At 66.1% G+C, this 115,343-nt stretch carries 96 protein-coding genes, 1 tRNA gene, 1 other RNA gene, 5 pseudogenes and 1 other annotated feature (1 of these 104 running past the window's edge); of the genes and pseudogenes, 51 read left to right on the top strand and 52 right to left on the bottom strand.

The genetic code is table 11. The features are described from left to right. Positions 1 to 198 precede the first annotated feature (198 nt). Positions 199 to 756 (top strand): IS110 family transposase, encoded by a 558-nt coding sequence (locus ACPXYO_RS19015; RefSeq protein WP_423918585.1) that lies wholly within the window; start codon positions 199 to 201, stop codon positions 754 to 756. 8 nt (positions 757 to 764) lie between these two features. Here the strand turns inward: ACPXYO_RS19015 and ACPXYO_RS19010 are convergent, their stop codons facing one another. Further along, the gene (locus ACPXYO_RS19010) at positions 765 to 1,277 is read right to left on the bottom strand and encodes a WhiB family transcriptional regulator (protein WP_423918751.1); all 513 of its coding nucleotides are present in this window, start codon (positions 1,275 to 1,277) and stop codon (positions 765 to 767) included. A gap of 198 nt (positions 1,278 to 1,475) precedes the next feature. Here ACPXYO_RS19010 and ACPXYO_RS19005 point away from each other — a divergent pair, with 198 nt between their 5' ends. The 8 genes and pseudogenes from ACPXYO_RS19005 (at position 1,476) to ACPXYO_RS18970 (ending at position 9,782) form a co-directional block, all read left to right on the top strand. Next, a complete protein-coding gene (locus ACPXYO_RS19005; protein WP_423918582.1) occupies positions 1,476 to 1,679 on the top strand; it encodes a hypothetical protein in 204 nt (67 codons plus the stop codon). A gap of 623 nt (positions 1,680 to 2,302) precedes the next feature. After that, positions 2,303 to 4,186 (top strand): polysaccharide deacetylase family protein, encoded by a 1,884-nt coding sequence (locus ACPXYO_RS19000; protein WP_423918579.1) that lies wholly within the window; start codon positions 2,303 to 2,305, stop codon positions 4,184 to 4,186. A gap of 576 nt (positions 4,187 to 4,762) precedes the next feature. Further along, on the top strand, positions 4,763 to 5,416 hold the full coding sequence (locus ACPXYO_RS18995) for a hypothetical protein (protein WP_423923768.1): 654 nt from the start codon (positions 4,763 to 4,765) through the stop codon (positions 5,414 to 5,416). Positions 5,417 to 5,623: 207 nt separating this feature from the next. Then, complete coding sequence (locus ACPXYO_RS18990) at positions 5,624 to 6,319, top strand: hypothetical protein (RefSeq protein ID WP_423923766.1); 696 nt, start codon at positions 5,624 to 5,626, stop codon at positions 6,317 to 6,319. Positions 6,320 to 6,356: 37 nt separating this feature from the next. After that, complete coding sequence (locus ACPXYO_RS18985; RefSeq protein WP_423923764.1) at positions 6,357 to 7,439, top strand: nucleotidyl transferase AbiEii/AbiGii toxin family protein; 1,083 nt, start codon at positions 6,357 to 6,359, stop codon at positions 7,437 to 7,439. A gap of 314 nt (positions 7,440 to 7,753) precedes the next feature. Further along, a complete protein-coding gene (locus ACPXYO_RS18980) occupies positions 7,754 to 7,933 on the top strand; it encodes a hypothetical protein (RefSeq protein WP_423923762.1) in 180 nt (59 codons plus the stop codon). 130 nt (positions 7,934 to 8,063) lie between these two features. Continuing rightward, positions 8,064 to 8,168: pseudogene (locus tag ACPXYO_RS18975) on the top strand (topoisomerase DNA-binding C4 zinc finger domain-containing protein); the annotation flags it as partial. Positions 8,169 to 9,104: 936 nt separating this feature from the next. Next, positions 9,105 to 9,782: a hypothetical protein gene (locus ACPXYO_RS18970; protein WP_423923760.1), complete on the top strand. Its 678-nt coding sequence runs from the start codon at positions 9,105 to 9,107 to the stop codon at positions 9,780 to 9,782. Positions 9,783 to 10,290: 508 nt separating this feature from the next. Here the strand turns inward: ACPXYO_RS18970 and ACPXYO_RS18965 are convergent. From ACPXYO_RS18965 to ACPXYO_RS18945, 5 genes are all read right to left on the bottom strand, one after another. Continuing rightward, a complete protein-coding gene (locus ACPXYO_RS18965; RefSeq protein ID WP_423918852.1) occupies positions 10,291 to 10,662 on the bottom strand; it encodes an integrase core domain-containing protein in 372 nt (123 codons plus the stop codon). Then, the gene (locus ACPXYO_RS18960; protein WP_423918849.1) at positions 10,646 to 11,992 is read right to left on the bottom strand and encodes an IS30 family transposase; all 1,347 of its coding nucleotides are present in this window, start codon (positions 11,990 to 11,992) and stop codon (positions 10,646 to 10,648) included. Before ACPXYO_RS18960 ends, ACPXYO_RS18965 begins: the two co-directional genes overlap by 17 nt. Further along, complete coding sequence (locus ACPXYO_RS18955; protein WP_423918846.1) at positions 11,952 to 12,701, bottom strand: IS3 family transposase; 750 nt, start codon at positions 12,699 to 12,701, stop codon at positions 11,952 to 11,954. The genes ACPXYO_RS18960 and ACPXYO_RS18955 overlap by 41 nt, the downstream gene beginning before the upstream one ends. Then, positions 12,615 to 12,743: a sequence feature (AL1L pseudoknot), on the bottom strand. It overlaps the preceding gene by 87 nt. Beyond that, positions 12,701 to 13,021, bottom strand: a complete 321-nt coding sequence (locus ACPXYO_RS18950) for a transposase (RefSeq protein WP_423918569.1) — start codon at positions 13,019 to 13,021, stop codon at positions 12,701 to 12,703. (Overlaps the previous feature by 43 nt.) The genes ACPXYO_RS18955 and ACPXYO_RS18950 overlap by 1 nt, the downstream gene beginning before the upstream one ends. Before the next feature lie 118 nt (positions 13,022 to 13,139). Further along, a complete protein-coding gene (locus ACPXYO_RS18945; RefSeq protein WP_423918737.1) occupies positions 13,140 to 13,970 on the bottom strand; it encodes an IS5 family transposase in 831 nt (276 codons plus the stop codon). A 563-nt stretch (positions 13,971 to 14,533) separates the two neighbouring features. Between ACPXYO_RS18945 and ACPXYO_RS18940 the strand changes: the two genes are divergently transcribed. The 3 genes from ACPXYO_RS18940 (at position 14,534) to istB (ending at position 18,457) form a co-directional block, all read left to right on the top strand. After that, positions 14,534 to 15,865 (top strand): IS1380 family transposase, encoded by a 1,332-nt coding sequence (locus ACPXYO_RS18940; protein ID WP_423923758.1) that lies wholly within the window; start codon positions 14,534 to 14,536, stop codon positions 15,863 to 15,865. A gap of 346 nt (positions 15,866 to 16,211) precedes the next feature. Further along, positions 16,212 to 17,696 (top strand): IS21 family transposase, encoded by a 1,485-nt coding sequence (gene istA / locus ACPXYO_RS18935; protein ID WP_423923808.1) that lies wholly within the window; start codon positions 16,212 to 16,214, stop codon positions 17,694 to 17,696. Then, positions 17,693 to 18,457, top strand: a complete 765-nt coding sequence (gene istB, locus ACPXYO_RS18930; protein ID WP_423916039.1) for an IS21-like element helper ATPase IstB — start codon at positions 17,693 to 17,695, stop codon at positions 18,455 to 18,457. Before istA ends, istB begins: the two co-directional genes overlap by 4 nt. A 397-nt stretch (positions 18,458 to 18,854) precedes the next feature. On the opposite strand, the gene ACPXYO_RS18925 is transcribed toward istB, so the two are convergent. Continuing rightward, positions 18,855 to 19,700: a hypothetical protein gene (locus ACPXYO_RS18925; RefSeq protein ID WP_423923756.1), complete on the bottom strand. Its 846-nt coding sequence runs from the start codon at positions 19,698 to 19,700 to the stop codon at positions 18,855 to 18,857. A 605-nt stretch (positions 19,701 to 20,305) separates the two neighbouring features. On the opposite strand from ACPXYO_RS18925, the gene ACPXYO_RS18920 reads away from it, so the two are divergent. The 3 genes from ACPXYO_RS18920 to ACPXYO_RS18910 all read left to right on the top strand — a co-directional run bounded on the left by ACPXYO_RS18920 (position 20,306) and on the right by ACPXYO_RS18910 (position 21,948). Beyond that, positions 20,306 to 20,500 (top strand): hypothetical protein, encoded by a 195-nt coding sequence (locus ACPXYO_RS18920; protein ID WP_423923754.1) that lies wholly within the window; start codon positions 20,306 to 20,308, stop codon positions 20,498 to 20,500. Between the two features lie 328 nt (positions 20,501 to 20,828). Then, complete coding sequence (locus ACPXYO_RS18915; RefSeq protein ID WP_423923752.1) at positions 20,829 to 21,377, top strand: MarR family winged helix-turn-helix transcriptional regulator; 549 nt, start codon at positions 20,829 to 20,831, stop codon at positions 21,375 to 21,377. A gap of 229 nt (positions 21,378 to 21,606) precedes the next feature. Further along, positions 21,607 to 21,948 (top strand): WhiB family transcriptional regulator, encoded by a 342-nt coding sequence (locus tag ACPXYO_RS18910; protein ID WP_423923750.1) that lies wholly within the window; start codon positions 21,607 to 21,609, stop codon positions 21,946 to 21,948. A 178-nt stretch (positions 21,949 to 22,126) separates the two neighbouring features. Here ACPXYO_RS18910 and ACPXYO_RS18905 read toward each other — a convergent pair whose 3' ends face one another. The 3 genes from ACPXYO_RS18905 to ACPXYO_RS18895 all read right to left on the bottom strand — a co-directional run bounded on the left by ACPXYO_RS18905 (position 22,127) and on the right by ACPXYO_RS18895 (position 24,362). Continuing rightward, a complete protein-coding gene (locus tag ACPXYO_RS18905) occupies positions 22,127 to 23,077 on the bottom strand; it encodes a DNA-methyltransferase (RefSeq protein ID WP_423923748.1) in 951 nt (316 codons plus the stop codon). 640 nt (positions 23,078 to 23,717) lie between these two features. Further along, positions 23,718 to 23,993, bottom strand: a complete 276-nt coding sequence (locus ACPXYO_RS18900) for a hypothetical protein (RefSeq protein WP_423923746.1) — start codon at positions 23,991 to 23,993, stop codon at positions 23,718 to 23,720. A 150-nt stretch (positions 23,994 to 24,143) separates the two neighbouring features. Beyond that, positions 24,144 to 24,362 carry a hypothetical protein gene (locus ACPXYO_RS18895; RefSeq protein ID WP_423923744.1) on the bottom strand — a complete coding sequence of 73 codons (219 nt, stop codon included), beginning with the start codon at positions 24,360 to 24,362 and terminating at the stop codon, positions 24,144 to 24,146. A gap of 114 nt (positions 24,363 to 24,476) precedes the next feature. Between ACPXYO_RS18895 and ACPXYO_RS18890 the strand changes: the two genes are divergently transcribed. Beyond that, on the top strand, positions 24,477 to 25,562 hold the full coding sequence (locus tag ACPXYO_RS18890; RefSeq protein ID WP_423923742.1) for a DNA cytosine methyltransferase: 1,086 nt from the start codon (positions 24,477 to 24,479) through the stop codon (positions 25,560 to 25,562). A gap of 348 nt (positions 25,563 to 25,910) precedes the next feature. Here the strand turns inward: ACPXYO_RS18890 and ACPXYO_RS18885 are convergent, their stop codons facing one another. Further along, complete coding sequence (locus tag ACPXYO_RS18885; RefSeq protein WP_423920066.1) at positions 25,911 to 27,461, bottom strand: transposase; 1,551 nt, start codon at positions 27,459 to 27,461, stop codon at positions 25,911 to 25,913. Between the two features lie 245 nt (positions 27,462 to 27,706). Then, complete coding sequence (locus ACPXYO_RS18880; RefSeq protein WP_423923740.1) at positions 27,707 to 27,910, bottom strand: hypothetical protein; 204 nt, start codon at positions 27,908 to 27,910, stop codon at positions 27,707 to 27,709. A 1,383-nt stretch (positions 27,911 to 29,293) separates the two neighbouring features. Between ACPXYO_RS18880 and ACPXYO_RS18875 the strand changes: the two genes are divergently transcribed. Continuing rightward, entirely contained in the window at positions 29,294 to 30,727 is a 1,434-nt protein-coding gene (locus ACPXYO_RS18875; protein WP_423923738.1) for a hypothetical protein, read from the top strand. Continuing rightward, entirely contained in the window at positions 30,724 to 31,518 is a 795-nt protein-coding gene (locus ACPXYO_RS18870) for a hypothetical protein (RefSeq protein WP_423923736.1), read from the top strand. The genes ACPXYO_RS18875 and ACPXYO_RS18870 overlap by 4 nt, the downstream gene beginning before the upstream one ends. Here ACPXYO_RS18870 and ACPXYO_RS18865 read toward each other — a convergent pair. Then, positions 31,510 to 32,706 carry an ISL3 family transposase gene (locus tag ACPXYO_RS18865; protein ID WP_423918439.1) on the bottom strand — a complete coding sequence of 399 codons (1,197 nt, stop codon included), beginning with the start codon at positions 32,704 to 32,706 and terminating at the stop codon, positions 31,510 to 31,512. The genes ACPXYO_RS18870 and ACPXYO_RS18865 overlap by 9 nt on opposite strands. Before the next feature lie 127 nt (positions 32,707 to 32,833). Here ACPXYO_RS18865 and ACPXYO_RS18860 point away from each other — a divergent pair, with 127 nt between their 5' ends. Further along, entirely contained in the window at positions 32,834 to 34,138 is a 1,305-nt protein-coding gene (locus ACPXYO_RS18860) for a hypothetical protein (protein WP_423923734.1), read from the top strand. 212 nt (positions 34,139 to 34,350) lie between these two features. Here ACPXYO_RS18860 and ssrA read toward each other — a convergent pair. Continuing rightward, positions 34,351 to 34,714, bottom strand: a transfer-messenger RNA (tmRNA) gene (gene ssrA, locus ACPXYO_RS18855). Between the two features lie 116 nt (positions 34,715 to 34,830). Here ssrA and ACPXYO_RS18850 point away from each other — a divergent pair. The 3 genes from ACPXYO_RS18850 to ACPXYO_RS18840 are packed head-to-tail and all read left to right on the top strand — an operon-like array spanning position 34,831 to position 36,432. Further along, the gene (locus tag ACPXYO_RS18850) at positions 34,831 to 35,727 is read left to right on the top strand and encodes a 50S ribosomal protein L11 methyltransferase (RefSeq protein ID WP_423923732.1); all 897 of its coding nucleotides are present in this window, start codon (positions 34,831 to 34,833) and stop codon (positions 35,725 to 35,727) included. A 42-nt stretch (positions 35,728 to 35,769) separates the two neighbouring features. Further along, positions 35,770 to 36,009, top strand: a complete 240-nt coding sequence (locus ACPXYO_RS18845; protein WP_423923730.1) for a hypothetical protein — start codon at positions 35,770 to 35,772, stop codon at positions 36,007 to 36,009. 6 nt (positions 36,010 to 36,015) lie between these two features. Next, a complete protein-coding gene (locus ACPXYO_RS18840; protein WP_423923728.1) occupies positions 36,016 to 36,432 on the top strand; it encodes a type II toxin-antitoxin system VapC family toxin in 417 nt (138 codons plus the stop codon). 52 nt (positions 36,433 to 36,484) lie between these two features. Here ACPXYO_RS18840 and ACPXYO_RS18835 read toward each other — a convergent pair whose 3' ends face one another. Then, entirely contained in the window at positions 36,485 to 37,249 is a 765-nt protein-coding gene (locus ACPXYO_RS18835; RefSeq protein ID WP_423923726.1) for an SDR family NAD(P)-dependent oxidoreductase, read from the bottom strand. 143 nt (positions 37,250 to 37,392) lie between these two features. On the opposite strand from ACPXYO_RS18835, the gene ACPXYO_RS18830 reads away from it, so the two are divergent. Beyond that, on the top strand, positions 37,393 to 38,475 hold the full coding sequence (locus ACPXYO_RS18830) for an ABC transporter ATP-binding protein (RefSeq protein ID WP_423923725.1): 1,083 nt from the start codon (positions 37,393 to 37,395) through the stop codon (positions 38,473 to 38,475). Between the two features lie 39 nt (positions 38,476 to 38,514). Here ACPXYO_RS18830 and ACPXYO_RS18825 read toward each other — a convergent pair whose 3' ends face one another. From ACPXYO_RS18825 to ACPXYO_RS18810, 4 genes and pseudogenes are all read right to left on the bottom strand, one after another. Beyond that, on the bottom strand, positions 38,515 to 39,693 hold the full coding sequence (locus ACPXYO_RS18825; RefSeq protein WP_423923723.1) for a phytanoyl-CoA dioxygenase family protein: 1,179 nt from the start codon (positions 39,691 to 39,693) through the stop codon (positions 38,515 to 38,517). A gap of 205 nt (positions 39,694 to 39,898) precedes the next feature. After that, a pseudogene (locus ACPXYO_RS18820) lies at positions 39,899 to 40,936 on the bottom strand (IS110 family transposase); the annotation flags it as partial. 307 nt (positions 40,937 to 41,243) lie between these two features. Beyond that, on the bottom strand, positions 41,244 to 42,641 hold the full coding sequence (locus ACPXYO_RS18815) for a replication-associated recombination protein A (protein ID WP_423923721.1): 1,398 nt from the start codon (positions 42,639 to 42,641) through the stop codon (positions 41,244 to 41,246). An 82-nt stretch (positions 42,642 to 42,723) separates the two neighbouring features. Beyond that, the gene (locus tag ACPXYO_RS18810) at positions 42,724 to 43,113 is read right to left on the bottom strand and encodes a VOC family protein (RefSeq protein ID WP_423923719.1); all 390 of its coding nucleotides are present in this window, start codon (positions 43,111 to 43,113) and stop codon (positions 42,724 to 42,726) included. A 200-nt stretch (positions 43,114 to 43,313) separates the two neighbouring features. On the opposite strand from ACPXYO_RS18810, the gene ACPXYO_RS18805 reads away from it, so the two are divergent. Next, entirely contained in the window at positions 43,314 to 44,963 is a 1,650-nt protein-coding gene (locus ACPXYO_RS18805) for a fumarate hydratase (protein WP_423923717.1), read from the top strand. A 33-nt stretch (positions 44,964 to 44,996) separates the two neighbouring features. Here the strand turns inward: ACPXYO_RS18805 and ACPXYO_RS18800 are convergent, their stop codons facing one another. Then, complete coding sequence (locus ACPXYO_RS18800) at positions 44,997 to 45,617, bottom strand: PGPGW domain-containing protein (protein WP_423923715.1); 621 nt, start codon at positions 45,615 to 45,617, stop codon at positions 44,997 to 44,999. 21 nt (positions 45,618 to 45,638) lie between these two features. On the opposite strand from ACPXYO_RS18800, the gene ACPXYO_RS18795 reads away from it, so the two are divergent. After that, the gene (locus ACPXYO_RS18795; protein WP_423923713.1) at positions 45,639 to 46,514 is read left to right on the top strand and encodes an MBL fold metallo-hydrolase; all 876 of its coding nucleotides are present in this window, start codon (positions 45,639 to 45,641) and stop codon (positions 46,512 to 46,514) included. 15 nt (positions 46,515 to 46,529) lie between these two features. Here ACPXYO_RS18795 and ACPXYO_RS18790 read toward each other — a convergent pair whose 3' ends face one another. Together ACPXYO_RS18790 and ACPXYO_RS18785 are read right to left on the bottom strand one after the other, a co-directional pair. Beyond that, positions 46,530 to 46,670 carry a hypothetical protein gene (locus ACPXYO_RS18790; protein WP_423923711.1) on the bottom strand — a complete coding sequence of 47 codons (141 nt, stop codon included), beginning with the start codon at positions 46,668 to 46,670 and terminating at the stop codon, positions 46,530 to 46,532. 241 nt (positions 46,671 to 46,911) lie between these two features. Continuing rightward, on the bottom strand, positions 46,912 to 47,703 hold the full coding sequence (locus tag ACPXYO_RS18785) for a tyrosine-protein phosphatase (protein WP_423923709.1): 792 nt from the start codon (positions 47,701 to 47,703) through the stop codon (positions 46,912 to 46,914). A 41-nt stretch (positions 47,704 to 47,744) separates the two neighbouring features. Here ACPXYO_RS18785 and ACPXYO_RS18780 point away from each other — a divergent pair, with 41 nt between their 5' ends. Further along, positions 47,745 to 48,728, top strand: coding sequence for an NAD(P)H-quinone oxidoreductase (locus ACPXYO_RS18780; protein ID WP_423923707.1), 984 nt, complete (start codon positions 47,745 to 47,747; stop codon positions 48,726 to 48,728). 23 nt (positions 48,729 to 48,751) lie between these two features. Here the strand turns inward: ACPXYO_RS18780 and ACPXYO_RS18775 are convergent, their stop codons facing one another. The 4 genes from ACPXYO_RS18775 to ACPXYO_RS18760 all read right to left on the bottom strand — a co-directional run bounded on the left by ACPXYO_RS18775 (position 48,752) and on the right by ACPXYO_RS18760 (position 55,075). After that, positions 48,752 to 50,023, bottom strand: coding sequence for a citrate synthase (locus tag ACPXYO_RS18775; RefSeq protein WP_423923705.1), 1,272 nt, complete (start codon positions 50,021 to 50,023; stop codon positions 48,752 to 48,754). Positions 50,024 to 50,108: 85 nt separating this feature from the next. Then, the gene (locus ACPXYO_RS18770) at positions 50,109 to 51,446 is read right to left on the bottom strand and encodes an acyl-CoA carboxylase subunit beta (RefSeq protein WP_423923703.1); all 1,338 of its coding nucleotides are present in this window, start codon (positions 51,444 to 51,446) and stop codon (positions 50,109 to 50,111) included. A gap of 63 nt (positions 51,447 to 51,509) precedes the next feature. Beyond that, complete coding sequence (locus ACPXYO_RS18765; RefSeq protein ID WP_419552537.1) at positions 51,510 to 52,427, bottom strand: LysR family transcriptional regulator; 918 nt, start codon at positions 52,425 to 52,427, stop codon at positions 51,510 to 51,512. 368 nt (positions 52,428 to 52,795) lie between these two features. After that, positions 52,796 to 55,075 carry an aconitate hydratase gene (locus ACPXYO_RS18760; RefSeq protein WP_423923700.1) on the bottom strand — a complete coding sequence of 760 codons (2,280 nt, stop codon included), beginning with the start codon at positions 55,073 to 55,075 and terminating at the stop codon, positions 52,796 to 52,798. Between the two features lie 183 nt (positions 55,076 to 55,258). Between ACPXYO_RS18760 and ACPXYO_RS18755 the strand changes: the two genes are divergently transcribed. Continuing rightward, entirely contained in the window at positions 55,259 to 57,046 is a 1,788-nt protein-coding gene (locus ACPXYO_RS18755) for a solute carrier family 23 protein (RefSeq protein WP_423923698.1), read from the top strand. On the opposite strand, the gene ACPXYO_RS18750 is transcribed toward ACPXYO_RS18755, so the two are convergent. Next, entirely contained in the window at positions 57,028 to 58,116 is a 1,089-nt protein-coding gene (locus ACPXYO_RS18750) for a class I SAM-dependent methyltransferase (RefSeq protein ID WP_423923696.1), read from the bottom strand. The two genes, ACPXYO_RS18755 and ACPXYO_RS18750, sit on opposite strands and share 19 nt — an antisense overlap. Before the next feature lie 68 nt (positions 58,117 to 58,184). Here ACPXYO_RS18750 and ACPXYO_RS18745 point away from each other — a divergent pair, with 68 nt between their 5' ends. Together ACPXYO_RS18745 and ACPXYO_RS18740 are read left to right on the top strand one after the other, a co-directional pair. Further along, entirely contained in the window at positions 58,185 to 58,448 is a 264-nt protein-coding gene (locus ACPXYO_RS18745; RefSeq protein ID WP_423923694.1) for an AbrB/MazE/SpoVT family DNA-binding domain-containing protein, read from the top strand. Between the two features lie 30 nt (positions 58,449 to 58,478). Continuing rightward, a complete protein-coding gene (locus ACPXYO_RS18740) occupies positions 58,479 to 58,928 on the top strand; it encodes a hypothetical protein (RefSeq protein ID WP_423923692.1) in 450 nt (149 codons plus the stop codon). Between the two features lie 299 nt (positions 58,929 to 59,227). Here ACPXYO_RS18740 and ACPXYO_RS18735 read toward each other — a convergent pair whose 3' ends face one another. Next, complete coding sequence (locus ACPXYO_RS18735) at positions 59,228 to 59,587, bottom strand: hypothetical protein (protein ID WP_423923690.1); 360 nt, start codon at positions 59,585 to 59,587, stop codon at positions 59,228 to 59,230. Positions 59,588 to 59,732: 145 nt separating this feature from the next. Between ACPXYO_RS18735 and ACPXYO_RS18730 the strand changes: the two genes are divergently transcribed. Then, positions 59,733 to 60,929, top strand: a complete 1,197-nt coding sequence (locus ACPXYO_RS18730; RefSeq protein ID WP_423918973.1) for an ISL3 family transposase — start codon at positions 59,733 to 59,735, stop codon at positions 60,927 to 60,929. Between the two features lie 143 nt (positions 60,930 to 61,072). Here the strand turns inward: ACPXYO_RS18730 and ACPXYO_RS18725 are convergent, their stop codons facing one another. Beyond that, positions 61,073 to 61,960: a D-alanyl-D-alanine carboxypeptidase family protein gene (locus tag ACPXYO_RS18725; RefSeq protein ID WP_423923688.1), complete on the bottom strand. Its 888-nt coding sequence runs from the start codon at positions 61,958 to 61,960 to the stop codon at positions 61,073 to 61,075. Further along, positions 61,950 to 63,893: an ABC transporter ATP-binding protein gene (locus tag ACPXYO_RS18720; protein WP_423923686.1), complete on the bottom strand. Its 1,944-nt coding sequence runs from the start codon at positions 63,891 to 63,893 to the stop codon at positions 61,950 to 61,952. The genes ACPXYO_RS18725 and ACPXYO_RS18720 overlap by 11 nt, the downstream gene beginning before the upstream one ends. A 290-nt stretch (positions 63,894 to 64,183) precedes the next feature. Here ACPXYO_RS18720 and ACPXYO_RS18715 point away from each other — a divergent pair, with 290 nt between their 5' ends. Then, positions 64,184 to 65,566, top strand: a complete 1,383-nt coding sequence (locus ACPXYO_RS18715; RefSeq protein WP_423923684.1) for an ATP-binding protein — start codon at positions 64,184 to 64,186, stop codon at positions 65,564 to 65,566. Between the two features lie 120 nt (positions 65,567 to 65,686). On the opposite strand, the gene ACPXYO_RS18710 is transcribed toward ACPXYO_RS18715, so the two are convergent. From ACPXYO_RS18710 to ACPXYO_RS18665, 10 genes are all read right to left on the bottom strand, one after another. Further along, positions 65,687 to 66,673, bottom strand: coding sequence for a lysophospholipid acyltransferase family protein (locus tag ACPXYO_RS18710; RefSeq protein WP_423923682.1), 987 nt, complete (start codon positions 66,671 to 66,673; stop codon positions 65,687 to 65,689). A gap of 91 nt (positions 66,674 to 66,764) precedes the next feature. Continuing rightward, the gene (locus ACPXYO_RS18705; protein WP_423923680.1) at positions 66,765 to 68,354 is read right to left on the bottom strand and encodes a lactate racemase domain-containing protein; all 1,590 of its coding nucleotides are present in this window, start codon (positions 68,352 to 68,354) and stop codon (positions 66,765 to 66,767) included. Beyond that, positions 68,351 to 70,747: an HAD-IB family hydrolase gene (locus ACPXYO_RS18700; RefSeq protein WP_423923678.1), complete on the bottom strand. Its 2,397-nt coding sequence runs from the start codon at positions 70,745 to 70,747 to the stop codon at positions 68,351 to 68,353. Before ACPXYO_RS18700 ends, ACPXYO_RS18705 begins: the two co-directional genes overlap by 4 nt. Positions 70,748 to 70,811: 64 nt before the next feature. After that, complete coding sequence (locus ACPXYO_RS18695; RefSeq protein WP_423923676.1) at positions 70,812 to 71,807, bottom strand: hypothetical protein; 996 nt, start codon at positions 71,805 to 71,807, stop codon at positions 70,812 to 70,814. Positions 71,808 to 71,809: 2 nt separating this feature from the next. Next, positions 71,810 to 72,934, bottom strand: coding sequence for a D-alanine--D-alanine ligase family protein (locus ACPXYO_RS18690; protein WP_423923674.1), 1,125 nt, complete (start codon positions 72,932 to 72,934; stop codon positions 71,810 to 71,812). A 65-nt stretch (positions 72,935 to 72,999) separates the two neighbouring features. Then, positions 73,000 to 74,685 (bottom strand): Mur ligase family protein, encoded by a 1,686-nt coding sequence (locus ACPXYO_RS18685; protein ID WP_423923672.1) that lies wholly within the window; start codon positions 74,683 to 74,685, stop codon positions 73,000 to 73,002. Then, positions 74,682 to 75,362 (bottom strand): alpha/beta fold hydrolase, encoded by a 681-nt coding sequence (locus ACPXYO_RS18680; protein WP_423923670.1) that lies wholly within the window; start codon positions 75,360 to 75,362, stop codon positions 74,682 to 74,684. Before ACPXYO_RS18680 ends, ACPXYO_RS18685 begins: the two co-directional genes overlap by 4 nt. Positions 75,363 to 75,427: 65 nt before the next feature. Beyond that, positions 75,428 to 77,155, bottom strand: coding sequence for a 2-isopropylmalate synthase (gene leuA / locus ACPXYO_RS18675; RefSeq protein ID WP_423923668.1), 1,728 nt, complete (start codon positions 77,153 to 77,155; stop codon positions 75,428 to 75,430). 254 nt (positions 77,156 to 77,409) lie between these two features. Further along, positions 77,410 to 79,512: a polyphosphate kinase 1 gene (gene ppk1, locus ACPXYO_RS18670; protein ID WP_423923666.1), complete on the bottom strand. Its 2,103-nt coding sequence runs from the start codon at positions 79,510 to 79,512 to the stop codon at positions 77,410 to 77,412. Between the two features lie 171 nt (positions 79,513 to 79,683). Continuing rightward, a complete protein-coding gene (locus ACPXYO_RS18665) occupies positions 79,684 to 81,171 on the bottom strand; it encodes an acetyl-CoA acetyltransferase (protein WP_423923664.1) in 1,488 nt (495 codons plus the stop codon). A gap of 152 nt (positions 81,172 to 81,323) precedes the next feature. On the opposite strand from ACPXYO_RS18665, the gene ACPXYO_RS18660 reads away from it, so the two are divergent. Further along, on the top strand, positions 81,324 to 82,073 hold the full coding sequence (locus ACPXYO_RS18660) for a J domain-containing protein (RefSeq protein ID WP_423923662.1): 750 nt from the start codon (positions 81,324 to 81,326) through the stop codon (positions 82,071 to 82,073). Here the strand turns inward: ACPXYO_RS18660 and ACPXYO_RS18655 are convergent, their stop codons facing one another. From ACPXYO_RS18655 to ACPXYO_RS18630, 6 genes are all read right to left on the bottom strand, one after another. Beyond that, positions 82,074 to 82,919, bottom strand: coding sequence for a VOC family protein (locus ACPXYO_RS18655; RefSeq protein WP_423923660.1), 846 nt, complete (start codon positions 82,917 to 82,919; stop codon positions 82,074 to 82,076). Positions 82,920 to 82,943: 24 nt separating this feature from the next. Then, the gene (locus tag ACPXYO_RS18650; protein WP_423923658.1) at positions 82,944 to 83,993 is read right to left on the bottom strand and encodes a sulfatase family protein; all 1,050 of its coding nucleotides are present in this window, start codon (positions 83,991 to 83,993) and stop codon (positions 82,944 to 82,946) included. Next, positions 83,954 to 84,529 carry a sulfatase-like hydrolase/transferase gene (locus ACPXYO_RS18645; RefSeq protein WP_423923656.1) on the bottom strand — a complete coding sequence of 192 codons (576 nt, stop codon included), beginning with the start codon at positions 84,527 to 84,529 and terminating at the stop codon, positions 83,954 to 83,956. The genes ACPXYO_RS18650 and ACPXYO_RS18645 overlap by 40 nt, the downstream gene beginning before the upstream one ends. A 29-nt stretch (positions 84,530 to 84,558) precedes the next feature. Beyond that, the gene (locus tag ACPXYO_RS18640) at positions 84,559 to 85,317 is read right to left on the bottom strand and encodes an SDR family NAD(P)-dependent oxidoreductase (protein WP_423923654.1); all 759 of its coding nucleotides are present in this window, start codon (positions 85,315 to 85,317) and stop codon (positions 84,559 to 84,561) included. 36 nt (positions 85,318 to 85,353) lie between these two features. Then, positions 85,354 to 86,532, bottom strand: a complete 1,179-nt coding sequence (locus ACPXYO_RS18635; protein WP_423923652.1) for an ATP-binding protein — start codon at positions 86,530 to 86,532, stop codon at positions 85,354 to 85,356. Between the two features lie 102 nt (positions 86,533 to 86,634). Continuing rightward, positions 86,635 to 87,687: an LLM class F420-dependent oxidoreductase gene (locus ACPXYO_RS18630; protein WP_423923650.1), complete on the bottom strand. Its 1,053-nt coding sequence runs from the start codon at positions 87,685 to 87,687 to the stop codon at positions 86,635 to 86,637. A gap of 98 nt (positions 87,688 to 87,785) precedes the next feature. Between ACPXYO_RS18630 and ACPXYO_RS18625 the strand changes: the two genes are divergently transcribed. The 3 genes from ACPXYO_RS18625 (at position 87,786) to ACPXYO_RS18615 (ending at position 89,427) form a co-directional block, all read left to right on the top strand. Beyond that, on the top strand, positions 87,786 to 87,989 hold the full coding sequence (locus ACPXYO_RS18625; RefSeq protein ID WP_423923648.1) for a type II toxin-antitoxin system HicA family toxin: 204 nt from the start codon (positions 87,786 to 87,788) through the stop codon (positions 87,987 to 87,989). An 8-nt stretch (positions 87,990 to 87,997) separates the two neighbouring features. Further along, positions 87,998 to 88,228, top strand: a complete 231-nt coding sequence (locus ACPXYO_RS18620) for a type II toxin-antitoxin system HicB family antitoxin (protein WP_423923646.1) — start codon at positions 87,998 to 88,000, stop codon at positions 88,226 to 88,228. 62 nt (positions 88,229 to 88,290) lie between these two features. Then, positions 88,291 to 89,427, top strand: a complete 1,137-nt coding sequence (locus tag ACPXYO_RS18615; RefSeq protein ID WP_423923644.1) for a 4-oxalomesaconate tautomerase — start codon at positions 88,291 to 88,293, stop codon at positions 89,425 to 89,427. Between the two features lie 331 nt (positions 89,428 to 89,758). Here ACPXYO_RS18615 and ACPXYO_RS18610 read toward each other — a convergent pair whose 3' ends face one another. After that, positions 89,759 to 91,483: an HNH endonuclease signature motif containing protein gene (locus ACPXYO_RS18610; protein ID WP_423923642.1), complete on the bottom strand. Its 1,725-nt coding sequence runs from the start codon at positions 91,481 to 91,483 to the stop codon at positions 89,759 to 89,761. A gap of 149 nt (positions 91,484 to 91,632) precedes the next feature. Between ACPXYO_RS18610 and ACPXYO_RS18605 the strand changes: the two genes are divergently transcribed. Then, complete coding sequence (locus ACPXYO_RS18605) at positions 91,633 to 93,990, top strand: CotH kinase family protein (RefSeq protein ID WP_423923640.1); 2,358 nt, start codon at positions 91,633 to 91,635, stop codon at positions 93,988 to 93,990. Positions 93,991 to 94,091: 101 nt separating this feature from the next. Here the strand turns inward: ACPXYO_RS18605 and ACPXYO_RS18600 are convergent, their stop codons facing one another. Next, entirely contained in the window at positions 94,092 to 95,402 is a 1,311-nt protein-coding gene (locus tag ACPXYO_RS18600; protein WP_423923638.1) for a cytochrome P450, read from the bottom strand. A gap of 67 nt (positions 95,403 to 95,469) precedes the next feature. On the opposite strand from ACPXYO_RS18600, the gene ACPXYO_RS18595 reads away from it, so the two are divergent. Then, a tRNA-Val gene (locus tag ACPXYO_RS18595) sits at positions 95,470 to 95,543 on the top strand. A gap of 18 nt (positions 95,544 to 95,561) precedes the next feature. Here ACPXYO_RS18595 and ACPXYO_RS18590 read toward each other — a convergent pair. Beyond that, positions 95,562 to 96,425 carry an alpha/beta fold hydrolase gene (locus ACPXYO_RS18590; RefSeq protein WP_423923636.1) on the bottom strand — a complete coding sequence of 288 codons (864 nt, stop codon included), beginning with the start codon at positions 96,423 to 96,425 and terminating at the stop codon, positions 95,562 to 95,564. 315 nt (positions 96,426 to 96,740) lie between these two features. On the opposite strand from ACPXYO_RS18590, the gene ACPXYO_RS18585 reads away from it, so the two are divergent. The 10 genes and pseudogenes from ACPXYO_RS18585 to ACPXYO_RS18540 all read left to right on the top strand — a co-directional run bounded on the left by ACPXYO_RS18585 (position 96,741) and on the right by ACPXYO_RS18540 (position 103,925). Beyond that, on the top strand, positions 96,741 to 97,781 hold the full coding sequence (locus tag ACPXYO_RS18585; RefSeq protein ID WP_423923634.1) for an amidohydrolase family protein: 1,041 nt from the start codon (positions 96,741 to 96,743) through the stop codon (positions 97,779 to 97,781). Further along, on the top strand, positions 97,781 to 98,464 hold the full coding sequence (locus tag ACPXYO_RS18580; RefSeq protein ID WP_423923632.1) for a 4-carboxy-4-hydroxy-2-oxoadipate aldolase/oxaloacetate decarboxylase: 684 nt from the start codon (positions 97,781 to 97,783) through the stop codon (positions 98,462 to 98,464). The genes ACPXYO_RS18585 and ACPXYO_RS18580 overlap by 1 nt, the downstream gene beginning before the upstream one ends. 57 nt (positions 98,465 to 98,521) lie before the next feature. Next, positions 98,522 to 99,685 (top strand): 4-oxalomesaconate tautomerase, encoded by a 1,164-nt coding sequence (locus tag ACPXYO_RS18575; protein WP_423923630.1) that lies wholly within the window; start codon positions 98,522 to 98,524, stop codon positions 99,683 to 99,685. Then, positions 99,685 to 100,557, top strand: a complete 873-nt coding sequence (locus ACPXYO_RS18570) for an amidohydrolase family protein (protein WP_423923628.1) — start codon at positions 99,685 to 99,687, stop codon at positions 100,555 to 100,557. The genes ACPXYO_RS18575 and ACPXYO_RS18570 overlap by 1 nt, the downstream gene beginning before the upstream one ends. A 26-nt stretch (positions 100,558 to 100,583) precedes the next feature. Further along, positions 100,584 to 101,555 carry a Gfo/Idh/MocA family oxidoreductase gene (locus ACPXYO_RS18565; RefSeq protein ID WP_423923626.1) on the top strand — a complete coding sequence of 324 codons (972 nt, stop codon included), beginning with the start codon at positions 100,584 to 100,586 and terminating at the stop codon, positions 101,553 to 101,555. A 36-nt stretch (positions 101,556 to 101,591) separates the two neighbouring features. Continuing rightward, positions 101,592 to 101,852 (top strand): hypothetical protein, encoded by a 261-nt coding sequence (locus ACPXYO_RS18560; RefSeq protein WP_423923624.1) that lies wholly within the window; start codon positions 101,592 to 101,594, stop codon positions 101,850 to 101,852. Further along, complete coding sequence (locus ACPXYO_RS18555) at positions 101,836 to 101,991, top strand: circularly permuted type 2 ATP-grasp protein (RefSeq protein ID WP_423923622.1); 156 nt, start codon at positions 101,836 to 101,838, stop codon at positions 101,989 to 101,991. Before ACPXYO_RS18560 ends, ACPXYO_RS18555 begins: the two co-directional genes overlap by 17 nt. Next, a pseudogene (locus ACPXYO_RS18550) lies at positions 101,985 to 102,089 on the top strand (hypothetical protein); the annotation flags it as partial. The gene ACPXYO_RS18555 and the pseudogene ACPXYO_RS18550, both read left to right, overlap by 7 nt. Continuing rightward, a pseudogene (locus ACPXYO_RS18545) lies at positions 102,086 to 102,646 on the top strand (alpha-E domain-containing protein); the annotation flags it as partial. The pseudogenes ACPXYO_RS18550 and ACPXYO_RS18545, both read left to right, overlap by 4 nt. 139 nt (positions 102,647 to 102,785) lie before the next feature. Then, entirely contained in the window at positions 102,786 to 103,925 is a 1,140-nt protein-coding gene (locus tag ACPXYO_RS18540) for a transglutaminase family protein (protein ID WP_423923620.1), read from the top strand. Here the strand turns inward: ACPXYO_RS18540 and ACPXYO_RS18535 are convergent. Next, the gene (locus tag ACPXYO_RS18535; RefSeq protein ID WP_423923618.1) at positions 103,822 to 105,357 is read right to left on the bottom strand and encodes an acyl-CoA carboxylase subunit beta; all 1,536 of its coding nucleotides are present in this window, start codon (positions 105,355 to 105,357) and stop codon (positions 103,822 to 103,824) included. The genes ACPXYO_RS18540 and ACPXYO_RS18535 overlap by 104 nt on opposite strands. A gap of 59 nt (positions 105,358 to 105,416) precedes the next feature. Here ACPXYO_RS18535 and ACPXYO_RS18530 point away from each other — a divergent pair, with 59 nt between their 5' ends. The 3 genes and pseudogenes from ACPXYO_RS18530 to ACPXYO_RS18520 all read left to right on the top strand — a co-directional run bounded on the left by ACPXYO_RS18530 (position 105,417) and on the right by ACPXYO_RS18520 (position 109,503). Continuing rightward, a complete protein-coding gene (locus tag ACPXYO_RS18530; protein WP_423923616.1) occupies positions 105,417 to 106,847 on the top strand; it encodes an aminopeptidase P N-terminal domain-containing protein in 1,431 nt (476 codons plus the stop codon). 72 nt (positions 106,848 to 106,919) lie between these two features. Then, on the top strand, positions 106,920 to 108,236 hold the full coding sequence (locus ACPXYO_RS18525; RefSeq protein ID WP_423923614.1) for an NAD(P)/FAD-dependent oxidoreductase: 1,317 nt from the start codon (positions 106,920 to 106,922) through the stop codon (positions 108,234 to 108,236). 134 nt (positions 108,237 to 108,370) lie between these two features. Continuing rightward, positions 108,371 to 109,503 (top strand): annotated as a pseudogene (locus ACPXYO_RS18520) (IS630 family transposase). A 109-nt stretch (positions 109,504 to 109,612) separates the two neighbouring features. Here ACPXYO_RS18520 and ACPXYO_RS18515 read toward each other — a convergent pair. Both ACPXYO_RS18515 and ACPXYO_RS18510 read right to left on the bottom strand, forming a co-directional pair. Further along, positions 109,613 to 112,990, bottom strand: coding sequence for a cadherin domain-containing protein (locus ACPXYO_RS18515; protein ID WP_423923612.1), 3,378 nt, complete (start codon positions 112,988 to 112,990; stop codon positions 109,613 to 109,615). A gap of 367 nt (positions 112,991 to 113,357) precedes the next feature. Beyond that, positions 113,358 to 114,125, bottom strand: coding sequence for an NUDIX hydrolase (locus ACPXYO_RS18510; protein WP_423923610.1), 768 nt, complete (start codon positions 114,123 to 114,125; stop codon positions 113,358 to 113,360). A 67-nt stretch (positions 114,126 to 114,192) separates the two neighbouring features. Here ACPXYO_RS18510 and ACPXYO_RS18505 point away from each other — a divergent pair, with 67 nt between their 5' ends. After that, positions 114,193 to 115,343, top strand: partial view of an LLM class flavin-dependent oxidoreductase gene (locus ACPXYO_RS18505; RefSeq protein WP_423923608.1) — the 5' portion only. The gene runs 205 nt beyond the window's last position; the window shows 1,151 of its 1,356 coding nt (coding positions 1–1,151); its start codon is at positions 114,193 to 114,195; its stop codon lies beyond the right edge, outside the window.

Raw genomic sequence — 115,343 nt, 5'->3', positions numbered from 1 at the left:
GCAACAAACTTGACACGGGACAAAACTCATCAACCACCGCAACCGATGGCAACCCCCACCCCCACCTATCCACTGACCCTCTAAGCGCAGTCTTGACGCGAGCAAGCCAAGGACCGCGGGCCGAGGCCCCGACCAGGCCTCGTCGCGACCGACCTCGACCGCAACGGCATCACCGGCGTCGAGAATCATGCGCCCCGTGTGGGTCGCTTCGCCCGAATCGGGACGGGACCTGACTCGGAGCCTTCGGGCGCTGCTGCGGGCGGTTCCGGTGCGCACAGCGGCCGGTGTCGTCGGTCCGCTGCTGGGGTCCTGGCCGACGCAGGCAGCGAGGTCGTCGAGGTGCCCCCGCACATGACAGCGGCAGCTCGGCGTCGTCAGCGCACTGGCTCCAAGACCGATCCCGGCGACGCGCTGGCGATCGCCCGGGTCGGTCTTCGCGAGCACTGCCTGCCCCCGCCGCGGCCCGATGGAGCCATCGAGGAGCTGCGCCGTTTGGTGCGCTATCGGCGAGAACTCGTCGCTGACCGCACCCGGCAGATCAACCAGCTTCACGCCGATCTCGAACAGCTGCGGCCCGGCTACCACCATGGCCTGGGCCGCCTGGGCAGCCCCCAGCTCTGGACCGTGCTGCCAGATGGCTGCGCGACAACCAAGGCGCCCGAGCCCAGATCGCCCGCAGCCGCACCCGCTCCTGCACCGGGCTCGGGGACACCCGCCGCCTCTGTCAAATGCAAGGTGGTTCGCGTCGCCGCATGAGGCGCGCTTCAGTGCTGCTCACGGCTTTTTCGTCTCATGTACAGCCTGTTCTTCATGCGTCGGTTGTCGCGTGCACACGATTCGCAGCGCAGCGCGCGTGGATCTCGGTGCTCAATGCTGCGCGCGCAGTCGACGCAGCACCGCTGTTGGGGGCGGCCTCTGCGTCTGCGATCACTTGAGCGCATCCGGGCTCGACGATGTTCGGGCAGGCACGACGAGCAGTACCTCGCCTGAGGCACCCGGTCGTCGATACGTGCCCGGCAGTTGCGGCAATGCTCCGGATTGGGATCGGGATCGGGAGTTCGGCCGTGCACAGCGCCTCCCCAGATGCCGTGCAGCAGCGAACGGGGCTGCCGCGCTGCCCATGCCCGACAGTCGTCTCGTACCGCACAGGAGCTGCATATCTCCAAAGCGTGTCGGGTCTCGGCTCGGGTCGACTCGGGGAACCACCATTCGGGAGGTGCACCACGGCATGCCGCGAGTTGCACGACTGCGTCCGGCAACGGCTCGAAGACTGCCATGTGGACTGGCGGCGTCATCGTCGGCGCTCAAGCTCGCGATGAGAGCCGGTGCGACGGATCGGCGCGCGTATGGCCAGGAGCAGGGACACGTCAATCGCGACATCACCAATCCCTGTGCCCACCTTGCGCTTGCGCAATCTAGTGACAACACATCACACGTTCCTATTGGAATCGACGCAGATGTCATGCCGTTTACGCATGAGCGATCGGTCCGAAACGGGTGCGATGCCAGCGCTTCGCATTGCGGTTGTGCGCTGCGGCCGCGCAGGGCGACCGGTGCCTTCCTCTGGGCGCATCGTGTCGCCCAGCACCGACGGGCGCCGTCGTCGAGGCGCTGATGCCGGACCGCGGACTCAGCCAAGAGCCGATGAGATGGCCACTGAGATCGTCGAGGAGCGCTGATTGCCCGACGACTGGCTCGCCCGGATGGCGGCACACCAACGCCGTCGCCACGACTCGGACGCCTCGCCGCTGCCGGCGATCGCATCCGGCGCCGCGTCGTGAAGTTGGCGGTCCGTCCGGCTGACTGGGGTCGGGCATACACCATCGAACACCGCGAGAGCAGGGTTCGTCGCCACATCGGCTCGATGAGCATCCGGACAGCAGGACATGTCGTCACGCTGATGCGACGGATGCCGTCAGCTGGGAAGCGGCGGCCGTACTGAGGCGCCTCGCACCGATCGTACCGAAGGGCGGGGTCGAGGGAGCCTGTCCAGAGGTTGACGTGCAAGCAGCGAACGTGGAGCGAGGTGAGTTGTTTGAGGCCGGTGGTGTCGACGTTGACATAGCGCGGCCGCGGCGACTCGCCGAACTCGTTGACTGCCGCCAGGGTCACCGAGTCATGAGATGCCGAAGTCGCCTCGAGCCCCGACGTCGCCCGCCGAATCCAATCCACCACCGCTGTGTCATAGCCTGCCCCTGAAACACTTCCGAACAGGCACGCTGATCATGCAAATTGCTCGACAGACTGATGTGTTCCCGATTGGTACACCGTTGGGTTCGTGCGAGGTGCTTCAATCACCGGGATGAAGACCAGTGGGCGCACTGTGGGGTGGATGACCGGGCTGGGAGCAATCTTGTCGGTGGCCCTGTTGGCGGCGTTGGCGACGATGCCGGCAGCAGCCCAGTCAGCGGCACCGGAGCGTCCTTCGGGGCTGGTGGCGACTTCGGTCACCCATGACTCGGCCGCAATCAGCTGGAACGATCCCGGCGACAGCACGATCACCGGCTACCGGATCCTGCGCCGTGACCGCGACGTCGACGCGCCGGGGGTGTTCGCCACGCTTGTGGAGGACACCGGCACTTCGGCGGTGTCCCATGTCGACGATTCGGTGGAACCGGAGCGGCGCTACGTCTACCGGGTCGTCGCCCTGGGCGCGGGCGGCGAGTCGCCCCGGTCGAGCTACGTCAATGTCGACACTCCCTCAGAGCCCACGGAGCCCGAGCGCGAAGAGCCCGCTGGGCCTGAAGTGTCCGAGCCCGACGATTCCGAGTCCATCGTTTATGTTGCGTCTTTCGAGCTTGATGGGGTCGATGGAGGTCGCCTGGGCGACCGGCCCCAAGCCGTCGAGGTTCATCGTCCGATGCAGGTGCCTGCGGCGCCGACCTACCTGCGGGCCAAGGCGCTCAACGACGGCACGGTGTTTCTGACCTGGGATGCACCCGACGACGACAGCGTCACCGGCTACCTGGTCGGGTGGCGTCGGCACCAGCCGGGCGAGCGGTTCAGCGTGACGGTGGAGACCGTGGTCGAGACTCAAAGCACGGAAACCGCCTTCTCTCACACCGCAGGGGTGCACGACGTGCTGCACGCCTACTGGGTCAAGGCGGTCAACGCCGCTGGTGCAAGCGGGCGGTCGAACTACGACAACGCGACGCCTTTTGTCGGCCAGTTCTGGGAGGTCGGATTCCACCTGCCCATCGTCCATCTCACCTTCGACGACGGTCCGAGCCCGACGATTACCCCTCAGATCTTGGATCTGCTCGCCGAATACGGCGCTCGGGCGACGTTCTTCGTGAACGGAACACGCGCAGCACTCCATCCGGAGCTGATCGCGAGGATCACCTCGGAAGGACACAGCGTCGGCAATCACGCTTGGCAGCACGAACGGCTGACCGAACTCTCGCGCGAGGACTTCAACAGCACGCTCACCCGCGCCCAGGATCTGCTCGGCGAGCGCGGCGTGCCGTGTATGCGCCCTCCCTACGGCGACATAGACAGCCGCACGAGCGCATGGGCATCGTCGCTGGGGCTAAGGGTCGTCACATGGTCGTTGAACAGCGGAGATTCCGCAGGCGCCAAAGCTGACACCATGATCTCGAGGCTGACCGACAATGTGTCGTATTTCGACGTTGTGCTGATGCACGACACCGGACAAGAGACAGTCGAGGCTGTCAGAGAGCTGCTGAAGCGCTGGGCCCAACTGGGCTTCGAATTCAAACCAGTCTGCGAACCGCCGGCCACAGCAGCCGTTCCCCTCAACACAGTCACGACCGAATCGCCGACCGTGCCGGTTGCTGAGGACGACCTTGGTCCCGGTGTCCCAGAGGCCCCCCAGAACCTGACCCCCGAGGGCGTCGCACCCCTGGTGGCTGAATTCGAGGATCTTCCCGCAAGCCACACCGGATCAGATCCGTTCACTGTGCGTCTCGCGTTCAGCGAACCCATCGCCAACGGCTACATACAAGTTCGGGATCGCTCAGTGGAAGTCACCGGAGGCTTGGTGCTCACCGCATCCCGAGTCGAACGACGCAAGGACCTGTGGGAGATCACCATCTTGCCCCGCACCACCGACCACGTCACCATCGTCGTGGCAGCCGCCACGGATTGCGCCACATGGGCACACATCTGCACCGACGCCGGAAAAAAGCTCTCCTACCGGCTTCAGCTCACCGTCCCCGGACCCTAGATTCTCACCGGAGCCACCCACGGTGACGGCTCGTCGGACTCCGCGGCGCAATGCCGCCGCTCAACCCGTCGTGCATCGCGGCCACTACACACCGCGTCGTTCGCAACATCTGAACGAGCACTGCCCGTCGGACGTCGAATGGGGCTTCGAGGAACAGTGAAACGGCTGCTCACTGCGGCTGCCGCCACACTGATGGCCGCTGCCCTCGTCCTGCCGCCCAAGCCGAAACAGTCGCCAGCCGGGAGTTGCCCGCCGAAGCCGTTGAACGCACACAGCCCAGGCTCGTGATCCATGGGCACTCGCATCAATCGAATCGCGAACGCGCCAACGACCAGACCCAAGCCGTCGGTCTCGCCGCGGACGGGACTCCCAGGAGCATGGCGCAGCTCGCATTCGATACTCCGCCCGATGTGTCGTTCGTGTCGTGATGCGGCTTCGTGGCTTCAGGCCGCGGGCCTGCCGAGACACCCGTCGAATTTCTTGCCTCAGGCACCGACAAGACGCCCGGCTGCGTGACATGCCAGACAAGACGAACATGGCGGGCCTGGTGAGCAACGAGTCAGCGGGCCGACTGCAGTGACTGATCCAGAGGGTGACGCCGGACGCTCCCGGCAGGACCAGATCGACCCGGCTAGGGCCGCGGCGCTCACCGAGCTTGGCGAGCGCCGCGCGGCTCAGGGCATGCACGCGAGGGTTTATGTGCGCGACGGGATGACGGCCGCCATGGTCCACCGTGACGGTGACACAGGGGCAACGATCGACGAGGCATTGGTCGAAGGCGCCGATCTCATCGAGACGCTGGCCGCTGAGATCGCCGAGGAGATGGGGCTGCCCGATGACTGGCTCGCCCACACCGGCGGCAAACCGACGCCGCCGTCGGCACCACCCCCGCCCCCACGACGCGGCCGACTCGCAGCCGCCTGCGACCGCATCGTGCGCAGGGTCGTGAAGACGGCAGTCCGGCTGGCCGGCTGGGGTCGGGCATACGCCCTCGAACACCCCGACAGCAGGGTCCGTCGGCACCTCGGCCAGTTGGGCATCCGCACAGCCGGATGCATTGTCAAGGTGGCGCGGAGGCTGCCGTCACCCGGGAAGCGGCCCGATAGTCACTTCTTGGCCAGTGCACCCTGTTTGTGTTGGCCAGTTGCATCCGATTCGGCCCGTTTTTCGCGTTTAGCCACGTGTTCGGGGGCCGTCTGCCTCATCTGTGGCGCGAGAAGCGTCTGTTAGGGAGGTGCCGCGAGGTGTTCTGGCATCGGAGCCGCCGGTGTCGGTCCAGGGAGGGGTCGCGGAGGACGGTTCGTCGGACTGTTGAGGCTCGTAGGTCTTGGGGCGGGTTGCGTTCTTGGCTCGTCTGGCCTCGTGCGCCCCTGGGTGGGTATTTTCGTTCGTTACAACGAAGTTGCACGTCCAAGTGGCGACCAGTAGGGTTCGGTTGTGAGCGACGAAGCTGTGGAATTGCGGGTTTGGATCGACCAACTGCCAGCGCAGTCGTTTTTCTTCACTGACGAAATCCCGGGTTGGTCGCCCTCGCTCCGGTTCACCTTGGCTCGTATCGCTACTGACCCGGCGCATCCGCTTGTGCGCGTGTCCCGCGGGTTCTTCTGCAAGTGTTGGCATCAAGACAGTTCGCCGCAGGATCAAGCCAGAACGGTGAACGTCCGCTTGGCGAGCCTCTACTTGGCCGGCGAAGGCGGCGGGGCCGCAAACTGGAATGCCCTGAATCTGGTGGGATGGACTGCGCAACACCCTCGACGCAAAGACGTCGGGTGCGTCGGGCGACCCCCTAGGTCACCTTGGGAGCACACAAGATTCGTGCAGCGCAACAACGAGCGGCGGCACGAACTCAGTTGGGCCGAAGTGACTCTGCTTGAGGCCGTGCGCATGTTCGAAAGCGGCGACTTGGACTGGGATGAAGCAGTCGAGGTCATCACGTCCGGCGACTATCTCGGCCGGCTCCGGTACGGTGCCGAAGTGGACACCGAGCGGTTTCGCTGGGGTGCCGAAGGTGAGATCAGGCAGCCGAATGCGTTCCATTCCCGAGTGGAGGACCTGAGCGCGTCAATGCCTGATCATGACTCGTTCGTTGATTGGCGTGCCCGCGCGGTGTTGGCAAAGCCGTTGAGTGCCTGAGCACCATCGCCGTGCGCACATGCGGCAAGGCAGACCGGTGCGCCCCACCATCGTGAGGACCAAGGGTGATAAGAGTGCTGCTGATGGCAGCGGCTCGAAAGCTGCCCGTGCCGCTTATGACCAGGCCCTCAACGAATCGACTCCGCTCAACACCGACATCGACACTGACGAAGGCCCGAGCGCTTCCAGCGGGTTTGCCAGTGACAGAGCGGCCTTTTCCGAGGCCGTGGGGATGGTCTCGGAAAAGACGAAACTTGCTCCAGAGCAGATCATCCACGACTACTGGCTGGTCCGCACGCTCTACGCGTTAAGCAAACACCTTCCCGAAGATGGTGCCCTCCACAATCGTGTCGGGGCTTGGGTATTCGGCGGCGGCACCTCGTTGGCGACGGCATGGCGTTTCGTTCGCCGGTACTCGGAAGACATCGACGGGGTGCTGTTCGTCGCAGATACCGACAAGGCGAAACGCAACGCACAACGGCGTGCCTCATCCGGCATCGCGAAATGGGCCACGGATGACCCGGACATCACAATCCCGATGATCGAAGGCAAGCGGGTCCTCAAGTCATTCTTCACGGTCGGCGATGTCCCGAGGTACATCAAGTTTGAGACATCGATCATCGATGCCTCCGCGGATGGCCTAGTTGAGCCTCGCGAGGTCAAGTCGATGATGTGCCTGCAAGGTGAATCAGCATGGGTCGAGGAGCACCCTGAGCTGGGAGGCTTCGTCATGCCGTGCGCGAAACCGGCATGGATCGCTGTCAACAAGTTCGACGCACTCCATCGGCGCGCCCAAGACAGAAATCATGACGGTATCAAAGAGCGCGGTCGTGACCTGTATGACCTATGGGCACTTGCGATTCAGCCGCCGGTCGCTGACGAGATCAGAAAGCGAATGGCCGACCTTTGGGAGCCAGCGGCGGCCGGGTTGGGCAGGAACGTGACCCCACGACCTGCAGGCGGTTACGCGGACAGCCCGGTGTTCCAAGCAGGAACTGCCGCTTACTCGGCGTTGCAAGAAGGATTCGACGAGGCCGTCGCCACCACTGTTTGGGGCGCCGCGCCCAAGTTCGAAACGGCCGTCAAGGCCGTGTGTGCGCTTGATGACTCAAGCATTTGACGGCCTCTGGCACTCAGATGCCAGCATCAGCCCTCAGCCGACGCCAAACTGCCATCGCCTCGGCGTGGCCCTTTGCGAGAGCGCTCAGCCCCCCAAGAAGCCCATTTCGCCCCGAATTCACCCTGAAAATGGCAGTCTCAGCGCCCAGTTGCGCCAGCAGCGCCTGACTTCGGAGCGTCGCGTAACGTTCTGACCAGGGGTTTTGCCCTCTCGTGGCCAATGTGGAGATTCGGCTAAAATCATGTGGAGATTCACGGATCGGCCAAAATTTGCCCCGTCTGACTTGGGCAAACGCGACTGGCCAACACCTGATAGTGGTCATCCTGGCGTGGCGCGAAGGAGACACGACCGCCACGATCGATGATGCGCTGCGCGACGGGCCGCGGATCGTCGGCGAGATCGCGGCGGAGGTTGCTGAGGAGCGGGGGGTGCCAGCGGATTGGCTGTCTCGCATCGGTGAAGTCCTGGCAGTGCCCCCGGAAGCCAACTCCTGACTCTGAGCGGACACTTGGCTCGGCGACCCGCGGGCGCTGGTCCCAACTACAGTCCACGTTCTCTAGGAAGCTGTCCGTGACCTCCGAACGCACCGATCCTCGAATCCCCGAAGGCTCCGCAGAGATGTCTTGCCCGAAGTGCGACGCGCCGATGGTGCGCAGGGTCGCCAAGCGGGGGGACAACGCCGGGAACGAATTCTGGGGCTGCTCGGCGTTTCCGAAGTGCCGTTCGATCGTGCCGATCGAAGAACCCGTACCAGTGGTGCCTCCGGCCGCTGCAGAGACCGGTCAGGTGTGCCCGTTCAGCAGTCTGCCGCCTGAACCTCAGAAGGGACTTCTGAAGAAGGCGATCGCTGCGATGGACGGATTCTGGCGCTGGAACCTCGAACTGGATGAGCCGGACGCGACAGATCGCTGGAAGCCTGCGCATCGCCGCAAGGTGCTTGACTATCTGCACATTCGCGACGGGGAGAGATGCGGGCTGTGCGGTGCCGTCATGAAGCTGAAGGGCGCGCAAGTCGAGCATGTGGTTCCGAAGCGGTTTGCGGTGTTCGAACTCGACGCGGACGGCAAAGCCCGTCAGGGCACCTACTACACGAGCGTGCTGCACGGCATGGAGAACCTCCAAGCGGCGCATCCGCGTTGCAACAAGTACAAGGGCAACAAACCGGACATCCGCGAGTGGAGACACCCGAGCATGCCGCGTCTGGTGGTAGCCAAGACCACAGACGGCCGGGTGCTGATGCTGCCTCCAACTGAACCGGACAGCACTGATTGACCGAGCGCTTTCCGACAGCCGGCGCGCAGCCGCCGACCCGATCATCGGTCTTGTGCCTGTATGTCCGAACTGGCACGCCATGCTGCACCGGCACCCTGACAAGCCGTGCTCCGTGGAATATCTACGGCGGGTGATGGGGAGGGGGCACTGATTCGCACTCCAGACGCTCAATCACCAGCAGCGTTCGGATCGTCCCCGCGGATGCTGAGCAGCCGAGGTCAACGCCGACCCCAGTTCGTAGAATGCCTCCTGTGCGGGGGAGTGGACCCCGCTGACTGCCGCCGCCGTTCGTGTCACATCCCATTGGCAGCATGGGATGCATGAACAGCATCTTGCGTGTACGGCGGCATCGGGGTCGCTGCGCGGTCCGCGTCGCGTCCCGAGGAGGTATTCGTGGTTGTTGACGCCGAGTCCGTGTCGGATACGACCGTTTGGGATGTGCTGGGCGGCATCGGCGGACTCGCCGCGGGGGTCTCATTGTTGATCTTGGTGTACATCCAGGCGAGGCCCAGAGTCAACCGTTGGGCGCTCACCCGGTTCCTGCATGCCACGGTCGCGTACGAGTTGCGCGACAGGTTGACGAACGAACAGACGCGTGACCTTACGTGGAGGCACCGGCTTCGCCGTTGGCGCCGCAACCAAATGTTTGAGGGCTACCAGCGACTCATGACCATGAGTCAGCGAGTGAAGGCGCGTCAACTCGAATCCGCCTTCATGTCGGCAAGATCCAAGTTGGTGGGCACTTGGGCACCGGATGACCTGGTGTTACCAGATCACCTGACGGAGGAGGAGCGAAGCATGCTTCTCGAAGCCGCCGCGGTTTCGAGAATGCGTGAAGAACGGCACCGGCTCAGGCGTCTGATGCGCGCCCGCAAGGGCGTTCGATGCGCAGGCGGATGCGGGACGCGCTACGGCAAGCGACACAGGGATCACGATTTCCACGGCGGCGGCGGCATCGAAGGCGGCTGGCGCTGCTCATCGAAGGATTCGTGCCGCACGAAGGCAACTGGGGATCACTTCTGCGGGATGTGCGCATTGAAAGACAAGTGGGAAGATGCTGTGTCGATCTAGCCCAGCACGAACCGACGTTGTGACCAGCATGATTCGGGATTTGTCAGTTCGGGTGTGAAATGGCAAGTCCGATCTGCCGGCCGATACAGGGACAAGCCTCTGACCTGTGGTTTCTCGATCCGACAGTCAATCCGCATCAAAATGCGCTTGCCAATTTCGCCGAGATCGCTTACCCAGCCCATTTTCTCGGGGCGCTGACCTGCGGCTCTAGGTTCAGCGCCAACTCGTTTGGCTGTCGCTACGGTCGTCCCTGAACGCGGGAAAGCGTGGGTCAAGGGCGGGTTGTGCTGTGGATCAGGTGACGTTGGTCGGCCGAGCAGACGTGCGAGCGGCGGTGCTGCCCGCGCGAGCGGCTTATCTGGTGAAGGCCGGCGATCGGCAGGCCGCCTTGACAGCGGTGCGGGAAGCCTCGACACGGTGGGCCGGCGTCACCGAGCCGATCATTCCGGTTCGAACCAGCGGCCGAATCGACGCATGGTGGGTGCAGGTTGTCGAGTTGAGCAATGAATCACCCCGGGTTCAGTAGAGACTCGGGTTGTTGAGTCACGGCCGGGGTGGCTGTGACGGTTTGACGGTAGTAGGCGGTTTCGTGTTCGGCGGGGGTGGTGTAGCTGCCGCGGCCGGGCAGCAGGGCGCTGTGGCTGCGTCGGTGGTTGTACCAGTCGACGTATTCGAGGGTGGCGAACTCGACGTCGCGCAGTCCTTGCCACGGTCCCCGGGGGTAGACGAGCTCCCATTTGAACAGGCCGTTGAAGCTCTCGATCATGGCGTTGTCATAGGAATCGCCTCGGGTTCCGACCGAGGCGACGATGTCGTTGTCGTCGAGGCGCTGGCTGTAGCGAATGGAAAGATATTGACCGGATTCAATCGGTCGTCGCAACACTGGTTTGTTGGAGGGAGCGTAGGTGTTCGTTGAGGGTTTCGGCGGGTGTGCGCCAGCCGAGGTTCTTGCGTGGCCGGGAGTTGATGATCGCGGCTACTGCTTCGAGCTCTTCGCTGCTCCATCGGGAGAGGTCGGTGCCTTTGGGGAAGTACTGGCGCAGCAGTCCGTTGGTGTTCTCGTTGGTGCCGCGCTGCCAGGGGCTGTGGGGGTCGGCGAAGAACACGGCGAGGCCGGTGTCGATCGTGAGCTGGGCGTGCTGGGCGAGCTCTTTGCCGCGATCCCAGGTGAGCGACCGTCGCAGCTGATCGGGCATCGACGCGAAGCTCGTCGCTAGTGCCTCACGCATCGACTCGGCGCCGTAGCCGCCCAGAGCGGGCCCGTTCTTGACGGGTTCCTGGGTGCCCCAGCCCTCCTTGCGCGGCAGGTGCACGAGCACGGTGAATCTGGTCGTTCGCTCCACAACGGTGCCGATAGCGGACCTGCCGACGCCGATGATCAAGTCGCCTTCCCAATGCCCGGGCACGGCCCGATCGTCGGCTTCGGGCGGCCGCTCGCTGATCATGGCCTCATCGGTGACATGGCCGCTGGCGCGCTGTTGCGCGCGGGCACGAGGAACCCGCAGCGCACGCCCGGTGCGCAGGCAAGCCACCAGTTCGCGCTTGAGAGCGCCGCGGCTCTCGACATAGAGCGCCTGGTAGATCGCCTCGGGAGAGATCCTCATCGTCTCATCGGCGGGAAAGTCGACCCGCAGCCGGTTCGAGATCTGCTCTGGGCTCCACGCTGTAGCCCACACTCGGTCCTGCCGACGAGGCCGGTTGCGCCCCTTCCACGTCGCTGTCGGCGGACCGACCACCGCCCCATCGGCGCTGTGAACCACGCCAGCGAGCCGGTCCTGGACATAATCGCGGAGCCGTTCATCGGCGACCAGTTTCGCAGTCTTGGGACGCCGGGCGGCCAGCTCCGCTTTCCACTGAGCGACACCGGCCCGGTACTCGAGCTTGCCGCCGCGGGTGGCTGCGTTGCGGCGCAGCTCACGAGAGACCGTCGACGGCGACCGTCCGATCACGCGTGCGATCGACCGAACCCCGCGGCCTTGCGCGCGCAGCACAGCGATCTCCTCGCGTTCCTGAAACGACAGATACCGGCCCGACGACGGACCCAGATCGATGCTCGGCATGCCACCACGCTCGCGGAACCAGCGCGACCCCACAGGACCCGACACACCGCACGCGACCGCGGCATCCTCGCTCGTGAGCCCCTTGGCGATCTCACACCAGAACGCCCGCTCAACATCCCGACGGATCGGCGGCCGACCCGGCGACCTCATCGCCGGCCGCCCCCTCAGCGTCACCAACCACCCCGCCTGCCTGCTCACCGCTCACCTCCACATCAAGGTGTTGCGACGACCGATTGAATCCGCCTTGCGACCCGCGGTCGCTGTGATGAGTCACCTCCTCGATGCTGTGGCCGTCGCGGCGGCGCCCCGAGATGGCCATCTCCAAGGCATCGAGCGCCAGCTCGGTGCGCAGCGACCACGACGCCTGCCAGCCCAGGACCCGGCGCGAATAGGCGTCGATCATGAACGACACGTACACCCAGCCGCTGCGGGTGCGCACGTAGGTGAGATCGGCGAGCCACAGCCGGTTCGGGGCCGGCACTGTGAAATCCCGGTTCACCAGGTCCGCGGGCCGGCAGGCGTCGGGGTCGCTGGTGGTGGTGCGCACCGTGGCACCTCGGCGGGTCCCTTCGAGGCTCAGCTGGCGCATCAGCCGCTCCACAGTGCAGCGAGCCACCGTGATGCCCTCGACGCGGTTGAGGTGATCCCACACCTTGGCCGCCCCGTACGCGTCGTAATTGTCCCGGTGCACACGAGCGATCTCTCCGCACAACCAGGCGTCGCGCTGCGCCCGCGCCGACGGCGGCCGGCACCTGGCTGCGTAATAGGTGGACGGGGCGATCCCGACGCCGTGCTCGGCGAGCACAGCGCAGATCGGCTCGACCCCGAACCGGTCGCGATGGGCGTCGATGAACGCCACTATCGCTTCGACTGGCGGTCGAGCTCCGCCCCGAAGAAAGCCGACGCCGCCTTCAATATCTCGTTCGCTCGGCGCAGCTCACGGTTCTCGCCTTCGAGCTCTTTGATCCGAGCCCGCTCCGCTGAGGTCACCCCGGCCCGGGTCCCGCCGTCGATCTCAGCGCGGCGCACCCACAGCCGCACCGTCTCCGGGGTCGGGCCCAGCTTGTCGGCGACCGAGCAGATCGCCTCCCACTGCGACCCATAGCAGCGCTCGTTGTCGAGCACCATTCTCACCGCACGCTCACGCAGCTCGGCTGGATATCTCCCATTTCCTGGCATCGCTCCATCCTCTCAAGGAACAGAGCCTCCACCAAACCCGGTGTGATTCAACCCGGCGACTGGTGGATGGTCGCCTATTGACGCGGCCTCTTAGGAGCCGAGCCGGTAGGTGTGTTTGTCACTGGTTTGCCCAGCGGTTGCGGTGGTCGATGAGGCGTGCGGTGATCAAGACGGTGGTGGCCAGGCACAGGGCGGCGTGGCGGTGGATGGTCTTGCGGTCGGTGTTGCGCCGCAGCTGCCCGTAGTTGGACCACCAGGTGTTGGTGGCCTCGACGATCCAGCGAAGCCCGAGGCTGAGCCGGTGCGGCGTGCCGGGCGGCGGTTTGGTGCCGCGTCGTTGGATGTCGAGGTCGGTGATCCCGCGGGCGGCGAGCCCGGCGCGCACCGTGGGGTAGTCGTAGCCGCGGTCCAGGCTCAAGGTGCCGATGTCGTGGTGCAGCCCGGTGGCGTTCACGGCGTCGAGGGTGGGTTCGAGCAAGGCGACGTCGTTGCGGTTGGCGCCGTCGATGCTCCACGCGATCGGGATGCCGTGGCGTTCGGCGGCCACTGACCATTTCCAGCCCAGTTTCCCCCGGTCCACGGGGCTTTTGCCGGTCCCTTCGCCGCCGCAGGGCGCCTTGTGGATCGACCCGTCCAGCGCCACGACACCCAGGTCGAGCCCGATGATTCGGTCGAACGCGGCCAGCGCCTCGCAGCGCAGCCGCTCGAACACCCCAGCAGCGATCCACTCGTCGCGTCGGCGCCGCAGCGTGGTGTCCGACACCACGCGGCCCATGATCGCTTCGATGTCGGTCCACGACGCGCCCGTCACCAGCCGGATCACGATCCCCCGAAAGCACACCTCGTCGGGAATTCTGGGGTTGTGGCAGCCCAACGGATGAGAGTCATCAGGCGGCGGAACCAGCGGCTCCACCGCCGCCCAGATCGCGTCTGACACCTCTGGGTCCATAGCGCGTGTCATGATCCCGAAAGCCTCCACTGGTCGTTGGCGGGTGAATGCACTCGCAATCAAACGCGAGACACACCAACGACCGGTGGATGCCACCTACCCGCGCGGGTCCTTAGCCGCCTCGAACGCCAGCGGTTCGGCGACTGCGACTGCGAGTGCCATCGCCGCCTCGTGATGGCTGTCGGCGTACGCGCGGAGAGAGCATCTCGTCAGAGTTTGCGCGCCTCGGATCGCGGGATCGTTCGATTCCTCGATCAGCGAAGCGCACTGTTCAACCACGCCCGCCTCGTTCGCCCGCAGGACATCCGCGCGGTCGTCGGGATCTGCTGCAGCAAGATCGGTGAGCACTTGTGGTGGCGGGACCCAGCAGACCGGAATACCGCTCTCGACAGCTATCGACAGCGCATTCTCCGGTGTGACGCGACTAGCCCTGATTTTTCATGAGTCTGGTGGGCTTGGGTGTGTGAGTCCGCGGAAAAGCCCCTCTGATCTGCGACGATGCGTGTTGTCGAGGCACGCGGTCGGCAGTTCAGGGGGGCATCTCCGAGGTGAAACTTAGCAGTGTGACAAACGCGCGTCTGGCAGGCGGCGGGGATCGGGTGGTGTGGGGTGCGGGGCTGTTCGCTTTGGGCGGTTTCGCGGACCGGGTCGGGCTGACCGAGGCGCTGTCGGCGGCGGTGCCGCGCCGCGGCGAGCGCGCCCCGGTCCATGACCGGGGCCGGCTGTTGACGCATTTGCTGTTGGTGCTCGCCGGCGGCGGTGAGGCGTGCACAGATATCGAGCATCTGCGGTCTCAGCGGGAGCTGTTCGGGGCGGTGGGGTCGGACTCGACGCTGTATCGGGCGCTGCGGGGCATCGACGCCTCGGCGCTGGGCGGGCTGTGGGCAGCCGCGGCCGAGGCGCGTGAGCGAGTGTGGTCCCAGCGCCGCGGTTCGGGTCCGTTGGTGGTCGACATCGACTCGACGCTGGTGGAGGTCCACTCGCCCAACAAGGCGGGTGCGGCGCCGCATTTCAAGGGCGGGTACGGGTTCCACCCGATGATCTGCTCGACCGCGGACGGGGAGCCGTTGTGGGCGAAGCTGCGCCCGGGCAACGCGGCCGCGAACAGCATCGCCGATCACGTCGAGGTGCTCGACGCTGCGATATCGGTGCTGCCCGACGCTGACGCGGCAGGCCATCGGGCAGGCGACGATCTGGCGCTCGCAGGACGCGAGATGGTGCTGCGCTTGGACTCAGGAGGCTGTTCGGCGCGTATCGCCGCGGCGTGCAGGGGCCGCAACGTGACGTTTTTCATGTCCGCCCGGGCCACAGCAGGCATCGACGCCGCGATCGCTGCGGCCCGCTGCGACCCAGGGCGGTGGACGCCGGGGGTGCCGAACCCCAAACAGCGGCATCCCAAAGCGCACGTCGCCGAGCTCACCGACCTGGTGGACCTGTCGGGCTGGCCAGCGCGGACACGGCTGATCATCCGACGCGAGCCCTTGCATCCGGGCGCGCAGCGCAGCCTGTTCGCGTCCGAGAACTTCCGCTACTGGGGATTCCTCACCGACGCTGCGGGCAGCCCCGCCCGGCTCGACCGTCTCATGCGCAAGCACGCCGACGTCGAGGACGCCATAGCCCGCCTCAAAGACAGCGGACTGGCCCGCATGCCCTTCACAGCCTGGGACGCCAACTGTGCATGGGCAGCGCTGTGCATGATCAGCGCCGCGCTCGTGCACTGGTTCCAGACACAGCGCCTTGCCGGACCGCTCAAACGCGCGGCACCCAAACGGCTCCGCTGGCAGCTGTGGCACCTGCCCGCGCTCGTATGCGAAACCGGCCGACGCACCTGGCTGCGGCTCCCCACCGCACACCCCGGCACCCGAAGCCTGCTCGCCGCCCAGCACCCCAACTGAGCACCCCGCACCCCCAGCCGCCAACAGCGCCGCTCACGCGGCGGCCGACCCGTCGCGCCCACACACCCATGTCAGGGTCCAACACCGGCCCTGCGACCACCCCAGCGGCACCAAACAACACCCACCGGGTCCCGTCAAGCCGACAAACCCGCCTGTCGGCGGCCATGAGATCCTGCCCAGTGGCGGCCATGTAGCTGCCCGCTGGCGGCCGACGGTTCTGCCCAGCGGCGGCCAACAGAACTGCCCGCGTTGAAGTCCATTTCCCGTCGGGGTGCACCGCGGCGGGGTGCTCCTCCTACTCGAATAGCCGGTCACCACAACCGTGACCATCGAGCAGGAGGAGCAAGTGAAGTCTCGCGAGGAAATCATGAACATGTTGGAAGCGTTCGACCTGACTGGGTCGTTCCGGGATGCCGGCGAGCTGGCCGGTTGTTCGCATCACACCGTCGCCGCGTATGTGGCTGAGCGCGACGAGGGTCGGCTGGGGGGTGTGGGCCCGGTGCGGCGGAAACGGATCATCGATCCGTGGCTGCCGAAGATCGAGGAGTGGGTGGAGCGCTCCTGTGGCAAGATCCGCGCCGATCGTTGCCACGCCAAGCTGAAAGCGTTGGGGTTCGAGGGTTCGGATCGCACGGTGCGCCGAGCAGTGGCGGAGGCCAAGAAGAGCTTCCGGGCGGGTCGGCGGCGGGTGTATCGGCCGTGGATCCCCGAGCCGGGCATGTGGGCGCAGTGGGACTGGGGCGCGGGCCCGGTCATCGCCGGGCGGCGGACGAATCTGTTTTGCGCGTGGCTGGCGTGGTCGAGGTTCCGGGTGGTGATCGCGACCTGGGACCGCACCCTGCCCACGGTGATCGCCTGTGTGGATCGGGCGATGCGAGCCTTTGGCGGCGCTGCGACGTATTGGCTCACCGACAACGAGCGCACGGTCACGATCGACCACGTCGCCGGGATCGCCGTGCGCCATCCGGAGATCGTTGCGGTCGGCGGCCACTACGGCGTGACGGTCGCGACGTGTGTGCCGGCGGACCCTGAATCCAAAGGCGGCAGCGAGGCGACGGTGCGGGTCGCCAAGGCCGACTTGGTGCCAACCGACGCGAACCTGCGCGGCGACTACGCCAGTTGGGCCGAGCTGGTCGAGGCCTGCGAGGCGTTCACCGCTGAGGTGAACGAGCGGGTCCATCGGGTGACCCGGCGGGCGCCGGTGGAGATGCTCACCGAGGAACGGCACCGGCTGCACGCGCTGCCCGAACGCCCATACACGGCAGCGCTCGGGGAGACCCGGAAAGTCTCTTGGAGCTCCACGGTCAGCTTCGGCGGCGTGACCTACTCGGTCCCGCACACCCTCGCCGATGAGACGGTGTGGGTGCGCGTCGACGGTGACCAGGTCGTCGTCACCCACTGCGCACCGTCAGGCCCAATCGAGGTCGCCCGCCACCAGAGTTCGACACCCGGGCATCCGATGATCGACGACGCCCACTACCCGCCACGCCCGGCTGGGCCACTGGCGCGGCGTCCGAAGCCGACGAGCGCGGCCGAGACCGAGTTCCTCGCCATCGGAGACGGCGCCCGCACCTGGCTCGTTGAAGCAGCCGCCGCGGGCACGACCCGCATGAAGGTCAAGATGGCCCAAGCCGTCACCCTTGCCCGCCTCCACGGCCAGGTCCGCGTTGATTGGGCGCTCGGCCACTCCGCGACCTTCGGCCGCTTCGCAGACGGCGACCTGGCCTCGATCCTGGCTGCTGACCCGCCCGGACAACCCCGGCGCGCCGATGACGCGCACTCGCTGCAGCCCGGCACCGCCGCTTGGGGTCGCCTCGGAGGCGACCGATGAACCCAGCGCCGATCGACGAGGTCGTCGACTTGCTCCGCGCCCTGCGCCTACCCCACATGCGCGCCGCAGCACCGGACCTGTTGGCCACCGCCAAGGCACAACGCTGGGAACCGGCCGAAGCAATGAGGGCACTGCTGGCCGAGGAGCTCGCCGGCCGCCAAGCATCCTCAATCCGGGCCCGGCGCAAAGCGGCCGGGTTCCCCACCGGCAAGACCTTCGACATCTGGGACGGAACCGTCAGCTCGATCCCGGCGCCGACCCAGCGGGCGCTACGCACCCTGGAGTGGATCCACCGCCACGAGAACCTCGTCGTGTGCGGACCATCAGGCACAGGCAAGACGCACTTCCTTGAAGCGCTCGGCCAGGCCGCCGTCGATGCCGGCCACAAGGTGTCCTGGTTCAGTCTCGAGCACCTCGGCGCGCTCGTGCGCCGCCACAGCGCCGACGACACCGCCGCCAAGGCCATCCGGCGGATCATGCGCTCCGACGTCATCGTGATCGACGACATCGGCCTGCTCCCAGTCACCACCGAGACCGCCGAGGCGCTCTACCGGGTCGTCGACGCCGCTTACGAGAAACGCTCCATCGCCCTGTCGAGCAACCTTCACCCCGCCGGGTTCGACGAACTCATGCCCAAGACCATCGCCAACGCCACCGTCGACCGGCTGCTCCACCACGCCCACGTCGTCATGACCGCCGGCGACAGCATCCGCCTCACCCAAGCCACCGCCGGCAAGGGGGTGACGCCACTGACCAACTGACCCACGGGCAGAACACCTGGCCACCACCGGGCAGTTCTGTTGGCCACCAACGGGCAGTCCTGCTGTCCGCCACTGGGCAGATCCCACTGGCCCTTGACACCCGCCCGACACACCAAAACACAACCCATAAACCCTGAACAGGCATTCTCGTGAATAATCAGGGCTAGTGAGCCAGTTGCCCGGTCGCAGCATCTTGTAAGCGGCAGCCAGCGTCGGGTTCGTCTTGGCCTTCTCGTGAACGTCAGGATCGTCCACATGTTCGAGTTGGGCGAATATCTCGCCCAGGTCCCGGTGTCCGCTGTCGCTCATGACTCGGGGATTCTAAGTACGCGGGGGAAGCAGCCGCGATGGCGCTGGCATGGTGGATCGAACGGATGCCGCTCGGGTAGCCGATCGTTCATTCCTCCGGTGACGGCAGGATGACGCTGCTGAAATGCAGCAGGGCGATCGCTTTGAGGCTGTTCTCCTCAGCGCCGTAATCGGTCACCTCGCCATGAAGAACTTGATGCCTGTTGAGTTCTGAGAAACCCACGGCGCGTTGTCCCTCGCTTTGCTTCATCTTCCACCTGGGATTCTTCAGAGCTTCCAGCAGGCGCTCAATAAGTCCACCTTCGACTTGATCGCCTTGAGCGGCAGCGACGATTTCCTCAATGTCTCCGTGAAACAGACTGCGTTTGCAACGGTCATGCCAGAATCCGTCGATTTGCGTGAAGAACACCGGAACCGACAGATTGAACTGCTGTTCTCGATGTGCTGCAAACGCGTCGTGCAGTATCGCCGCCCTGTTCGGAAACCCTTGGACGACGTCTCTTTCAATCCGGTCAATTTGATTCGTGACCAACTGGCACATCCGCCCGTTTGCGCCAGCCGGATCATGCTGAAAGAGTTCGGCGGCTGCGCAGAGGTCGCTCTCGGGTGCCGATAAGGGCAGATACCAGCCGTTTTCGATCAATGCAGCGAGATGCTCAGAGTTCAGTATTTCCGTAGGATCGACATGCACTCGCCACTCGTTGACGAATTGTGCCGAGAACTGTCCGATCTGTTTCTGTAGCGCCACAGCAGATGCCTGAGCAGGTCCACGGACATAGTTCTGTGGCACCGCGGCATACCCCAAGTCCGGTGTGAGATTGCGCTGAAGCGAATCCATGTGCTGCAAGTGGGATGAAGGTTCCGGACGATCGAATCGGGACACAGCGCTATACACGCGGCGATCCTGCTCGGGCACGTCCTCGGCGTGACCCATCACGTCTCCCAACCGAGACTTCGCCCCCAACAGCACCCCGGGGCGCGGCGTTTCGCTACGGGGCATCCGTAGTCGTCCATGTCAAGGCCCATGGGTCGATTATGGACACACCGAACCTGCAGACGCACCCGAATTTCATAGATGTGCTTCAGAAACCGAGCGGAGCAAGCAACGTCGCACGTCTCGCCTCGTGCGTAAGGCAGCCACGGACCGCGATCTGGCATCTACGCCTACATGCTCCACATTCGCCTCCGTGATGCTGTGACCAGCGCAAATACCTGCCGTCGTGACCTGCCGTAGGCGAAAAAGTCAGCGCGAAACGGCTCGCGGCGGGCATCGGCGGCGTCACGTCATGGCGAGATTGACGCCTCTTATCGAGCGTTACGCTGCAAAATACGGCCCTGGCCTGCACAAACACTGCTCGGAGGCAGCGCAGAACCGCTCTGAACAAGCGAAACCCAAATGTGGAGTACCCCCCATTTCAAATGTGGAGTCCCCTTTTTGGCGCTCGCACGGGCGAGCAAACCCGCAGGTCAGGGGCACCGAGAGCTAACTCGCAAACAAGCCTTGCCTCAGGCGTCAAGCCGATCAAACGGCTGGAGCTGATGCAGGACCGTAGAGACATCGAAGCGCAACTCGAAGCGATGCAAGCCGAGCCGGACATGAGCAGCGTCGAAGCAGAGTTCGTCACCCACGCGGCGAACTACGCCGCACGCAAAGGCATCCAGTACGCCACCTGGCGCGAAGCCGGCGTGGCAGCAGACCTGCTTGCCAGGGCAGGAATCACACGAGGACAGTAGGAGCATGCTGCTGCGGGTTTGTCATATCGCCACGAGTGATCCTGGGCAGTGATCCTGATCTGTGGGCATGGCTCGGCGGGCAAGCCTCCCCGCAGTACTGCTGAGCGACTCTGAGTGCTCGGTGCGGGCTGAGGCAATCATGGTCGGAGCAGCGCGGCTGCGGGGCAGGCCGGGACCGTGGAAGGGGCTGAGCAGCTGCTGCATTTGTCGTTGCCGACGGTCTCGGGAGGCGCCGAACCCGAGAGCACCGAGAATCGTGCTGATTCACACTATTGTCTCGGGCAATTCATGCAATTTGCCCGCAAGTCTCCGAGACTCTCGTCACGCCATGGCCGCTGAAGAGTTGCAGTGTCCGTCGCGCGGGTCCGGCGACGCAGCCGGAAGCAGGCTCACAGGCGTGCTGGGCGGCGCCGTCGCGGAACTGGCGAACGTGATCAGCGCCGGCGCTTCGATCGAGATCGACCGCTGCGGTCTCGAATCAGAGGAATTTGCTGTCCTGCGGCTGTTCTGTGAGCAGGGAGAGTGGAACGCGACCCAGCTGGCACGACAGTTGCAGATCGACGCATCCCGGATAAGCCGCCTCGTGACGAAGCTGGTCGACCGTCGGTTGCTGCGCAGAAGGCGTGCCGCGACTGACCGGCGCGTGGTCCATCTCAAGCTGACGCAGCAAGGCCGGGATCTCATCGACGAAATGCGCGAGTGTTTCGAGGCATTCGAGGCGGAACTGCTGAGAGGCGTCAGCAGTAAGGAGATCGACAGTTTCCTGGCAACGGTGCGCACGGTCGTGAACAATTTCGCCGACGCGGAACACGTTCTCCCGAGTTCGTCGCCCGCCGCGGTGCGCAGTGCGGAATGCAGGTCGACGCTTCTGCCTTAGGCCATGCGAATGAGAGGCATCTTGGCTGCGACGCGCCCCAGTTGCCGCAGCGACGAGGCCCCTTGCGTTCGTGAGTGGTGCTCGGCGTAGCTCAGCTCAGTGCGAGTCCGCAGGTCTGCCTTTCGCGACTGCACGAATCAGAGTCCAAGAATCTTGCAGCGATTGCCGGCTCTTGACTTCCCGGCAAGGCGTTGACGCAAGAATAGTTGTTTTATGACAATATTTGCAAATGACAACTATTCTAGACCGGCTGATCTCTCAATCCCAGGACTCTTGGCGTGCGGACGCTGCTTGCAAGGGCGCCGATACGAGCACCTTCTATATCGGCCCCGGCAAGTCACCCCACGCCGCCCTCACAGTATGCGATCGCTGCGAGGTTCGCAGGGAGTGCCTTCAATACGCGCTCGACAACGAAGAGGACTACGGCATATGGGGCGGGCTCAACGCTGACCAGAGGAGACGGCTCCGCCGACGCCGCAACGATGCGAGTCCACCCTTGCTTGTCTTTTCGGGAGTCCGAGCCGGTGCAGTCCCGCTGAGCCCTGCCGTACTGTTGCCTGCGACTCAGTGACCCGACTCCGCGAGTTGCCGATGCCGCCCGAGAACTCGCCCGACTCGGAGACATTGCCTCACGCCTCTCCGATGAGGGCGGCGATCTCACCAATGCGATGGGCGTCCGGACGACAGCGGACACGGCTCGACCACCGCGACACGAGGCAGTTGAGCGACGCCACCGTGCCTCGTGATGGTCACGGGAGCACCCAAGCGTTCGGCATCTGTTCGAGTCGCTCACGTGCCATGTCGACATATGCGGGTTCGATGTCGATGCCGATGCTGTGCCGTCCCCACTTGGCGGCGCTGACGAGTGTGGTGCCCGATCCCATGAATGGGTCGAGGACAGTGTCGCCAACGAAGCTGAACATGCGGATCAGCCGGTCCGACAGTTCCTCGGGGAACGGAGCAGGGTGCTGTTTGGTGGACGCGCCTGGCGGCCCGTCCCAGATCTGGCGGAACCACTGGCTGTGGACATCCTTGGGGATAACGCTCAGGACCCTGTTCTCGAGCGGCACTGACCGGTACCCGCCGGGCTTGCGCTGCATCAGGATGTACTCGATGTCGTTCTTCAGCACCGAGTTCGGCTCGTACGGCTTGCCGAGGCAGGCCCCGCTGCCGCCGCCGCTCTCGTGGCGGGCGTTGGCGATCTTGTGCCAGAAGATCGGCGCCAGATTGTCGAGACCGATCTTGCGGCATTGCTCCTGGATGGATGCGTGCAGCGGCACGACGGTGTGGCGTCCGTTGTTGCGCCGCCGCGACAGGCACACGTCGCCGACGACGATCACGAGTCGTCCTCCCGGTGTGAGCGCCTCGTAGCAGGCCTGCCATACCGGTGTGAGACGATCGAGAAACTCCTCGTAGTCGGAGATCGAGCCGAGCTGGCCGTCGCGACGCGAGTATTCCTTCAGGTTCCAATACGGCGGGGAAGTGACGACGAGGTCCACCTGTCCGATGAGCTGTCGCCACATCGTGGGATCAGCGGCGTCTGCGAGGACGATCCGGTGCTCGGTGTGCAGTGTGCGCACAGCTTCGCTGATTGCTGGCGTCGCCGCTCGGTCCTTGGCGATCCGAGGCAGGTCCCGACTGGGGTCCGAGAGCTCCAAGCGCAGGGAGCGGACAGCGTCGGCGATCGATGTGTCGGCCACCGATTCGTTCGACCGCGCCAGCGCCCCGGCACGATCCCCCCGGCGAGCAGGGCGCGATCGGCGCCGGGACGGCCTGCCGGGGGCGCCTGGGGGAGAGGCGCCGATGCGGCAGCTGCCACCGTGATCTCGGCCCCGGCCGGCTCCCTCCCCGTGACGCGCCGCGGCCCCCTTATGGCCGACGTCACAGCAGGCAGAGGAGCGCTTCAGCATCCTCGGCGAACATAGTGAGCGGAGGTTCCCGGAGGCCCACAACGCTGCACGGCGGGACTGCGTCATTTTGACCAGCGGGAACACTCCGACTCCCGACTGCCACGAGTCCCAGTATTCGGCCCGAGACGCATGCTTATGGAGGTGCTGGTGCGTTCCAGCTGCCGAACATCAGCGTTCCAGTCTCGGCGCCGCCGCGTTTCCGGTTGCACGAGCAGGTGTACCGGACAGCGCTCTGACCTGCACAATCACCGTCTGGATGGCACGCGCAGCAGCTAGACAGCGCCGAATCGAAGTGCAGAGCACCCCCTCTGCAACGGTTGAGCCATTGAAAGCTGACTTGGCCGAGCGAGCAAAGCCGCTGGTCAGCATCGCCGGGCGCCAATTCGAACACGGACTACTGGCCCAGTTCAGAGATTCGATCGCTGAACGCTTACGGCACTTCGGCGGCGTTCCGGCGGCGGATGATGTGCTCGTTGACGGCTTGCTGTGGGTCCCATTGGTCGCTGCGAAGCAGATTCTCCGCTGACGCTCGTGTCACTTCCGGTCGTCGCGCAGAGACGGCGGAGGTGACTTCCCTCAGCTGCCTCCAGTTGTAGACGCCATCGCTGAACGGGCTTCCGAGATTGCGTGCCGCTTGCGCGCACGACATCTGCTCGTTGGTCAGGAGGGGCATCGCTAGATCGGCGTTGCTGAGCAGCTGCCTCACTCCGCGAGATCCGAGTCGGAAGTCCAGCGACAGCTTGCCGTGGTTCTTCAGGTAGTTCTTGGCGAACCTTCAGTCGAGTTCAGACGAACCCACGTCGAGAACGCGGTGGATGAGGCGCGCAAGCCGTATGGGACAGTCACCGTCGGCTTCTCATCGGCGCATGTCAGCGGCCACGGCGCTCGCCTGCTCGGATGCCGGAACGCCTTTGTCCAGAAGCACCCGGTGCGCCTCCACCAGGACGGTGTGCTCGATTGAGGCGTCGAGCGGCAGCTGAAGTCCCCGAATGACGCGCGAAAGGTCGCTCGAACTTGCAGCGAGGTCGTCCTCCACGGCACCAGGACAGGTGGGTGGCCGGTCGCGCAGCCGCATGATCGGGAGACGAGTTGGCCCATGGGCCTCGCCTGGCAAGCAGGCACCGGTTCAGCGCGGCGAATTGAGGGACCGGTTCCGTCAAGCTGCCTACTCTCCAAACGGAGATTGTCCATGGTGTCAACAGTGCACGGCAAGGGATTCACGCTCGCATCGCTCTATTGCGGAGCAGGCGGCCTTGACATCGGCTTCGTCGCGGCTGGCTACATCCCCCTGTACTCGATCGACATCGACCAGTCAGCGATCGAGACTTACTCGGCGTCCTTGAAGCGTCTCGCCGATCGGCTGCCGCATCTCGGCGGGCGTGGGCACTTGTGCGTCTGCGGCGATCTCGACCGGCACTTGTCTGATCTTCGCGATGTCGAAGTTGACGTCGTCATCGGCGGGCCGCCGTGCCAGGGGTTCTCGGTAGCGGGCAAGATGGACCTCGGCGATCCGCGATCCAGGCATGTCTGGCGCTTCTTGGACGCGGTGGAAGCCGCTCGTCCGCGTGGCTTCGTCATGGAGAACGTCAAGGCCCTCGCGGCGAATCGGCGATGGTCCCGGCTGCTCGACGGGCTGCGGGACAAGGCCGCGGAGCTTGGGTACGAGACGCATGTGCTGCTGCTGAACGCCTCCCGCTACGGAGTGCCTCAAGCCCGAGAGCGAATGTTCTTGATCGGCGTCCCGCCGGGCAGCTCGTTCGAGGCGCCGACGCCGACAAGCGCCGAGCGCCCGCCGGCTGTCCGGGACGCGCTGGATGCCCTGCCGCCCTGGCGCAGCCCCGGGAACGACAGCGTGTGCACGGCACGCGTCACTCCGGCGAGAAGGCCGGTGATGCGGCGCTCGCCGTTCGCCGGCATGCTCTTCAACGGAGCGGGCCGGCCGATGCGGCTTGACCGGCCCGCTCCGACCCTTCTCGCGTCGATGGGCGGCAATTGCACCCCGATCGTCGACCAAGTGTGTCTGGACGGCCTCGACGATTGCTGGGTGACTCGCTATCACGCGCACCTGGCTGCTGGCGGTGCTCCCTGCTCACGGATTCCCCCGCGCCTGCGGCGCATCACGGTTGAGGAGGCAGCCGCCATCCAGGGCTTTCCCGTCGACATGGAATGGCGTGGTGCTCAGAGTGCGATCTACCGTCAGATCGGCAACGCCGTTCCGCCCGCGCTCGGAACTGCCGTTGCCGAAGCACTCGGAACTGCGCTGGCAGCGACATAGTTCGGCGGATCTGGCCTCGCTACCCGGGAGTCCCTCCTCTGCTCCGACGACAGAGTTGGGCACCCAAGCGCGGAACGCGGGTTCCACGCTGCGCGCCGAGGCGGCGCCTCGTGACGGGGCACTGTGCTCGTTGAGTCCGAGTCGCTTGCTGTGTTCTTGCACGCCGGTGCTGCGCAGTCCTAGGAGGGTGGTCGGCAATTGGGGTGTGGTGTGTGTTGTTTGTTGAGCGTGCGCGGTTGTCTGGTCGGTGGTTCGGGGTGGGTTGGGCGCGGGTGTTCTGCTTGATGATGCCCAGGCGCATCGTCGGTCGGCCAGTGGGGGCCGGGGTCGCCGGTCGGGGCGGGTGTTTTACCTGATGATGCCGAGGCGGCCGGCGCGGTCGAGGTTGAGGGCGGCGATTCGCAGGTCGAGCCACAGGTTGGCCTTGTCGAGGCCGCGCCAGGGGACGTTTTTGGTGCGGGACTTGATCTGAGCGATTTTGCGTTCGGCTTGGGTTCGCAGTCGGTATCGGCTGAGGAACTCCGGTGTCCATCGTTGCGCTCTTGCGGGGGCGAGGAGTTCTTCGTGGGGGTTGATCTCGACGATTCGGCCGCCGTCGCGTGTGGTGCATCGGGGCTTGAGCTCGCATGCTGCACAATCGGTTGCTGCGAACCGCGCCTGGCGCCGTTTGGCGCCCCGCGGCGGCGGGATGGGTGCGGTGTTCCCTTGCGGGCAGGTGACCGTCGCTGCTTCGAGGTCGATGTCGAAGTCGGCTTTGGTGAGCTTGTCGCCGCGGGCCGGGATCGGCTGGGCGGGGGCGACGAGGTGGATGCCTCGGTCGGCCATCGCTTGGCGGGTGGGCCCCGATCCGTAGTGGGTGTCGGCGATGATCTCGGCGACCGGGACCGGGTCGGCGTCGATGAGGTCTTCGATCACAGCGGCGTCGTGGGTGGTCGCGAGCGTCGCGGCCGCTGAGCAGACCAGGTCCGAGTCCACATCCGCGGACACGTGCAGCTTGTAGCCGTCGTAGCGGTCGGTGCGCGAACGGTGCCCGTGCCGAGCGTCGGGATCGACCGTGGAGATGACCCGGTCCGGGGCCACCCGTTGAGCTATCCGCGGGGTCTGGGCTCCGTCGTCGTCGGCGGCGATCTCGATGTCCTGGCCCGCCACGACCCTCAACAGCTCGACCGCCCCAGCCAGGCCCGGGTCCCCGAAACGGGCGCAGAACCCGATGACGGTCTCGGCGTCGCCGAACAGCTCCGCGACCAGAGCCGCCCGTGCTTGGGGGTCTGCCCACATGATCTGCGGCTTGGCCCCCCGGTCGTAGTCGTCACGCGACAACAGCCCCGCCAGCTCCGCCCCGGCATCGGCGTCGATCCCGCCCAGCACCCCGACGCACCTGCGGACCCCGGACCTGATGAGCGTGATCGTGTCCTGGGTCAGCACGCAGTCCGCCACACCGGTCGAGTCCATCGTGCGGCGATGGCCGATCACCCCGGCGCGCTTGGCAGCGATCTTGACACGATCCCCCAAAAAGGACTCCATCCCGGCGCGAACCAGACGCGCCCGGAACTCCACCAGCACCACATGAGCAATCCCCCGATGCTCCAGCGGCAAACCCAAAGCCGCTTTCCACGACATGTCGAACCGCGAACGCCGCTGCGCCTCACGGTCCGACACGCCATAGAACAACTGCAACAACAACAACGCCGCCACCACCGACGGCGGATGCGACGGCCGACCCCGGCCAGACGCATACAACGCATCAAAATCGGCATCACAGAACAGCTCGCCCCGAGCCTGCCCCAACGTCACCAAGAACCCCTCGGTGTCGAGCAGGCCGCCCACCAACACCCCGACATCGAAAATCGAACCCTGACCATCAGCCGAACCGCGCACCCCACCATCATCCGCGATCACGCCCCCCAACACGAGGACCCACCCCCGGACTTTCCGACCACCCTCCTAGGCCTACGGTCCGGACGGCTGCGCGAGAGTCTGAGAAGAATCACAAGTCGTCTGCCCGGTGAGGCAGCTCACCGGAGTGCTGCACTCACCGCACCGGATTCCATTGTGGCGGAGTCGTGTGCCGTTGAGCATGAGGGCGTCTCCTGCGGGGAGGTGAAGCAAGGATCCAGTCGGACATGAAGCCTTGCGTAATCGGTTTAGGCGCATGCGCGGACATTTGCGATGTCGCGGCGCAGCCTCTGGACCAAAACCCTGTCGACAGCAGTTGCGATGTCCTCGTTTGCCAGTCCGGTGAGCATTCCCGATTCGTGCATGTCCGGGATGCGTTGCGCGATCTCAGGAGCAGCGATGCGATCGAGGCGCCAAGGTGTCAAATAGACGGTTTCAGTCTGATCCTGCATGAGCAATGCAAGTGCTATTGCAACGAGACAGCAATGCAATGCAGCTGTGTCACTCGCGGTTCGACTCTGAAGCACGTCAGCCGCAGCGGACCTGCTGATGAATGCAGTCATGCAGATTTCTCGGTGATATCGGACAAGCGACCGTTAATTTCCGCTGGACAATGCATCAGCGGGCAATTGGGCGCTCCCAGGATATGGACAGTGCGGACTGAGAAACCGAGTCACGTATGGCGATCGTCTTCAGATCACTGCAGAGAAGCCGAAGCCGCTGATCGGGGTGAGTCTCGGCAGTGCGCCTGACGCTTCCGCTCGCCGGGCGCACTGCCGATATGAGACTCCGTGAGCAATACCAGACTCACGGACGCAACTCTAGAGGAGTCCGCGATCGGCGGCCATTGGTTGTTGTCCGGGAACTGCGGGTCGGCAAACCAATATGGCGGTCGCGGGCCACGGTTATGGGATTCATCGCCGTTGTATGTGAGCGTGGTGCAATGGGATCGGCGATGCAAATTGACGGGTCTGGTGCGGTTTCTGAAAGCAGGATCCGCTGCCGGCCGGTGTCGGTGCCCGCAGAGAGTCCAGGAGCACTTGCCTGAGGGCAGCATGTTCCGCCTGCGCGCATTTATACATAGTCGGAGCGTCCTGTTATACGAATCTTCGACGCAAAGCGAACCGCTTTGAGTCGCATCATCGTCTCAGCAGTTCACCCGTAGACGGTTGGATCAGCAGTCGCGCGAACGCAAGGCGCATCGCGCAGACATTCTTGCGGATTCGTGCGACGCTCGGACAGTCCCGGGCACGGCGAATTCGCCGCAAATCCAGTGGTTTCCGGGAAGATGACAGCAGTTCATGCATGCATTAGCGGATCTATTTTGTGACAGATCCGCACCACTAGAACTATTATCTGCGGTTCTTGTTGCCGGTGTTTCCGCAATGCCGGTGACGAGAACCAATTCAAGTCTCCAATACCCAATGCATATGACTTCCGCGAATCACGACACGCCGATCAGCGAGCAGGAACCGAAGTTTCTGCCCGGGCTAATTTCTTCGCGTCCGACAACTGATTCCTCATCCGAGATTACAGCGATCGACGGTTCAGCTCAGACTCTGCCGCGCGAGTCCATATCGATTGAGGCTTCGCTCCCATATATATCAGAGCGACTGGCCCAGCGGTACACGGCATCGGCTGAGACCCGGAAGACACAGTCACTTCGCGCGGAGCACATGAGCACGTATTTCAGCGGTCGAGGTGCTCGCTCTTGGCAAGACGTCCCAGGCGAATGGCTTGGCGATTGGTGCAACAGGAAGGTGCGAGCGGGAGGCTCATGCCGGGCGCCTGCCAAGAAGACAGTCTCGGAGAGACGCTCGTCGGCTCGGGTCATTGTGAGCGAAGCGCACCTGGCGGGACTGATCACACAAGCACACCGCGACACGCTTCTCGGAGCAATCGCAGCGAGGGCTCCCAAGGATGCTTCGTCGCGATGCGCACAGAGCCGGACGACCAGCCCGGCGATTCTCGTCGGAACGCTCGCCGACCGCAGCGAAGTTCCCGAGGAGGACTTGCAGCGGCTCATCTCATGGCTTCGCGCCGAGTACCGGGACGAGCCGGGCGCTCTCGCAGAACGAGAGCCGCGGGTGCGGGTATGGCTTCGCTGGCTGTTCGGCCACGCGGTGAGGTCTTGGGAGGAGATTCCAGCTGATCTGTTGATCCGCTATTGGGAAGGCCGGATCTTGCCGGTGCACGGCATGCGGGCGCCGAGCCGGAGCGTGCGGTCCGCCCAGAGCCGGCGCCGGGCAGTGTCCGCAGCGATGCAGGGCGCAGTCGAACTTGGCTATGTCGACGCCGACAGCGACGCGGCCCTCGCTTGCAGGAAGCACCGAGGGCTGGGCATCGCGGAGTTCGCTTCGGGGACGACCGCGGTCAAGACGGCCATCGACTCCTGGTCTCCCCGAGGCTGGCCGAAGTCCAAGCAGAAGGCTCTGCACGCCATCGTGGCGACTGTTCGCAGCTGCGTGGAGGCCGCCGAGCCGCCAAACGCGAGATCGGCTCGCACATGGATGCGGCCGGTGGCCGACCTCACCGCATCCGTCTACTTGAGGGACGGCAATCTCGATCTCGATCACATCTTCCATGCCGAGTCCGTCGCCCATTGGGTCGCCGCGGACCTCAAGGGCGTCGAGGCGTCAACGCGGCGAACCAAGCAATCGGTGATCTGGCGCGTCGGTCGGGCCGTGGCGCCTGCGGTCACACAGCGGCGGCCCAGACCCATCGGCAAGGTGAAGGCCCCCAAGATCTACAGCGCCGTGGAGGAGGACTCGTTCCGGCAGGCCGCAGCGCTCGAATGGCCGAAGAACCACGCAGAGTGGAAATGGCTCGTCGGCTCGACGCTGGGCGGCGGGCTCACCGGCGTCGAGGCAGAAGCGCTCGGTCCCGGCGATGTGGCAGCCGTGGGCGCCGGCCGCCTCAAAGTGCATGTCGCTGGGGCAAATCCGCGTTGGGTGCCGATCCGCGCCGACTACACCGAACTCGTCCGAGACGCGGTCCGCGAGACCAGCGGGCAGCGGTTCATGTCGTCGTCGGTGTACGGCTCAGCAGCGAACCTCGCCAAGCAGCTGCATGTCGAGGGACTGGGGTCGCTGTCGCTGCGCCGTGCCCGTGTCACCTGGATCGCCGCGCAGCTCAGAGCCGACGTGTCGCTGAGGTCGCTGCGCCGATTCTGCGGACCAGTCCACAAGGACACCCTCGACGCGCTCCTGCGCCAGGCCGCCGAGGAAATGGACGACGACGAAGCCGTGCTCAAGGGGCTGGGCGCATGATGATGCTCGCACTCCTCCTTCCCCGCCCGCGCAACGCTCCCCTCGAAGTCGATCTGAGCCAGATCGGCGCCGACGAGTACCTGCGCCGCCTCGTGAAGTGCAGGCTTCCCGACCGTCATCCGGACCCGAGCCGCGGCGTGATCCTGACGAGCCATCAAGACGTCCGCGACGCCGAGGCAGTCATCGATGCGTTCGACCTGGCGACTCGGATCGAGAAGGCGTTCGATGCGCTGCCGGGCCCGTCGTCGAGGCTTCGAGCGAGAGCGCTGCTGGTCTGCCTCGTGCTCGGCGCCATGCGAGGAAAGAGCTACAGCGTCTCGGACATCAGCGCAGTGCTCGCGGGGCTCCCGCCCGACGTGGCCGTGAGGCTCAGAGTCCAGATGAAGGACCGGCTGGTGAACCCCATCAGCTACGACACGGTGCGCAAGCAACTCCGCAAACTCGAACGGGTCCTCACCCGGGGCTTCGAGCACGATGGGCGCACCTACGGCGTCAATTGGTTCGTGCGCTGCCTGGTGCTCGCCCCGGTGCCGACCGAGTATCTCGATCTGGTGGCAGCGCTCGCATTGGACGCAACCGACTTCGCGACCTGGGCGGTCTCGAAGGACTTCCGCAAAGAGAAGACGGTCACGAAGCAGACCGGCACCCATCCCGACGCACAAGACAATACAGACGACGACGAAAAAGTGCTCCTTGCATACGACGAGGAGATCAACGCCGAGATCCTCAGGAAAGCGAGCCTTCGTCTTTTTTTGGGATTCGGGCTGCTGGGCTCGGCGGGGTCAGGTTAGTAGCAGGCCGCGGGCTTCGAAGTTGGCGTAGTTGGTGAAGCCGTGGGCTCGGCGTCGCAGGACTTGGAGCAGGTTGTTCGTTCCCTCGATGCGTCCGTTGCTGGGCCGTCCTGTGTGGTGCCAGTCGAGGATCTGGGCATGCCAGGCGAGGAACGTGTCGACGGTGTCGCTGAACTCGGGTATCTGGCCGGTGCTGTAGATGTCCGCGAACCGGTCCAGGGCTGCCATCGCGCCGTCGTGGTCGTCGGCGAGATAGAGCTGGTGCAGCTCGCCGAGCGCTTCCCAGGCTGCTTTGAGCCGTGGATGGGCGGCGAACAGGGCGTCAAGGCGGGCCTGGTCGGCGGCGTCGAGCTTGTCGGGTCTGCGCATCAGCAGGAATCTCGCCCGGAACACGTCGCGGTCGAAAGCGGGCTTGGAGCCTTCGGGGCGGCGCTGGACGTCTCGGCGGACCGCGGTGAGCCCTGCTTGGAAACATCTGATGACGTGGAACCGGTCCAGGACGTGGCGGGCATGGCCGAGCTGGGCGTCGATCGCTGCTTTGTACGCCGCCGAGCCGTCGGACACCACGACCTTCACCGCCGGGCACCATCGGTGCCCTTGGGCGGCCAGGAACCCTGACAGTGCTGCCTGGCTGCGGTGGGGAACCATGGCGAGCACCTCGCCGGTGTCGCCGTTCACCAGTACCGTCACATAGCGGTGCCGCTTGCGGATCGAGGTCCCCTCCACCAGCAGCACCCGACACCTTTGCCGGCGCCGGCGGTCGCCGACCAGACCTGCATAGGCGACCACCAGCGCGTTGACCAGCTTCCAGCCCACTCCATGACGGCGGGCCGCCGAGCTGACCGTCATCGCACGGGCGTCTTTGACCAGCCGGCGCGCCAGACGCGCCGTGACACGGCCCTCGAACGCCGGGTGGTCCTCCATGAACCGCCGGCCGCCGCAGACCTCGCAGACCATGCGCCGCTGCTCGAACACCAGCACCACCGGCCGGCCCGACACCTCCAGGTCGCGGATCTCCCGGTCCCGGCGGTCATGGGCCTTCCCGCTCGGGGTCCCGCAATCAGGGCAACACGGGCGGCGCACCGTCGAGCGCACCCGCACCACCAGCCGCTCAGGCGCGTCGACCACCACCCCCAGCACCTCGACACGCGGCAGCCACAACCGCACCGACATAACATCACGCTTCATCGAGGCCCTCCAGGGTTCGGCGTCTGCAAACACCGATCCCAGCAGGGCCTCGACCCCTACAAGCGGACCCTCAACCCACCCTCATCCCAACAAAAGACGAAGGGCCAGGAAAGCAGAAGCCGACCCCTTGGTCCTGCACCGCCTCCTATCGCTCGAAACCCCCGACCTGCCCGAGCCGGACCTGTCCAAGACAGTGCCCGAAGACGCGGTCTACGGCACCGAACTCGGCGACTTCGGGCCCGACTACCGTCTCATCCGCAGCAACAGCGACATCGATGCACGCCCCGGCCACAAGAGCGCCAAAGGCAAATCGGTAGCGGGATTCTTCTTCGGCTACGACCTCCATCTCGCCGTAGCCGTCAAGGCATTCCACTACTTCGGCGACCGCGCCAAAGGCGACTTCGGACCCGAACTGCTGCCCTTCGTGCTGGGGCTGTGCCTCCAGCCCGCAGGGACGAACCCCGCCATCGCCGGACTGGAGGCCATCGCAATGGCCCTAAGCGCCGCGCCGCACATACGCGAAGTGATCGCAGACCGCGCCTACACCAACAAGGCGTCCACATTCAACCGGGAACTGCACAAGCTGGGCATCAACGTCGTCATGGACTACAGCAAGCCCGAAGTCAAGCGGCACAAGGTCATCAACATCGAAGGTCACGAGATGCGATTCCACTGCGGCACATGCCTGCACCCATGGACGCCGGCCTCGATGCGCAAACCCCCCGCGAACCTCAAAGACGAAGCGCTCGCCGACTGGTACACCGTTCGCAACCGCTACTACCGGTACACGGAGACCCAGACATACGACGACGGACGCAAGCGCATGAACTGCCCCGTCCACGACGAGCGAGTCAAGATCGCCGCCACAGCGAGCACCAACGCACGCGACGTGCCGCTCGTCCCGACCCCCAAAGGAAAGATCACATGCTGCGGCGGAAGCGTCACCATGAAACTCGAACAACTCGACCGATACCAGAACGCCGCATTCGGCACCCGCGCCTGGCGCCGCAGCTACGGGCGTCGCAACCAAGTCGAGAACGTCAACAAAGAAATCAGGCGCACAAGCGGGCTCGCGGACGAATCATGCAAGAAATTCGGCTTCATCGCCCACCTCATCGCCGCAGCCGCGGCAGTATGCGCCCACAACATCCGCCAAGCCCGCAAGTACCGCGAACAAGCCGAAGCAGGCGATGCGACAACGCAAGACACCGCAGCGGAAACCGACACGACACCACAGGACGCCCCAACCCCGACCGGCACTGAGACCGAAACAGCTCAGACGCAGACAACCGAGCAAACCCAGCCACGAAACACCGAGTCCGAGAACACCCCCGAACCGAACCACACTCCCACACCACTCAGCCCCACGACCGCACACATCGACCCGCCCCACGCCGACGCACCAGCCAACCGCGACCGGGCACCACCCTAAATTCCGTTCACACCAATAGCAGAGGCAGACGGCTCGACCGTCTGCCTCGTCGCGCCCACGCCCGGGCGCCCCATCAGCGCGCAGCCCAGATTCGTGTACAGCGTTCTCTGAAACCGCTCAAGCTCAGTCCATGAGCAGCAAGAACACCGAAAACACAGCCAAAATCGCTCTGATCTGGCCGAGTCAAGCAAATCCAACTGGCCGACAACCCGGCGTGGAGGTGGCGGGAATCGAACCCGCGTCCTTCAACGTTTCGGTGAGTCTTCTCCGAGCGCAGTCGCTGTGCGATTGTCGGGCGACCGAGGGCAGCGACACCCTGGCAGTCGCCTTAGCCGTCTGTGAGTGTCCCCACCGCCCCGTCGGCACGGGCGGCGGGCGAGCCCTGCAGATGATGGCACCGACGCCCGCAGGACGGGGGCAGTCGGGCCGAACTCACATCCTGAGGTCAGGCTGCGAGCACCAGATCGTCGCGTTCGACGTTGGCGTTTGTATTTTTTTCCGGCTCTTTAACGTGGATCCGGAGACCACGGCTCGCTTCTCTCACTTCAACCGTCAAAGTCGAAACCGATCACCCCCAGGTGGTCGTTGCGGGAGCCACGCTGGTATGGCTCCCTCGGCGACATACCACCCTAGCGATCGCCTGTGACAGGCCGAACGCAGCGTGGACGCTGACTTGTGGCGACAATGCGGGTGTGAGTGAGCAGTCTCCCCGCAATTTGAGGTGTGGCGACGTCAGCGTCGGCGGCGCGTGCGTGGTGCTTGCCGACTCGGTGCCGTTGGGGTGCCGTGCGCCGCTCCCGCCGAGTCTGCCGCCGGTGCTGGGCGCCGTTGCGCTGGCCGTTTCACATGAGCTGCGGAGCCGCGGCCGTTGGGTGAGCCGGGTACGAGTGGCCGACGATCAGACCGCCCGTGAGGTGGTGGCGCTGCTGCGTGCAGATGGCCATGCCGCTGTGCTCGGCCCGCCGGACGAAGCCCAGGCAGTCGGCTGGTTCAACCGGAACCGGCCGGTGTCAGTGGGGGAGCAGTTGGCGGTCTGCTTTCCGTGGGCGGACGCCGATGTGCCGGTGGTCGTCGAGATCGACCCAGGCGGGGCGTTCGGCGCAGGGACGCACCCGTCCACCCGGCTGCTCGCCGAGTGGCTGGTCCGGCAGGTGGCGGGGGCTGAACGCGTACTCGATGTCGGATGCGGCAGCGGAGTGCTGGCACTGGTTGCCGTCCGCCTCGGTGCTTCCGAAGCGGTGGGCATCGACATCGAGCCGGCGGCCGTGGCGGCCGCTCAGGCCAATGCCCGACGCAACGGGCTGGAAGCGACGGCCAGCTTCAGCGTTACTCCTGCCCGAGACGCCGAGCTGGGCGTATTCGACCTAGTGGTCGCCAACGTCACCGCCGATGTTCTGATCGACCTTGCGCACGAGATCGCAGCACGCGTCGCCCCGGGAGGTCATCTTGCGCTGAGCGGCATCTCGGCGGCTCAGGCGTCGACCGTCGCAGCGGCATATCGCCCGCACGGCGTCGAGCTTGCCAACCCGATCCGGCTTGACGACTGGGTCTCGCTGAATGGCGGCCGACCGGGCAGGCTGACGGCATAAATTATGCTCTGCCGCATATGCTGAAGTGGCACTATGCGCACCATGATCGTCTTGTCCGACAACCAGCACGCCCTCGCCAAGCGCAAGGCAGCGGAGCTTGGCATCTCGCTCTCTGAGTACATCCGCCGGCTCGTTGCGCGAGATCTTGAAGATGACGCTCCCGCATGGGATCCATCCGTTATCTTCGGGCTGTTCGACGGCGGTGGTTCCGACATCGCCGTCGGCAAGCAGGCCATGATCAGTGAGGCCATCGACAAGCAGTTCGCTGACAAGGGTCTGTGACGCACGGTGGCGGTGTTCGTTGACACCAGCATCTGGTTTGCAGCAGCGAATGAAGGCGATGTCAACTGCGAAGTGTCGCGTTCGCTCTTGGTTGAACATGCGTCCTCCCTCGTCACGAGTGATCATGTGCTCACCGAATTGTGGAACCTCTTGAACGCGAGGTTTCATCACATCGCAGCGGACCGGGTCGTCGGCGAGATTCAGGCCGGTCTGCCGCGTATCGAATGCACTATCGATAGTGACTTGGAGGCAGCGGCAGAGATCGTGCCGAAGTTCGCCGACCAAGGATTCTCGCTGACAGACCGCACGAGCTGGGCGTTGATGGAGCGCCTGGGCATCGCCGACGCGCTCTCGCTCGACGCCCACTACCGGGTGTACCGCTACGGACCCGAAAAACGTCGAGCGTTTCGGATCTTGCCGTAGCACTCGGTCCTGCGGCAGAGAGCGAGACGGATGGTGATCTGGCTCGCTGTCCTTACGAGCCGGGCGCGGGGTAGTTGGCCCAGGCGGTGACGCCTTGGTAGCCGCCGTCGACGGTGATGGTCTGGCCGGTGATGTAGCGGGCCTCATCGCTGGCGAGAAAGGCGACCACGTCGGCAATCTCTTCGGGCACGCCCCAGCGGCCGAGGGCGATATGGCGTTCGAGGCCGTCGGCAAGGCCGGGGATCTCGCGGCCGGCCTCCCACATCTCGGTGATGATGAGGCCCGGGGCCACAGCGTTCACCCGGATGCCGAAGCGGCCGTAGGTGGCCGCTTGCGAGCGGGTGAGTGAGTCCAAGGCTGCCTTGGTGGCCCCGTAGGTGGGCAGCTCGCTCACACCGACAGAGCCGGCAATCGACGACATGTGAATGACCGAGCCATGTCCTCGCTCGCCCATCTGGCGGGCAAGTGCCCGAGTGGTCTCGAGCGGCGCCAGGTAGTTCAGCTGCAGCACGGCCTGATCGCCGCCCGGTTCACGCAGTTCGCCCCGGCCGGCGTTGTTGACCAGGATATCGATGCCGCCCAGCGCCTCGACCGCTGCAGCAGCCAACTCCGCTGCGGCGCCAACTTCGCTCAGATCGCTGCAGATCACCACCGGATCGTGAGGCAGATCGGCGGCGACCCGCTCGAGATCGTCGGTCGCACGTGCGGCCAGCGCGACCCGTGCCCCGTCGGCCGCCAAGGCCCGGGCGCAGTGCTCGCCGATACCCCGGCTCGCCCCTGTTACCAGCGCCGTTCGTCCGCTCAGCCGATCCGCCATGTCCCGATCCTCCCGTGGCACGTCCCGTTGCCATCAGTCTGCGTCAGGATCGTCTTCGCCCGCTCACGCACACATCGCGGTCGGCCGGTCGCCTGGAGAAAATCCGGATCGGCGACCCCTGCGGAGTGCGTAGCGTCAGGGTCGTGGCCACAACAGAAGCTGGCGGCGGGACGTTGCGCATCACGGGCGCTCACGTCCACTTTGACAAGACCAAGGCGCTCGACGGGGTGGACCTGGCGGTCGGCGACGGTGAGATGGTCGTGCTGCTCGGCCCGTCCGGCTGCGGCAAGACCACGCTGCTGCGCGCTGCGGCGGGACTGCAGCCGCTCAATGCCGGGCGGATCGAGCTCGACGGCCGAGACCTCACCGGTCAGCGCCCCGACCAGCGCGGCATCGGGCTGATGTTCCAGGACGAGGTGCTGTTCCCGCACTTCGACGTGGAGGGCAACGTGGCATTCGGGCTGCGCATGGCCAAGGTGCCGCTGGCTGAACGGCGACGGCGGGTTGCCGAGGTGTTGGCGCTGGTCGGCCTGTCGGGCTTCGAGGGGCGCGACGTGGCGACGCTGTCGGGCGGCGAGGCCCAGCGGGTGTCGCTGGCGAGGGCGCTCGCCCCCGAGCCGAGGGTGCTGCTGCTCGACGAGCCGTTCGGGTCGCTGGACCGGCTGCTGCGTGAGCGGCTCATCGACGAACTGCGCCCCGTGCTCGACCAGGTGGGCGTGACGGCCGTTCACGTCACGCACGACCATCACGAAGCCTTCGCCCTGGCCGACCGCATCGCGGTGATGGCGACGGGTCGGCTGCTGCGCATCGGCACGCCTGAAGAGGTGTGGACCGATCCTCGTACGGCACAGGTGGCGCGTTTCTTGGGCCACACCAACGTGTTCGATGCCGAGGTGCCGCCCGTGCTGGCTGGCGCTGCGCGGCGGGAGTCTGGGTTCGTCCTGCGAGCCGATCGGGTCGAGGTGGGGGACACTGGCGGTGGCCGGGGCAGCGGCGCCGGCAGCAGCGGTCAAAGCGGGGGCGAAGCGCAGGACGGGGGCGTCGTGCAGTTGGGAGCTGTGGTGATGCGGCGCCGCTTCAGGGGTGACCGCTATGAGTTGCGCCTCGAGGCCGATGTGGGCGAGGCCACGACCACGCTGGATGCCATCACGCCCCATGGCCCGGCCGTCGGCGCCAACGTGACGCTGCGCATCGGACCCAACGCCGTCATTCCGGTCGAGGGCTGAACCGCTCTGTGTGCCGGCGCCGATGGCAGCCGCTGCGAGCTAGATACCGATGTCTTTGAGGTTGTAGTCCTGGATCGCTGCGCGGGCGGCGTCGTCCCAGGCGAAGGTGTGCTCGCGGCCCACATTGGGCTGGTACACAAACGGCGTCTCGTCACCGAAGCGCTTGGCGCGGGCATCGATTGCCCAGCCGATCACCCGGGAGCGCTCAGCGATGTAGGCCTCGTCGTACAGCGAGATCGGGTTGTGGACACCGCCGCTGCGCACCCCGAACACCGAACGTCGCCGGTGGAAGCCGAAGTTGATGGTGACCCTGGGCCGTTCGGACGTGTTTGCGAACGAGCCGTGGATGGCCTGGCGGCTGGTGATCGCCACATCGCCGGGGTCGCACACGACCGGCACGGCGTCGGGCAGCCGATCCGAGCTGGCGGCAATGCACATGGCCTTGATGTCCACCTTGCCCATGCGGTGCGAACCGGGCACCACCCACAGTCCGTTGGTGGCATCGCACCCGTACAGCTGGGCCATGAAATTGAAGCCGTGGGTGCCCTCGTCGAGCTCGGGATCGTCCCAGTGCGTCCAGCCGTCCTGATGCCATGACACCGATCCGCCCAAGCCAGGCTGCTTGATCCACACCACTTCGTTGAAGGGCGTGAAGTCCGGACCGTTCAGCGCTTGCGCGACACCGAGCAGGCCGGGGTGGCCGTACACGCGCAGGCAGGCCTCGGAGAACTGCAGCGAGCCGCTGATGATCTGCACCACCCACTCGGGCGCTCCGACAGGGGCGGAGGGCTCGAACATCTTGAAGGGGTGACGGCCGTGGGCGACGTCGGTGCCGCCGTAGGCGTCCGTCAACGGGCGGACGAAGCTGACGTTGCGGCCTTCGTGGCCGGCCCCGAGCGCAGGGCGGCCGTGACGGTCAGTGGTCGCTTCGGGTGCGGTGGGGCAGCGGTCCAGCATGTCGATGACGTCGGCCTCGATGTCGGCCAGCTCGTCTGGTCCGAGCACGCCGGTGAAGATGTAGAAGCCGCAGCGTGAATACGCCTCGGCGATCTCAGGGTGCAGGTCGCCTTTTGAGGCGAATCGGATCGGGCCGCGATTGCCGAGCTGCATCGCCCGTTCTGTGCGCGCCGCCCGGTAGGCGACCATTTCCTCCTCGACGTCTTCGTAGCTGACGATGGGCACCTCGGCCAGTCCCAGCGTTGCCGTGCCTGCGCTCATGATGCTCCTATTGATGTCAAGCGGCGGGTTGGAGTGTGTTGAGCCAGTCGCGGTAGGCGGGCACGAGGGCGTGGTGGGGTGCTTTGCCTCGTTCGATCATGGAGATGGTTGCGGGCCAGGTGTTGAGCTGGTCGGCGGCGTGGGCGAGGCTGAGGCCGGCTGCTTGTCGGCGGTGTCGGAGTTCGCCTGGATCGCCGGCGCTGTTGGCGTGGTGGGGGTGGGCGAGCAGTGCGAAGACTTCTCGGGCGATGTAGCGCTTGAGGCATCGGATGATCTCTCGGCGTGATTTGCCTTCTGTTTGGCGGCGCCCGGCATAGGCGCGTGTTCGGGGGCAGGTGGCGAGGCGGGCCATGGCGATGCGCCACAGGGCGTGGTTGGCTTGGCGGTTCCCGCCGGGGTTGAGGCGGTGGCGGGTGGTCTTGCCTGAGGACGCCTCGATGGGTGATGCGCCGCACAGCGCTGCGAACGACGCTTCGCCGGTGAGCCGTTCGGGGTTGTCGCCGGCGGTGATGAGCAGGATCGACGCCGTGTCGGTGCCGATGCCTTTGGCGGCTCGCAGCGCCGGGTTGGCGGTCAAGGTGAGCTCGTCGAGATGGCGGCGCAGCTCGTCGAGATCGGCGTCGAGGACCTGATGTTGGCGGGCCAGGGTGCGCAAGGCGATCTTTGCCGCCTCGGCGGGCTCGGCGGGGTCGCCGGGACGGAACCGGGCGCAGCGAGCCACCCGCTGCGCAGTCGTGAGCGGCTCGAGGGCGCTGCGCAGCCGGTCCGGAGCAGTGACGACAAGATCGCGGATCTGATTGGAGACGCGGGTGCGATGGGCACGGGTCGAGCACAACGCGACCCGGATCGCCCGGATCGACTCCACAATCCCGTCGCTGCCCTTGGGAGCGGTGGTCGCGTCGCCGGCGAGCGCGGCGCGGGCCGCGGCCTCGGCGTCGACGACATCGGACTTGCCGCGGCGGCGACGCATCTGACGGTTCGGCCGGTTCACCTCGGCCACCTCGACGCCCGAGCCGACCAGATGACGCGTCAGCCCCGCCCCATAGGAGCCGGTGCCCTCGACACCGACACGCACCAGCGGCCCGAACGACCCCAGCCACTCTGCGAGCCGGCGATACCCCGCCGGGTCCGCCCCGAACGACGCCGTGGCGAGCACCCGGCCCGCCTGATCGGTCGCCGCAGCGACGTGGACCTCCTTGTGCGTGTCGACGCCTCCATAGACGCCGACTGGCTGATCAGCCATGATGAACCCCTGCCTTTCTCCCAACTGGGTGAGCGAGGCACCATCGGCCGGGACGGCGGACAGGACAGTCAAGGCGGTCTCCAAGGCTCCTATGAGGTCACGTCCGCCCGACCGGTCGGTGCGCGCCAGCAGCCGGGACACCAGGCCGACAGATCACGAACAAGGCACCAAGCCCGTCACACCCCGAGTCAAACCCAGGCCCGACCGCTGACCCTCCCATCATGACTGTCACACCCCCGCACAAGGGTCTGGAGCATGCCGTTGTGCCCCAGCCGTTCCTGTCATTCAACCACGGCTAGGGGGCCGCCTACTTGTGATCGGCCTCCGCGCCGGAGTCCGTCTCTGGTGGTTCCGGCTGGCGCAGGTCGCGTTCACGGCCGTGCTCGGAGGGCTCCCAGTAGACGTTGCCGGCAACCTCGTCGGGCCGGTACTGCTGGGGCACCCATCCGCTGGGGTCGTCGTGCGGGTACTGGTAGCCCTCGCCGTGGCCCAGCGACGCGGCTCCGCGGTAGTGGGCGTCGCGCAGGTGGATCGGCACCTCGCCGGCTCCCGCGGTGCGAGCGTCGGCCTTGGCTCGGCTGAGCGCGACCGTTACCCGGTTCGATTTGGGTGCCGTCGCCAGGCGCACCACGGCGTGCGCAAGGTTCAGCTGAGCTTCGGGCAGGCCGACGTACTCGACAGCTCGGGCGGCGGCCTCTGCCACGAGCAGCGCTGTGCTGTCGGCCATGCCGATGTCCTCCGACGCCAGGATCACCATGCGGCGGGTGATGAAGCGAGGGTCCTCGCCGGCGTCGAGCATCCGGGCCAGCCAGTACAGCCCGGCATCGGGGTCTGAGCCGCGCAGTGACTTGATGAATGCGCTGATGGTGTCGTAGTGGCCATCAGCGCCATAGCGGACGGCCTTCGCGTCGACAGCGTGCTCGGCATCGGCGAGCGTGACATGCGGCCGGGCCGTGTCAGGAGGCGCTTCTGCCGGAAGCCCGCCCGTCGAAGTCGGGTCTTGTGTGGCGGAGGTGCGGTTGGATCCGGCGAATTGGCGGCGGGCGGCGAGAGCGACCGCGACTTCGGTGCTGGTGAGCGCGTGGCGGCCGTCGCCGCCGCTGCGGGCCGCAATGTGGTCGATGGCGTCGTCGTCGGCAGTCGCGCCCTCTGCAGCCAGCGCCCGGTCGATGAGTGTTCGCAGCGCAGCGTCGTTGAGCGGCACCAAGCGGAACAGCGTCGAGCGCGACAGCAGCGGCGGGTTCACCTCGAAATGGGGATTCTCGGTGGTGGCGCCGATGAGCACGATCAGGCCGTCCTCGACCGCCGGCAGCAAAGCGTCCTGCTGAGCCTTGTTGAACCGGTGCACTTCGTCGAGAAACAAGATCGTGCCCCTGCTGTGCTCGCCGATGCGCACCCGGGCGTCGGCAATGACCTCGCGCACATCCTTGACGGTGGCGCTGACGGCCGACAGCTCGCAGAATTCCTTGGCGGTGCTCACGGCCACGACTCGCGCCAGCGTGGTCTTGCCCGTGCCGGGCGGCCCCCACAGGATCACCGACGACAGTCGGTCGGACTCGATCAGCTCCCGCAACGGTCGTCCAGGGGCGAGCAGGTGGTCTTGGCCCACGATCTCGTCGAGCGTCGCCGGTCGCAGCCGCGCAGCCAGCGGGGCTTGGCGGGCCAAGCGTTCCCTGCCGGCAGCTTCGAACAGCCCTTCACTCACGTCCCGACGGTACGCCGCGGCTAACATTTCCCGGCACACCCGGCCACCCGTCATGCCCGCAACGTGCCTTCAGACGACTGGCTCAGAGTTCGGGGTGGTCGACCTCGTAGGCACGAATGCGCTTGGCGAAGCTCAGGTCGTGCCCGGAAGGATCGAAGATCGGGAACATGCGCTCGCCCCAGGGCGCATCCATGGGCGCTGCTTGGGGTTCCAGGCCCGCGTCGAGCGCCTGCTGGTACAGGGCATCTACGTCGTCCACATGGAAGATCACCCGGCCCCAGCCGGTCTCAGCCTCTGCCGGGCTGTCCACGGCGATCAGGTTCACGAAACACCCAGCGCTGCTCAGGGTGCTGAACGGCGCATTGTTGCCGCCGAAGGTGAGCCGGAAACCCAAGGCCGCATAGAACCGGACCGATGCCGCCATGTCGGGGGTCCGCAATGTGATCGCATTGATCGACTCGACGCCTGCCACGGCCACATTCTCGCGGTCCTGACCAGCTTTGCGCGGCGAGCACAGACGCCGGGAGGGCCCGCTGTTCGGTGAAGCACACATTCCCGCGGTCCAGACCAGGGTCGCGAGTGCCCTCGGACGGCGCTGACGCCGGCGCATCTCGGGCGCAGCAATGCCGCTTTCCGCGGTCGGGGGCAACGGGCGTCCGTAGCATGAGGTGGATGAGCGAGTACGCCCACGTGGAACTGTTGCCCAAGGGCCCCGCGGATGTGACCTACCGGCACCTCTCGTCGGATCACGTGTCGACGATCACCGCTGCGGGCCGGCGATTCCTGCAGGTCGAACCCGAGGCGCTGAGGCTGCTCACCGCAGAAGCCATGCGCGACATGGCCCACCTGTTCCGCACCGGCCACTTGGCCTCGCTCGCAGCAATTCTCGACGACCCCGAAGCGTCTCCCAACGACCGCTTCGTGGCCCTCGAACTGTTGAAGAACGCCAACATCGCCGCCGGGGGAGTGCTGCCAAGCTGCCAGGACACCGGCACGGCGATCATCTGGGGACACAAGGGCGAACGCGTGCTCACCGGCACCGCCGACAATCCCGACTTCGACGACGCCGAAGCCATCTCCCAAGGAGTCGCCGACACCTACCTCACGTCGAACCTGCGCTACTCGCAGCTCGCGCCGCTCGACATGTTCACCGAGCGCAACACCGGCAACAACCTGCCCGCACAGATCGAGATCTACGCCTCCCCGGGCGACGAATACGAGCTGGTCTTCATGGCCAAAGGAGGCGGCTCGGCCAACAAGAGCTACCTGTTCCAAGAGACCAAGGCGCTGCTCAACCCCGAGAGCCTCACTCGCTTCCTCGACACCACCCTGCGCACGCTGGGCACCGCCGCCTGCCCGCCGTACCACCTCGCAGTTGTCATCGGCGGCACCTCAGCCGAGTTCGCCGTCAAGGTCGCCAAGTACGCCTCGGCAAAGTACCTCGACACGTTGCCCACCGCCGGAAGCGAGGCCGGACACGGCTTCCGCGACCTCGAATGGGAGCAGCGCATCCTGGAGCTCACCCGCGAGTTCGGCATCGGGGCGCAGTTCGGCGGCAAGTACTTCTGCCACGACGTGCGGGTGGTGCGCCTGCCACGCCACGGCGCCAGTTGCCCCGTGGCGATCGCAGTGTCGTGCTCCGCCGACCGTCAAGCGCTCGGACGCATCACCGCGGACGGGATCTTCCTCGAACAGCTCGAGACCGACCCGGCCCGCTTCCTGCCCGTCACGGAAGAGCAGCAGCTGTCCAGCGCCGTTGTTCCGATCGACCTCAGCCAGCCGATGGACGCCATCCTCAACCAGCTCACCCAGCACCCTGTCAAGACCCGGCTGTCGCTGACCGGCACGCTGGTGGTTGCCCGCGACATCGCCCACGCGAAGTTGAAGGAGCGTCTCGACGCCGGCGACGGACTGCCCGACTACCTGCGCGAGCGCCCCGTGTACTACGCCGGACCCGCCAAGACCCCCGAGGGCTACGCCTCAGGCTCGTTCGGTCCCACGACCGCTGGCCGCATGGACTCCTATGTCGAGCAGTTCCAGGCTGCCGGCGGCAGCCTCGTGATGCTCGCCAAGGGCAACCGATCCCGCCAGGTCACCGAGGCATGCGCCCGCTACGGCGGCTTCTACCTCGGTTCGATCGGCGGGCACGCAGCCCGGCTGGCAAAGGACTCGATCCGCAAGGTTGAGGTGCTGGAATATCCCGAGATGGGAATGGAAGCCGTCTGGCAGATCGAGGTGGAGGACTTTCCCGCCTTCATCGTGGTGGACGACAAGGGCAACGACTTCTTCAGCGAGGTCTCCACCCCAGTACATATTCACTGAGTCGACCGGCGTTACCTGCCCGGCCGCTCAGACTCAGTCGCGCCAGAACAGCGCCACCTCGATCGGGTTGATGTCGCCCACGGTCAGCCAGATCGACAGGGCAATGCCCGCCAATGCCAGCAGGATCATCGTGATGACGGTCGAGCGAGGCAGCTTGCCCTCGGCGTCCGACGGCAACCGCTCGCGCACCTTGCGCAACAGGCGATCCGCCCAGGCCACGTCACGGGCCAGGATCGCCAGACCCACGGCGATCACCAGCATTCCCGGTCCAGGCAGCGGCATCAGGATGATGCCGAGCACCACCACGCCAAGTCCGAGTCCAATCCGGGCCAGGCGGATGACCGAGTTTCGCCAGGCCTTCTGCCGGGTCGGCTCACGCTCGCCGGTGGCCAGTTCGGCTTCGATCGCGGCGTCGCGAAAGCGCTCGCCACGTTCGGAACCCTGCCCGGCGGCGCCGGAGGGCGAGGCGTCGATGTTTACGGTCGCGGCTTCCGGTGATCCGGCATCCGATCGCTGGGTCTGATTGTCGTCCATGTTCAGATCGAGTCGGCCTTTACCGGCAGTTGAAATGGTTGTCCGATTACTGGCTTGTCCCCGGCGGCGGGGCATCGCGTCGCAATAGTGTGGCGTGCCCGCCCGCGAAACCGCGCGCACACCCCACGAGGAGAGCCGACGATGCCGACCGTCGACAAGTCGACCCCCATCAGCTGGACCGTGGGCGATGCCCGCATCACCCGTATCGCCGAGCTCGAAGTGCATTGGCCCTTCGGCATCCTGCTGCCCGGTGCTGAGGACCTCATCGACGACTACGACTGGCTGCGCCCCGACTTTGTCACCGACGACGGCCGCATGCGTCTGTCCATGCACTCGCTGGTCATCGAATCGGCGGGCATGCGGATCATCGTCGACACGTGCGTCGGCAACGACAAGTCACGCCCCGGTGCGCCGCCGTTCGAGAAGCTCTCCACCCCGTTTCTCGAGGACCTCGATGCAGCCGGTTTCCCGCCCGAGACGATCGATGTCGTCGTCTGCACCCATCTGCACGTCGATCACGTCGGCTGGAACACCCGGCTTGTCGACGGCGCATGGGTACCGACCTTCGGTAACGCTCGATACCTGTTCGTGCAGGCCGAGTACGACTACTGGCGAATGGAACCGCAGGACTTCGGCCCGGTCTTCGAGGACTCGGTGCAGCCGGTCATGGACGCCGGGCTCGCAGAACTTGTCGCTCCCGACCACCGCATCAACGACGAGATCTGGTTGGAATCGACGCCTGGCCACACCCCGGGCCACGCCAGCGTGATCGTCCAGTCGGCAGGAGAGCGGGCGGTCATTACGGGCGACATGATCCACCACCCGCTCCAGTTCGCCCATCCCGACCTGGCCTCCAGCGCCGACTACTCCGCCGATGGCACCTCAACCGCCACCCGGCTCGAGGCCTTCCCCCGGTGGTCCGACGGACGGCTGGTCATCGGCACTCACTTCGCCGGGCGCACTGCCGGCCACATCGAGGCAACCGACGAGCCCAGCACCTGGCGCTTCGCCCCCTAGACGGGTCGCGGCCCCCTAGCCGCGGGGCACACGGGGCTCGCGGGGCAATCGCAGAATGCGCTCGCCGATGATGTTGCGCAGGATCTGAGTGGTGCCGCCCATGATCGTGTAGGCAGGCGCATAGGTCACGTTGCGCGACACCCGGTTCGCAAGCATCGCCTCCGGCCGAGGTCGGCCAGCACATCCCTATCCAGCCGCGCTCTCCGAGCCGCAGCGTGAACTCGTCGGAATAGCCGACCAGCCAGCCGTCGTCGAGCGTGAACAGGTCCGCCGTGGCTTCGCGCACCCACGCGGCTGCCTCATCAGCCAGATCAGTCAGCTCCGAGGGCCAGCGGTAGTCCATCGTCGTGACAGTAGATGGCCTCGACCCCCAGGGTCAGGGCACCGATTGGTCGCCTCAGATCAACAGGTTCGCTCGCAGCATCTCGAGTGCTGCGGGGTTGAGACCGTGGGCCAGCAGATATCCCTCAGCGCCTGCATGCGTGCCGTTGCTTCCCGCACGCCCGAACCGATTGTCGAGCTCTGCCAGGACTGACGCCATCACCCGCCGGGGTGCGCTGAGAATCGCCCGCACGTTGTCGATCGGGATGCCGATCTGCGCGAACTGCGGCGTCAGCTCCTTGATGCGCTGGTGAGACCGCAGCTCGTTGGACAGGCAGTAGTCGTCGAGCACGACGTCACGGTTCACGCCGAGCGCTTCCAGCAGCAGCGCCGATGCGATGCCGCTGCGGTCCTTGCCGGCGGTGCAGTGGAACAGCATCGGGAGATGGTCCACGTCGGCCGCAATCGTCACGAACTGAGCGAACCGCTCGCCGTAGGTGCTGATCATCCTCAGATAGAGCTCGGCCATGTCGCCCTCGGAGACCGACCGCAGCCGGCCTTCGAGGATTTGATCCACCAAGCTGATGTCGCCGTCCACCGTGTCGCCGACCGGCAACGAAAAATGGGAGGTCACGCCGGGCCACAAACGGGAGCGGTCCCGCTCGATCTCCGGTCCCGCACGGAAGTCCACGACCGTGCGGATGCCGCGGCTGCCCAGCTCGGAGAGATCGTCGTCGGTCAGCGCGCTCAGCCGATCAGAGCGGAACAGCGCCCCCATCCGCACCCGTCGACTGCTCGCCGCGGGATAGCCGCCCACATCGCGGCAGTTCCTCGCACCCTCCAGCACTACGACGGCATCGGTACGCACGGGCTCGCAGGCTAACGACCGGCGGGCTACCGTCGCCGCTCATGCGTGCAGTGGTGATTCCCGAATACGGCGGTGTCGATGTGCTCGAGGTGCGAGACGTGCCCGCGCCGGTGCCCGGACCCGACGAAGTGCTGGTGGACGTGGCCTGTACGGCCATGAACCGGGCCGACCTTCTCCAACGGATGGGCCTCTACCCCGCTCCGGGTCCGAAGCCCGACATCGAGATTCCGGGCCTGGAGTTCGCCGGGACCATCGCGGCGCTGGGCGGGCTCGTCACCGGGTGGTCCGTCGGCGACGAGGTCATGGGAATCACCTCCGGTGGCGCCAAAGCCGAGCAGGTCGTGACCCATGAGCGCATGCTGCAACGCATCCCCGCCTCGGTGACGCTGCGCGATGCCGCCGCCATTCCCGAAGTGTTCATGACGGCCCACGATGCGCTGATGACTCAGGGCGGGCTGGCCTCGGGCGGCACGGCGCTGGTGCACGCCGGAGCGTCAGGCGTGGGCACCGCTGCCATCCAGATTGCCAAGGCCATCGGCGCTCGCATAGCGGTCACCTGCTCGACCTCCAAGGTGGCGGCATGCACCGACCTCGGGGCCGATCTCGTCGTCGACTACACCGGGGCCGACTTTGCCGAGGCGGTCAAGGAGTGGACCGGCGGCCGTGGCGTCGACGTGGTCCTCGACGTGATCGGAGGGGACTACTTGGCCCGCAACATCGCGTCGGTGCGCATCCAGGGACGCATCATCCAGGTTGGCGTCATGGGTGCGCCGATGGCCACGTTCCCGCTTGGCGCACTCCTGCCGAAGCGGGCGGCGCTCATCGGCACCGTGCTGCGTTCACGGCCCATCGAGCAGAAGATCGATGCCAACCAGCGGTTCTGCGCCGAGCTGCTGCCCCGATTCGACGACGGCTCGTTGCGGCCGGTCATCGACTCTCGCTTTGCCCTCGACGACATCGCCGAGGCGCACAACTACATGGCAACCAACGCAAACGTGGGCAAGATCCTGCTGGATGTGAGCTAGCGCCGATCAGGCGCTGCTGACGGCTACCGGGACTCGATCGGCACGTAGTCGCGCTCGCCATGACCCGTGTACTTCTGGCGGGGCCGGTAGATCTTCTGCTCGGGATCGCCGAGCATCTCCACCCAGTGCGCCAACCACCCCGGCGTCCGCCCGATAGCGAACAGCACCGTGAACATGTCCATCGGGAAGCCCATCGCCTCATAGATGAGCCCCGAGTAGAAGTCCACGTTCGGGTACAACCGGCGGTCCTTGAAGTACGGGTCGCTGAGCGCGACCTCTTCGAGCTTCATGGCGATGTCCAGCAACGGATTCAGCCCGGTCACCTTGAACACCGCGTCGGCGGTCTCCTTGATGATCTTTGCCCGCGGGTCGTAGTTCTTGTAGACGCGGTGGCCGAATCCCTGCAGCAGCACGTCGCCGGACTTCGCCCGCTCGACGTAGGCGGGCACGTTGTCGAAGTCGCCGATCTCGTGCAGCATCCGGATGACCTGCTCGTTTGCGCCGCCGTGCAGCGGTCCGTACAGGCCGCAGGTGGCCGCCGCCACCGCCGAGAACGGATCGGCACGGCTGGAGCCGACCGTGCGCATCGTGGTGGTCGAGCAGTTCTGCTCGTGGTCGGCATGCAGGATGAACAGCAAGTCCAGCGCCCGCGTCAGCGTCGGGTCGGGTTCGTAGTCGGGGTCGGCCACGCTCCACATCATCCGCAGGAAGTTGGCCGTGTAGCTCAGGTGATTCACCGGGTACTCGTACGGCAGCCCCATCCGGTTGCGGTAGGTGAACGCCGCCATCGTCGGCATCTTGGCCATCAGCCGGATGATCTGCACCAGCCGCGTGTACGGATCGTCGATGTCCTTCGCCTCGGGGTAGAAGGTGGACAGCGCGGCGATCGTCGACACCAGGGTGCCCATCGGGTGGGCGTCGTAGCGGAAGCCCTTGATGAAGCGGGTGATGTCTTCGTGCACGTAGGTGTGGAACGTGATGTGGTGGACCCACTCGGCTGCCTCGGCCTCGGTGGGAAGCTCGCCGTGAATGATCAAATAGGCAACCTCGAGGAAGCTGGACTGCTCGGCCAGCTGCTCGATGGGGTAGCCCCGGTAGCGCAGGATTCCCTCATCCCCGTCGATGTAGGTGATCTTGGAGTCGCAGTTGGCTGTCGAGAGGTAGGCCGGGTCGTAGAACCACAGACCCCGGTCCAGCTCGCGCAACGCGGCCGCGGAGATCGTGCCGTCGACCACGGGAGCGGTCACCGACTGTCCCGTGCGGTTGTCGGTGATCGTGAAGCTGTCCTCTGCCATCAGTCCCCCTCGTTCGCGTCGCCGAATGTACCCAATTGGAGGTCTTTCTGCGATTGTTGGGGCTGCACGAATTCGGGCTGCAGGCTCACAGCGGAGAGTTGTCGTGGCGGCGATGGCGCAGCCGTTCGCGCTTGGTGGCCAGCATGTCGAGCGTGTCGATGAGTTCCCGGCGTGTGACTGCGGGATCGATGACGTTGTCGACGTAACCTCGCTCGGCTGCGACATACGGGTTCAGATACGTGTCCTCATAATCGGAGACGTATTCGGCGACCTCGCCCTCATCTGCGCCGCGGCGAAGGATCTGGGCCGCTTGGGACGCACCCATCACGGCGAGTTCGGCGCTCGGCCACGCCAAGTACACGTCGTTGCCCATCGTCTTGGAGTCCATGACGATGTATGCGCCGCCGTACGACTTGCGCAGCACGACAGCGACCCGTGGCACGGTGGCCCGGGCATAGGCGAAGGCAAGCTGGGCGCCGTGGCGGATCATCCCGCGCCACTCGAGGTCCTTGCCGGGGTAGAAGCCCGGCGTGTCCACCAAGGTGATCAGCGGCAGGCCGAAGGCGTCGCAGAAGTTGACAAAGCGGGCGCCCTTCTGGCTTGCGGCAATGTCCAGCGTTCCCGCGATGCTCATCGGCTGGTTCGCCAGCACACCCACGGCGTAGCCACCCATCGAAGCGAAGCCCGTCACCAAGTTCGGCGCCCAGGCCGCTCTCAACTCGACGAAGCAGCCGTCGTCGATGAGCTCGGCGATGATGTCGCGGACGTCGTAGGCGCCGGTCGGTTGGGAAGGAAGCAGGTCGCCCGCTTCGGGTGTCGGCCGATCGCGCGGGTCGCTGGTCTCTATGAGCGGCGGCAACTCGTCGCAGTGCGATGGCAGGTAGCCGAGCATCTCGGTCAGCACGTCGAGCACCTCGCCGGCCGGGGTGACTGCGGATGCTGTCCCCGAAGCGCTGGCATGGATCGAGGCGCCCCCCAGCTCGTCAGGCCCGATCGCCACACCGGTCATCTCGCGCACCGGGACGGGGCCGCTCACAAAGGCGTACGCATCCTCGGACATCACGACGATGTCGGACAGCCCGATCAGCAGCGCGATGCCCGAGATGGCCTGTCCCGTGACTCCGGCCAGGATCGGGACCACGCCCGAGCACCGCACGAGGACCCGTGCGGCCTCGCCCCAGCCGTGCAACGCAGCGACGCCGTAGTTCGCGTCGGCCCCGCTGGAGGACAGCATGAGGACCACAGGCAGGCGCTTTGCGAGCGCCGTCTGAAGGCCGGCGACGATGGTCTCGCTGTCGGCTGGCGCGAGGGCGCCGCGCCGGCGAGGACTGTCGGCGGAGATGAGCATGGCCGAGCGCCCTTCGAGGGCGACGATGCCAGCGGTGACATGTCCACTTGCGCCGGCGCGCAGCTGCAGGTCCACTGCCGTGAGGCTATGCCCCCACCGAGTTGTGTCGTGGATCAGGCTGGCCGGACGCCCCCAGGCTCACGCAGCAGTGACGCCAGGGATGCGACGGGACACGCTGCGCATCACCGAGCGGAGCACATCGCGGGCTGCAGCCGCCGGCGCCGAGAGCATGCCGCGGCGGCGGATGGCCAGCGCGACCTGGCGGGGAGGCAGGCCTGCAACGGTGAGCACGCTCCAGTCGCCTCGGTCGGTCCAGACCGGGATCGAGGTGATTGGCACGATGGCCGGCCCATAGCCCTGAAAGGCCAGTGTGGCGGTCAGCCGAATGCCGTCGAGCTGCGCCAAGGTCCGCAGCGTGACACCGTGCCGAGCCGCGACCGAGTCGATGAGCATGCGCATCGCAGAACCGGGCGGACCGAGCAGCATCTCGTGCTGTTCGAGTTCCGCGAAGCCCACCTCGCGGTCGCCGAGCGCCGCCAGTGCGTGACCAGTGGGAGCGATGACGACGAATTCCTCGGCGAACAGGGGCGTGGTGACCAGCTCCTCGTGGTCGACCGGGGCATTCACCACGGCGAGGTCGAGTTCGCCGCCTTCGAGCAGGCGTGTCAGCGCAAGCGTGGTGGAGTCGACCACCGTGGCGTCGACATCAGGGTGGCGCCGGCGCAACTCGTCCAGAAACGGCGGCAACAGCCACCTGCCGGGGGTCCCGATGATGCCGAGATGGACGTCGCCGGTGACATGGGACGTCATCGACGCCACGTCGGCTCGCATGGAGGCAATCTCGCCGTTGATGCGCTTGATGCGTGCCAGCACCACCTCGCCCTCGGGCGTCAAGGACCCCACTGCTCGATCCACGAGCACCGCGCCCAGCTCTTCCTCGAGTTTCGCAATATGGCTCGACACGTTGGACTGCACGGTGTGCAGCGCTCGTGCGGCTGCCGAGAAGCGGCCATGAGCAGCAACTGCAGACAGCGCATCGAGGTACTTCAGGTCCATTCAGCCACACTAGCGTGTTACGGCTGGCTATCTCTCAAAGAGATTGAAACTATCTGCGCTAACTGCTGGCCCGATAACAAAGCCAGAGCTAACTTATTCTTGAGCGGTTATCCCAAACCGTTCGACATATCGCACCGCCGCACGGTGTCCCCCCACCCAGGCGGACGAGCGCCGGATCGGAAGCCCCGCTCCGACCGGCAACAGGTCCAAGCGTCACCCACGCCCAGAGACCTCAGCGAAGAAGCCGGCCCTCCCCCCGGGCTGGCTTCCTCGCGCCGTGGCCGAGAAGTGCTCCAGCCGTGCCGATCCAGCAGTGCCCAGCCGCCAGTGCCCAGCCGCCAGTGCCCAGCCGCCAGTGCCGAGCCCGACTAGAGCGAGGCCCGGATGATGTTGAGTGCCGAGCCGGCCCTGAACCACTTCACCTGTTCGGCACTGAAGGTGTGGTTGGTCTCGAATGAGATTGTCTCGCCCGACGGCTTGCGCACCTCGACCGTGACGGTCCGTCCTGGCGCCAGGTCGGCAAGGCCCCGCACCGAGATCCGATCGCCCTCGCCGATGCGGTCGTAGTCGGTCGGGTCGGCGAACGTGAGCGGCAGCATGCCCTGCTTCTTCAGGTTGGTCTCGTGGATGCGGGCGAAACTGCGGCACAGCGCAACGAGGCCTCCCCGGAAGCGAGGCTCCATCGCGGCGTGCTCGCGGCTCGATCCTTCGCCCATGTTCTCGTCGCCGATCACTACCCAGTTCACGCCGGCTTCGTGGTACGCCTTCGCGATCTCGGGATACGGCTGCGTCTCGCCGGTCAGCTGATTCTTGCCGTGGCCCACTTCGTAGCCCTCAAAGGCATTCACCGCGCCCAAGTACAGGTTCCCCGAGATGTTCTCGAGGTGACCCCGGTAGCGAAGCCACGGACCGGCCATCGAGATGTGGTCGGTGGTGAACTTGCCCTGAGCCTTGACCAGCACGGACAGGTCTTCGTAGTCGTTGCCGTCCCACGCCTCGAACGGCGCCAGCACCTGCAGGCGATCCGAGCTCGGCGAGACGTGCACATCCACGCCGGCCCGATCCGTGGGCGGGGCCACAAAGCCGCTCTCGCCTGGGTCGAAGCCGGCGGGCGGCAGCTCGACGCCCACCGGAGTCGGCAGCGAGACCGGCTCGCCGGAATCGGTGTGCAGCACGCCGTGAACCGGGTCGAAGTCGAGCGTTCCCGCCAGCGCCAGCGCCATGACGGTCTCGGGCGAGGTCACAAACGCCAACGTCGCGGCGTCGCCGTCGTTGCGCTTGGGGAAGTTGCGGTTGTACGAGGTGACGATCACGTTGGCTTGGCCCGGGACATAGGCCTCGTCGCCGGAGCGGTCCCACTGGCCGATGCAGGGTCCGCAGGCGTTTGCCAGCACGGTGGCGCCCAGCGCTTCGAAGTCGGCAAGCAGGCCGTCACGCTCGATGGTGGCGCGCACCTGTTCCGAACCGGGAGTCACGAGCAGCTGTGTCCGTGCCCGCAGGCCCTTCGCGGCAGCGTCACGGGCGATCGATGCCGCCCGGGTGATGTCCTCGTAGCTCGAGTTGGTGCAGCTGCCGATGAGTGCTGCGCTGATGTCGAGCGGCCAGCCCTGGGTGCGGGCCTCCGCGCCCAGCGCGGACACCTCGCGGGCGAGATCGGGCGTGTGGGGGCCGTTGATGTGGGGGCGCAGCTGGGACAGGTCGATCTCGATGACCTGGTCGTAGTGGGCCTCCGGATCGGCCATGGCGGCGTCATCGGGGCGTAAGTGATCGGCGACTGCATCGGCCGCGGCGGCGACCGCCTCACGCCCGGTTGCTGCCAGGTAGCGGGACATCGCAGCGTCGTAGCCGAACAGGGACGTGGTGGCGCCGATCTCAGCGCCCATATTGCAGATAGTCCCTTTGCCAGTCGCGCTCAGCGACTCGGCGCCGGGCCCGAAGTACTCCACGATGGCGCCAGTGCCGCCGGACACCGTGAGGATCTCGGCCACCTTCAAGATCACGTCTTTGGGCGCGCTCCAGCCGGACAGCTCGCCGGGGAGCTTCACGCCGATCACCTTGGGCCAGCGCACGTTCCAGGCGAATCCGGTCATCACGTCCACGGCATCCGCGCCGCCGACGCCCACGGCGATCATGCCCAGCCCGCCTGCGTTGGGGGTGTGGCTGTCGGTGCCGATCATCATCCCGCCGGGGAAGGCGTACTGCTCCAGCACGACCTGGTGGATAATGCCGCTGCCGGGCTTCCAGAATCCCGCGCCGTAGCGGGCGCAGACGCTTTCGAGGAAGTCGTACACCTCTTCGTTGTTCTCCGTGGCCGCCAGCAGGTCGCGCTTGCCGTCCTCGCGAGCCTGGATCAGGTGGTCGCAGTGCGTCGTGGTGGGCACCGCTACCTCGTCGAGCCCTGCAGTCATGAACTGCAGCCACGCCATCTGCGCGGTGGCGTCCTGCATGGCGACACGATCCGGCACCAGGTCGACATAGGAGACGGCGCGCTCAAGGGACTGCTCACGGCTCGACAGGTGCGCGATGAGGATCTTCTCTGACAGTGTGAGCGCTCGCCCCAGCCGCTCACGCCCGAATGACACGGCATCTGCCAGGCCGGCGTACACCCCTTCGATCAACTCGATCGGAGTACTCGCGTGAACAGCCATGGACAACTCCCCGTTCGCAGGCGGAATTGCCGGCAGGTGTACGCAACTGCAGCGGGTTGGCGCGCCCGCCGGCCAAGGCAACAATCTAAGAGGTTCACCCTGTCGTGACCTCCTGGGCCAAAGAGTCCATTGCAGCAGGGCAGCCTCTGCAATGAATTTCATTCATTACTAAGGTCTTCTTGTGTGACTGCGGGTGGTGCCCCGCTGGCACCGACCTATGAGCCGGATGAAACTCCGACCGGTCGCATCGCCGCGGGTGTCGCCGTCCAGCTTTCGTTGCTGATGGTCGTTCCGTTGGCAATCCTGCCGGCGCTGGTGAGCCAGCTCGCCGGCGAGACACACGCGGTAGCTGCACGCGCAGTCGTCGTCTCCATGGTCGCGTGCGGTGTCACGACGCTGTTGCTGACGGTGCGCCTGGGGCGCCTGCGCAGCGACGGCCTCTACGTGGCCACCGTCGACTTGGTCAGCTTGCCGTTCTGCATCCTGGCGCTGGCGAGCGGCGGGCCCGCCACGCTGGCAGCGCTGGTCGTCGTCTCGGGACTGTTCCAGGTTGTGATCGGACTGAGGCTGTCGTACCTGCGTCGGCTGGTGACGCCGCAGGTACGCGGCACGGTTTTGATCCTGGCATTCGCCTCCCTGGTGCCGGTGCTCGCAGATGCCGGAAGCTCGATGGAGCAGCGACTCGATTGGTTCGTGCCGGTCAGCATTGTCGGGACCGCTGCAACGATCGTGCTCATCGCGATCTGGGGACCGAGGTCGTGGCGCATCTGGGCCCCAGCGATGGGCTTGGGCGTGGGACTTGCCGTGGCAGCCGTCCTCGGCGCCTACGACTTCGATCTCGTGGCTGACGCTGCGTGGATCGGGTTCGGCGATGTCGGCGCCAGCCCGGGCTGGGACATCGACTACGAGACGTTCTTGTCGATGCTGCCGTCGTTCCTCATCGTGTCGTTCGCAATCCTCGTTCGCATGCAGGGCATCTCGTCGAATACCCAGATGGTCTCGTGGCGGACCCAACGCGCCCTGGATTTCAGGGAGGTCCAGCGTGCCAACTGGCGCACGGGCCTTGGGACGATGCTCGCGGGTGCCGGGGGTGCTTTACCGGTGACGATCGCGGGCGTCGGTCCCGCCTTCATTCACCAGACGCGGTGCGCGTCGCGTCGCATGGGCGCTATCGCGGGCTGCTTCTTTCTGCTCGCCGCATTTGTTCCCAAGCTGAGAGCCATAGCGGTGGCTGTGCCGCGCCCGATCTTGGCCGCCTACGTCATCGTCGCACTGGTTCCCCTGGTCCTGCGGGTGGTGATCGGCTCGGTGCAACGCTTGCGCAGCCTTCGAGAGGCCTTGGTGATGGTGGCACCCATCGTCGTGGGTCTGTGCGTCGAATTCGGTGTGCTGTCGCTGCCTGCGGGGGCCGTGTGGGACGCCGTGACTCAGAACGGCCTCACAGCTGGGAGCTTGGTGTTGGTCATCGCGGCAGTCGCGAACAGCTTCGCCGGACGTCGTGCGAGTCTCGAAATCGAGATCAGTGCTCGCAGCACGGCTGAGCTGACGCAGTTCGTGACCAACTTTGCGGCCAGGCGGCGGCACGATGCCGAGAGCGTGGCGAGACTCGAAGCTGCAGCAGAGGAAGCGCTCGCCGTCCTCAGCGAGCAGGCTTCTTCAGGTTTGGCGACGACCCGGCGGCGAGTGCGAGTGACCATGAGGATGGACCGTTCCGGGACAGTGCTGGAGTTCTTGAGCGCTCCGAGCGAAGGGCAGAACCTCGAGGAACGCATCGCGCTGCTTGCCGAGCCCGAAGCCGAGACCATGGAGACCACGATCGAGCGTGACGCAGCGCTGCGGCTGCTGCGGCACTATGCGAGCGACGTCAGCCACCGGCAATACCTGGAGGCCGAGATCCTCACCGCGGTGGTGCCGATCGGCAGTTCCCGCCACCGACTCGGATCGAGAGAACCTCAGGGCCGGACTTCGTAGTACAGGTTTGCGGCGTCGCTGAAGTCGTGCTGTTCGAAGCCTGTGAACCCGGCAGCCGCCGTCAGGTCACGCGCCTTGTCCGGATAGAGGCCGAGCGTGCCGAGTCCCATGCCGCCGGACTCGCTGAGCGCCGACTGCAGGCAGCTGGTGATCGAGAACCCATAGAACATGGCCAGCATCGGGTTGCGCTGGTCTTGGGAGAAATCGCCCCTGGAGCGAATGTCCTTGATGAGCAGCGTGCCGTCGGGCGCGAGTGCGGCCCGGATCGCTTCGAGCGCGACGTCGGGCCGGGGCATGTCGTGCAGGCAGTCGAACGTCAGCGCCAGGTCGAAGTCGCCGGTGTTGGGGGCGTCGGCCGCTCCCGCCTCTACGAACGTCGCGTTCTCGAGACCGGCCTCCTCGGCGCGCTCTCGGGCCTGTTCAACGGCGATGGCCGAAGGGTCGAAGCCGACCACTTCGGCGTTCGGCCATTTCTCGGCGATCAAACATGCCGAGACACCGGCGCCGCAGCCCACGTCGAGCACCTTGGCGCCGCGTTCGAGCTTTGCGACGACGCCGTCAAGGCCAGACAGGATGACCGAGGTGAGGTTCTGACGGCTGAACGGGCCGGTGGTGCGGGCCAGGCCCGCAGCCGCCCGGGGGCCCTGCTGCTCGTAGGTCATGCCGATTCCCGTGCGGAACGACTCGATGATCAGGTCCAGTGCCGAGTCGCCGAGACCGCCACGGAATGCACCCATGGCGAAGTGCAATGAGCCCTCTTCGTCGACCAGCAGTGCTTCAGCCTCTGGGGACATCGAGAATGCGCCGTCGTCGTGCGTGACGAGGCGGGCCGCTGCGACCCCGTACAGCCACTCGCGCACGAGCCGCTCGTTGAGACCGGTCGCCTCGGCGACATCGTGACTCGTGGCTGGCTGAGTGTCGGCCAGCGCCTGAAAGAGCCCGAGTTCGTCGCCGAGGTGCAGCATCGACGACACCATTTCGCCCATCTTGTAGGACCACACCTGGAAGGCGAACTTGCCCAGCCGGTCCGGATCGATCTCACGCCGTTCACTCGCGATTGCCTCAGCCATCTGCGAGACGCTAGCCGTCCGAGCAAGCGGCTTCCCGAGGTCAGCCGTTTACAAGGCAATTAGCAAGTATGCCTTGTAAACTCATCGCTATGCCCGACTCAGGTGATCTCAAGGTGTCTTCCAGGGGCCAAATGAGCCTTCCCGCGGCAGCACGCCATCGCTGGGGCCTAGACGAAGGCGGCCGGGTGGGCTTCCTCGACATCGGCGGTGCCGTCCTGCTCGTTCCGGGTGGCGTCGAGTCGTTGCGCGGCGAAATTCTTGGCCTTGTGGGCGAATCCGAGTTGGAAGCTGCACGAGCCGGCTTCGGCGACCCCGACCTCGCAAGCGAGTGAAGCCGGCCCAGAGAAGTTGAGCGAGGGCTGGTGACCCAGATCGTCGACGACCAACTCCTCGGCGCCATCCTGCGCGGTGACGATCCACCGCGCCCCGACGAGCCCGTGTTCACCACTGGTTACTGGTACGTCAGGCTGTGCCAGGCCGTTCTCAATACAGCCGAGCGTGCCGGAGCGCTGTCTGCGCCCTTCGCCGCACTGCCCGAGAACTTGCGTCGGCGTGCCACCGAGGCACTCCTGGAACTGCCGACCGGCATTGGTCTGGTCAGCCTGCGAGAGCTGGGGCCGCTGATCGGGCGGCTCCGCCAGCGTCACCAGCTCAACGTGGGGGGAATCGAAGTGCTCGCAGCGGCTCTCCACCTCGGCGCCGACGTGTATCTCTCAGCACCCTCGCCCCGACTCCAAGCAGCCCTAGACGCCGAAGGCCGCAATGCCATCGAGACTATTACAAGTCAAGCCATACGCAGCTTCGAAGGCTGAGTCTGCAATAGGTCACGAACACGACTGTGATGCTCTACCCAAGAAGTCACTTCTGGGGACAGCATGTGAAGAATCCACAGGATGCCCTCGAAGTCGCGCTCCAAGTGCCGCCCGACGATGGGCTCGTGATGTGCAATGCGGTTCCGCAGGGTGCGTATCCGGTCGAGTTGGTCGTACAGCTGCCGCCGTCGGGGGCTCGGACTGAATGCACGGTGGAGCGCAGATCTCCAGAACGTCGCTTCTTGGTGTCTACTGAAAAAACCGACCCAGAATCCGAATCCGAGCTGCGCAATGAGGTTTCAGGGAGATTGAGGCTTCTTGTCGTCCGCAAGTGCCCGCCTTGCACTCTGGATACTGCTCCGTTGAATGGAACCGAGCCGTGGCTCATCAAACCAGGCCTCGCCGAATGTCGACTTCATTTCTCGATGCACGGCGTTGCGTAGCGTCACTTCGAGTCCTTGGATCGGCCAAAGAAATGCCGCGCCAAGGGCTGCGTTGTGAACATAGAGCTGTAGCGCCCTGCGACGATCGCCGCCAGCCAGTTGCTTGAATGTCGCGAATCGCTCTTCGGAAATCGAGGAGCGCAGAGCCCGGATCTTGGTGCCGTTGTATCGGTACGGGTGCGCAATAGGGCTGTGGTCGGTTGGTGATATCGTCATCTATGTACGCTCCTTGTAGGCCTCTCTTTGAAGCTTCTTGGCCCTTCGTCTTTTGTTGGGATGAGGGTGGGTTGAGGGTCCGCTTGTAGGGGTCGAGGCCCTGCTGGGATCGGTGTTTGCAGACGCCGAACCCTGGAGGGCCTCGATGAAGCGTGATGTTATGTCGGTGCGGTTGTGGCTGCCGCGTGTCGAGGTGCTGGGGGTGGTGGTCGACGCGCCTGAGCGGCTGGTGGTGCGGGTGCGCTCGACGGTGCGCCGCCCGTGTTGCCCTGATTGCGGGACCCCGAGCGGGAAGGCCCATGACCGCCGGGACCGGGAGATCCGCGACCTGGAGGTGTCGGGCCGGCCGGTGGTGCTGGTGTTCGAGCAGCGGCGCATGGTCTGCGAGGTCTGCGGCGGCCGGCGGTTCATGGAGGACCACCCGGCGTTCGAGGGCCGTGTCACGGCGCGTCTGGCGCGCCGGCTGGTCAAAGACGCCCGTGCGATGACGGTCAGCTCGGCGGCCCGCCGTCATGGAGTGGGCTGGAAGCTGGTCAACGCGCTGGTGGTCGCCTATGCAGGTCTGGTCGGCGACCGCCGGCGCCGGCAAAGGTGTCGGGTGCTGCTGGTGGACGAGACCTCGATCCGCAAGCGGCACCGCTATGTGACGGTACTGGTGAACGGCGACACCGGCGAGGTGCTCGCCATGGTTCCCCACCGCAGCCAGGCAGCACTGTCAGGGTTCCTGGCCGCCCAAGGGCACCGATGGTGCCGGGCGGTGAAGGTCGTGGTGTCCGACGGCTCGGCGGCGTACAAAGCAGCGATCGACGCCCAGCTCGGCCATGCCCGCCACGTCCTGGACCGGTTCCACGTCATCAGATGGTTCCAAGCAGGGCTCACCGCGGTCCGCCGAGACGTCCAGCGCCGCCCCGAAGGCTCCAAGCCCGCTTTCGACCGCGACGTGTTCCGGGCGAGATTCCTGCTGATGCGCAGACCCGACAAGCTCGACGCCGCCGACCAGGCCCGCCTTGACGCCCTGTTCGCCGCCCATCCACGGCTCAAAGCAGCCTGGGAAGCGCTCGGCGAGCTGCACCAGCTCTATCTCGCCGACGACCACGACGGCGCGATGGCAGCCCTGGACCGGTTCGCGGACATCTACAGCACCGGCCAGATACCCGAGTTCAGCGACACCGTCGACACGTTCCTCGCCTGGCATGCCCAGATCCTCGACTGGCACCACACAGGACGGCCCAGCAACGGACGCATCGAGGGAACGAACAACCTGCTCCAAGTCCTGCGACGCCGAGCCCACGGCTTCACCAACTACGCCAACTTCGAAGCCCGCGGCCTGCTACTAACCTGACCCCGCCGAGCCCAGCAGCCCGAATCCCAAAAAAAGACGAAGGCTCAACTTCTTGGGGCAGACCAGACAAGGGGGCGAGGCTGGCAACGGCGTCGCCCCCTGGCCTTTTGGGCTTCTGACGCATCTGGAACGTCCAGCGGCCCTCAGCGGCGGCAGAGGGGGTCGTCACCGGCGGGGGGTTGGTGGAAGCACAGGATCGCTTCCCGCCCGACGTAGGTGAACTCCCACGGCTCGGGCACCGGGCCTTGCTGGCCGCCATCGGGCGGGTAGCTCGGGATCCAGCCGTGCTTCTTGGCGTTGGCGAAGTTGTCGGCTGACAGCCACTCGTAGGCGGGGGTTCGCCCAAAGTTGTAATACCCATGCTGGCCGATGTCGATCGCGTACCCCGTGTGGTGCTTGGAGTAGCCCGGCGGCGCCGACATCGTCAGGCGCTCCACAAGATCGTCGATCCCATACGGCGCCTCGTACGGCCGCAAGAACACCTCTCGCTGGTACCGGTGCCCCCGGTAGGCGGAGTTCAATTCCAGCTCGTAACCGTGCGCGGCAGCGTCTTGCGCCAGGGCCAGCCATGCCGCCGCTGCGGGCCGCTGCAGCGCGAGGCCGTCATCGATGAGACGCATCAGCGCGTAGTTCGCCGGCAACGGTCGGCGCAGATAGCCGCGGTCTTCGGCGCTGGCTCGTATGTGTTCGTCCATCTCCGCCGAGTCGGTGATGTTCGGTGAGCGGTACATCGACGACAGGTTCGGCAGCGCAGCGGTGTTGAACAGCTGGTTGAACTCAAGCCCCGTGAAGTACGGGAAGGACAGCGAATGGATACCGGCAGGCACCGGCTCCTGCCAACGCGACTTGGGTTCGTCGATGGGTGCTGGGGGTGCCCATGGCCCGGTGATCGGTTCGTCGACCCAGGCCTGCGGCTCGGCGACTGCGGCCCCAAGCGCGCTCGGGGAAACGAGGGCCGTCAGACCGAAGGTCAGAGCTGCAATGGCCCAGCAGCAGCGTCGCCAACGTTGGGGAGAAATCTCAGGTGACACCAGCGGGCTCATCGGTACCCACAAGCGTGCGGTACAGATCGGCGTAGAGGCCATTTGCGGCGAGCAGATCGAGATGGCGACCCTGCTCGACGAGGCGCCCACGATCGAGCACCAGAATCTGGTCGGCGTCGGTGATGGTCGAAAGCCGGTGAGCGATGACGACCGCAGTGCGGCCGGCGAGCGCTGTCGCGAGCGCGCTTTGCACCAAGGCCTCGTTCTCGCTGTCGAGGTGACTGGTGGCCTCGTCGAGCACCACGATGGCGGGACGCTTCAACAGCACCCGGGCTATGGCCAGACGCTGCTTCTCGCCGCCCGACAGCCGGTAGCCGCGCTCGCCCACGACGGTGTTCCAGCCGTCGGGCAGGCTCAGGATCAGCTCGTCGATGTGCGCGGCTCGGCACGCCTCAAGCAGCTCGGTGTCGGTGGCGCCGGGCTGGGCGTAGCGCAGGTTGGCGGCGATGGTGTCGTGGAACAGGTGCGCGTCCTGCGAGACGACGCCGATGTTGGACCGCAGGGACTCCGTCGTGACCTCACGCACGTCGTGCCCGTCGATGAGCAACGCGCCGCTGTCGATGTCGTACAGGCGGACTACGAGCGCAGCGAGCGTGGTCTTGCCTGCGCCCGACGGCCCGACGAGCGCGACCGTCTGGCCCGGTTCGATGACTGCGGACACGTCTTGGAGCACCGGTCCGGTCCGAGCATCGCTCGACGGCGGTGCTGGCGCGCCATTGGGTTGCTCGGGCGGTGCTGCCACGCCGCTGGGTTGCTCGGGCGGTGCTGCCACGCCGCCCAGTTCGGCGAGAACGCTGCTGTCGGCAGGGGGATAGGTGAACGTCACGTTTCGCAGCTCGATCCGCCCCTCCACTGCGCCGAGTTTGACGGCATCGGGGCGGTCTGCGATCGGGTTCGGCAGGTCCAGCACGGCGAAGACGCGCTCAAACGAGACCAGCGCAGTCATCACGTCCACACGGGCATTCGTCAGGCCGGTCAGCGGCATGTAGATGCGCACCACCATCAGCCCCATCGCCACCAGCGTTCCGATGGTGAGCGCACGGGAGATCACCAGGTGCGCACCCACCCAATACAGCATCGCCGCCCCAACGGCTCCCACCAGGCTGAGGCCGATGAAGAACGCCCGCCCGTAGAGCGCGCTGCGCACACCTATGTCGCGCACCGTCCGGGCCGTGCGGCTGAACCCGGCCCGCTCGACGTCATGACGCCCGAACAGCTTGACCAGCAGCGCGCCGGCCACGTTCAGGCGTTCGGTCATCACCGTGTTCATCGAGGCGTTGTGCTGCATGCTTTGCCGGGTCAGTGCTTGCAACCGCCGGCCCACTCGTTTGGTGGGTGCGATGAACACCGGCAACAGTGCCAGTGCGAGCAGTGTCAGCCGCCACTCCAGCGCCATCATCGCGACGAGCGTCGTGGACAGCACGATGGTGTTGGACACCACCGAGTTGAGCGTGCCGGTGAAGGCCCGCTGGGCACCGATGACGTCGTTGTTCATGCGACTGATCAGCGATCCGGTCTGCACGTGGGTGAAGAACGCCACCGGCATCCGCTGCACGTGGTCGTACAGGCTCACTCGCAGGTCGAAGATGAGGCCCTCGCCAATACGCGCCGACCACCAGCGCTCGATGAACGACAGGCCCGCCTCGGCGAACGCCGCGGCCACGATGATCCCGGCCAGCACGTTGAGCTGCCACCGATCTCCGGTCGGGATGGCGTCGTCGATGATGCGCCCGAACAGGATCGGCGGTACCACGAACGCCAGCGCGCCAAGCAGTTGAGCAATCAGGACTCCCGTCAGCGCCGACCGGTACGGGCGTGCCAAGGCTGCCGCCCGGCGAACGGTGCCCGGCGCTATGTGACGTCCTTCGACGCCGGCCGGGTCGTGTCCCATCGCGGCGTGCGCAGATGCCATCGACTGCATGGATCGAACGATACGAGACGCTCCCCGAACCGCAGCGGCAGTCCGGTCTCAGTCGGCCCAGCGCTATGGCGGCATGAGGCTGAGCGCGGTGCCTGCAAGCGTTGGCGATGTCGCCCGTGCGTCACGAAATCTGGATAATTCACCGTACTGTGGTGAAAAAACATGTATTAATCTCCAAAGAATGAAGGAATAACCCGGAAATTTCTCCACCGTCGAGAATGTGCTCGATACACTGCCCGACAACGGGGGAAACGGGTACGCAAATGCAGTATGGCGAGGTGCAGCAGCGGTTGAGCGAGTCCAATCGCTGGTGGGGCGACCCCGACGGCTGGACGAACAACGATCCCGACCTGCGGAGGGCCGGTCAAGCCCCGTTCCGCTACACCGCACAAGTGCTGGCCGACCTTGCTCACGGCGGCCTCTACACCCTGCGGGGGCCGCGGCGGGTGGGCAAGTCGGTGGAGGTGAAGAAGGCCATCGAAGCTCTGATCATCGGCGGGGTCGACCCGCGCCTCGTCGTCTACATGTCGGTCGACGGCTGGCAGGCCGACGACTTGGGACGGCTCGTGGACGCAGCCACCGTGTTTCAGGCACCAGGGCACCGTTACTGGTTCATCGACGAGATCACCTCGATCACCGACGGATGGCCCCACCGCATCAAGTGGCTCCGCGACAACGACAGCCGTTTCGGCGACGACACCGTCGTGCTCACCGGGTCGTCGGCTGCCGACCTCGGCACGGCCATCGGGACGCTGCTGGGACGGAGGGGCGACGCTGTGAGCCCCGACCTCGTGCTGCTGCCGATGGGATTCCGGACGTTCGCCAGCCTCCGTGCCGAGAGCCGAGACGAAGCACAGCCTCCGAAAGACATGGGCCCGCTGCAGGTTGCGGACCTGGGCACCGACCGGCTGAGCGAAGCCGCCTATGAGATGGTTCCGTGGCTGCACGCCTTGGTGATGGCCTGGGAGGCTTACTTGTCGACTGGCGGTTTTCCGCAAGCGGTCACCAATCACATCAACGCTGGTGCCGGTGACTCGACGCTGTCCCGCAGCCTGCTCGATCTGGTCCACCGTGACGCCCTCAGTCAGACTGACTGGTCCCGCGTCCAAACCGGCGCGTTCTTGCAGCGGCTCGCGGGAGGGCTGGGATCGCCAGTAAACCGTTCAACGATGGCCAACGACCTTCACACCTCGGCCAACACAGTGCAGCGGCGCATCGCGGCGCTCCGAGAAGCCTTCGTCCTCTGGCCATGTCACCGCTCACAAAACCTGCAGCCCCAGCTGCGCGCGCAGGAAAAGCTGTATTTCATCGATCCAGTCTTTACCCGCCTTGTTCCCGATCGCCCGACCGATTCCTCGCTGCTGTCTGAGCAGCAGCTTGGGATGGCTCTGATGCGGGGGCAGGAGCGAGATGAGCCCGGCAGCTACCTGGAGTTCGACCGAGTGCTGCATTACCGCAACAAGTCGGGAACCGAGGTCGACTTCGTAGGCGCCGGCCTTTGCGGCTGCGCTATTGAGTCGAAATACGTCGACGCCCGATGGAGGCGAGCCACCCGAACCCTGCGGGACTCCCCGTGGCGGGGCATCGTGGCCACCCGTTCGGTGCTCGACCTCGAAGATCCCGACCTCATGGCTGTCCCCGCCGCCCTCCTCGCCTGGCTTATCGACACTTGAGCGTCGGCGAGCAATCAGCCTCGACACTCCCACGCCAAGGCTGCTCAACAAGGCAAAGGGGAGATCGGGCCAGATGCGTTACGTCAACTTTGGCTGCGGTTTCACGGCGATGCCTTCAGGTCAGACGTAGGGCCAGCGACGCTTCGAGACCGCCGAGCTGTCGGGCCCACCATCGGCTGGCGGGGGCTCGGTGAGCGCCCAGCGGCGTCGCCACGCCGATGCCGAAGGGCCCTCGAGGCCGGGGCTGTCGGCGCTGTGCAGGCGTCGGCGCGCCGCGAACCAGTTGCCGGTCGCGGTTTCGTCCGCCAATCCCTCCACGGCGGCCTGCAGCCGCCGCGTGAATCGGCGGTTGTTCTCGTCCTCGCCGAAGTCCAGCGGCCGGCCGAAGTTGATCACCGAGCGAGCACGCCTGGGCCACGCTCGGCCCTTGCGCAAGATGTCGAAAGTGCCCCGGATGTGCACGGGCACCACGGGCACGCCGGCCTGCTTGGCCAAGAACGCTGCACCCGATCGGAACTGCTGGCCCCAGCCGTCACGAGAGCGACCGCCTTCGGGGTAGATCACCAGGCTCCAGCCGCTGCGCAGCAGCGTCACTGCCTTGTCGATCGTGCGGCGGTTGAGCGCAGTCCGCTCGATGGGGATGGCACCGACGAACAGCGCAGAGATCGCCGAGGTGGCCCGGTTCCCGAAGAAATAGTCGGCCGCGGCACCCACCACCAGCCTGTTGCACCACGGCTCGGGAATCGAGGTGATGATCACTGCGGTGTCGGCGTGGCTCTGGTGATTGGCGGCAAACACTGCCGGCCCGTCCAGTTCGCTGAGCCGGTCGACGCCCTTGATCGTCGGCTGGGCGTAGTAACGCACCAGTGCTCGCGCCACCGTGTCGCGCGCCACCCGCCGGGCCACGCGAGCTGGGAAGCGCCGAGCCCAGTCGGTGTTGTAGTTCGATCCCACATTGGCCGGCAGCGGGGTCTGGCCCATGGGAGTAGCAGCTGCTCGCAGCGGGAACTCTGTGCCGCGCACGACACGGGTCACCGAGGCCTTCTTGCGTTGCGCACGCTTGGCTCCGAGGTGCGACACGGCGGCGCGACGGTTGGGGTCGCTCACTGCTGCACGCCCTGGTCCGCACTGCGGCGGCAATCCCGTCGTCGCACCAACACCGGTGCCCCCTGCCTCATCGCTACACGTCCCCGAGAACTCACACTACGTCCGCCATCAACATGGGCGGATTGTGAATATGGGTGATTGACGGGTCATGCCCGACCACGTCGGTCGCCATTTCCAGTGCATCGTTCAGCGTCGATGCTGAACGGAAACCCAGGCGTTGCACAGCAGCCTTGTCGCCGCCGACGATGATCACCCCGCCCAGGTGCTCCAGCGCGTGCGCGCACCAGTACCACATGTAGAACGGATGCACGCCGTGGTAGGCGTACGACGTCCGGTACAGGTGCCGGTACCACTCGTCTTCGGCATAGCGCTTCTCGTAACGGTGCTCGATGATCTCGGGATCGGTGGTGTCGGCCAGCACCTCTTCGAAGAAATCGATGTAGCTGGGATGGTGCACCGGATGGAACTCCCACGATGTGGGGTGCGTCATGATCACCACCCCGCCGTGGCGGACGAGCGGCTTGCCCCGGTACAGGTTGAAGAAGTAGCCGAGCCCCAAGCACGCCACCAGGATCGGGTTCATGATGGAGTTGACGTTGTAGGGGCACAGGTATGGCAGCCCCATCGTGAGCACGTCGGTCTGGCCCTCCACCCGCACGAGGTGCTGCCGGTAGACGTTCTCCAGCGTCTGGCGATGGACCGCTTCGACTTCGCCGGCCTGTATCGAGGTGAGCCCATAGGGCGCCCGGATGCCGTGGAAGATGCGCCGAGCCTGGCGGCGGGACATGAGATCCAGCGCCGTCTTGGTGCCCATCAGCATCATGCGGTCCCGAGGCGACATCTCCCATTCGCGCCGCTGCAGGAAGCCGTACTGCGAGGGGAACGTGTCGTTGTTGAGCGTCGTCTCGATCTGGAACAACTTCACGCCGGCATCGGCCAGCAGCCGACCTTGGCGCCAGTTGCGCGTGTGCAGCTCGGAGTGCTCGGGATCCATGAACGAGGTCGAGTGCCGCATCGTGTGGACGTTGTGGTGGTGGCGCAGCGCCGCATAGGGCGACAGCCCGGTGGCGACGCTCTTGTGGCCGCCGTCCATCGAGACCAAGTTGATGTTCACGTACACCAACAGGTCCGACTCGACGGCTCGCTTGGAGAGCACCACCTCCTCACCAGCGTCAGTTGTTCCCAGGTGGGTGAGCGCGTCGGGATCCTCGGCGTCGAAGTTGTAGAGCTGGCCGTGGGGGGCGAAGGCGTCATACACCCGGTCGCCGACGGCGTGGCGCAGCTCAGCCTCGGTCATGCGTCGATGCAGCGCTAGCGCCGCGATGAGGTGGACGTCGTCGACGCCGGCAGAGGCCGCCATGTCCAGCACCTGCTCAATGATCCGGCCGCGGATGTCGGGGGCGGCCATCGGGGGCAGCGGCAGCGAGACATCGTCGAAGGCGATGGTCAGCTTCATGCCCGGATGCATGTAGGCGGCGAGCGGATCGCGGTCACCGAGCGGGTTCGCCAAGGCCTCGGCGATGGCACGCTCGGGATCGCGTATGGCTTCCAGCGGCTCGTTGGGGTACACGACCCGGCTGCCGACGGGCAGCTTCTCCAAGCGCAGACCCTCGCCGTGGTGGAACAGGATCGACGGGGTTGTGCGGTCCACGTCGAGGACAAGACCCTTGCGTGCGATCACCGCCACGACCTTTCTTGCCCGGCTCCGACTGCGGTGCGGGCACGGCGTGTCCGGTGCGTTCGGTCCAAGCGATCCGTGCTGGCGCGCACTTTGAACGGCGGCGCGATCGGCAGCAGCGGCCGGGGGCCTCCCGGCGAGCGTTCCCAGTTCTCGCACAGCCAGCCCCGCTTGTCAGCAATGGTGACCAGCCGGGTCTCGGGATTGACCGCCACGGGATATCCCACGGCTTCCAGCATGGGCATGTCCGAGGCTGCATCGGCATACGCCACGCCCTGGGCGAGGTCGAATCCCTCCTCCGAAGCCCAGTCGACCATCATCTGAGCGCGTACCTCGCCGGTGGGCGGGACATCGATCATCTCGCCGGTATAACGCCCGTCACGGCTGTCGATGCGCGCAGCGATGATGTGGTCGAACAGCGGCGCCAGGGGCTGGACCGCCAGCTCGAGCGCACCGGTGATGAGCACCGTGCGGTGCCCCGCCGCCCGATGCTCACGCACTCGTCGCAGCCCGGCCGGGAACGCCTTCGTCAAGAACAGGTGGCTCAGCATCTCGGCTGCGTCGGCATCGAGCTGGCCCACCGGAGCGCCCTTGTAGCGCCGGTAGAAGTAGCGCAGGAAGTCGGTGCGGTCGCGGCGGTCCCGCCGCCACAGACCGGGCGTCTCGGCCAGGGTGCGCATGGTGAAGCGCAGGCGCGCCGCCGAGTCGAGCCTCCGGGTGGCGAGCCAGGCGTAGGTTTCCACCACGTTGCTGGCGATCAGGGTGTTCTCGAGGTCGAACGCCGCGAAATGGCGGGCCGGGTCCAGCACTGCGGTGCGCAGGCGCTCGTTGCGGCTCGGCCCGGTGCGGGGCTGGGGGGTGGTCTTGACACGTGCCTGGGCGATGACGGTCGGCAGATGCACATCAGCGATGTAGGTGGGCCAGTCGATGACCCGGGGGTCGAAGCCGAACCTGTCGCGGTCGGCGGGGTGCAGTGATTCCCACAGCTCGGTGGTGCGCTCGATTTCGTAGAGCGCTTCGCACTTGCCGTAGGCGCCGTAGAGCAAGACGTAGTCGCGGATCTGCTCGAGGCTGGCGCGCCGCTGTGCGAGCCGGATGGTGAAGTCGTTGCGGCCCCGCATCGGCAGGCGGTGCACCATCTTCTCGGCTGTGTTGAACAGCGACATGGCACGGTCGAGCTGGTTGTCCAAGCCGCTCGCGCCGGCGAAGCGCCATTGCGTGCTGGCCGTGGGATGACCCTTGGAGTCATAGACCGGATGGTCCTGGAACCATTGCATGGTCGTCTCGGTCAGCACCTTGAAGCGCAGGGGGTTCACGGCACCCGAGGCCACCTGGAAGATCTCTGGCTCGGGCACCGGTCCACGGGCGGCCACGGCGATGATCGCAGCCGCAACCATGTCGACCGGGATGACGTCGATCACGCCCTCTGGGTAGCCCGGGAAGGTGTCCAGCTCTCCCTTCGCGAATGACACGAACAGCGGCTCTGCCATGCGGAAACCGCGGATCCAGCCCGGAGAAGGCTCGGAGAAGGCCGATTCGATGATGGATGGGCGCACGATGGAGATGGGCACGTCGCCCCGCAGTTCCACCAGGGCCTGCTCGCCGAGTGCCTTGGAGTACGTGTAGACGTCAGGCCATCCCAGCGAGGAGGCTCGGCTGCGGCCAGCGGTGACCATCTCGGTGTCCACCCACTCCCGGCGCAGCTGCTCGGTCTTGGCGGCGAGCAGCGGCAGGCCGGCGGGGCCGAGCTCATCTCTGGCGTCGCGATGGAAGCGACGCAGGCGGTCCGGGGTGCGACTGGCCGCGTCGAGGTCGGCACGGGTGCGCCTGGCTGCAGCCACCTCCGCCCGCCAGTCCACGTCCATCGAGAATGGCGTGTCGGCCAGGAAGACCTCGGCCGCAGAGCCCCGCCGGTTTCCGGCGACGTAACACGTCGACACCGCGATCAAGTGGGGTGCGGTGCCTTGCTGCTGGCAGGCCTCGAGCACGCGATTCGGGCCCAGCAGATTGATCTCGATTGACGAGTCGAGCGGGCTGTCGAAGCTGACGGAGGCGGCCGAGTGGATGATGACATCGCAGTTGCACAGCAACTCGCGGTCCCCTTCGGACATGGCGAGGCCATCGACGCTCACGTCACCGGACACGACCGTGATGCGGCGGGCGCAGATGTCGTCGAAGTCGCTGCCCCATGCGCTGCGCAGCCGCTCGAAGGCGTCGTTGCGCAGGACCTCCCGCTCGACACGGCGGTTCACGTCGGTACGGCGGCCCGGCCGCACCAGCAGCACCAGCTCGCAGTCGGGGACCGAGCGCAGCAGCCGTTCGACGAGAGCCGTGCCCAAGAATCCAGTTGCACCGGTGATGGCGATGCGCTTTCCGGTCAACGCGTCGGCGATCACGAGGTGTTGTCTAGCCCCATCGGAGCGCAGATACGTGCACGCAGGCGCAATCTGCCCCCTCTGCTCATGCGGATGGCTCAACAACCGACTCAGCGTTCAACTCAGCGAACAGTCGAGCGCAGGCTCTCACTGCCCGCCAGCCGCACGACAATGCGTAGCGTTCGTAGTCGCTTCCGGGCGGTCCGAAGGTGGCCAAGTCGCGGCACGCTGTTGCGTCCGTAGCGCCGCAGCGCTCCCACAGCTGGTCGAGGTACTCGTCGTGGCCCGGAGGTGGATCCTGGGGAGAACGGCCGGCGAGCGCGGGCGGCGAGCCGTCGTCGCCCACCAGCGAGGCACAGTCGCGGGTGGTGCGGCCGCCGCACGTCCAACCGAAGCTGGCGTAGGCCGATCCGCCCGGCGCCGAGAGCACCAGCTGCGCGCAGGCGCGGCTGCTTGCGTCGCCGCACGCCTCCCACCAGCCGTCCAGTTCGGAGATGTTGCCTGGAGCCCGAGACTCGGGTCCGAATTCGATGCCCAACAGGCCAGCGTCAGCGCCCGTCTCGCCGAGCAGCACGCTGCAGTGCAGGTTCTCGCGCCCGCCGCAACTGAACGCGAACGCCTCGTAGTCGCTGCCGGCAGGTGATTCGAACAACAGTGCGTTGCAAGCGCTGGCGGCGCCCTCCCCGCACGCGATCCACAATTCGTCGAGCGACGTATCGTCGCCGGGCGGTGTGTCGTCGGGGTCGAACAGCGCGGGGGCACGCACGAGAGCAGCGGGCAGTGCTGCGTCGCGCTGTTCGCTGGGAGAGAGCACCCGTGTGTCTTCCGGCGCGGTCGATCCCGGATCGCTGCTGTCCAGTGCGCAGATGTCTCTGGCGATGTCTGCAAGCGGCTCGTCGATGGGATCGAGCGGCAGAGACAGCTCAGTCACGCCGAGGGCCGCAGCCAGGCGGGCGCGTTCGCACGCATTGAGGTCGGTCCCGTCGCCAGCATCGCCGGCGGGATCCGATGCGTCCGGGGTACTGCAACCCAGCACCAGCAGCGTCGCTGCAGCGCAAGCCGCCAGCACCCGTCCAAGCATCGCTACGCCAGCTTTGCGGCGATGGTCCCCACGGAGCGGAGGGCCGTGCCGTCGGCCCCTTGCGTTAGGAAGTGACGGGTAGGTCCGTCGAGCGCCTCGGCGATCAGATCGTCGAGCAACTCGATGAGGCTGTCGCCCTCACCGGACCAGAAGTACCAGCTCAGCGAGCCGGGGATCGGGTTGATCTCATTCACCCACAGCCCGCCGGGATCGTCGCCGCCATCCCACAGGAAATCGATGCGCATCACCGATCGGGCCATGACGAGGCGGCTCACTTCGACTGCCGCCGCACGCAACGTCGACTCGATGGTCGCCGGCAGCGTGGCGGGCAGCTCTCGTGGCGCTGTCGCCATCCCGCCGCCACCGGTCAGGTACTTCTCGGCGTAGGTGTAGATCGTGGTGTCTGAGCGCAGCGGCCGCTCCACGGCGCTCAGCCGCAGCTTTGGCCAGGTTCGGACCGAGATGTTGAGATCGATGATGTCGGTGAGGTAGCGCTGCACAACAGCGCCGTCGCGCAGCAGCGGGGACGACTGCGCGAGCGCTCGCGCCGTCGCGAGGTCGGCGACGATCTCGATCCCGATTGAGGATCCGCCGAAGCGGGGTTTGACAATGAGCGGGCCGTCCGCCAGCTCTGCGGGCGCGGCGGTGTCGGGCTGCTCCGATGTGAGCAGCCACAGCGGCAGCGTCCGCAGCCCCGCAGCTTCTGTGGCGCCGCTGAACGCCAGCTTGTCCATGCAGATGGCTGCGCTGCGCTGCCCCGGGCCGGTGTACGCCAATCCCGCCAGGTCGAACAGGGCCGGCAAGCCGCCGTCCTCGCCGGGGCCTCCGTGGCAGCAGTTGATCACCACATCGACCGGCACCGGCCGGCGCCGCCGGTCGGCTCGCACGAAACCGCCCCCGGGGCGGCCTGCCAGCTCAACCTCGGTTGCCGAACGCGGCAGCCCGTCAGCGAAGGCTGAGGCCTCGAGATCGGGCGGGACTTCGTGCCACGTGCCGATCGGCGACCAGTACAGCGCCACCGGGTTGCGTCCCGCTTCGGCGAGCGCGTGCACCGCCTGGAGCCCGGTGAGGATCGAGATGTCATGTTCGGGCGACGGGCCGCCGAAGCAGACGCCTGGACGGGTCATGGGCGCGCCCACCAAGTTCTCAGCCGCTCGGCCATGTGGGCCATGTTCTCATGGGTAGGAACCGATCAGGGGTAGTGGTCGGGGAGGTCGTTCTCGTAGAGGACGGCGTCTCCGGCGCGCAGGTGTGCGCGTACCCAGCGGACCGCTTCGTCGCGGTCGGCCATGCAACGGACCGTGGCGCGGTCCGCGGTGCGGTCGTGAACCAGGCTGCGCGGATTCCGACCCCGGGTCGCTCGCCGTGCTGTGGCGTTGTCCCAGCCGGCTGCGCCGCCCAGCAACGCAGTCCGGTTGGTGCGGCCCACGATGAGAACGTCGTCGGCAACCTGGGCGGCGTGCTCGCCGAGCAGGCGATTCTCGTGTGCTTGGCTGCGGCCGAGTTCGACCATGCCGGGGGTGACCATCACACGCCGGCCGGCTTCGGTGTTTGCCAGCATTCCCAGCGCGGCCCGCGCACCGGCGGGATTGGAGTTGTAGGTGTCGTCGATGACGATGACGCCTCCGGGACTGCGTCCGCTAGTGCGACGGTGCTCCGGAGTCGGCAGGTCGCAAAGGCGGCTGGCGATGTCGGAGTCCGAAACGCCCAGCACCGACGCCGCAGCCACAGCGCACGCCACGTTCGCCGGCGCCGAGTCGCCGAGCGGTCCGACGGCGATCTCGCGTCCGAACAACGTGATGCGGCGCGGCACAACTGCCTCATTGAAGGTCACGTCGAACCCGACGCCGACGGCATCGTCGGGGGCCGTCTGGGCTGGACCGGACGCCGCTGCAGGCCCATCGGGCGGGGCATCGGCTGGCAGAACCGTCACGTCCGCGCTGGGGTCCTGCGTCGAGCAGCGGATGACCCGCAGGCCTGAGGCAGCCAGCCGGTCGGCCTCTGTTCGCAGGCCGTACGCGTCGATGTTGAGAATCGCTGTGCGGCTCGTAGCGAAGATCTCCGCTTTGGCCGCCACGATGCGATCGAGACTGCCGAAGCGCTCGAGGTGGACGGGACCGATCGAGGCCAATAGCGACACCGAGGGCCGTACCCAGCGGGTCATGGCGGCAATCTCGCCGGGCCCGAACGTGCCCATCTCGGCGACGAATACCTCGGAGCCCGGCGTCAGGTGCTCGTTGACGCTGCGACACACACCCGCCGTGTTGTTGAAGCTGGCCGGCGTCGCCACCACCGATCGGGTTCCTTCGACCAGTTGGCGCAGGTAGCCCTTGATGGTGGTCTTGCCGTACGAACCCGTCACCGCCACCCGCACCGGGTCGATGTGGTCCAGCCGCTGCTGGGCGCGGTGCACCCAGCGACGGGACAAGAGGGCCTCAAGCGGCGCCAGGACCGCAAGCGAGATGTCCACCCACAGCGGCATGCCGAACAGCAGCACTGCCACGACCGGCGCCGCCAGCCCCACCAGCAGGCCCACGCCGACCAGCACGAGCCACAGCAGCGCCAGCGTCGTCGCCAAGGTGGCCAACCGCCGTGTCCACGCCAGTGGGCTGGTGCGTCCGCGGATCTCGAGACCCTGGGGTCCGACGGCCACGGCGACCGCGGTGATCGCCGGCGCCCACCAGAAGGCGCCGCTCAGCACCACTCCGACGGCAGCGCCAAGCACCAGCACACGGTTGTTCCGGTCGAGTAGCCACCAGCGCCGGGCAAAGCGCGATGTTCGCCCTACGCCGTAGTGCTCACGCTGGGCGACACGCAGCCAGCGGGAAGCCGCGATCACACCGGCCACCACCGAGGTCCACAGCACGACCTGGTTCATGGGAGGTGCGCGAGTTGCCGGCGCACGGCCGCTGCCAGCGCGGCTGGCGCCTCGGTGGGCACAAGGTGACCTACTCCGTCCAGGACGGTCAGGCGGGCGTCGGCCAGCATTCCGGCGGCCCGCTGCGCGATCTCGACTGGGACGGGTTCGTCTTGGCGACCCCATACGAGCTCGACGGGCTGTGCGATGCGGCTCAGCCGGCTTTCGTATGTCTCGTTGACGACGGTGACGAGCACATCACGCATGATGCCGCTCGCGGCCCGGTAGTCGGCGCTGCCGTATCGCTGGCGCATGCGCTCCATCGTGCCGTCGGCGAGCAGCCCGCGGCGATGCAATCTGCGAGCGAGGCGGAAACGCAGTGCAGGTCGTGGTGCGGGGCGATCGGTGCGTCGCAGCAGCGGAACCCCGCACAGCACCAACGAGGCGACGGCATCGGGCCGGCGTGCAGCCAGCTCCAACGCCACCCGGCCGCCGAAACTGTGTCCAAGCACGACCACCTGCGATGCGCATTCGTCCAGCACAGGCTCGACGGCGTCGGCATAGGCAGCTGCGCCTCCGGCTGCCGATGGTGCGGGGCTGGCCCCAAAGCCGGGCAGGTCGAGCGCGATTGCATCGCTGCCGGTGAGGCATTCGAGCAGATCTCGATGGGTGCGGCCCCAGCCGTGCAGCGCGAGCACGGCAGCAGGCCGGTCACCGACGCGACTGCCGAAGAGGGCGCCCCCGGCGAAGCTGACGAGCGGGCTCAGCGGGCGAGAACCCCAGAATCGGGCCCAGCGTGCGACCGGTTGATCGCCGATAGCAGGGCTCGGAAGCTGGCCGTCACGATGTTCGGATGCAGCCCGACGCCCCAGTACACAGCACGCGACGAGGTCTCGATCTCGACGTAGGCCGCAGCCGTGGCGTCAGCACCGGCGCCGACAGCGTGCTCGTGGTAGTCGACGAGGCTGACGTCGACACCCAGCGCATCTGCCAAGGCGCTCTTGAACGCTGACAGGGGGCCGTTGCCGCGTCCCTTCGCACGTACTTCTCCGTCAGGTCCCTTGATGGTGGTCTCTACCTCGGATTCGTCCGAGGACTCCGAGTCGAAGTAGCTGCGGTGGCCGACGTAGGTGTACGGCGACTCCGCGTGCAGGTAGGCCTCGTCGAAGGTCTTCTTGATGGCCTCCGGCAGGATCTCTCCGCCCTCGTCGGTGATCGCCTGGATCACGCCGCTGAACTCGATCTGGAGCCGCCGCGGCAGGTCCAGGCCGAAGCTGTTCTTCATCACGTAGGCCACGCCGCCCTTGCCCGACTGGCTGTTCACGCGGATGACGTCCTGGTAGGTGCGTCCCACATGCACAGGGTCGATGGGCAGGTACGGCACTTCCCAGTAGTGGTAGTCGTCGGGCAGCGCTTCGAAGCCCTTCTTGATGGCGTCCTGGTGGCTGCCGCTGAATGCGGTGTAGACGAGATCGCCGCCGTAGGGATGGCGAGGATGCACCGGCAGCTGGTTGCAGTACTCCGCAATCCGGCGCAGGTGGTCGATGTGGCTGATGTCCAACTCGGGATCGACGCCTTGGCTGAACAGGTTCAAGGCGAGCGTGATGATGTCGACGTTGCCGGTGCGCTCGCCGTTGCCGAACAGCGTGCCCTCGACCCGGTCGGCACCCGCCATAACGCCGAATTCCGCTGCTGCCACGCCGCAGCCCCGGTCGTTGTGAGGATGCAGCGACAGCACGACGGCCTCGCGACTGTCCACATTGCGATGGAAGTACTCGATGAGGTCGCCGTAGGTGTTCGGCGTCGCCATCTCGACGGTCGCAGGCAGATTCAGGATGATCGGGTCGTCGACGGTGGCGCCCCATTCGGCACTCACTGCATTGCACACCTCGAGCGCGTAGTCGATCTCGGTGCCGGTGAATGACTCTGGCGAGTACTCGAATCGGATCGCCCCGCCTTCGTACCGCTGCGCCAGTTCCTTGCACAATCGTGTGCCGGTGACAGCGATGTCGCGGATGCCGTCGGTGTCCAGCCGGTAGACGACCCGGCGCTGCAGCTCCGACGTCGGGTTGTACAGGTGGACGATGGCCTTGTTCGCGCCCGCTATCGCCTCATAGGTCCGCTCGATCAGCTCGGGGCGGCTCTGGGTGAGCACCTGGATCCAGACGTCGTCGGGCACCAGGTCCTCTTCGACCAGCATGCGGCAGAATTCGAAGTCCGGCCCCGAGGCCGAGGGGAAACCAACCTCGATTTCCTTGAACCCCATCTCGACCAGTACCTCGAACATCTGGCGCTTGCGCGGGACGTCCATCGGGTCGATGAGGGCCTGGTTGCCGTCGCGCAGGTCCACCGAGCACCACAGCGGTGCCTCGGCGATGAGCTTGTCCGGCCACGTGCGGTCACCGAGGTGCGCGCCGTAGGCGTAGGTGCCGTACTTCTGGTACGGCATCGGGCTCGGCTGCTGGGCGCTGATGCGCTTGACGTCTGCCATCGGAATCTCCTGAGTCGGCGGGGGTGGGTTCGGTGGAAGTTGGTACGGATCGGGTTTGGGCCACGAAAAAACCCCCTGGCCCGGAGGCACAGGAGGTTGGGCGAGGACCTGTGCGGTCCCCGCCTAGGTAAGAAGGAGCAGCCCGGTTGCGGAATGCAGCGTTGTGTGAGTCGAGACGCGAATCACGGAAAGCATTCTACCAACCTGCACTAGATAGATGCGCCTGCAACTGTCGTCGCCCTGCACCTGACGCGCTAGCTGCGACGATCGGCATGGCGCGCCAGCATCAATTCGTGCAAGTCGGTGCCCGAGTACTGGGTCCACTCGCCGTCACTGCCGAGCTCCCAGTGAGCGATGCCGTCGTCGAGGTACATGTCGGTGAGCTCGGTAAGCTCAGCGGCCAGCGCGGGCGAATCCACCGGCGCCAGCGCTTCCACGCGGTAGCGCAAGTTCCGAGGCATGGCGTCGGCTGATCCCAGCAGGATCGTGTGGCCGCGTGCGGGCTTGCCGAACCGATACACGCGGCTGTGCTCCAGGAAGCGGCCGACGATGCTGCGCACGGAAATGTTCTCGCTCATGCCGGCCACGCCCGGAACCAGGCAGCAGATGCCTCGCACGACGAGGTCGATGCGACAGCCCTGCTGTGACGCTCCGTAGAGCGCGTCGATCACCTCGTTGTCCACGATGGCGTTCATCTTCATGACGATGTGGCCATCGGGCTCCGCGGCCTCGGCCGCAATGTGCTTCACGAGCGACTGGCCGAGGCTGTGCGGCGCCACGGCAAGCTTGTGGTAGTCGGTCTTGCGGCTGTAGCCGGTGAGCGAGTTGAACAGTCCTGCGATATCGGCGGCAAAGTCGGCATCGGAGGTCAGCAGCCCGAGGTCCTCGTAGATGAGGGCTGTGTCGGCGTTGAAGTTGCCGGTGCCGATGAAGCAGTAGTGAGCGATGCCTCGGGGCTCGCGCCGCACCACCATCGCCAGCTTGCAGTGGGTCTTCAGTCCGACGACCCCGTAGGCGACATGGACGCCCGCGCGTTCCAGAATCCGTGCCCACTCGATGTTCGCGTGCTCGTCGAAGCGTGCTTTGAGCTCGACGACGACCACGACCTGCTTGCCGCGTTCTGCAGCCCGGATGAGCGAGTCGACCAGCCGGGTCCGCTCTGAGGTCCGGTACATGGTCATCTTCATGGCGAGCACATCGGGATCGACGGCCGCCTGGCGGATGAAGGCGTCGAGGCTGGAGTTGAACGACTCGTACGGCAGATGCACCAGGACGTCCTGGCGCTTGAGGACGTCGAAGAAGTCGACTCCGACCTCCGGTTCGGGCGCCGCCCCACGCCGGCCCCCAGTGCCCGCCCTCAGCAGTGGCGGTGCCTCGCTCGGTGCGCGCAGCGGCAGCGGGGTGCGCGGGTTGTGCGCGGGCGTCTTCAGATCGTCGCGCTCGATCCCGTACAACTCGAACAGGTCCGACAGGCCGAGCAGCCCCTTCGACGTGTAGACGTCGTCGTTGGTCAGCTTGAGCTCGCGGGTCAGCATGTCCAGTGCAGCCCCGCTCAGGTCCGGCGCAGCTTCAAGCCGCACCGCTCCGCCGAAACGCCGCTGGCGCAGCTCGAGTTCCATGTGCTTGAGCAGATCATCGGTTTCGGTGTCGTCGATGTCGAGATCGGCGTCGCGGGTGACCCGGAACGTGCTGTGGCTGATCACCTTCACACCGGGGAACAAGTCGCCCAGATGCCCGGCGATGACTGACTCCAGCGTGATGAAGCGGTGCCCGTCTGGCAAGGCCAGAAAGCGCGGCAGGATCGGCGGCACCTTCACCCGGGCGAACGACGGGCTGCTGCGGGAGTGCTCCACGAACACGGCGAGGTTCAACGACAGGTCTGAGATGTAAGGAAATGGATGCGCAGGGTCGACGGCGAGAGGCGTCAGGACCGGAAAGACCTGCTCGCCGAAGAGCTGCGCGACCCATGCGCGGTTGGTGTCGTCGAGGTCGTCCGGCTCGACAAACTCGATTCCTTCGGCTGCGAGCGCCGGCCGCAGCTCGTCCTCGAAGAGGGCCGAGGCATCACGGAGTTGCTCGGCGGCAGCGGCGCGGATGCCCTTGATCTGGGCTCGTGGAGTCAGCCCGTCCGGGCCTGCCCGCCGCACTCCGGCGTCGATCGAGTCGAGCACCGTCGGAACCCGCACCTGAAAGAACTCATCGAGGTTTGACGCATGGATAGCCGCGAACTTGATGCGCTCGAGCAGCGGCAGATCGCTGTCGCAAGCAAGTGCCAAGACGCGGTAGTTGAAGTCCAGCCAGGAGAGCTCTCGGTTGAGGTAGCGCTTGCAGGATCGGGTCCCGTTTGCGGCGGACATGACAACTCACGCCCCCAGTGCGTCCGGAGCAGGGCGCGGCGGGGGCGGTACGCCCTGCGTCGGTGAGAGTACGCAAGCATCGGCGCTTGCGCCAGTGGGTTCTTCGGTTGTGGAAAACGTGTGGGCAGTGAGTGGAGCGGCCCTGTGGACAACGGCTGGTTCGGTTGCTGATCAGGCCGGTGCGAACTCGAAGTCCTCGTTGACCACGACGCCGGTTCCGATGTGCTCGGTTTTGGTCATCTCGGCCATGAGTTCCGGGTCGGTGCTGCGGGCCCACTGCCGGCCGTTCGGCGTGCGCACCGCAGCCAGCGCTACCTCCGGTCCAACTCCCTCAGGTCCAGTCCGGCCGTGCATCACCGTGTAGGCCTCCACGGTTGCGCTGCCGGTGTAGGCGGCGTCGAGCTCGACAGATGGGAATCGGTCGATCTCGTCTTGGCAGTTCTGATGGCGGAATCCGTCCGCGGGCGGCTCCGTTGAGTAGATGCCGAATGCGTGCTTGGTGAGGTAGCCGCCGTTCGCCGAGCACAGCCCGACGGTTCCGGGGTTGTCCCGCAGTACGCCGGCCATCGTGGCGATGGAGTGGGTGACGTAGTTGTTGAGCGGACCGCCGGCGAAGGTCAGCCCGCCGGTGAGTGTGAGGTCTCGGTCGAGACCGAGACCGAGCTCGGTGGCAGAGATCTGCACAGCGGAGGGGAAGCACGAGTACAGGTCGACGTGGTCGATGTCGTCGACGCCGACGCCGGCCAGCTCCATGACTCGGCGTCCGGCGACGCGGATAGCAGGGGAGCTGTGCAGGTCGCCGCGATGCGACACGTAATCGGTGTCGCGGGCATCGGTTCCGGCGAGGGGGAACAGCCAGCGGTCGGTCGGCACACCGGCTGCCGACGCGGCCTCAGCAGAGCACACGATGAGCGCAGCGGCGAGGTCGAGGTCCCAGTTGGAATTCATGGACTTGGTGTAGGGGAAGCCCACGAAACGGTTGGTGGGGCTCGGATTGCGGATCTCCTCAGCGGTCATCGGAGTGCGGATCCACGAGTACGGGTTGGCCACCGCCGCCTGGTTGAACTTCTCCCACATCGCCGCAAGCCGGTCCCGATGCCCTTCCATGGTCTCGCCGCGTGAGGCTCGGAACGCAGATTCGAAGACGGGGTAGAGGTTGATGGGATCCCTGAAGCCCCGTTCGACCTCGACCTTGTTGTTCATAATGACGTCGCGGCCCAGCACTTCGTCGGGCACGGCGCCGGTCTGGTCGGTGTAGGGAATGCGCTGGGACGCACGGCGTGCCCGGCGACGACTCCAGATGCCCTCCGCGCCAGCGATCAGCACAACGTCGGCTTCGCCCGCCGCAATGCGACTGCAGGCCAGGTTCACCAGCGATTGCGGCGTGTTGCCGCCGTCAGTCGACAGCCCGGTCTTGCCTGTCGCGCCGAATCGTTGGTTGAGCAGAGCCGCGGGATCCGGGTAGGGCCAGGCGCCCTTGATGACCCAAGTGTGCGAAGCGCGCGCAGGCAATCCCGGCGCGCCGGCGTCCTGGGCCGCGTTGGCGAGCGCTTCGCCCATCATCGCCACGGGCTCAAGCGCCTCGACAGGGTTCTCGGGGCGTTGGATGAACTGCCCGGCACCGACCAGGACGGGGGTGCGTGATCCGATGTCCGACATTTCGTACCGCCTTGCGTTTACGTGGCATCGCACAGTAGCGAGCCGCGCCCTGCCAATTCCGGTGAAGGTTCCCGGCGGCGCGCTGCGCAATCGCAGTTGCAGCGGCATGGCCGTTCGTGCCCGGATGTAGCGTCGCAGTTGGGAGGCCGACGGTGGCCCAGTTGCCCGATCACTACGCGACGCTGGGTGTGCGTCCGGACGCCGATACAGCAGAGATCCGGCGCGCCTGGATCAGGGCCGCACGGGCCAACCATCCCGATCAACGTGGCGACGTTCCCCAAGCACAGAGCGAGCGTTCAGACCGTCGAATGCGCGCAGTGAACGAAGCCTGGCGAGTGCTCGGCACCGATGAGTCGCGACGCACCTACGACTCCGAGCGCGCTGAACTCGCCAAGCCCGCGGCTGAAGCTGCCGCTGCGGCCCACGGCGCCAATAGTGCCCCGCAACCCGGCAGTACAGCGGCGTCTGATGCTGAGTTCGAAGATCCTTGGGCGCACGAACGCACGGGCACCACGACCGAACCCGGCGGCCCCGGCGGCTTTGTCGTCAGCCATCGCGGTGCCGCCATCGTGGTGCGCGTGCTGCCGTGGGCTGTGGCGGCCACCCTCGGCATCGTGATCTTCGTGGCGAGCGCCTACATGTCCGCCGGCAGCGACAGAGAGCAAACGTCGGCCGCAGTCCTCGAGGTCGGAGAGTGCTTCTGGACGGCGCCCAATGGAACGCTGCGAACGGTTGCGTGCGATTGGTACCAGAACGACGGGGTGCTCGACCAGATCATCACGATTTCCCCCGGTGACCGCTGTCGCCATCCCCATGCCGTGATGCACGAGGCCCCGATCGCCGGCCGGCGCCTCTGCCTCGTGCCGGTCGACCGCTGGCAGCCGCCTACGACGAGCCCGTGATCAGGCTGGTTCGGTGAGCAGGAGGCGGACGCCGAGGTTGTGCTCGGGAGGCACTTCGAACATCGCGTCCTGTGGCTCGCCGCCTCCCCACAGCTTGACGCGGCGTGCGCCGGGTACCAGTCCGGGGTCGTCGAGCTGGAAGTGCAGCAGCTGAAGCCGGCCTGATCGGTTGCCCATCCAATGTGCCATGGTCGGATCGGCCGGCTGGATGAGCTGCAGGTTCCATGGCCCAGAGCGCAACTCGACCGCCACGCCGATGTTGGGGTCTTTCCATTCGTCCACCCGTTCCATTCCGAGCGGCCCTTCGAACATTGCTGCAGCGGCCTGCACATCGGCCGCTAGGTGAATGACCGAAGCGAGCGCCGTCGGCTGTTCGTGGTGAGTGGGCGGAAGGGGCGAGGCGTCATCCCAGCCGCCGTCATCGTCCCAGGCGATCTGGATGACAATGCCCCAGCTGTCCTTGGGATGCAGGAAGGCTTCCTTCCACAGCGGGTTTTCGTCGTTGATGCCGATCACGTTGTATCCGGCGTCGGACAGGGCGCCGACGGTGTCGGCGAAGTCGGGCGTCTTGAAGGTGAAGTGGTGCGGGCCGGGGCCGTTGCGGGCCAGAAAGCGATGGAGGAAGTCGCTGCCTTCGTGCTCGATCGGCTCGAGGATCTCGATCCTCGTGCCGCCGTTGAACGAGATCTGGCAGAAGTAGAAGTCGTCGCCGGCTTGGGATGCCGGGTCGTTGTCGGGGCCGCCGATCCAGCGACCGCCGAGGTCGCGGCTGTAGCGGATCACGTTGTCCCAGGCATGATCGCTGACCACCGCGATGTGGTCCATGACGAGCTTGTCCGTCGGCATATCGGGTGAGGCTACGCGGCAGGGTCAGGCGGCACTCAGCGGCATGCCGCGGGCGAGATCGTCCGCTTCCATCAGTGCTGCTGCCAGCCGCTCGTACATCTCGGCGCGCCGGGCTGGGTCGGTGCGGCCGAGCGGCGCCACCTCGTCAGGATCGGTCGCCATGTCGAACAGCTGCTCGGAGCCGTCGCTGTGGCGTGTCAGCCGCAGATCGGCTGTGACGAGCGTGCGGGTCTTGGACGGGATCGGGAGGTTTATGACGAGCGCCCCGGGGAAGTCGTCTTCGATGAGCACCTCGTCACGCACGCTCGCACCAGCATCATCGAGCACCGGCACCAGGCTGCGGCCGCCGATGCCGTCGTAGCCACGCACGTCGGCGAGTTCGAGCAATGTCGGACCCAGATCGATGCTGCCGGCCAGCGAATCGGTGCGGCCCGGGGGGCGCCGCGGGTCGACGACCACCATCGGAACCGCCAGCGTGCCGCGGTAGTGCAGGAAGCCCTTCAGCATCAGGCTGTGGTCGCCCATCATGTCGCCGTGGTCGCTGGTGAACACGATGATCGTGTTGTCGGCCTGACCGAGACGGTCGAGCGCGGCCAGGATCTGGCCGATGCCGTCGTCGATCATCTCGATCATCCCGTAGGTGGCGGCCATGGCCTCTCGCACGAGCTCGTGGTCGCCGGCCACACCGCACGGCGTGACCCAGTTGCGCTGACTGCTCGGATGAAGCTGGCTGATGGCCTGGACGTAGCGAGGCGCTCCCTCCAGCGGATCGTCGACGGTTGCCGGAAGCTCCATGTCGTCGGGGCTGTGCCGGTCGAACCACTCGCCGGGGGGTGACATCGGGTGGTGCGGATCGGGGAACGAGGCCCACGCCAGCCAGGGACCGCCCCGCCTGGCAGCATCTTCGATGAAGGCAATGGTGCGCTCGGTCACGAACGCGCTGGAGTGGAACTCGGCGCTGTAGGGCGGTTCGTACACCTGCCACCAGCGCTCGGAGCGGCGCCGTGCGGGTGACTCGGCGGTCATCGACACCATCAGGTCTTCCAGCCGGCCGCCGCGGTCCAGTGCCCACAACAGTGATGCCCGCTGACCCGCGCACCGTGGTCGATTGCAAGCTCGACGTGTTCGAATCCGTAGAAGCTGTCGGGGAATTCGGGTGCACCGTCCAGGTAGCGCTCGGCGTCTTCGAGCGTGTCCCAGCCCGCCGGCCAGTACTCGTCAACCGCACCGGATGCCTGATTCGACCGAAACACCGCATTGCGAGACATGCCGTGCTGCAGGTGCGACTTGCCGATGAGCGCAGTGCGGTAACCCGCCTGACGGAACTGGCGCACGTGTGTGTTGGCGCCGGGTTCGAGCGATCGGTCGTTGAACACCACGCCGTGGGCGCTGGGCATCCGCCCGGTCATGATCGTGGAGCGGTTCGGCATGCACACCGGGTTCGCCACCCAGGCGTTGTCGAACACCGTGCCCCGTGCGGCCAGCGCATCGAGGTGGGGGGTGCGGACAACGTCGTTGCCGCCGAAGCCGGTGTGATCTGCTCGCTGCTGGTCGGTGATGATGAACAGCACGTTGGGCTGCGATCGCGCACCGTTTCCTGCGGAGGTCAACGGGGGCTCCGCTCGACGAGCTCGGCTGCTCAGCCGAAGTTCATCGCGGCCGGGTTGCCGCCATCGACTACCACGGTCTGTCCGGTGATGGACTCTGCCTCGCACAGCATCACGGTGGCGTTGGCGATGTCGATCGGGCTGCCCACCTGTCCCAGCAGCGCTGCCCGCCGGGCACCCTCGGAGATCTCGTCGGGCAGGCGGGCGGCCATGCGTGTTCCTTCCACCAGGCCGGGCGCCACGCAGTTGACGGTGACCGCCGGAGCGAGGGCGACGGCCATGCAGTGAGTGAGGTGGATGAGCGCCGCTTTCGAGCAGCTGTAAGCGATGCTGCTGGAGCCAGGCAACAGCCCGCCGACTGAGGCGATGTTCACGACCCGCCCGCCGTCGCCGTCCTGCAGCAGCTCTGCGAGTGCCCGGGTCAGCAGGAACGGCCCGCGCAGGTTGGTCTCCTGCACTCGATCCCAGGTTGCGGAGTCGAGCATCTCGAGATTCCTGAACGGAATGCCGATGTTCCACGCAGCGTTGTTGACAAGCACATCACAGCGGCCGTGCTCGGCCACCGTTGCGGCTGCTGCATTGATCGAGGCTTCGTCTCGCTGGTCGAGCTGCAGCACGCTGGCAACGCGGCCGGCTGCACGCACAATCTCGGCGCTGGCCTCGGCTCGTTCCTGATCGCCCACATAGGTCACGATCACGTCCGAGCCCGCAGCGGCCAGCGCATGGCAGATAGCTCGTCCGATGTCGCCCGAGCCTCCGGTGACTACCGCCAGTTTCCCCGTCAAGTCCATGACGAAGCATCATCGCGCGCCGACTCGCTGTCCGCGTCACGGGCCCAGCTCGGTTCGATGCAGGCCATGCCACGGAATGAGCGAGCCGTCATTGCGCCGCTGGGCGTCGTCGCCGCCATAGACCACGACGACCGCTGCCTGCGGATGTGCGCTGGCCAGGTGGCTCCGTACCCGCGTCGGTCCGCTCAGCATTCGCGTCGAAGCTGTCGTGGATGCCTTCGCTTCGACAAGTGAGATGCCGCGTGCGGACTTGATGACGAGGTCGACTTCGGTCCCGCTGCGGTCGCGGTAGTGGTAGGTGCCGCCTGCGAGCCCTTGGTTCGCCCGCTGCTTGATCACCTCCGAGACGACCCAGGTCTCGAACAAGGCACCGCGCAGCGGATGGAAACGCAGCTGGTCAGGCTCGCGGATGCCGAGCAGCCAGCAGGCCAGCCCGGTGTCGACAAAATGCAGCTTCGCCATCCGGACGAGGCGCTTGCGCAGGTTCGGCTGGAACGCCGGAAGGCGAAAGACCACGAAGCTGGCTTCCAGAATGCTGAGCCACGCCTTGGCGGTTGGCTGGGATACGCCGCAGTCGGCGGCGAGGGCCGAGTAGTTGAGCAACTGGCTGGTTCGGCCGGCGCAGAGCTGCACGAATCGCTGGAACGCTTCGAGGTCTCCGACGTTGCTGACTGTTCTCACATCCCGCTCGATGTACGTGGCCACGTACGCAGCGAGCCACTCCGCGGGTTCGAGCTCCCTGTCGAAGATCGCCGGGTAGCCACCGGCGATCAGCGTCTCGTCCAGCCGTTGTGGATGAGCCGGAAAGCGGATCGCTTCGCTGCGGGACAACGGCAGCAGTCGGAGAACGGCGGTGCGCCCCGCCAGGCTCTGGCTCACCGATTGAGCCAAAGCGAGATTGTGCGAACCCGTCAGGATCCATCGGCCTGGCACCGGGTCGGCATCGATGATTCCCTGCAGGTAGGAGAGCAACTCGGGCACACGTTGCACTTCGTCGATCACGGCGCCGTCGGGAAACTGCGCCAAGAAATCCCGAGCGTCTTCGGCTGCGAATGCACGCACATCGGGCGCTTCGAGCGACACTTGCGGGCGGTCGCCGAAGACGGACGCGCATAGGGTCGTCTTCCCGCTCTGGCGCGGCCCGGTGAGCGTGACTGCGGGCCACTTTCTGGCTGCCACTGCCAGTCGCGGTGCCAAATCTCGCTTGATCAGCATGGCTTTGAGGCTACCGCGTTGTCGGCTAATTCAAAGTTGGATTTTGAATTAGCCGTTCCTTGGAGGCGGTCGGAGCGGGACTCGACGGCCGTGGCAGTGGCTTCAGTCGGCTACCAGCTCCGCCATCGCTTCGAGGAGCTGTGGAGGACCGGCAATCTGCAGGGTGGTCACCACCGTGTCATCCCAGCGGCGCAGGTCACGGGCGATCTTGTCCATCGGCCCGACGAGCGCCACCTCTTCCACCAGCTCGACGGGGATCGTTGCTGCGGCTTCCTGCTTGCGCCCATCGAGGTACAAGTTCTGGACCTCGTCGGCGACGTGCTGGTAGCCCATCCGGCAGAACACGTCGTAATGGAAGTTGGCGTCGCGGGCACCCATGCCGCCCATGTACAGCGCCAACATCGGGCGCACACGGTTGGCTGCCCGTTCGATGTCGTCGTCGGCCACGATGGTCACCGGGCAGACGACTTCGAAGTCCATGTCGGCCGGAATGCGCCCGTCGGCGCCGATGTGCGGCTTGCCCGCAGCGGCAAAGCCTGCGTTCAGCGCATCCACGTAGAACTGGTTGTCCTTCGGGGCGAAGAACAGCGGCAGCCAGCCCTCGCAGAGCTCTGCCGCCAGCGCCACGTTGCGCGGCCCCTCGGCGCCGAGGTAGATCGGCACGTCGGGCCGAAGCGGGTGCACGGTCGACTTCAGCGCCTTGCCCAAGCCCATGCCGCCCGGGTAGGGCATCTGGTAGTGGTCGCCGCTGAAGCTGACGGGCTTGTCACGCTCGAGGACTGCCCGGATGATCTCGATGTACTCCCGGGTGCGTGCGAGCGGGCGGGGGTAGGGCTGGCCGTACCAGCCCTCGACCACCTGTGGGCCGCTCACGCCGAGGCCCAGGATGAACCGGCCGTCGCTGAGGTGATCCATCGTGATGGCTGCCATGGCCACCGCGGCTGGTGTGCGTGCCGAGATCTGCACGATGCCCGTGCCCAGGCCGATGCGTTCGGTGTGGCTGCCCCACCACGCCAGCGGCGTGAGGGCGTCCGAGCCGTAGGCCTCGGCTGTCCAGAACGAATGGAAGTCCAGGCGCTCGGCGAGCTGCAGCGTCTCCAGCGCGTCCGGTGGCGGCCCTGCCGACCAGTATCCGACTCCAGTTGCAAGTTTCACGCCGCCCAGCTTGGCAGGCCCCGCCCGCTGATGTGTCCTCGCTGTGGACGAGTAAAATGAAATAGACTGAAACTCATAGAAAGAGCATTATTCCGTGTGTGCCGACAGTGCGAGAGGCAGTGCGGATCGTCACCGCCGACGGCTGGCGCCTCAAGAACATTCGGGGCAGCCACCGTCACTATCTGCACCCACACAAGCCGGGTAAGGTCACGATTCCCGGCAAGTTCAGCAGCGAGGTTGCGCCGGGCACATGGAAAAGCATCCTGAGACAGGCAGGAATCGGAGACGGGCACTCACAATGACGAACGCCATGACCACTCTGACCTATGCCGTGATCTTGGAGCCGACGGGTACGGGCTACTCGGCGTATGCGCCGGATCTGCCCGGCTGCATTGCCGTCGGCAGCACCCGCGAGGAAACCATCCAGTCGATGCGCGAGGCAATGACATTCCACATCGAGTCGATGCTCGAAGACGGCGACGAGATTCCCGAGCCGACGTCGAGCACAGTCGACGTTGAGGTGCCTGCAAGCATCGGCTGACGCCGATGTGCCAATAGCTGGCCAACGCAATGAGCCTGTCCTGAAGGTGGCAGGCTGAGGCCGTGCCCGACGAGCAGCGGTCGATCCCGTGCGTGCTGATGCGTGGGGGCACCTCGCGCGGGCCGTTCTTCGCCGCCGGAGAGTTGCCAGCGGATCCAGAGCTGCGTGATGCGGTGCTAGCCGCGGTCATGGGCAGTCCCACGGGTCGCCAGATCGACGGGTTGGGCGGCGGCACGACCGTGTCGAGCAAGGTGGCCGTGGTGGGGCCATCGACTCATCCCGACGCAGACGTGGACTACCTTTTCGCACAGATCGACCCCGTCTGGGGCACCGTGGACACCAAGCCGACCTGCGGGAACATGCTGGCCGGCGTGGGCCCGTTCGCCATCGAGCATGGATTCGTGTCGGCGGGAGATCCGAGCACGTCGTTGATCGTCCGCAACGTGAACACCGACACCTTCATCGACGTCGTCTGCCGGACGCCGGGAGGTGAGGTGAGCTATGACGGCGACTGCGCCATCGACGGGGTCGACGGCACGGCAGCGCCGATCGAGCTGCGATTCCGCGGCATCGAAGGCTCAGTTGCCTGCTCGATGCTGCCGACAGGACGCACGAGCGAGGTGGTCACGGTCGCCGGTCGGCGCACCGACGGCCCGACCGAGGTCGAGATCACACTGATTGACGTAGCGATGCCGATGGTGCTGGCACGGGCGTCAGATCTTGGCTGCACCGGTCGAGAGACGCCGGACGAGTTGGAGTCCGACAACGCCTTCATGGCCCTGATGGAGGCCATTCGCCGCGAGGCCGGTTCCCGGATGGGTCTCGGCGACGTGTCCGAAAGCGTCGTCCCCAAGTTCGGGATGCTGGCGGAGCCACAGCACGGCGGCACCATTGCTTCTCGCTACTTCACGCCCACGCAGTGCCATCCGACCCATGCGGTTTCCGGTGCGATCTGCGTTGCAGCGGCCTCGGTGATGCCCGGCACTGTCGCAGCGTCGCTCGCCGCAGCGCCGCGGCTCCCTGAAGGTCGGTCCGATGCGGCGATCACGATGGAGCACCCGAGCGGCAAGTTCGATGTCTCGCTGCTGGCGGAGCGACGCGCCGATGGCGTCCGCATCCACGCAGGCGGTGTCACCCGCACGGCTCGCAAGATCATGACCGGCATGGTCTACGTGCCCACCGACGTCTGGCCAGCCTGAGACCAAGCCGCCCCTCGAACCTGCCCGCCTCGAAGCTGAGCAGCCCCCTTGACTCGGGACAGCCGTGGCTGCCTCGTAGTGGTTGGTTCGTAGTGTTGGCTTGTCGGTTGGTTCGTAGTGGTTGGCTTGTCGTGGTTGGTTCGTAGTGGTTGGCTTGTCGTGGTTGGTTCGTAGTGGTTGGCTTGTCGTGGTTGGTTCGTAGTGGTTGGCTTGTCGTGGTTGGTTCGTAGTGGCTGCCTCGTCGCGGCTCCTCGTCGCGGCTGGTTCGTAGTGTCTGGCTCGTCGGCGCCATTTCGTCGGCGCTGTTTCGTTGTTGCCCGCTTGATGTGGTCTATTCGCGCTGCATGTATGGCGGGATGGCTGCTCGTGACGCGGTCGCGGCGGCGCCGTCAGCGTCGTCGGTGCGGGTGAGGGCGGTCCATCGGCGGGTGCCACGGTGTCGGTAGAGGCGTTGGTTGTTGTTGTGGAGCTCGTCGTGGCAGTCGTTGCAGAGGGCGGCAAGATTGAGGGTGTCGGTGGTGCCGTTGTCGGCTGCCCATTCGTCAATGTGGTGGAACTTGCAGCGGTGCATGGGTGCGCGGCACAGCACGCAGCCGCGGTCGCGTATTGCTATGGCGAGCTGTTGAGCGATGCTGGGGTGTCGGCGGCTGCGTCCGAGCCAGAGGACCTCTCCGGATTGGTCGAACAGTGCGCCGCTGATGCGCGTGTCGGCTGAGAGGTTGTCGAGGGTGTGCGGCGGGACCGGTCCGGCGCCGAGCATTTCGCAGAGTCCGTCGGGTTTGGTGCCGTCGATGACGCCGATTTCGGCGATGATCACGAGTTGGTTGGGTGCCCGGGATGCCCGCCAGTGCTCGATCGAGCGTCCTGCCGCGCCGTCAGGCACACCAGCGCCGCCCTTGCCAGGCTCTGCACTGCTGCGCTGGCCCTGATCGCCATCGCCGTGCGGGTCGTGGCTGGCGGTGTCGCTCCGGTGGTGTTTGGGGTCGCCGTGAGAATCACGGCTGGCACCGCCGCTTGAGCCGGGTTCGGCATAGCTGTTGTGCCTGTTGCGGCACCCGTCATCGTCTTGTGGCGCGTGAGCGGCGTCGGCGTCGGCGGTGCGGGCAGCCGGGTGGCCGATGGTTTGGAGGGCGTTGCGGGCGGTGAGCATCTCAAAGATGCTGTCGGCGAGGCGCTGGGGGTTGTCGCGAATCTCGGCTGGGGTGCCGTCGCGTCCGCCGTCTTGGCGCCACAGAGCATCGTTGTAGTTCTCGACTGCTTGGAGCACCAGTGTGTAGCTGATCGGGTCCAAACGGGCGTGCAGCACGCCCATGCCGGTGCTGTGATCGATGAACAGCGCAGCGGACCGGTCTCGGCGCTGACGATCCAGCACCGTCTGAATCGCATCGGGGTCGTGGCGGGCCGCGAACTCTCGGGCGTTGGTGCGCAGAACCTCGGGTGCGACCTCAGCAGCGGTCTCGAGCAACTCCGCGGCGGTGTCGATCGCTTCGGGGCTGGTCTGGCGTGCGGCATCGGCGAGGACTTCGGCGTGTTCGGCGGTGAGATCGCCCGCCGCGAGGCCGCGTGCGACATTGGGCATGTGGGCGATCTGCTCGCTGGTCTCCACAGTGCGCTTGGCGCGGCGCGAGCTCACACGCGCCTGATCCCGCAACGCCGTGCGGCCCGAACCCGCACGCTCAGCCTCCAATGCAGCGGTCGCTGCGAGCATCAGCGCGTCGGTGGCTGAGCGCAGCCGCGCTGCGACGGCGACGACCGCAGTGAGCGTGTCGCTGTCAGCTCCGCTCAGCGGCACCCCGGATGCCTCGGCGACTACATCACGCGCTCCGCACAACACCGACAGCACAGACCCAGCGCTGCACACCGGCCCAACCGGCAGCGCCGGCGACTTCGGCGACGACGAAGACCCAACCGGCGACACCACCAGCGCCGGCTCCACCGGCAGCGCCAACATGGGCGGCTCGTCCACAGCCGGCTCGCCCACAGCAGCGCTACCCAGCGGCATTGCGCCGGTCGGCATTCCGGCTGCCGAATCGCTTCGAACGTCTGTCCGCTTCATGACTGGAACCGTAGACAGGGGGTGTGACAGTCATGATGGGAGGGTCAGCGGTCGGGCCTGGGTTTGACTCGGGGTGTGACTGGCAACCATGAAGGCAGGGCCAGGGGCGTCGGCTGGGGTTGCTCGCGTGGCTCCTTTAGCCTGTGGCGATGCGCAGGCGCCTTGCCACCGTGCTGGCAGCGTCAGCGATCATTGCGGCTGGTTGCGGGGCCGAAACCAGCGACGACGGCGGATCCCCTCCGGCGACTTCCGCAGCAGAGGCGTCCGACCCCACCACGACCGCGACAGCTCCGGCGACAGACGCCACAAGCGACCCGGCGGGCGTTGAGACAAGCAGCACCGCGCCGGAACCAGCGCCCGCGCAGACAGCCACTCCCACCCTGACACCGGACGACGACGCCGAAGCCCACCCCAGCGATGCCTACTTCGCCCTCGAGCGTGTGCTGGACATCAGCATCGAAATCGCTGTCGAGGATTGGGACACCCTGCGCCACCAGACCCGGACGTTCCAGGACGTGATCGCAGAAATCGCCGAATACGGCCTGTCCCGGCCCTTTGCCGACATCTATGACTGGTTCGGGGCCACGGTCACCGTGGACGGCGAGACCCACGCCGACGTCGGCGTGCGCAAAAAGGGATTCCTCGGCTCCCAGAGCGACACTAAGCCGGCCCTCAAGCTCCGCTTCGACAAGTACGTGGACGACCAGTCGCTCGGCGGGGTCATGGAACGGATGACCCTGAACAACAGCATCCAGGACCCCTCCATGGTCAACACCTGCCTGTCGTACCGGGTCTTCGCCGCCGCCGGCAGTCCCGCGCCCCGCTGCAACTTCGCCACCGTGTCGGTCAACGGAAGGGACCTGGGGCTCTACGTCCACGTTGAGGAAATCAAGGCCCAGTTCCTGTCGCGCCACTTCGAGAGCGCGGCGGGCAACCTGTACGAGGGCACGGTCAGCGACTTCACGCCGGAGTACCGCGGCACCATAGAGAAGAAGACCAACACCGACGCCGCCGACTGGTCCGACATAGACGCCGTCGTGGCGGCCCTGGGGGACCCCAGAGATGCCGGTCTGAAGGCGCTGGACGAGATCGTGGACCTGGACCGGTTCCTCTCGTTCTGGGCGACGGAGGTGCTGGTGGGGCACTGGGACGGGTACGCCGGCGACCGCAACAACTATCACTTCTACCGTGAGCCTGATGGCCCCTTCGTGTTCATCCCGTGGGGCACCGACGACACCTTCCACTTGAAGGACGACCCCAATCCCTTCGACAACATCGCCAACCCGCCCCCATCGGTGCTGGCCCTCACCGCCATCCCGAACCGCCTGTACAACGACCCCGACTGGCGGGTCAAGTACGCCGCCCGACTGACCGAGATCGTGGACACCGTCTGGGACGAGGAGGAACTGCTGGCTGTTGTGGACGAGATGGCCGCCATCGTGCAACAGCACGCTCTCCCGTCCGCAACGCAGGCCGCCGCCGCCGACACCGACCGGGTGCGCAAATTCATCCTGAAGCGGAGAGGCGAAATCCTCGCAGACCTGACCCCCGCGCCGCCCGACTGGCCCGAGCCGGCGTACATCCCGCCTTCCGCCGAGTCAGGAACCCTGGAAATCACCTTCCAGACGACTTGGGGAAGCAACCTGAGTCCCAACCCCCTGGAGAACGGGACGATCGACAACTTGTTGCTGAACGGGTTCGAGGAATCGACCGAGCGCATGGGAGTTTCAGCCGGTCACTCCAGCCCGCAGGAGAGCGTCCTGCTTCCGGAGGCTGACACGCCCGCGTCCATAGTCGTTGCGGGACTCAACGACGACGGCTCCGTCTCCGGGATGACGCTGGCCGTGGAACTGGACCTGTTGGCGGCGGGAGCCACGCTGGTCATCGGCGCAGACGCCATCGCGGGAGGAATATGGTCCATCCCGCCCGGAGCGTCGGCGCCGGACAGCTTCTCGCCCTTCACCGAGGGCGCACTTGAACTGTCGACGGCGGGGACGACACCCGGCGCCGCCATCGCCGGCACCTTCTCCGGCGTGTACGGGTATTCCCTGTCTCCCAGCGGTGGCGACGCCCCGGACGACTCGGGCGCCGACCCCGGCACGGCTCCGGTGGACATTGGCCTGGTCATCAACGAGGTGGCCGCCAAGGGCGACCCCCTGGACTGGTTCGAGCTGCACAACCCATCGCCCGACCCGATAGCGCTCGACGGCTTCGAGGTGGCCGACAGCCTCACGGACGCCGGCAAGCGGGTCGCCTTCCCGGCCGGCACGACCATCGGGCCGGGCGCGTACATGCAGTTCAGGTTGGACAAGGACGCCTGGCCCGGCTTCGCCCTGGGCGGCGACGAGGAACTGGGCATCTGGCGGTTGGACGGCACCCACGTAGACAGTGTCGACTGGAACGAGGGCCAGTCCGCCGAGGGCCAGAGTTACGCCCGCGTGCCCGACGCCACCGGCGACTTCCAAACCGTGGACAGCCCCACCCCGGGCGCCGCCAACCAGCCGTGATGGTCGTAGCCGACGTCGTTGTCGAGGGTGACAATGAACAATGCGGACATGCGCGCTCGCAGGCGAGCCGCGGCGCCTGAGGTCGTCGATGCTGGTCGATTTCAGTCCCAGTCGAGCCAGAGTTCCTCGGGACCCCGGAAGGTGATGTTCGGGAAGGACCAGTAGTCCTGCGGCGGCAGCCGCAGCGACGGCACCCGCTGGGTCAGGATCTCGAGTGCGATCCGAGCCTCCATCCGGGCCAGGTTGGCTCCCAGGCAGAAGTGGATGCCCTTGCCGAAGCTGATGTGGCGATGCGGATCGGGCCGGTTGAAGTCGTAGTCGTTGACATCGAAGCTGTCGGTTTCGGCGAACGCACACGGCTCGCGGTTCGCCGCTGCAAAATTCAGGAAGACCCGAGTCCCCTTCGGCAACTGCACCCCGCCAAGCTCGGTGTCGCGTGTGGTCACCCGGCGCCAGGCCACCTGGCTGGAGTCGAATCGCAGGGTTTCCTCGACCGCCGTGGGAATGAGCGACGGGTCGGCGGACAGGGCGTCCCATTGGTCGCGCCGAGGCAGCACGCACCGCAGCGTGTTGCACAGCAGGTTGGTGACCGGGTCGTGGCCGGCGAATGAGATCCCGTAGATGATCGACTCGACTTCTCGGTAGGTGAGGCCGGTGCCGCCTTCGGGATCCGGATCGGCGTCGTGGGCGTCGAGCAGTTCCGAGCAGAAGTCGTCGGTGCGGCTGCGATGGCGCTCGGCCACGAATTCACGGCAGTAGCGCCAGTAGGCAAGCATGCCTTCGGCCATGTGGGCCTGGTCGGCGGGCGTGGGCTTGCCCCAGGCGAAAGCCTTGCGGTTGACGCACCACGATTTGAGCATCAGGTCGTCTTCGGGCGGGAACCCGATGAAGCGGAACACGATCTCCGCCGGCAGCGGGAACGCCACGGCCTTGACGTAGTCGGCCGGCCGTTCGCCGGCCAGCATCTTTTCGATCAACTGGGTGGCCCGGGAGCGCATGTAGTCCTCGAGCGTGCGCAGCCGACGCACCGAGAATCCGCCCCGGGTGTGGACGCGGATGCGCCCATGGTCGGGCTCGGCCCGGTTCGACATGACCGCCTGGGGGTTGTAGTCCGGGGCGGACAGCACTTCGGCCGCTCCGGAAGCCAGCGGGAAGATTGGGTCTTGCACATTGGATGAGGCGTAGGTGTCGGGGTCCATGAACACGGCCTCGATGTCGGCCATGCGGGTCACCACCACGTGACCCATCTCGGCGGCGTAGAACACCGGGTGGTCTTCGCGCAGCTGCGCGGCGATGGGGTACGGATCGGCCAGGTACTCATCGCTGAGCGGCGACCAACTCTCGTGCACCGGGCAGCCCGGCGGTGGGGGAGCCAACCGATCTGGTGCGGTGTGGTACGAGTCTGTGCTCACCGAGCTGCCTCCCTGCGGACCGACGTGCGCTCGCCGGTTCCGGCAACGCCTATCATCGTCGGCCCACGGGCGATTGGCTCAGATGGTTAGAGCGCTGCCTTCACACGGCAGAGGTCACTGGTTCGAGTCCAGTATCGCCCACACCCTTGCCTCGCTCGCTCAGCCGTGCTGAGCGAGGTGACCGAGCAACAGCTCAGTGAAAGCGCCGGGCGCTTCGTCGGTGACGAAGTGGTTAACGCCTGGCAGCTCGGCGAATCGGTATGGGCCGGTCACGAACTCGGCGGTGTTCTCTGCGGCCATGCGACCGACAGTGGTGTCTTCGTTCCCCCCAACGAACATCGTTGGCACGCTGATCGCCGGCGTGTCCGCGGACTGGATGCTCGACTGACCCATTGCCCGGTACCAGTTGACCGCCGCATCGAGTGCGTCGCGGTCGGAGAGCGTGCCCAGATAGGCATCGATGTCGGCCTCGGGAACGGCATTGCGAGCCATCGCACGCCGCAGTGCTCCAGCGTTGTCGACTAGCAGCGCATCGGTTGCCTCGGGGCGCTGGAACGCCGGGTGATGGCGGGAGCGATGGGGCTGATCCGGGTCGTCACGCATGGCTGCCATGAATGCCGCGGGATGGGGCCGCGAGATGACGGTCAGCGAGATGATTCGCTCGGGAAGATGTGCTGCGATGAACCACGCCAGCGCTCCACCCCAGTCGTGTCCGACGATGTGAAATCGATCAGCGCCCAGGCTGTCGGCGATCCCCAGCGCATCGGCGACCAGCAGTTCGACGCGGTAGTTGTCGATGCCGTCGGGGCGGGCACCTGCGGAGTAGCCACGCTGATCGGGCGCGCATGCCCGGTGCCCCGCCGCCGCAAGTGCGGTCAATTCGGCACGCCAGGTGTGGCGAGTCTGAGGAAAGCCATGCAACAGCAGGACTGCCGGGCCCTCATCCGGGCCCGCCACGTCCGCGGTGAATCGAAGCCCGTTCGCCTCGATAACCGTGTTGCGGACTGCTGTGGGATCTGCCATGGTCCTTGGCTCTTCCGCCGCTAGATGGGCGCACAGCATGCCCCAACGGCGGGGTCGAGAAATTGCCGGCCGTCCCGCGAGTAGGAGTCTGCTGAGTAATTCGGGCGGTAGTCCGTGTGTTGGCGGTGTGCAGCCAGGCGATCAGTCATGGCGGGCACAGCCCCGCAGATTCGCACCGGCTGCGACAGCAGCGGCATACCGGGGGGCCAACCTGACCGCTCGCCTACGATCTAGTCAGCGACTGAAGTCGCTCCCCGAAGCGCGCAGCAGAGTGCGCAACCGGAGTGCCGCCAGAACTTGGACGGGGAGGCCAGGGTGATCATCGACTGCCACGGCCACTACACCACGGCCCCTCCACAGCTTGGTGAGTACCGCACCGCCCAGCGCACCGCACTCGAAGCTGACCCGTCCCACGTCGGCACCAAGGGCGTGCTCGATATCAGCGACGACGAGATTCGCGAGAGCATCGAGCAGAACCAGCTGCGCCTGCAACGCGAACGCGGCTCGGACCTCACCATCTTCTCGCCACGGGCGTCATGGATGGGTCATCACGAGGGCAACGAGCACACGTCGCGCTTCTGGTCCGAACACTGCAACGAGCTCATCCGCCGGGTCTGCGATCTGTTCCCGGACAACTTCGTGCCGGTCTGCCAGCTGCCCCAATCGCCGGGGGCGCCGATCGACAGCTCAGTGCGGGAATTGCGCCGTTGCGTCACCGAGATGGGCTTCATCGGCTGCAACGTCAATCCCGATCCCTCCGGCGGCTTCTGGACCGGCCCGCCTCTGGGCAACCGTTGCTGGTGGCCGCTGTGGGAGGCCATGACAGAGCTCGATGTGCCGGCGATGATCCACGTCAGCGATACCTGCAATCCGAACTTCCACGCGACCAGTTCGCACTACCTCGGGGCTGACACCACGGCATTTGTCCAGATGATGATGTCCGATCTGTTCGTCGACCATCCCGACGTGAAGTTCGTGATCCCTCACGGCGGGGGAGCAGTGCCGTACCACTGGGGCCGGTTCCGTGGCATGGCGCAGGACAGGGGCCTTCAGCCGCTCGATGAGTTGCTGCTGGGCAATGTGTTCTTTGACACCTGCGTGTACCACCAGGCCGGCATCGACGTGCTTGTCGAAGTGATTCCCCCACAGAACATCCTGTTCGCGTCCGAGATGGTGGGAGCCGTCCGGGGCGTCGACCCGACCACCGGATTCAACTTCGACGACACGAAGCGCTACATCGACGCAGCGGATGTCAGCGACGACGCCCGACGCTTGATCTTCAGCGAGAATGCCTTTCGGGTGTATCCACGCTTAGCCGACACGATTCGAATCCAACGAGCACAGCAGGAGGGCTGATGGCTGCCCGCCATGTAGTAGTTCGCACAATCGAACGAGCGGATCCTGAGGTCATCACGGGCCTGGGCGCGGCAGGCACTGCCACTGTGCACGAGGCGATCGGTCGACGCTGCTGCTTAGGCCCCGAGCTGCGGCCCATACAGCAGGGCACCAAGGTTGCCGGCTCGGCAGTCACGGTGTTGTCCCACCCCGGTGACAACCTCATGATCCACGCGGCCGTAGAAGTCTGCGAAGCCGGCGACATCCTGGTGGTCACTGTCACGGCGCCGTCGACGCACGGCATGTTCGGCGATCTGCTGGCCTCGTCTCTGCAGGCCCGCGGTGTCGTGGGCCTCGTGATGGATGCGGGCGTCCGCGACACCATGGATCTGCGGGCGATGGGCTTCGCCGCGTGGACCCGACACGTGTCCTGCGAGGGCACGGTCAAGAGCACTCCTGGTTCGGTCAATACCCCCATCAGCATCGACGGCGTCATCATCCACCCCGGCGATGTCATCTGCGCTGACGATGACGGCGTTGTCGCCGTGCCCAGAGCCGAAGCTGCTTGGGCGCTCGACCAGTCGAACGCACGGCTCGCCGCCGAGGAAATCAGCCGGACCCGCCTGCAAGCCGGCGAATTGGGACTCGACATGTACGGGCTGCGGCAGAAGCTTGTCGAACTCGGGGTGGAGTGGGTCGATTGACCGAAGTCACGGGATCATTGCCACGCCAGGCAGGACCTACGACTCCTGAGTCGCGCCATGACAGCTGAAACCATCGTCACCCCTGCCGACTGCGAGGTGGCACCGCAGGGCGTGCGCTGCATGGTGATGCGGGGCGGAACGTCCAAGGGCGCCTACTTCGTGGCGAACGAGCTGCCTAAAGATCCAGACGAACGTGACTCGTTGCTGGCCCGGATCATGGGTTCGCCTGACCCGCGTCAAATCGACGGCATCGGCGGTGCGCATCCACTGACATCCAAGGTGGCCGTGGTGTCTTTGTCGACTGACCCGGGCGCCGACGTGGACTACTTGTTCCTGCAGGTGGGTGTGGACGACGGGTTGGTCAGCAATCGGCAGAACTGCGGCAATCTGCTGGCCGCAGTGGGGCAGTTCGCCCTCGAACGCGGGCTCACCTCAGCAAGCGGCCCGCAGGCGCGGGTGCGCATCCGCATGTTGAACGCGGGTTCATCGGACACTGGCGTCACGGTTACCGGCTCAGTCGCGACCGCCACGTTTCCTCTCGATGGCGATGGTCCCGTCTATGAAGGCGAGACAGCTATCTCGGGAGTGCCCGGCACCGCGGCCGAGGTCCGCCTCGACTTCGAGGACATCGCCGGCTCTGCCTGCGGCGCGTTGCTGCCGACCGGCGGGATCACCAACGTGATCGACGGCGTCGAGGTGACCTGTGTGGACAACGGCATGCCCACCGTGGTGCTGCGGGCGACCGACCTCGGCATAGCCGGCGACGAGGAGCCCGGCACGTTGGAGGCAAACACACCCTTCCGGGAACGACTTGAGAGCCTCCGTCTGCAGGCCGGCGAGATGATGAACCTGGGCAACGTCAGCACGACGACGGTGCCGAAGATGACCCTGGTGTCGTTGCCACGTGCGGACGGGGACATCTGCACCAGGACCTTCATCCCACACCGCTGCCACGACGCCATCGGCGTGCTCGGCGCGGTCAGCGTGGCAACAGCCCTGCGAATTCCCGGAGGCACGGGAGCGGAACTGCTGCGTCCCGGCGCCGAGCCCGATCTCGTATCGATCGAGCACCCCACCGGCATCTTCGTCGCCCGTGTCGAGATCGGCGACGGTCACAATGGGCCGGCTGTCGGGCACGCGGGCATCATTCGCACGGCGCGCAAGCTGTTCGACGGGCTTGTGTTCCCCCCGAGCGCAGCTCTTCCGAGGACGCCACATTGATGAAACGCACGATCCCACCGCCGCATCCCTCGCCCCACGCGCCTACCGCGTTCACGCCGCCTGCAGGGGCAACTGACGCTCACTGCCACGTTTTTGGCCCAGCACACGCATTTCCGTTCGCGCCCGAAACCACGTACGCCCCGCCCGACGCAGGCGTCGACGATTTCGCGGTTCTCCAAAGGCGTCTGGGACTCTCGCGGGCGGTGTTCGTGCAGGCCAGCTGTCACGGCACCGACAACTCCGCCATGGTCGACGCGCTTGTCCGGGGCAAAGGTCGGTATGCGGGCGTTGCGATGATCGACGAGACGTTCAGCGATGCCGACATCGGCGCACTGCACGATGCCGGCGTGCGCGGCACTCGCTTCAACTTCGTTGCCCACCTCGGTGGCGCCCCTGACCTTCGCGTGTTCTGGGGGCTGGTTGACCGGGTACAACCTTTCGGGTGGCACATTGTCTTGCACTTCGATGCAAAGGACCTGCCGAAGTACGCAGAGTTGCTCGACCGCATGCCGTGCCCGTATGTCATCGACCACATGGCCCGCGTGGACGCCAACGCCGGGCTCGACCAGGAGCCATTCAGGGCCCTGCTCGAGTTGATGCGCGACGAACGGGCTTGGGTCAAGGTGTCGGGCGCGGAGCGGCTCACCGCGGATGGCGGGCCGCCCTACGACGACGTCGTTCCCTATGCCCAGGCGCTCATTGCCGCGGCACCCGATCGCATCTTGTGGGGCACGGACTGGCCGCATCCCAACGTGCGCCACATGCCTGACGACGGCGACCTTGTCGATGTGCTCGCATCATTCGCCCCTGACGAGGGCGTTCGCCACCAGATTCTGGTCGCCAATCCCGAGACGCTGTACGACTTCGGCTGAGGTTGAGAGTCGCCAAAAGGACTGCCGTGAAGATCATCCTTGCTGGAGAGGGAGCCATCGGGCGCAGGCACATTGCCGCATTGCGTCGGATCGACGATGTCGACCTAGTGGCTCTGACGGGAGGCAGAGCAGACGACACCGAGGCGTTTGCTGACGAGTTCGAGATTGACCACTGGACCACCGACTTGTCTCAGGCCCTCACGCTCGACGCCGATGCTGTGATTCTGGCCACGCCGACGCCGCTTCATGCTGCTCAGGCCATCGAGACCATGCGGTCAGGCAAGCACGTGCTGGTCGAGATACCGATGGCCGACAATCTCGCCGACAGCGAACAGTTGGTACGAGTTCAGCATGAGACGGGCCTCACTGCGATGGTGTGTCATACCCGCCGCTTCAATCCCAGTCACCAGTGGATCCACGAGCGCATCACCAGACGTGAGTTGAAGCTGCAGCACCTCGTTGTCGAGACCTTCTTCTTCAGGCGCGAGAATCGAAACGCGATGGGCAAGCCCCGCACGTGGACCGATCACCTGCTGTGGCACCACTCGTGCCACACCGTCGACTTGTTCGGCTACCAGACGGGGGAGCCGATAACTGCCGGATGGGCGCAGCAAGGCCCGCTGCACCCTGAGCTGGGCATTGCAATGGACATGACGATCGGCATGAACGTCCCCTCAGGCGCTCTGTGCACACTGTCGCTGTCGTTCAACAACAACGGACCCCTCGGCACGTTCTTTCGATATATCTGCGACAACGGCACCTACCTCGCTCGCTACGACGACCTTGTCGACGGCTACGACAATCCGGTGGACCTCTCGGGGGTGGAAGTCTCGAATGACGGCATCGAATTGCAGGACCGCGAGTTCATCTCGGCGGTGCTCGAGGGCCGCGAGCCCAACGCTTCGGTCAGCCAGTGCCTCGGGGCCATGCAAACGATCGACATGCTGGAGCGAACGCTGGCCGTCCCTGCCGCTGAATACGGATGCGCCCTCAATTGACACAAGTCCATAGTTGGACGCGCTATCAAATGGGCCATGGCGGAGCTGCACAGGCCTGATGCCGAGGCGCTCGCCTTTGACGAGGCGTTCGAGCGCGATGGCACGATCAGGCCGCTGTACCAGGCGATCGTGCAGCGCTTCTCGGGCATGGACGCGGCCGAGCTGCGGCGCCGAGAACGCATCATCGAGGAGGAGTTCCGCCGCCAAGGCATCACGTTCACTGTCTACGGCGATTCAACGGGCACCGAGCGGACCTGGCCGATGGACCTGTTCCCCGCGGTTGATCGCAGCGGCTGAATGGCGGGAGATCGAGAGGGGTTTGGCCCAGCGGGTCACGGCGCTGAACCGGTTCCTTGCCGACGTCTACACCGGCGAGGGAGCGGCCATGGCCGACGACAAGGCCATCCACCCGTATGTGACCGACTTGATTCGCTGATCGTGAATTCTTCCCAGGGGGGCGGCTCGAAGGACACGTGGGTGCTGACGCCTGGCGCAGTGGCGAACGGATCGCTTCCGCAGGAGCCGGGCGCATGATCCTGGCGCGTCATGCCGACTCGATGCTGTGGGCGGGCCGCTACCTGGAGCGGGCAGACACCATTGTCCGGTGTGTGTCGGTGGAGACCAGCGCGGTCATGCACCGCCAGCCCACCGAGGCCCGGCGGGCGTCCCGCCGCCTAGTGCAGGCGCTTGGGCTGCAGGAGGAATTCGTGGCCGCCCGGGTCAGTACCGGGCCATACGCCGTCATGGATTTCCTGGTTTCCGATGACTCGCATCCCGGCTCGGTGGTGGCATCTGTGCAGGCCGTGCGCGAGAACCTGCACATCGTGCGTGACCGCATCCCGGTGGAGCTGTGGGAGGAGGCCAACAGCCTGCACATCCTCATGCAGAGCGCCAAAGCGGTCAGCGCCGGAACACGGGAGCAGACCGGCGGCGAGGTGTCGAGGATGTCGGTCATCACCGCCCGGCGCGGATGCCGTTCGCTGAGCGGCGTGATGACTGAGTCGATGATGCGAGACGAGGGCTATGCCTTCATGGAGGTGGGCCGGCTGCTCGAGCGCTCGATCTTGACGATCGAGTTGCTGAAGTCAGGCCTGGGGACCGGCGGCGACGTGTTCGATGGCAACCGGCTGCTGGCGTTCACCCATTCTTTGTGCGCCCGGGTGATGGCGGGGACACAGTGTTGTGAGGCTCGATATCGCTTACCGGTTGCATTTCCAATATGCGGAGCCGGTGACGGAGTCGCAAAACGAGATCCGCGTTGGTCCGCGCCACGACCTGCGCCAACAGTTGCTGTCGTACCGGCTGACCACAACGCCGGCGACTCGTGTGCTTGCGACTCGCGACTATTTCGGCACCACGGTTGACCATCTTTGGGTGCGTGGGCCGCACGAAGAGTTGCTGGTGGTGGCTGAGGCGTCGGTCGAGACGACGACGATCGAGGCCGCGTCTGAGCCGGTGAGCTGCGAGCGACTCGGTGATCAGCAGTTCCTCAACGAACACGTGGAGTACTTGGCGCGTTCGCAACATGTGCAGTGGGGAGATCTCATCAACGAGGTGGCCTCGTGGGCGATCCGCTCGGCTGCCGATGACGTGCGTGAGCAAGTGCTCGGGATCGTTCAGGCGGTGCCCACCGTGCTGACCTACGAACACGGCTCGACCTCGATCGGGGTGACGCTGGAGGAGTTGATCGACGGCGGACGGGGTGTGTGCCAGGACTTTGCCCACCTTGCCGTGGGCATGTTGCGCTGCGTCGGCATCCCTGCCCGCTATGTGTCCGGCTACCTGTTCGCGCTCGACGAGACGCGGCTTGACTGGACTGGCGCCGACGAGGTTCCGGCTGCACCGGCGGGGTGGGCCGAGGAATCCGAAGCGGCAGGTTCCGCCGATGGTGTAGACGGCGTCTCGGGCTCCAATGAGCCAGGGGCGGCAGCGGTGTCTGTGCAAACGCACGCCTGGATCGAGGCCGCTGTGCCCGGTTCTGGCTGGTATGCGCTCGATCCCACCAATGGCGGATCGGTCGGCGAGCGCCACGTGGTGATCGGCCATGGCCGCGACTACAACGATGTCCCGCCGGTGCGCGGCGTCTATCACGGCTCGGCTGACGCCGAGGTTGACGCCGAAGTGATCATCGCTCAGCCGACCGCTCCGATATCCATGGTGACCGAGCCGATCCGCCGCCGGTCCACCGTCGAAGTCAGTTCTCCTGCCGATGTCGCTGGCCCCCAGCAGGCCACGCAACAACAGCAACAGCAGCAGCAGAGCGCGGTTACCAGGGATCGATCGGGTGCTTGCGCCTGGTGCGCGGCTGTGGTGCCGGCAGGGTTGCGAGCAGCCGGGCGACCAGGTCCCGCGTGTCGGCCGGGTCGATGATGTCGTCAAGCAGGAACGCCCTGGCGAACTCCAGCCCGGTATTGCGCTCCTTCCACTCCGCGACCCGTTGCTCCCGGAGCTCCCGGCGCGCTGCGTCGTCGGGTGCCGAGGAGAGTTCGTCTCGGTAGACGATGTTCACGGCTCCCTCGAGGCCCATGCCACCGAACTCGGCGGTCGGCCACCCGACGATCAAGTCGGGCGCCAGCGCATCTGAGCCCATGGCGTAGTACCCCAGCCCGTACGCCTTTCGCAGGATCACGGTCAGGATTGGCACGTCGGCTGCGCTCAGCGCCATCAGCGTCCGAGCGCTGTGGCGCACCAGAGCAGTCGCCTCCGCTGCAGTGCCGATCATGAAGCCGGGCGTGTCGCACACGAACAGCAGCGGGATGTCGTAGGCATTGCACAGTTCGACGTGGCGGGAGAACTTCGCCGAACCCTCGGCGTCGATGGCACCTGCACCGAACATCGGGTTGTTCGCAAGCACGCCCACGACGTGCCCTTCGATGCGGCACAGCGATGTCGAAAGGCAACGGCCGAATGTCGGCCGCAGCTCCATGACCGAGCCCTCGTCGGCCAGCGTGGCCACGATCTTTCGCACGTCGTATGCGCGCCGTGGATTCTCGGGCACCATCGTGCGCAGCGGCGTCTGGTCAGGTGCAGTCATCGCCGACGGTGCAGCGATTCCGGTGAAGTACGACAAGTACTTCCGCGCAGCATCGAGTGCGGCAGCTTCGTCCCCGACGACGAGTTCGACGGTGCCGATTCGCTCATGCATCGACATCGGCCCGAGCTCTTCGGGTGTGAGCATCTCGCCGGTCGCCGACATCACGAGCGGAGGGCCCGACAGTCCCAGCGTCGAGTCCTTGGTTGCGATGATGACATCGGATGTGCCGGCGATGTTCGCCTGGCCGGCGAAACTCGGTCCCGACAGGATGGTGACGATCGGCACCAACCCCGACAGCCGCGCCAGCTGCACGAACGTGGTCACCATGCCGCCGTCATAGTGCAACTCGCTGGCACGGGCCCCGCCGCCTTCAGACCAGAAAATGATCGGCCAGCGGTTCCGCTCGGCCACTTCCATCATCCGGTCCATCTTGCGGTGGTTGCGGGGACTCTGGCTGCCGCCCATCACCGTGTAGTCGTAGGTGAAGGCACACACGGAAACGCCGTCGACGAGCCCGACGCCCATGACCAAGCCGTCCGCGGGAGCGTCGCCGAGCGAGCGCAGCTGAGGTTGTGCGAGTTGCCCGTACTCGACGAACGTGCCGGGGTCGAAGAGAGCGGCAATCCGTTCGCGGGCAGTCCAGCGGCCACGAGCGTGTTGGCGAGCCACTGCGGTGGGGCGAGTCTCGTCAAGCGTGGCGTCGCGGGCGGCGAGAGTCTTGGCGAGCAGCGGCGAGATATCGGGTTCCGGTGAGGCGTCTTCGGTCACACGGCAAGAACCTAGGGATCGCGCGGGGAGGGCGCACTCGCGGCGTTAGGGTGCGCCGCGTGAAGCCTTCTGACGAAGCGCTGGCACACAGGCGGGCGCGAGTGGCCAAGCGCTGGGAGCTGACCGACGAGGTCGTGCTCCTTCGTGCGGGCGAGCCGGCGAGCTGGTCGGGCACCGATCAGCACTTCGCATTCCTGCCGCATCCCGATGTGGCCTACCTGACGGCGGTGGGTTCTCCCGGCACGACGCTGGCCTTCGACGCCGCAGCGGGCGAGTGGGAATTGTTCGGCCCCCGCTTCAGTCCCGAACGGCTCGTGTGGGAGCAGCCGCCGACGCCCGTCGGCCGGCCGCTCGAAGAGCTAGAGGACTGGCTGGCGCAGCGCAGCGACCGCACGCTCATCGAATTGGGCGCCGGTGCTGCGATGCCCGAGGTGGTGCCTGCCGCCTCGAATGGCGAGGCTGAGTCCACGGCTGAGAACACGTCCACGGATGAGGCCACGTCAACGGACCCGGCCGAGGAAGACACAGCGGCGGACGATCAGTCCGACCCGTCGCCCCCCGCAACGGTGTTGCGGCTGAGCGCCGCCGTCGCGCTCGAACGCATGACCAAGGACGAAGCCGAGCTCGACGACATCCGGCGAGCCGCCGCAGCCAGCGCTGCCGGCTTTGAGTGGGTGTACCGCAACGCCGTCGCAGGCATGACCGAACGACAGATCCAGATCGGGATGGAGTCGCAGTTTTTTGCTGCTGGAGCGCCTCGTGTGGCCTACGACAGCATCGTGGCATCGGGTGCCCACGGCGCCTACTTGCACTATGTCTATGCGGGCGACGACCCGCTTCGCCCCGCGACCCGCGCCGTGGAGGCAGGCGACCTGCTGCTGATCGACGCCGGCGCGCAATTCGGCGGTTACGCCAGCGACGTGACCCGCACGATGGTGGTCGGGGCCGACCCCACCGATGAGCAGGAGTACCTGTGGAAGCTGGTGCTCAGCGCCCAGCAGCAGACGATTGATATGTGCCGCCCCGGCATCCAGTGGCGCGAGGTGCACCTGGCCGCTGCACGCACGTTGGGGGCGGGACTCGTCGAGATGGGAGTGCTGCGGGGAGATCCGGCCGAACTGGTGACTGCGGGCGCTGTAGCGCTGTTCTTCCCCCACGGGCTCGGCCACCTGCTGGGCTTGTCAGTGCACGACGCCAGCGGATTTCCGCCCGGCCACGAGCGCAGCGATGACCCGCAATTGCGGTACTTGCGCACGGACCGGGGTCTCGAACCCGGCATGGTCACGACCGTCGAGCCGGGCATCTACTTCATCGACGCGCTGCTGTGCGATCCAGCTCGGCGCGAGAAATTCGCCGAGAGCGTGGTGTGGGAACGAGTGGAAGAATTGCGGGGATTCGGCGGCATCCGCATCGAGGATGACGTGTTGGTGACCGACGGCGAACCGGAGGTGCTCACCGCAGCGATCGCCAAGCCGATGCGCATCAGTTGAGAGGGCGGGTGTGCGACGATCGAGAGTGCCCCCGCAGTGCTGCCGGGCTCGTGCGACGGCAGGCAGAGCGGCATGAGTCCGAGCGAGCAGAGCTACGACGCCATCGTCATCGGAGCGGGCGTCATCGGCACCGCGATCACCTGCGAGCTGGCTCGGCGCGGCTGGCGTGTGCTGGGCGTTGACCGCAACCCCGGTGCTGGCCAAGGCTCCACCAGCGCTTCGTCGGCCATCGTGCGTTTCACCTATTCAACTCGGGCCGGAGTTGCCATGGCCTACGAGGGCCTGCAGTACTGGCTGCGCTGGCCGCAGCACGCCGGGACGTGCGACGAGGCCGGCTACGCAGGGTTCAGCCAGTGTGGCATGGTGACCCTGCTCAGCGACGCTGAGGATCACCTGCTGCCGGTCCCGCACTTCGATGCGCTCGGCGTTCCCTACGAGATCTGGGATTGCGGCGAGACCGTCGCCCGGCTCGGCCCGCTCGACCTGTCCCGTTTCGGCCCGCCCCGCCAGCTCGGCGATCCTCAATTCTGGGCCGAGCCGACCTCGCAGCTGCGGGGCGCGCTCTGGTCGCCCGAAAGCGGCTACATCGGCGACCCGCAGCTCGCCGCCCACAACCTGCGGCTGGCGGCCGAGTTGGCCGGCGCCGAGTTCCTCTTCGGCGTGACCGTGACTGGGATCGCTGGCGCCGGCCGGGCCGAAGGCGTCGTGCTGGCCGACGGCACCGAGGTGGCGGCGCCGGTCGTGGTGAATGTCGCAGGACCGCACAGCAGCGCTGTCAACGAGCTCGCTGGCGTCGTCGCAGACATGTCCATCACCACGCGCCCGCTGCGCAAGGAGGTGTACCACGTGCCCCCGCCGCCGGGCGCGGACTTCGAGCATGACGGCGTGGTCATGGCCGACGTTGACTGCGGCTGCTACGTGCGGCCCGAGGTAGGCAACAACATGCTCATCGGATCCGTCGAGCTGGACGCGACGGACTTCGAGTGGCTTGGCACCGACGAGATCGATGACTGCTCGCAGGATCTCAGCCGGGAGCAGTGGGAAACCCACGTCCTGCGGTTCGCCCGGCGCATGCCGGACCTTGGCCTCCCCCGCCAGCCGCGGGGAATCGTCGGGGTGTACGACGTGACTGACGACTGGATCCCTATCTATGACCGCACGTCGCTTGATGGCTTCTATGTGGCCATCGGAACCAGCGGGAACCAGTTCAAGAACGCGGCGGTGGCCGGTCACTGCATGGCCGAGCTGATCGGAGCTGTGGAAGCGGGCCATGACCACGACACCGACCCTGTCGTCGTGACCGGAAAACACACTGGTTTCGACATCGACATGGGCACCTTCTCCCGCAGACGCGATCTCCACGGCTCGTCGATGTCGGTGCTCGGCTAGTACCGAGCACGCATGTGACGGTGCTCGGCTAGTACCGAGCACGCATGTGTCGGTGCTCGGCTAGTGCCGTGTCAGGCAACGTTGGGGGTGGCGCGTCCGCGTGTGGGCTGGTGGGTTGTGGTGTTGTTGGGGGTATGGCTGAGCGTGTTCGTGTGAGGGAGATCGACAGTGGTGAGGGCAATCGGTTGTTGAGGATTGTGCGTCGTTCGTCGGGGTCGGTGGTGACGTGGCGGCGGGCTCAGGTCGTGTTGTGGTCCGCGCAGGGCATGGACGTGGGCCAGATCGCTGTGTTGGCGTTCACGAGCGAGGACCGGGTCCGTGAGGTGATCCACAATTTCAACTCCGATGGGTTCGATTCGCTGTATCCGCGCTACGCGGGCGGCCGCCCGCCGCGTTTCGACGCTGCTCAGCGCGCGGAGATCCGCAGGATCGCGTTGGGGCGGCCTGCCGATTACGGGTTGCCGTTTGGGACGTGGTCGTTGTCAAAGCTCGCAGAGCATCTGGTCGCGAAGGGGGTGGTCGACGACATCAGCCATGAGGGCCTGCGGGCCCTTTTGCGCGAGGAGGGTGTCTCGTTTCAAGCGATAAAGACCTACAAGCAGTCCAACGATCCCGACTTCGAGGCGAAGAAGAACCGGATCCTGCAGCTCTATGACATCGCGGACCGCAAAGCCGAGCCCGAGCCCGGCGATCCCGGGGTGGTGATCTGCATGGACGAGTTCGGGCCGCTGAACCTCCAGCCCCACCCGGGGCGGCACTGGGCTGCGGTGGGCGGCAAGCACAAGGACCCCCACCGGGCGCCGCGGCGCCGCCTGCGGGCGACCTACACCCGCCCGCACGGGGTGCGGCACCTGCTCGCCGGCTACGACGTCACCGCCGACAAGCTCTACGGGCACATGAAAAAACGCAAGGCCCGCACCCAGTTCCTGGAGTTCTGCCGCTACCTGCGCACCCTGTACCCGCCCGATGTGCGCATCGGCATCGTGCTGGACAACTGGTCACCGCACCTGAGCACCAAAGCCGACTCCCGCGTGGGGGACTGGGCCGAGGCCACAACGTCGAGCTGGCCTACACACCCCACTACGCGTCATGGCTCAACCGCATCGAAGCCCACTTCCAAGCCCTGCGCTACTTCTGCGTCGACGGCACCGACCACCCCACCCACACAGAACAGGCATCGATCATCCGACGCTACATCCGCTGGCGCAACAACAACGCCGCCGACAAAGCACTCAACGACATCGTCAACCGCGCAAACGTTTGCTGACGCGGCACTAGTACCGAGCACGCATGTGACGGTGCTCGGCTAGTACAGGGGGAGGCGCCGACCCTGCAACCAATGGGGACTGCTTGTGCAGGGCCGGCGCCGAATGTGCCTAGCTAGGGCGATGTGTCGTGTAGAGATCCTCGAAGTCGATGACGGACAGGTCGAAGGTGCCGATCTCGTAGCTCGATCCGGCCACCTGGATGAAGTACGTGCCTGGGCTGGGGGGCGTCCAGACCAGCCGGGTTTCGAGGTAGGGGCCGCCGCCGCTGGCGTAGACGATGCGCTGGCCCGCGGCGTCGTGGATCCACATATAGGAGTTCCGCAGCGTGCCCACGCCGCTGCCCTCGCCGCGTATGTCGATCTGGTAGCGGCGCCCGCCTTCGAGCTCTACCCGGAACCAGTCCTTGTCACCTGCGAGGTCGATCTCGCCTCGCACTGCTGTGCCGTTCACCCAGGAGTCGTTGACGTACACAAGTCCGGTGGTTGACGTGTCCCGGGCGAGATCGCCGTCGGGCAGCGGGGTGTCCCAGACGCCCGGCGGCACGGCGCTGTAGTCCCGGACACGCAGCAGGTAGTCGCCGGTTCCGTTGTCGGAACCCACCGTGATCAGCTTGCGACCGTCGGCATCGGGGATGATCCAACGGCTGGCCTTCCAGCCCACCCGGTGCCAGCACTCGCGCGAGTTGGACCCAGGCTGGTCGGGTGTCTCTGCCGACGCGATGCCGTGAATGCAATTGAAGATGCCCGAGTCGTTCCGGTTGCGCATCTCGACGAAGTAGCGGTGACCGGCCTCGATGTCGTTAGCGAAGGTGTCACGATCGCCGTGGGTGTCGACCGTGCCCTCGAACTGTTGCACGAAGTACCCGTAGTTGTTGAACTCGAACGTCAGCTGATGCACATCGGGCACATCGTCGGGCGGCAGGTCGATCTCGTGCACTTCGATCTGCCAGGGCAAGGGGGCCGTGGCGTGGGCGAAATTCCACCAGGCCGGGTCGCCCACCACGATGTAGTGGATGCCGGTCGCGGTGGGCCGGAAGTTGATGTAGCCAGCCGTGTTCGAGGTGCCGTAAGGGTTGCCGTCGAACGAGTGGGATCCGGTGATCAGCGAGCCGTCAGATTCGTGCATGCCGCCGATGAAGATGTACGTCTCCCCGTCGGGATCGGTGAACGTGCCCTCGATGCGGTAGGCCTGACCGGCCTCCAGGAAGACTTGCACCCAGTCGGCATCGTCCTTGCTACAGAAGTGGGCCTCGACGCTGCCGCCAACCTCCACGCTGAGCGGAGTCGAGGTGTCCGCAACGGTGTCGGGATGCGTCGGGCAAAAGTCCGGTGGCGGCCAGGGAGGCCGCGGTGGATCCGGCGGGTCGGTCGTGCCGTCGTCGTCCTCGATCACAACGTCCAGTGCTTGTGCTGGCAGCGTCACCTCGGGTCTTACATCAGGACCGGGACCCACTTCGATGGAGAATGACTCGCCTTCCTCGACCAGGTCATCGTCGAGGATGGTCACCGTTGCGACACCAGACGCCTCGTAACTCCCCGACTCCTGCAGGACGAAGCTCCCGAGTTCCAGATCGATGAACGCCGGCGGCGGTTCGAAATCAGCCGGGTTCGTCGCCGTACCTGACGTCGCCGTGAACGTGAGTGCCTGCCCCTCGTAGTGGATCCCCCCGAGCTCATAGGTGCCTGGCGGTTGGTTGCCGTCGACCCGCACCGCGATCGGCAGCTCAACGGTGCCTGCTCCTTCAGCCACAGTGAACGGGTTCTCCGTGTACAGGACCGTGACCTTCGTGTCGTCGTCGTGCATGGCCACGGTCGCGGTGTCGGGGCTTCCGATCGCGTAGGCGGTATTGCCCTGAGCATCTTCGGGCAGGACAATCGTGAACAACACTGATCCGTCGTTCTCGACGATCGAGTCATTGTTGATGTAGACGATTGCGGTCTGGCTCGTGCTGCCCGCTCGAATTCTGACGACGAGCGGGTCGCCGTTTCGGTGCAGCAGCTCATTGTCGGGATCAGTGATCTCCAACTCCACCCGCAGATCGTCGTCGAGCGGGCGAGTGATGCTCAATTCGACTGAGACCGTTCTGTCACTCTCGTCAACTGACTCGGTGAGGGCGCGAATCGTGACTTCCGGACTGACTTCTTGGCGGGCCGCCACCGGCTCCGACGTTGTCGCGTCGGCGCTCTTGCTAGTGCCTTCACCGTCGGTGTAGGTCGCCGTGGCACGCAGGTACATCCCGACGTCGCTCTCGGTCGTCATGTAGTGATCGTCGGTCTGGCCGTCGATGGGGTCGAACTCGCCGTCGGGGGCCTCGCTCTGCGACCATTCCCATGTCATCTCATCGGCGGGCCCGTCGACGTCGGACAGGGTCGCCTCGACCACCGCGCCCTCTTCGGGGGTCATCGGTGCGAGCTTCACCACGCCGGGTTCGTCCACATTGGTGACGGTCACCGTGACGTTCGTCTCGCTCGAGCCGCCGATGACGTCGGAGGCAGCGACGGCGAACGTGTACTCAGCCTGTGTCTCGAAGTCGAGCGCTCCTGTGACCCTGAGAGTGTCGGTCTCGGCGTCGATTTCGAACGGCAAGCCGTCGCCGACGACCCCGAACGTCACGTCATGACCGTCGAAGTCGGTGGCCTCAAACGAAACGCCGATCAAGGTTCCCGCCTCGATGTCTTCAGAGACCGAGATCTGCTCGGCGGTGGCAGTGAACTCGGGTGCGTTGTTGACGCCGTCGTCGTCGGCGATGACGATCGTCTTGCGGTCGGTGGGGATCACCGTGTCGCCGACGTCGAGCGGAGCCGGTAGGGGGGACTCGAAGTACAACTCGAATGTCTCGCCAGGTTCGTCGTCGCTGTCGTCGATGATCTCGATCTGGTCGCTCAGCGTGTAATCACCAGAGGCGTCCACGGTGAACGAACCGACGTCCCAGATATAGAAGTAGGACTGGTAGACGAAATCCATGGTCGCATCGGCTGTCACCGAAGCTGTCGTGAGCACGAACGCCACGCCCTCGTGGACCCCGTCAGCACTCTTGAAGGTCCCAGGCGGCTCGCCGTCGTGTACCCGTATGAAGAACGGAACCGCTACCGTGCCGGCGTTCTCGTTGACGTGCACGGTTGATGAATCCCAGGAAACCGTGATTGGCACGTCGTCGTCGACCAACGTTGTCACGGCCACCGAGGGTGTGCCGGCGTCGTAGTCCGATTCGCTGTTGGCCAAGGTGATCGTGACGGTGCCCTCAGGCTCGACGACGAGGTCGTTCACGACGATGAAATCGAAGTCGTAGGACGGCTCGCCAGCGGGGATCGTCTCGGTGAAGGACCGCTCGATTGCGTCGGTGAACACCACGCCGGTCTGGCGCGAATCGAGCTTCACCTCGAGATTGGTCGCCGGGGCCGGGCTGGCGTGGAGCGTGAATCTCATCGGGCCGTCGGGTTCGTTGTGAGTAGTCGCTCCGGCGGTGATCGTGACGGTAGGGACCACCTCTTGCCGGGCTATGTTGTCGGCTGCCTCCGCGGGAGCCGAGGGAAGAAAGAGCACCAGCAGCAGAGCGCTCGCACCGGCGAGCAATCGGCTTGCTGAAGACCTTCTTGTCTTCATTTTGCAGTCCTCCTGTAATGGTTCTGTAATGAAACGTCCCACGCACTGGTCTCGTTCCATGTTCAGGAGGACTATGAATTTGGCGAAATTTCGGTAACAATTCGGCCAATTGATGGCTTATGCCACTGAATTTCCTGTTATTTGAAGTCAACGACCGGTCCGGGACAGGACCACGGCCGACTAACGCCAAGCACTGGGTCTGATAGTTCGCTTGGCTAACGCCAAGCACTGGGTCTGATAGTTCGCTTGGCTAACGCCAAGCGAACACTGGCTGTTCGAGCTCGTCGACCCGGGTGTTGAGGCCGTCGTAGGCGACTGCTCGGAACTGGTAGAGCACGGCGCCGGTGGGTGCGTGGATCAGGTCGCCGCCGATGGGAATCTGGACGACCGGGCGGTCGCTCTCGGGGATGCTCACGAATCGCGGCGAGTCATCGCGGGTCAGCTCGCGCATCGAGACTCGGTGTAACGACGCCACCTCGGCGGGGTTCGCTACCGGATCACGGTCGTCCGACAGCCAGAACACGAAGGGGCTGATGACATAACCCGAGCGGGTGGGGTAGTCATCGAGGCGGCCCAGCAGATCGTCGCTTGTGAGCTCCAAGCCGACTTCCTCGGCGGCTTCCCGCATGGCAGCTTCGAGTGCCGTCTCGCCGTCATCGACTCGCCCACCGGGCAGCGCCCACTGGCCGCCATGGCCGCGCAGGTGCGAGCCCCGCCGGGTGAGTAGCACCGCAGCGCCCCCCGCAGTTCCCTCTACATCGCCGGTGAGCGTGGGGTCGTTCTCCGCGCGGGGGATGTCGGCGAGCATCTCGCGACGCTGCTCGGCGCTGATGCCGCCCATGACCGGATCGGCGCCATGCTGCTCGGCGTCACTGTCGAGCACGATCACCGCCACGGCTGCGTGCTTGCGCCCCTCACCGGGGTGCTGGCGCACGTCGTGACGAGCCAGGTTCGCCGTCAGCCGTTCCCGGAGCATGTCATCGTGCGCGATCTCGCCAGCCGCGGTCTCAGTCGGCATAGCCGGAGAGTCTGGCATCCCGCCGACCCGGCCCGCCGGTCGGCGGGACTCTCTACGATCGCTAGGCGTGAATGCGCAACGCCAGATTGTGTTGGTGGGCTTCCTGCAGGCGCAGAACTGCACAACGATCCCTGCGGCTTGGCGGCATCCCGAGGCTCGCCATGACGTGACCAGCTTCGATTACTACCGGCACATCGGCGAGGTGCTCGAAGCCGGCTGCTTCGACCTCGGTTTCTTCGACGACCGGCTCGCGATGCCCGACATGTTCGGCGGCGACCATCGGCACACCGTCGAGGCGGGCATCCGCTGCGTCAAGCTCGACCCGGTCACGGTGCTGACGGCGATGGGCATGGCCACCAACCGGCTCGGTCTGGGAGCGACGTACTCGACGACCTACTACGAGCCCTTCCACGTGGCCCGCGTGTTTGCCACGCTCGACCATCTCACCGGCGGGCGCGCTGCGTGGAACGTTGTCACGTCGGTGAACGACAACGAAGCGCGCAATATGGGCCTGGCCCAAGCGCCCGCGCACGATGAGCGCTACGACCGTGCCGACGAGTTCATGGAGGTGGTGCACGGCCACTGGGACACCTGGGAGGCCGATGCCATTGCAGCGGACCGTGCAGCAGGGCTGTATGCGCACGGCGACCAAGTGCACCGGCTTGACCACCGGGGCCGCTGGTTCTCGTCGCGGGGGCCGTTCACCGTGCCGCGCACGCCGCAAGGCCATCCGGTGGTCATCCAGGCCGGCCAGAGCGGTCGGGGCACCACCTTCGCCGCCCGCTGGGGCGAGCTGCTGTTCGTGACTCACGTGCGGCTGGATGCAGCTACCACGCACTACGCCTCGGTGAAGTCGCAGATCGAGGCCTTGGGGAGAGATCCCGACCAGGTGAAGATCACGAACCTGACGTTCCCCGTGGTGGGCCGCACGATGGCCGAGGCCGAAGACCGCCGCGCCGCCTACGACGAGCTGCCGACGCTGGTGGACGACCTGTCGCTGCTCTCGGAGGGGCTGAACTTCGACTTCGCCAGCCGCGACCTAGATGAGCCGCTGTCCGACGACGACCTCGATGCCATGACCGGCATCCAGGGCATCCGCAACCAGGTGTTGCAGATCACCGGACGGGCCAACCCCACCGTGCGCGACTTCGTGAAGGTGTCGGGCCGGGGTCGGTTGGCACATCCCACTGTCGGAGGCCCCATCGAGCTGGCCGACTA

The sequence above is a fragment of the Candidatus Poriferisodalis sp. genome (assembly GCF_965237655.1).
Taxonomy (GTDB): domain Bacteria; phylum Actinomycetota; class Acidimicrobiia; order Acidimicrobiales; family Poriferisodalaceae; genus Poriferisodalis.
The sequence above is the reverse complement of the archived record's forward strand: the minus strand, read 5'-3'. Positions and strand labels throughout refer to the sequence as shown.

Excerpts from the sequence above, each read along its gene's own strand:
- ACPXYO_RS19010 (WP_423918751.1), bottom strand. The coding sequence starts at position 1,277 with ATGGCAGTCTTCGAGCCGTTGCCGGACGCAGTCGTGCAACTCGCGGCA.
- ACPXYO_RS19005 (WP_423918582.1), top strand. The coding sequence starts at position 1,476 with ATGAGCGATCGGTCCGAAACGGGTGCGATGCCAGCGCTTCGCATTGCG.
- ACPXYO_RS19000 (WP_423918579.1), top strand. The coding sequence starts at position 2,303 with ATGAAGACCAGTGGGCGCACTGTGGGGTGGATGACCGGGCTGGGAGCA.
- ACPXYO_RS18960 (WP_423918849.1), bottom strand. The coding sequence starts at position 11,992 with ATGAGGTCGCCGGGTCGGCCGCCGATCCGTCGGGATGTTGAGCGGGCG.
- ACPXYO_RS18950 (WP_423918569.1), bottom strand. The coding sequence starts at position 13,021 with ATGCCAGGAAATGGGAGATATCCAGCCGAGCTGCGTGAGCGTGCGGTG.
- ACPXYO_RS18945 (WP_423918737.1), bottom strand. The coding sequence starts at position 13,970 with ATGGACCCAGAGGTGTCAGACGCGATCTGGGCGGCGGTGGAGCCGCTG.
- istB (WP_423916039.1), top strand. The coding sequence starts at position 17,693 with ATGAACCCAGCGCCGATCGACGAGGTCGTCGACTTGCTCCGCGCCCTG.
- ACPXYO_RS18925 (WP_423923756.1), bottom strand. The coding sequence starts at position 19,700 with ATGGGTCACGCCGAGGACGTGCCCGAGCAGGATCGCCGCGTGTATAGC.
- ACPXYO_RS18920 (WP_423923754.1), top strand. The coding sequence starts at position 20,306 with ATGCAGGACCGTAGAGACATCGAAGCGCAACTCGAAGCGATGCAAGCC.
- ACPXYO_RS18915 (WP_423923752.1), top strand. The coding sequence starts at position 20,829 with ATGGCCGCTGAAGAGTTGCAGTGTCCGTCGCGCGGGTCCGGCGACGCA.
- ACPXYO_RS18910 (WP_423923750.1), top strand. The coding sequence starts at position 21,607 with ATGACAACTATTCTAGACCGGCTGATCTCTCAATCCCAGGACTCTTGG.
- ACPXYO_RS18895 (WP_423923744.1), bottom strand. The coding sequence starts at position 24,362 with ATGCGGCTGCGCGACCGGCCACCCACCTGTCCTGGTGCCGTGGAGGAC.
- ACPXYO_RS18890 (WP_423923742.1), top strand. The coding sequence starts at position 24,477 with ATGGTGTCAACAGTGCACGGCAAGGGATTCACGCTCGCATCGCTCTAT.
- ACPXYO_RS18880 (WP_423923740.1), bottom strand. The coding sequence starts at position 27,910 with ATGCAGGATCAGACTGAAACCGTCTATTTGACACCTTGGCGCCTCGAT.
- ACPXYO_RS18870 (WP_423923736.1), top strand. The coding sequence starts at position 30,724 with ATGATGATGCTCGCACTCCTCCTTCCCCGCCCGCGCAACGCTCCCCTC.
- ACPXYO_RS18865 (WP_423918439.1), bottom strand. The coding sequence starts at position 32,706 with ATGAAGCGTGATGTTATGTCGGTGCGGTTGTGGCTGCCGCGTGTCGAG.
- ACPXYO_RS18845 (WP_423923730.1), top strand. The coding sequence starts at position 35,770 with ATGATCGTCTTGTCCGACAACCAGCACGCCCTCGCCAAGCGCAAGGCA.
- ACPXYO_RS18835 (WP_423923726.1), bottom strand. The coding sequence starts at position 37,249 with ATGGCGGATCGGCTGAGCGGACGAACGGCGCTGGTAACAGGGGCGAGC.
- ACPXYO_RS18825 (WP_423923723.1), bottom strand. The coding sequence starts at position 39,693 with ATGAGCGCAGGCACGGCAACGCTGGGACTGGCCGAGGTGCCCATCGTC.
- ACPXYO_RS18805 (WP_423923717.1), top strand. The coding sequence starts at position 43,314 with ATGAGCGAGTACGCCCACGTGGAACTGTTGCCCAAGGGCCCCGCGGAT.
- ACPXYO_RS18795 (WP_423923713.1), top strand. The coding sequence starts at position 45,639 with ATGCCGACCGTCGACAAGTCGACCCCCATCAGCTGGACCGTGGGCGAT.
- ACPXYO_RS18790 (WP_423923711.1), bottom strand. The coding sequence starts at position 46,670 with ATGCTTGCGAACCGGGTGTCGCGCAACGTGACCTATGCGCCTGCCTAC.
- ACPXYO_RS18780 (WP_423923707.1), top strand. The coding sequence starts at position 47,745 with ATGCGTGCAGTGGTGATTCCCGAATACGGCGGTGTCGATGTGCTCGAG.
- ACPXYO_RS18775 (WP_423923705.1), bottom strand. The coding sequence starts at position 50,023 with ATGGCAGAGGACAGCTTCACGATCACCGACAACCGCACGGGACAGTCG.
- ACPXYO_RS18765 (WP_419552537.1), bottom strand. The coding sequence starts at position 52,427 with ATGGACCTGAAGTACCTCGATGCGCTGTCTGCAGTTGCTGCTCATGGC.
- ACPXYO_RS18760 (WP_423923700.1), bottom strand. The coding sequence starts at position 55,075 with ATGGCTGTTCACGCGAGTACTCCGATCGAGTTGATCGAAGGGGTGTAC.
- ACPXYO_RS18750 (WP_423923696.1), bottom strand. The coding sequence starts at position 58,116 with ATGGCTGAGGCAATCGCGAGTGAACGGCGTGAGATCGATCCGGACCGG.
- ACPXYO_RS18745 (WP_423923694.1), top strand. The coding sequence starts at position 58,185 with ATGCCTTGTAAACTCATCGCTATGCCCGACTCAGGTGATCTCAAGGTG.
- ACPXYO_RS18735 (WP_423923690.1), bottom strand. The coding sequence starts at position 59,587 with ATGACGATATCACCAACCGACCACAGCCCTATTGCGCACCCGTACCGA.
- ACPXYO_RS18730 (WP_423918973.1), top strand. The coding sequence starts at position 59,733 with ATGAAGCGTGATGTTATGTCGGTGCGGTTGTGGCTGCCGCGTGTCGAG.
- ACPXYO_RS18720 (WP_423923686.1), bottom strand. The coding sequence starts at position 63,893 with ATGCAGTCGATGGCATCTGCGCACGCCGCGATGGGACACGACCCGGCC.
- ACPXYO_RS18695 (WP_423923676.1), bottom strand. The coding sequence starts at position 71,807 with ATGCTTGGACGGGTGCTGGCGGCTTGCGCTGCAGCGACGCTGCTGGTG.
- ACPXYO_RS18690 (WP_423923674.1), bottom strand. The coding sequence starts at position 72,934 with ATGACCCGTCCAGGCGTCTGCTTCGGCGGCCCGTCGCCCGAACATGAC.
- ACPXYO_RS18685 (WP_423923672.1), bottom strand. The coding sequence starts at position 74,685 with ATGAACCAGGTCGTGCTGTGGACCTCGGTGGTGGCCGGTGTGATCGCG.
- leuA (WP_423923668.1), bottom strand. The coding sequence starts at position 77,155 with ATGGCAGACGTCAAGCGCATCAGCGCCCAGCAGCCGAGCCCGATGCCG.
- ppk1 (WP_423923666.1), bottom strand. The coding sequence starts at position 79,512 with ATGTCCGCCGCAAACGGGACCCGATCCTGCAAGCGCTACCTCAACCGA.
- ACPXYO_RS18665 (WP_423923664.1), bottom strand. The coding sequence starts at position 81,171 with ATGTCGGACATCGGATCACGCACCCCCGTCCTGGTCGGTGCCGGGCAG.
- ACPXYO_RS18655 (WP_423923660.1), bottom strand. The coding sequence starts at position 82,919 with ATGCCGACGGACAAGCTCGTCATGGACCACATCGCGGTGGTCAGCGAT.
- ACPXYO_RS18640 (WP_423923654.1), bottom strand. The coding sequence starts at position 85,317 with ATGGACTTGACGGGGAAACTGGCGGTAGTCACCGGAGGCTCGGGCGAC.
- ACPXYO_RS18635 (WP_423923652.1), bottom strand. The coding sequence starts at position 86,532 with ATGCTGATCAAGCGAGATTTGGCACCGCGACTGGCAGTGGCAGCCAGA.
- ACPXYO_RS18620 (WP_423923646.1), top strand. The coding sequence starts at position 87,998 with ATGACCACTCTGACCTATGCCGTGATCTTGGAGCCGACGGGTACGGGC.
- ACPXYO_RS18610 (WP_423923642.1), bottom strand. The coding sequence starts at position 91,483 with ATGAAGCGGACAGACGTTCGAAGCGATTCGGCAGCCGGAATGCCGACC.
- ACPXYO_RS18605 (WP_423923640.1), top strand. The coding sequence starts at position 91,633 with ATGCGCAGGCGCCTTGCCACCGTGCTGGCAGCGTCAGCGATCATTGCG.
- ACPXYO_RS18590 (WP_423923636.1), bottom strand. The coding sequence starts at position 96,425 with ATGGCAGATCCCACAGCAGTCCGCAACACGGTTATCGAGGCGAACGGG.
- ACPXYO_RS18580 (WP_423923632.1), top strand. The coding sequence starts at position 97,781 with ATGGCTGCCCGCCATGTAGTAGTTCGCACAATCGAACGAGCGGATCCT.
- ACPXYO_RS18575 (WP_423923630.1), top strand. The coding sequence starts at position 98,522 with ATGACAGCTGAAACCATCGTCACCCCTGCCGACTGCGAGGTGGCACCG.
- ACPXYO_RS18570 (WP_423923628.1), top strand. The coding sequence starts at position 99,685 with ATGAAACGCACGATCCCACCGCCGCATCCCTCGCCCCACGCGCCTACC.
- ACPXYO_RS18560 (WP_423923624.1), top strand. The coding sequence starts at position 101,592 with ATGGCGGAGCTGCACAGGCCTGATGCCGAGGCGCTCGCCTTTGACGAG.
- ACPXYO_RS18525 (WP_423923614.1), top strand. The coding sequence starts at position 106,920 with ATGAGTCCGAGCGAGCAGAGCTACGACGCCATCGTCATCGGAGCGGGC.
- ACPXYO_RS18510 (WP_423923610.1), bottom strand. The coding sequence starts at position 114,125 with ATGCCGACTGAGACCGCGGCTGGCGAGATCGCGCACGATGACATGCTC.